General features: G+C 39.9%; 108 protein-coding genes, 3 tRNA genes and 1 rRNA gene (1 of these 112 running past the window's edge). 49 read left to right on the forward strand and 63 right to left on the reverse strand.

Annotated features, from left to right (window positions below):
- Nucleotides 1–69: 69 nt before the first annotated feature.
- The 10 genes from EJ995_RS11040 to EJ995_RS11085 form a co-directional block, all read right to left on the reverse strand.
- A 16S ribosomal RNA gene (locus tag EJ995_RS11040) occupies nucleotides 70–1595 on the reverse strand.
- A 413-nt stretch (nucleotides 1596–2008) separates the two neighbouring features.
- Nucleotides 2009–3346 (reverse strand): MATE family efflux transporter, encoded by a 1338-nt coding sequence (locus tag EJ995_RS11045; protein WP_126448456.1) that lies wholly within the window; start codon nucleotides 3344–3346, stop codon nucleotides 2009–2011.
- 134 nt (nucleotides 3347–3480) lie between these two features.
- A complete protein-coding gene (locus EJ995_RS11050; RefSeq protein ID WP_126448457.1) occupies nucleotides 3481–4356 on the reverse strand; it encodes a PPK2 family polyphosphate kinase in 876 nt (291 codons plus the stop codon).
- Nucleotides 4353–5516 carry a sigma-54-dependent transcriptional regulator gene (locus EJ995_RS11055; protein WP_126448458.1) on the reverse strand — a complete coding sequence of 388 codons (1164 nt, stop codon included), beginning with the start codon at nucleotides 5514–5516 and terminating at the stop codon, nucleotides 4353–4355. The genes EJ995_RS11050 and EJ995_RS11055 overlap by 4 nt, the downstream gene beginning before the upstream one ends.
- On the reverse strand, nucleotides 5516–6409 hold the full coding sequence (locus EJ995_RS11060; RefSeq protein WP_126448459.1) for a DUF6268 family outer membrane beta-barrel protein: 894 nt from the start codon (nucleotides 6407–6409) through the stop codon (nucleotides 5516–5518). The genes EJ995_RS11055 and EJ995_RS11060 overlap by 1 nt, the downstream gene beginning before the upstream one ends.
- Complete coding sequence (locus EJ995_RS11065) at nucleotides 6396–7316, reverse strand: mechanosensitive ion channel family protein (protein ID WP_126448460.1); 921 nt, start codon at nucleotides 7314–7316, stop codon at nucleotides 6396–6398. Before EJ995_RS11065 ends, EJ995_RS11060 begins: the two co-directional genes overlap by 14 nt.
- Nucleotides 7316–8608, reverse strand: coding sequence for an ABC transporter permease (locus EJ995_RS11070; RefSeq protein ID WP_126448461.1), 1293 nt, complete (start codon nucleotides 8606–8608; stop codon nucleotides 7316–7318). The genes EJ995_RS11065 and EJ995_RS11070 overlap by 1 nt, the downstream gene beginning before the upstream one ends.
- A complete protein-coding gene (locus tag EJ995_RS11075; protein WP_126448462.1) occupies nucleotides 8601–9530 on the reverse strand; it encodes an ABC transporter ATP-binding protein in 930 nt (309 codons plus the stop codon). The genes EJ995_RS11070 and EJ995_RS11075 overlap by 8 nt, the downstream gene beginning before the upstream one ends.
- A gap of 222 nt (nucleotides 9531–9752) precedes the next feature.
- Nucleotides 9753–10886, reverse strand: coding sequence for a molecular chaperone DnaJ (gene dnaJ / locus EJ995_RS11080; RefSeq protein ID WP_126448463.1), 1134 nt, complete (start codon nucleotides 10884–10886; stop codon nucleotides 9753–9755).
- Nucleotide 10887: 1 nt separating this feature from the next.
- The gene (locus tag EJ995_RS11085; RefSeq protein ID WP_126448464.1) at nucleotides 10888–11433 is read right to left on the reverse strand and encodes a nucleotide exchange factor GrpE; all 546 of its coding nucleotides are present in this window, start codon (nucleotides 11431–11433) and stop codon (nucleotides 10888–10890) included.
- A gap of 250 nt (nucleotides 11434–11683) precedes the next feature.
- Here EJ995_RS11085 and EJ995_RS11090 point away from each other — a divergent pair, with 250 nt between their 5' ends.
- Nucleotides 11684–12307, forward strand: a complete 624-nt coding sequence (locus EJ995_RS11090; protein ID WP_241234637.1) for a YceI family protein — start codon at nucleotides 11684–11686, stop codon at nucleotides 12305–12307.
- A gap of 445 nt (nucleotides 12308–12752) precedes the next feature.
- Here EJ995_RS11090 and EJ995_RS11095 read toward each other — a convergent pair whose 3' ends face one another.
- Together EJ995_RS11095 and EJ995_RS11100 are read right to left on the reverse strand one after the other, a co-directional pair.
- Nucleotides 12753–13664, reverse strand: coding sequence for a TIGR01777 family oxidoreductase (locus EJ995_RS11095; protein ID WP_126448466.1), 912 nt, complete (start codon nucleotides 13662–13664; stop codon nucleotides 12753–12755).
- Between the two features lie 111 nt (nucleotides 13665–13775).
- Complete coding sequence (locus tag EJ995_RS11100) at nucleotides 13776–14204, reverse strand: DUF2141 domain-containing protein (RefSeq protein WP_126448467.1); 429 nt, start codon at nucleotides 14202–14204, stop codon at nucleotides 13776–13778.
- Nucleotides 14205–14398: 194 nt separating this feature from the next.
- On the opposite strand from EJ995_RS11100, the gene EJ995_RS11105 reads away from it, so the two are divergent.
- Entirely contained in the window at nucleotides 14399–15181 is a 783-nt protein-coding gene (locus EJ995_RS11105; RefSeq protein WP_126448468.1) for a transporter, read from the forward strand.
- A 12-nt stretch (nucleotides 15182–15193) separates the two neighbouring features.
- Here EJ995_RS11105 and EJ995_RS11110 read toward each other — a convergent pair whose 3' ends face one another.
- Both EJ995_RS11110 and EJ995_RS11115 read right to left on the reverse strand, forming a co-directional pair.
- Complete coding sequence (locus EJ995_RS11110) at nucleotides 15194–15520, reverse strand: MerR family transcriptional regulator (RefSeq protein WP_126448469.1); 327 nt, start codon at nucleotides 15518–15520, stop codon at nucleotides 15194–15196.
- A complete protein-coding gene (locus EJ995_RS11115) occupies nucleotides 15520–16500 on the reverse strand; it encodes a M23 family metallopeptidase (protein WP_126448470.1) in 981 nt (326 codons plus the stop codon). The genes EJ995_RS11110 and EJ995_RS11115 overlap by 1 nt, the downstream gene beginning before the upstream one ends.
- A 156-nt stretch (nucleotides 16501–16656) precedes the next feature.
- On the opposite strand from EJ995_RS11115, the gene alaS reads away from it, so the two are divergent.
- The 5 genes from alaS to EJ995_RS11140 are packed head-to-tail and all read left to right on the forward strand — an operon-like array spanning nucleotide 16657 to nucleotide 21786.
- On the forward strand, nucleotides 16657–19281 hold the full coding sequence (gene alaS / locus EJ995_RS11120) for an alanine--tRNA ligase (RefSeq protein WP_126448471.1): 2625 nt from the start codon (nucleotides 16657–16659) through the stop codon (nucleotides 19279–19281).
- On the forward strand, nucleotides 19235–19873 hold the full coding sequence (locus tag EJ995_RS11125) for an RDD family protein (protein ID WP_126448472.1): 639 nt from the start codon (nucleotides 19235–19237) through the stop codon (nucleotides 19871–19873). The genes alaS and EJ995_RS11125 overlap by 47 nt, the downstream gene beginning before the upstream one ends.
- 47 nt (nucleotides 19874–19920) lie before the next feature.
- Nucleotides 19921–20211, forward strand: coding sequence for a hypothetical protein (locus EJ995_RS11130; RefSeq protein WP_126448473.1), 291 nt, complete (start codon nucleotides 19921–19923; stop codon nucleotides 20209–20211).
- A 40-nt stretch (nucleotides 20212–20251) separates the two neighbouring features.
- Complete coding sequence (locus EJ995_RS11135; protein WP_126448474.1) at nucleotides 20252–21163, forward strand: GSCFA domain-containing protein; 912 nt, start codon at nucleotides 20252–20254, stop codon at nucleotides 21161–21163.
- Nucleotides 21160–21786 (forward strand): DUF4230 domain-containing protein, encoded by a 627-nt coding sequence (locus tag EJ995_RS11140; RefSeq protein WP_126448475.1) that lies wholly within the window; start codon nucleotides 21160–21162, stop codon nucleotides 21784–21786. The genes EJ995_RS11135 and EJ995_RS11140 overlap by 4 nt, the downstream gene beginning before the upstream one ends.
- 62 nt (nucleotides 21787–21848) lie before the next feature.
- Here the strand turns inward: EJ995_RS11140 and EJ995_RS11145 are convergent, their stop codons facing one another.
- Genes EJ995_RS11145 through EJ995_RS11155 form a run of 3 tightly spaced genes read right to left on the reverse strand, consistent with a single transcriptional unit; the run spans nucleotide 21849 to nucleotide 23398 of the window.
- Entirely contained in the window at nucleotides 21849–22322 is a 474-nt protein-coding gene (locus tag EJ995_RS11145; RefSeq protein WP_126448476.1) for a hypothetical protein, read from the reverse strand.
- Nucleotides 22319–22819, reverse strand: coding sequence for a hypothetical protein (locus EJ995_RS11150; RefSeq protein ID WP_126448477.1), 501 nt, complete (start codon nucleotides 22817–22819; stop codon nucleotides 22319–22321). The genes EJ995_RS11145 and EJ995_RS11150 overlap by 4 nt, the downstream gene beginning before the upstream one ends.
- 30 nt (nucleotides 22820–22849) lie before the next feature.
- Entirely contained in the window at nucleotides 22850–23398 is a 549-nt protein-coding gene (locus EJ995_RS11155) for an RNA polymerase sigma factor (protein ID WP_126448478.1), read from the reverse strand.
- A 100-nt stretch (nucleotides 23399–23498) separates the two neighbouring features.
- Between EJ995_RS11155 and EJ995_RS11160 the strand changes: the two genes are divergently transcribed.
- Nucleotides 23499–24221 carry a Bax inhibitor-1/YccA family protein gene (locus EJ995_RS11160; protein ID WP_126448479.1) on the forward strand — a complete coding sequence of 241 codons (723 nt, stop codon included), beginning with the start codon at nucleotides 23499–23501 and terminating at the stop codon, nucleotides 24219–24221.
- A gap of 150 nt (nucleotides 24222–24371) precedes the next feature.
- Complete coding sequence (locus tag EJ995_RS11165; RefSeq protein WP_126448480.1) at nucleotides 24372–25511, forward strand: TlpA disulfide reductase family protein; 1140 nt, start codon at nucleotides 24372–24374, stop codon at nucleotides 25509–25511.
- Between the two features lie 36 nt (nucleotides 25512–25547).
- Here EJ995_RS11165 and EJ995_RS11170 read toward each other — a convergent pair whose 3' ends face one another.
- The 5 genes from EJ995_RS11170 to EJ995_RS11190 form a co-directional block, all read right to left on the reverse strand.
- Nucleotides 25548–26234: a hypothetical protein gene (locus EJ995_RS11170; protein ID WP_126448481.1), complete on the reverse strand. Its 687-nt coding sequence runs from the start codon at nucleotides 26232–26234 to the stop codon at nucleotides 25548–25550.
- Nucleotides 26235–26330: 96 nt separating this feature from the next.
- Nucleotides 26331–28022: an energy-dependent translational throttle protein EttA gene (gene ettA / locus EJ995_RS11175; protein ID WP_126448482.1), complete on the reverse strand. Its 1692-nt coding sequence runs from the start codon at nucleotides 28020–28022 to the stop codon at nucleotides 26331–26333.
- The gene (locus EJ995_RS11180) at nucleotides 28015–28404 is read right to left on the reverse strand and encodes a hypothetical protein (protein WP_126448483.1); all 390 of its coding nucleotides are present in this window, start codon (nucleotides 28402–28404) and stop codon (nucleotides 28015–28017) included. Before EJ995_RS11180 ends, ettA begins: the two co-directional genes overlap by 8 nt.
- A gap of 27 nt (nucleotides 28405–28431) precedes the next feature.
- On the reverse strand, nucleotides 28432–28608 hold the full coding sequence (locus EJ995_RS11185; protein WP_206482241.1) for a CAL67264 family membrane protein: 177 nt from the start codon (nucleotides 28606–28608) through the stop codon (nucleotides 28432–28434).
- A 46-nt stretch (nucleotides 28609–28654) separates the two neighbouring features.
- On the reverse strand, nucleotides 28655–29803 hold the full coding sequence (locus tag EJ995_RS11190) for a THUMP domain-containing class I SAM-dependent RNA methyltransferase (protein WP_126448485.1): 1149 nt from the start codon (nucleotides 29801–29803) through the stop codon (nucleotides 28655–28657).
- On the opposite strand from EJ995_RS11190, the gene EJ995_RS11195 reads away from it, so the two are divergent.
- Together EJ995_RS11195 and EJ995_RS11200 are read left to right on the forward strand one after the other, a co-directional pair.
- Complete coding sequence (locus EJ995_RS11195) at nucleotides 29802–30653, forward strand: class I SAM-dependent methyltransferase (RefSeq protein WP_241234638.1); 852 nt, start codon at nucleotides 29802–29804, stop codon at nucleotides 30651–30653. The two genes, EJ995_RS11190 and EJ995_RS11195, sit on opposite strands and share 2 nt — an antisense overlap.
- On the forward strand, nucleotides 30650–31318 hold the full coding sequence (locus EJ995_RS11200) for a ZIP family metal transporter (RefSeq protein ID WP_126448486.1): 669 nt from the start codon (nucleotides 30650–30652) through the stop codon (nucleotides 31316–31318). The genes EJ995_RS11195 and EJ995_RS11200 overlap by 4 nt, the downstream gene beginning before the upstream one ends.
- Here the strand turns inward: EJ995_RS11200 and EJ995_RS11205 are convergent, their stop codons facing one another.
- The 6 genes from EJ995_RS11205 to mnmA form a co-directional block, all read right to left on the reverse strand.
- A complete protein-coding gene (locus EJ995_RS11205) occupies nucleotides 31319–32071 on the reverse strand; it encodes a class I SAM-dependent methyltransferase (protein WP_126448487.1) in 753 nt (250 codons plus the stop codon).
- A gap of 46 nt (nucleotides 32072–32117) precedes the next feature.
- Entirely contained in the window at nucleotides 32118–33119 is a 1002-nt protein-coding gene (locus EJ995_RS11210; RefSeq protein WP_126448488.1) for a glycosyl transferase family 90, read from the reverse strand.
- Between the two features lie 4 nt (nucleotides 33120–33123).
- Nucleotides 33124–33756, reverse strand: a complete 633-nt coding sequence (gene trhA, locus EJ995_RS11215) for a PAQR family membrane homeostasis protein TrhA (protein ID WP_126448489.1) — start codon at nucleotides 33754–33756, stop codon at nucleotides 33124–33126.
- Nucleotides 33749–34702, reverse strand: coding sequence for an NAD(P)H-dependent flavin oxidoreductase (locus tag EJ995_RS11220; RefSeq protein WP_126448490.1), 954 nt, complete (start codon nucleotides 34700–34702; stop codon nucleotides 33749–33751). Before EJ995_RS11220 ends, trhA begins: the two co-directional genes overlap by 8 nt.
- 93 nt (nucleotides 34703–34795) lie before the next feature.
- Nucleotides 34796–36373 carry a S8 family serine peptidase gene (locus EJ995_RS11225; protein WP_126448491.1) on the reverse strand — a complete coding sequence of 526 codons (1578 nt, stop codon included), beginning with the start codon at nucleotides 36371–36373 and terminating at the stop codon, nucleotides 34796–34798.
- Nucleotides 36374–36382: 9 nt separating this feature from the next.
- Nucleotides 36383–37561 (reverse strand): tRNA 2-thiouridine(34) synthase MnmA, encoded by a 1179-nt coding sequence (gene mnmA / locus EJ995_RS11230; protein ID WP_126448492.1) that lies wholly within the window; start codon nucleotides 37559–37561, stop codon nucleotides 36383–36385.
- Nucleotides 37562–37730: 169 nt separating this feature from the next.
- On the opposite strand from mnmA, the gene EJ995_RS11235 reads away from it, so the two are divergent.
- From EJ995_RS11235 to EJ995_RS11245, 3 genes are read left to right on the forward strand one after another with little or no spacing between them, the layout of a single operon-like run.
- Nucleotides 37731–38687, forward strand: a complete 957-nt coding sequence (locus EJ995_RS11235; protein WP_126448493.1) for a fasciclin domain-containing protein — start codon at nucleotides 37731–37733, stop codon at nucleotides 38685–38687.
- Between the two features lies 1 nt (nucleotide 38688).
- Entirely contained in the window at nucleotides 38689–39150 is a 462-nt protein-coding gene (locus EJ995_RS11240; RefSeq protein ID WP_126448494.1) for a hypothetical protein, read from the forward strand.
- Nucleotides 39151–39161: 11 nt separating this feature from the next.
- Nucleotides 39162–39620, forward strand: coding sequence for a hypothetical protein (locus EJ995_RS11245; RefSeq protein ID WP_126448495.1), 459 nt, complete (start codon nucleotides 39162–39164; stop codon nucleotides 39618–39620).
- On the opposite strand, the gene EJ995_RS11250 is transcribed toward EJ995_RS11245, so the two are convergent.
- Nucleotides 39621–40178 (reverse strand): hypothetical protein, encoded by a 558-nt coding sequence (locus EJ995_RS11250; RefSeq protein ID WP_126448496.1) that lies wholly within the window; start codon nucleotides 40176–40178, stop codon nucleotides 39621–39623.
- 69 nt (nucleotides 40179–40247) lie between these two features.
- Between EJ995_RS11250 and trmD the strand changes: the two genes are divergently transcribed.
- The 5 genes from trmD (at nucleotide 40248) to EJ995_RS11275 (ending at nucleotide 44784) form a co-directional block, all read left to right on the forward strand.
- Nucleotides 40248–40928 carry a tRNA (guanosine(37)-N1)-methyltransferase TrmD gene (trmD, locus tag EJ995_RS11255; RefSeq protein ID WP_126448497.1) on the forward strand — a complete coding sequence of 227 codons (681 nt, stop codon included), beginning with the start codon at nucleotides 40248–40250 and terminating at the stop codon, nucleotides 40926–40928.
- A gap of 48 nt (nucleotides 40929–40976) precedes the next feature.
- Entirely contained in the window at nucleotides 40977–41330 is a 354-nt protein-coding gene (locus EJ995_RS11260) for a T9SS type A sorting domain-containing protein (protein ID WP_126448498.1), read from the forward strand.
- 125 nt (nucleotides 41331–41455) lie between these two features.
- Nucleotides 41456–41809 (forward strand): 50S ribosomal protein L19, encoded by a 354-nt coding sequence (gene rplS, locus EJ995_RS11265; protein WP_126448499.1) that lies wholly within the window; start codon nucleotides 41456–41458, stop codon nucleotides 41807–41809.
- A gap of 251 nt (nucleotides 41810–42060) precedes the next feature.
- Complete coding sequence (locus tag EJ995_RS11270) at nucleotides 42061–44280, forward strand: NADP-dependent isocitrate dehydrogenase (protein WP_126448500.1); 2220 nt, start codon at nucleotides 42061–42063, stop codon at nucleotides 44278–44280.
- 90 nt (nucleotides 44281–44370) lie between these two features.
- A complete protein-coding gene (locus EJ995_RS11275; protein WP_206482242.1) occupies nucleotides 44371–44784 on the forward strand; it encodes a DUF2306 domain-containing protein in 414 nt (137 codons plus the stop codon).
- Nucleotides 44785–44846: 62 nt separating this feature from the next.
- On the opposite strand, the gene EJ995_RS11280 is transcribed toward EJ995_RS11275, so the two are convergent.
- The 4 genes from EJ995_RS11280 to EJ995_RS11295 form a co-directional block, all read right to left on the reverse strand.
- Nucleotides 44847–46037, reverse strand: coding sequence for a BamA/TamA family outer membrane protein (locus EJ995_RS11280; protein ID WP_241234639.1), 1191 nt, complete (start codon nucleotides 46035–46037; stop codon nucleotides 44847–44849).
- Between the two features lie 74 nt (nucleotides 46038–46111).
- Nucleotides 46112–46996, reverse strand: a complete 885-nt coding sequence (locus EJ995_RS11285; protein WP_126448502.1) for a hypothetical protein — start codon at nucleotides 46994–46996, stop codon at nucleotides 46112–46114.
- Nucleotides 46997–47020: 24 nt separating this feature from the next.
- Nucleotides 47021–47728, reverse strand: a complete 708-nt coding sequence (locus EJ995_RS11290; protein WP_126448503.1) for a DUF547 domain-containing protein — start codon at nucleotides 47726–47728, stop codon at nucleotides 47021–47023.
- A gap of 192 nt (nucleotides 47729–47920) precedes the next feature.
- On the reverse strand, nucleotides 47921–48727 hold the full coding sequence (locus tag EJ995_RS11295) for an MBL fold metallo-hydrolase (RefSeq protein WP_126448504.1): 807 nt from the start codon (nucleotides 48725–48727) through the stop codon (nucleotides 47921–47923).
- A gap of 175 nt (nucleotides 48728–48902) precedes the next feature.
- Between EJ995_RS11295 and EJ995_RS11300 the strand changes: the two genes are divergently transcribed.
- The 4 genes from EJ995_RS11300 to EJ995_RS11315 all read left to right on the forward strand — a co-directional run bounded on the left by EJ995_RS11300 (nucleotide 48903) and on the right by EJ995_RS11315 (nucleotide 52639).
- Nucleotides 48903–50054 carry a trans-sulfuration enzyme family protein gene (locus tag EJ995_RS11300; protein ID WP_126448505.1) on the forward strand — a complete coding sequence of 384 codons (1152 nt, stop codon included), beginning with the start codon at nucleotides 48903–48905 and terminating at the stop codon, nucleotides 50052–50054.
- A gap of 4 nt (nucleotides 50055–50058) precedes the next feature.
- Nucleotides 50059–50778, forward strand: coding sequence for a bacillithiol biosynthesis deacetylase BshB1 (gene bshB1 / locus EJ995_RS11305; protein ID WP_126448506.1), 720 nt, complete (start codon nucleotides 50059–50061; stop codon nucleotides 50776–50778).
- A gap of 109 nt (nucleotides 50779–50887) precedes the next feature.
- Nucleotides 50888–50963 (forward strand) — tRNA-His (locus EJ995_RS11310).
- 818 nt (nucleotides 50964–51781) lie between these two features.
- Nucleotides 51782–52639, forward strand: coding sequence for a zinc-dependent metalloprotease (locus EJ995_RS11315; protein WP_126448507.1), 858 nt, complete (start codon nucleotides 51782–51784; stop codon nucleotides 52637–52639).
- Between the two features lie 61 nt (nucleotides 52640–52700).
- Here EJ995_RS11315 and EJ995_RS11320 read toward each other — a convergent pair whose 3' ends face one another.
- Entirely contained in the window at nucleotides 52701–53225 is a 525-nt protein-coding gene (locus EJ995_RS11320; protein ID WP_206482295.1) for an adenine phosphoribosyltransferase, read from the reverse strand.
- Nucleotides 53226–53274: 49 nt separating this feature from the next.
- Here EJ995_RS11320 and EJ995_RS11325 point away from each other — a divergent pair, with 49 nt between their 5' ends.
- The 10 genes from EJ995_RS11325 (at nucleotide 53275) to EJ995_RS11370 (ending at nucleotide 63864) form a co-directional block, all read left to right on the forward strand.
- A complete protein-coding gene (locus tag EJ995_RS11325; protein ID WP_126448509.1) occupies nucleotides 53275–55122 on the forward strand; it encodes a DUF4139 domain-containing protein in 1848 nt (615 codons plus the stop codon).
- Nucleotides 55123–55211: 89 nt separating this feature from the next.
- A tRNA-Arg gene (locus EJ995_RS11330) sits at nucleotides 55212–55285 on the forward strand.
- 581 nt (nucleotides 55286–55866) lie between these two features.
- Nucleotides 55867–58089: a T9SS type A sorting domain-containing protein gene (locus EJ995_RS11335; RefSeq protein ID WP_126448510.1), complete on the forward strand. Its 2223-nt coding sequence runs from the start codon at nucleotides 55867–55869 to the stop codon at nucleotides 58087–58089.
- 182 nt (nucleotides 58090–58271) lie between these two features.
- Entirely contained in the window at nucleotides 58272–58898 is a 627-nt protein-coding gene (locus EJ995_RS11340) for a Crp/Fnr family transcriptional regulator (protein ID WP_126448511.1), read from the forward strand.
- Nucleotides 58899–58958: 60 nt separating this feature from the next.
- On the forward strand, nucleotides 58959–59759 hold the full coding sequence (locus EJ995_RS11345) for a sulfite exporter TauE/SafE family protein (protein ID WP_126448512.1): 801 nt from the start codon (nucleotides 58959–58961) through the stop codon (nucleotides 59757–59759).
- 184 nt (nucleotides 59760–59943) lie between these two features.
- Complete coding sequence (locus EJ995_RS11350) at nucleotides 59944–61272, forward strand: MBL fold metallo-hydrolase (RefSeq protein ID WP_126448513.1); 1329 nt, start codon at nucleotides 59944–59946, stop codon at nucleotides 61270–61272.
- 35 nt (nucleotides 61273–61307) lie between these two features.
- Entirely contained in the window at nucleotides 61308–62336 is a 1029-nt protein-coding gene (locus EJ995_RS11355) for a serine hydrolase domain-containing protein (protein ID WP_126448514.1), read from the forward strand.
- 126 nt (nucleotides 62337–62462) lie between these two features.
- Nucleotides 62463–63026, forward strand: a complete 564-nt coding sequence (locus EJ995_RS11360) for a YeeE/YedE family protein (protein WP_126448515.1) — start codon at nucleotides 62463–62465, stop codon at nucleotides 63024–63026.
- A complete protein-coding gene (locus EJ995_RS11365; protein WP_126448516.1) occupies nucleotides 63023–63436 on the forward strand; it encodes a DUF6691 family protein in 414 nt (137 codons plus the stop codon). The genes EJ995_RS11360 and EJ995_RS11365 overlap by 4 nt, the downstream gene beginning before the upstream one ends.
- A gap of 44 nt (nucleotides 63437–63480) precedes the next feature.
- Nucleotides 63481–63864 (forward strand): DUF983 domain-containing protein, encoded by a 384-nt coding sequence (locus EJ995_RS11370; RefSeq protein WP_126448517.1) that lies wholly within the window; start codon nucleotides 63481–63483, stop codon nucleotides 63862–63864.
- 24 nt (nucleotides 63865–63888) lie between these two features.
- Here the strand turns inward: EJ995_RS11370 and EJ995_RS11375 are convergent, their stop codons facing one another.
- Nucleotides 63889–65037, reverse strand: a complete 1149-nt coding sequence (locus EJ995_RS11375; RefSeq protein ID WP_126448518.1) for a PAS domain-containing sensor histidine kinase — start codon at nucleotides 65035–65037, stop codon at nucleotides 63889–63891.
- 291 nt (nucleotides 65038–65328) lie between these two features.
- Here EJ995_RS11375 and EJ995_RS11380 point away from each other — a divergent pair, with 291 nt between their 5' ends.
- From EJ995_RS11380 to EJ995_RS11395, 4 genes are all read left to right on the forward strand, one after another.
- The gene (locus tag EJ995_RS11380; protein ID WP_126448519.1) at nucleotides 65329–66207 is read left to right on the forward strand and encodes an RNA polymerase sigma factor; all 879 of its coding nucleotides are present in this window, start codon (nucleotides 65329–65331) and stop codon (nucleotides 66205–66207) included.
- Between the two features lie 154 nt (nucleotides 66208–66361).
- Nucleotides 66362–66865 (forward strand): SRPBCC family protein, encoded by a 504-nt coding sequence (locus tag EJ995_RS11385; protein WP_126448520.1) that lies wholly within the window; start codon nucleotides 66362–66364, stop codon nucleotides 66863–66865.
- Nucleotides 66866–66908: 43 nt separating this feature from the next.
- Nucleotides 66909–67529, forward strand: a complete 621-nt coding sequence (locus EJ995_RS11390; protein ID WP_164549909.1) for an SRPBCC family protein — start codon at nucleotides 66909–66911, stop codon at nucleotides 67527–67529.
- A 59-nt stretch (nucleotides 67530–67588) separates the two neighbouring features.
- Nucleotides 67589–67942 carry a nuclear transport factor 2 family protein gene (locus EJ995_RS11395; RefSeq protein WP_126448522.1) on the forward strand — a complete coding sequence of 118 codons (354 nt, stop codon included), beginning with the start codon at nucleotides 67589–67591 and terminating at the stop codon, nucleotides 67940–67942.
- A 72-nt stretch (nucleotides 67943–68014) separates the two neighbouring features.
- Here EJ995_RS11395 and EJ995_RS11400 read toward each other — a convergent pair whose 3' ends face one another.
- From EJ995_RS11400 to EJ995_RS11425, 6 genes are all read right to left on the reverse strand, one after another.
- Nucleotides 68015–69187, reverse strand: a complete 1173-nt coding sequence (locus EJ995_RS11400) for a BamA/TamA family outer membrane protein (RefSeq protein WP_164549910.1) — start codon at nucleotides 69185–69187, stop codon at nucleotides 68015–68017.
- A gap of 249 nt (nucleotides 69188–69436) precedes the next feature.
- On the reverse strand, nucleotides 69437–70693 hold the full coding sequence (locus EJ995_RS11405; RefSeq protein WP_126448523.1) for a cation:proton antiporter: 1257 nt from the start codon (nucleotides 70691–70693) through the stop codon (nucleotides 69437–69439).
- Nucleotides 70694–70910: 217 nt separating this feature from the next.
- A complete protein-coding gene (locus EJ995_RS11410) occupies nucleotides 70911–72134 on the reverse strand; it encodes a hypothetical protein (RefSeq protein WP_126448524.1) in 1224 nt (407 codons plus the stop codon).
- Between the two features lie 392 nt (nucleotides 72135–72526).
- Nucleotides 72527–73474, reverse strand: coding sequence for an aldo/keto reductase (locus tag EJ995_RS11415; RefSeq protein ID WP_126448525.1), 948 nt, complete (start codon nucleotides 73472–73474; stop codon nucleotides 72527–72529).
- 224 nt (nucleotides 73475–73698) lie between these two features.
- Nucleotides 73699–74967 carry a M20 metallopeptidase family protein gene (locus tag EJ995_RS11420; protein ID WP_126448526.1) on the reverse strand — a complete coding sequence of 423 codons (1269 nt, stop codon included), beginning with the start codon at nucleotides 74965–74967 and terminating at the stop codon, nucleotides 73699–73701.
- Nucleotides 74968–75135: 168 nt separating this feature from the next.
- Nucleotides 75136–77622: a M14 family metallopeptidase gene (locus EJ995_RS11425; protein ID WP_126448527.1), complete on the reverse strand. Its 2487-nt coding sequence runs from the start codon at nucleotides 77620–77622 to the stop codon at nucleotides 75136–75138.
- Nucleotides 77623–77724: 102 nt separating this feature from the next.
- On the opposite strand from EJ995_RS11425, the gene EJ995_RS11430 reads away from it, so the two are divergent.
- From EJ995_RS11430 to EJ995_RS11450, 5 genes are all read left to right on the forward strand, one after another.
- Complete coding sequence (locus EJ995_RS11430) at nucleotides 77725–78489, forward strand: patatin-like phospholipase family protein (protein WP_126448528.1); 765 nt, start codon at nucleotides 77725–77727, stop codon at nucleotides 78487–78489.
- A gap of 72 nt (nucleotides 78490–78561) precedes the next feature.
- Entirely contained in the window at nucleotides 78562–79401 is an 840-nt protein-coding gene (locus tag EJ995_RS11435) for a phosphatase PAP2 family protein (protein ID WP_206482243.1), read from the forward strand.
- 227 nt (nucleotides 79402–79628) lie between these two features.
- Complete coding sequence (locus EJ995_RS11440) at nucleotides 79629–80738, forward strand: serine hydrolase domain-containing protein (protein ID WP_126448529.1); 1110 nt, start codon at nucleotides 79629–79631, stop codon at nucleotides 80736–80738.
- Nucleotides 80739–80843: 105 nt separating this feature from the next.
- Nucleotides 80844–81101, forward strand: coding sequence for a YgjV family protein (locus tag EJ995_RS11445; RefSeq protein WP_126448530.1), 258 nt, complete (start codon nucleotides 80844–80846; stop codon nucleotides 81099–81101).
- A gap of 162 nt (nucleotides 81102–81263) precedes the next feature.
- Entirely contained in the window at nucleotides 81264–82097 is an 834-nt protein-coding gene (locus tag EJ995_RS11450) for a helix-turn-helix domain-containing protein (protein ID WP_126448531.1), read from the forward strand.
- Between the two features lie 9 nt (nucleotides 82098–82106).
- Here EJ995_RS11450 and EJ995_RS11455 read toward each other — a convergent pair whose 3' ends face one another.
- The gene (locus EJ995_RS11455; protein ID WP_126448532.1) at nucleotides 82107–83075 is read right to left on the reverse strand and encodes an NAD(P)H-dependent flavin oxidoreductase; all 969 of its coding nucleotides are present in this window, start codon (nucleotides 83073–83075) and stop codon (nucleotides 82107–82109) included.
- Between the two features lie 175 nt (nucleotides 83076–83250).
- Here EJ995_RS11455 and EJ995_RS11460 point away from each other — a divergent pair, with 175 nt between their 5' ends.
- Both EJ995_RS11460 and EJ995_RS11465 read left to right on the forward strand, forming a co-directional pair.
- The gene (locus tag EJ995_RS11460; protein WP_241234640.1) at nucleotides 83251–85614 is read left to right on the forward strand and encodes a TonB-dependent receptor; all 2364 of its coding nucleotides are present in this window, start codon (nucleotides 83251–83253) and stop codon (nucleotides 85612–85614) included.
- Between the two features lie 2 nt (nucleotides 85615–85616).
- Nucleotides 85617–86414, forward strand: coding sequence for a DUF4249 domain-containing protein (locus tag EJ995_RS11465; protein WP_126448534.1), 798 nt, complete (start codon nucleotides 85617–85619; stop codon nucleotides 86412–86414).
- Here the strand turns inward: EJ995_RS11465 and EJ995_RS11470 are convergent.
- A complete protein-coding gene (locus EJ995_RS11470) occupies nucleotides 86411–87040 on the reverse strand; it encodes an NAD(P)H-dependent oxidoreductase (RefSeq protein WP_126448535.1) in 630 nt (209 codons plus the stop codon). The two genes, EJ995_RS11465 and EJ995_RS11470, sit on opposite strands and share 4 nt — an antisense overlap.
- Nucleotides 87041–87176: 136 nt before the next feature.
- Between EJ995_RS11470 and EJ995_RS11475 the strand changes: the two genes are divergently transcribed.
- From EJ995_RS11475 to EJ995_RS11490, 5 genes are all read left to right on the forward strand, one after another.
- Nucleotides 87177–87830 carry a SanA/YdcF family protein gene (locus EJ995_RS11475; protein ID WP_126448536.1) on the forward strand — a complete coding sequence of 218 codons (654 nt, stop codon included), beginning with the start codon at nucleotides 87177–87179 and terminating at the stop codon, nucleotides 87828–87830.
- 93 nt (nucleotides 87831–87923) lie between these two features.
- Nucleotides 87924–88073: a hypothetical protein gene (locus tag EJ995_RS13170; protein WP_164549911.1), complete on the forward strand. Its 150-nt coding sequence runs from the start codon at nucleotides 87924–87926 to the stop codon at nucleotides 88071–88073.
- 123 nt (nucleotides 88074–88196) lie between these two features.
- Nucleotides 88197–88281 (forward strand) — tRNA-Ser (locus EJ995_RS11480).
- A 364-nt stretch (nucleotides 88282–88645) separates the two neighbouring features.
- A complete protein-coding gene (locus EJ995_RS11485; protein WP_126448537.1) occupies nucleotides 88646–89635 on the forward strand; it encodes a hypothetical protein in 990 nt (329 codons plus the stop codon).
- A 31-nt stretch (nucleotides 89636–89666) separates the two neighbouring features.
- Nucleotides 89667–89975: a hypothetical protein gene (locus EJ995_RS11490; RefSeq protein ID WP_126448538.1), complete on the forward strand. Its 309-nt coding sequence runs from the start codon at nucleotides 89667–89669 to the stop codon at nucleotides 89973–89975.
- A 445-nt stretch (nucleotides 89976–90420) separates the two neighbouring features.
- On the opposite strand, the gene EJ995_RS11495 is transcribed toward EJ995_RS11490, so the two are convergent.
- The 20 genes from EJ995_RS11495 to EJ995_RS11585 form a co-directional block, all read right to left on the reverse strand.
- Nucleotides 90421–91815 (reverse strand): hypothetical protein, encoded by a 1395-nt coding sequence (locus EJ995_RS11495; protein WP_126448539.1) that lies wholly within the window; start codon nucleotides 91813–91815, stop codon nucleotides 90421–90423.
- Between the two features lie 169 nt (nucleotides 91816–91984).
- Complete coding sequence (locus EJ995_RS11500; protein ID WP_206482244.1) at nucleotides 91985–93949, reverse strand: heavy metal translocating P-type ATPase; 1965 nt, start codon at nucleotides 93947–93949, stop codon at nucleotides 91985–91987.
- Nucleotides 93950–94306 carry a SpoIIAA family protein gene (locus EJ995_RS13215; protein WP_206482245.1) on the reverse strand — a complete coding sequence of 119 codons (357 nt, stop codon included), beginning with the start codon at nucleotides 94304–94306 and terminating at the stop codon, nucleotides 93950–93952.
- Nucleotides 94307–94363: 57 nt separating this feature from the next.
- Nucleotides 94364–94780 carry a Fur family transcriptional regulator gene (locus EJ995_RS11505; RefSeq protein ID WP_126448540.1) on the reverse strand — a complete coding sequence of 139 codons (417 nt, stop codon included), beginning with the start codon at nucleotides 94778–94780 and terminating at the stop codon, nucleotides 94364–94366.
- Between the two features lie 2 nt (nucleotides 94781–94782).
- On the reverse strand, nucleotides 94783–95415 hold the full coding sequence (locus tag EJ995_RS11510) for a cation diffusion facilitator family transporter (RefSeq protein WP_126448541.1): 633 nt from the start codon (nucleotides 95413–95415) through the stop codon (nucleotides 94783–94785).
- Nucleotides 95416–95420: 5 nt separating this feature from the next.
- On the reverse strand, nucleotides 95421–96647 hold the full coding sequence (locus EJ995_RS11515; RefSeq protein ID WP_126448542.1) for an efflux RND transporter periplasmic adaptor subunit: 1227 nt from the start codon (nucleotides 96645–96647) through the stop codon (nucleotides 95421–95423).
- 4 nt (nucleotides 96648–96651) lie between these two features.
- Nucleotides 96652–101097: a CusA/CzcA family heavy metal efflux RND transporter gene (locus EJ995_RS11520; protein WP_126448543.1), complete on the reverse strand. Its 4446-nt coding sequence runs from the start codon at nucleotides 101095–101097 to the stop codon at nucleotides 96652–96654.
- Between the two features lie 118 nt (nucleotides 101098–101215).
- On the reverse strand, nucleotides 101216–101533 hold the full coding sequence (locus tag EJ995_RS11525) for a DUF6660 family protein (RefSeq protein ID WP_126448544.1): 318 nt from the start codon (nucleotides 101531–101533) through the stop codon (nucleotides 101216–101218).
- 54 nt (nucleotides 101534–101587) lie between these two features.
- Nucleotides 101588–103192 carry an OLD family protein gene (locus tag EJ995_RS11530; RefSeq protein ID WP_126448545.1) on the reverse strand — a complete coding sequence of 535 codons (1605 nt, stop codon included), beginning with the start codon at nucleotides 103190–103192 and terminating at the stop codon, nucleotides 101588–101590.
- Nucleotides 103192–104934, reverse strand: a complete 1743-nt coding sequence (locus EJ995_RS11535; protein WP_126448546.1) for an efflux RND transporter periplasmic adaptor subunit — start codon at nucleotides 104932–104934, stop codon at nucleotides 103192–103194. The genes EJ995_RS11530 and EJ995_RS11535 overlap by 1 nt, the downstream gene beginning before the upstream one ends.
- 4 nt (nucleotides 104935–104938) lie before the next feature.
- A complete protein-coding gene (locus tag EJ995_RS11540) occupies nucleotides 104939–105430 on the reverse strand; it encodes a DUF305 domain-containing protein (protein WP_126448547.1) in 492 nt (163 codons plus the stop codon).
- Between the two features lie 20 nt (nucleotides 105431–105450).
- A complete protein-coding gene (locus EJ995_RS11545) occupies nucleotides 105451–107973 on the reverse strand; it encodes a heavy metal translocating P-type ATPase (protein ID WP_126448548.1) in 2523 nt (840 codons plus the stop codon).
- Between the two features lie 2 nt (nucleotides 107974–107975).
- Complete coding sequence (locus EJ995_RS11550) at nucleotides 107976–109211, reverse strand: permease (protein ID WP_126448549.1); 1236 nt, start codon at nucleotides 109209–109211, stop codon at nucleotides 107976–107978.
- Nucleotides 109204–109740 (reverse strand): ion channel, encoded by a 537-nt coding sequence (locus EJ995_RS11555; protein WP_241234641.1) that lies wholly within the window; start codon nucleotides 109738–109740, stop codon nucleotides 109204–109206. Before EJ995_RS11555 ends, EJ995_RS11550 begins: the two co-directional genes overlap by 8 nt.
- 81 nt (nucleotides 109741–109821) lie before the next feature.
- Nucleotides 109822–110274, reverse strand: coding sequence for a heme-binding domain-containing protein (locus EJ995_RS11560; protein WP_126448550.1), 453 nt, complete (start codon nucleotides 110272–110274; stop codon nucleotides 109822–109824).
- Nucleotides 110275–110865, reverse strand: coding sequence for a DUF3347 domain-containing protein (locus tag EJ995_RS11565; protein WP_126448551.1), 591 nt, complete (start codon nucleotides 110863–110865; stop codon nucleotides 110275–110277).
- Between the two features lie 32 nt (nucleotides 110866–110897).
- Nucleotides 110898–113255, reverse strand: a complete 2358-nt coding sequence (locus EJ995_RS11570) for a multicopper oxidase domain-containing protein (protein WP_126448552.1) — start codon at nucleotides 113253–113255, stop codon at nucleotides 110898–110900.
- Between the two features lie 77 nt (nucleotides 113256–113332).
- Nucleotides 113333–113785 (reverse strand): helix-turn-helix domain-containing protein, encoded by a 453-nt coding sequence (locus EJ995_RS11575; protein WP_317126804.1) that lies wholly within the window; start codon nucleotides 113783–113785, stop codon nucleotides 113333–113335.
- Between the two features lie 109 nt (nucleotides 113786–113894).
- Nucleotides 113895–115112, reverse strand: a complete 1218-nt coding sequence (locus tag EJ995_RS11580; protein ID WP_126448553.1) for a TolC family protein — start codon at nucleotides 115110–115112, stop codon at nucleotides 113895–113897.
- Nucleotides 115109–115343 carry the 3' portion of an efflux RND transporter permease subunit gene (locus tag EJ995_RS11585; protein ID WP_126448554.1) on the reverse strand. 3551 nt of this gene lie beyond the right edge of the window, so only the last 235 of its 3786 coding nucleotides appear in the window; the start codon falls outside the window, past its right edge — the gene reads right to left on this strand; its stop codon occupies nucleotides 115109–115111. The genes EJ995_RS11580 and EJ995_RS11585 overlap by 4 nt, the downstream gene beginning before the upstream one ends.

Consider the following 115343-nt stretch of genomic DNA (forward strand, 5'->3'; position numbering starts at 1 on the left):
CCAACTAAATGGATCCCATATCGAACTAAGGTCTCCCTTGCTTTGGTTCCATTATTTCAGGAACTCCAGAAAGGAGGTGTTCCAGCCGCACCTTCCGGTACGGCTACCTTGTTACGACTTAGCCCCAGTTACCGGTTTTACCCTAGGCAGCTCCTTGCGGTCACCGACTTCAGGTACCCCCAGCTTCCATGGCTTGACGGGCGGTGTGTACAAGGCCCGGGAACGTATTCACCGCATCATGGCTGATATGCGATTACTAGCGATTCCAGCTTCACGTAGTCGAGTTGCAGACTACGATCCGAACTGTGATAGGGTTTATAGATTCGCTCCCTCTCACGAGGTGGCTGCTCTCTGTCCCTACCATTGTAGCACGTGTGTGGCCCAGGACGTAAGGGCCGTGATGATTTGACGTCATCCCCACCTTCCTCACGGTTTGCACCGGCAGTCTCACTAGAGTCCCCGGCATTATCCGCTGGCAACTAGCAATAGGGGTTGCGCTCGTTATAGGACTTAACCTGACACCTCACGGCACGAGCTGACGACAACCATGCAGCACCTTGCAAACTGTCCGAAGAAAAGCCTGTTTCCAAGCCTGTCAGTCTGCATTTAAGCCCTGGTAAGGTTCCTCGCGTATCATCGAATTAAACCACATGCTCCACCGCTTGTGCGGGCCCCCGTCAATTCCTTTGAGTTTCATTCTTGCGAACGTACTCCCCAGGTGGGTTACTTATCACTTTCGCTTGGCCACCCAGTACTCAATCGTACCGGACAGCTAGTAACCATCGTTTACGGCGTGGACTACCAGGGTATCTAATCCTGTTCGCTACCCACGCTTTCGTCCCTCAGCGTCAATATATTGTTAGTGACCTGCCTTCGCAATCGGTATTCTATGTAATATCTAAGCATTTCACCGCTACACTACATATTCTAGCCACTTCACAATAATTCAAGACATCCAGTATCAATGGCAGTGCCGGAGTTGAGCCCCTGCATTTCACCACTGACTTAGATGCCCGCCTACGGACCCTTTAAACCCAATGATTCCGGATAACGCTTGCACCCTCCGTATTACCGCGGCTGCTGGCACGGAGTTAGCCGGTGCTTATTCTTACGGTACCGTCAACTATCCACACGTGGATAGATTTCTTCCCGTACAAAAGCAGTTTACAACCCATAGGGCCGTCTTCCTGCACGCGGCATGGCTGGATCAGGCTCCCGCCCATTGTCCAATATTCCTCACTGCTGCCTCCCGTAGGAGTCTGGTCCGTGTCTCAGTACCAGTGTGGGGGATCTCCCTCTCAGGACCCCTACCTATCGTAGCCATGGTGAGCCGTTACCTCGCCATCTAGCTAATAGGACGCATACTCATCCATTACCGTAACCTTTAACCATTATGCCATGCGACATTATGGTACCATGAGGTCTTAATCCAAATTTCTTCGGGCTATCCCTCAGTAATGGGCAGATTGTATACGCGTTACGCACCCGTGCGCCGGTCGTCAGCAAGTAGCAAGCTACCCCTGTTACCCCTCGACTTGCATGTGTTAGGCCTGCCGCTAGCGTTCATCCTGAGCCAGGATCAAACTCTTCATCGTAGAATCTCTTAAAAAAGATCTCTTGTTGGGAGACCTCGTCCAAAACGAGAACCACTCAATTGGCGTACATGTTTATTTACATCTTAATTATAATCTTACCAGAAAAACAATAAAATTGCTTTCCTAAATCTTTGTGCTGTCAATCAATATCTCAATGAACTACTCCAAAATTAATGACCGGAATCAAACCATATACCCTCAAGGCTATTCGTATGATATTCCAACCCTTTTGAAGAACTTTCGCCCTACTTCAGAACCAACGTCCCTTGCAAAGCGGGTGCAAATATACACAGCCTTTTTCTTTCCAACCAAACTTTTTTACAAATAAAATTGAAAAAACTAAAATAAATTCACAAACAACCTAAGACACAATAGATTACAAACGAAAATAATTTAGGGAGAATATCAAAATATCAACATGACAGCAATCGGCTAGATAATATTCTGAAACGAACATACATCAAAATAGCTGATATAGTCAATCCTGATAAGAGTCCAATCCAAATACCTACTCCACCTAGAAGGTCTGCGCTACCAAAGTAGTATGCTATAGGAAAACCGATGCAGGCGTAAGCCACAAAGCAGATCAAACTAGGAACCCATACATCTTGCAGACCTCGCAAGGCTCCAAGAACCACTACTTGTATCCCATCACTGACCTGGAAAATGGCTGCAACAATCAACATTGACGATGCAATGACAATCACATCTGGATCGTCAATATAAACTTGAGGTAGCAAATCTCTTCCAAAATAAAATGCCATGGCAAAAGCAACGTCTAATATCAATGCCATTAAAAATATAGATCGTGCGATCCTGATTAACTCAGTATGATCTCGTGAGCCAAGTTGATTCCCAACTCGAATGGTTGCTGTAACACTCAACCCAACACCGACCATGAATGTTATTGCCGAAAGATTAAGAGCAATTTGATTTGCTGCTTGAACATTAGTTCCAAGAACTCCAGATAAAAAAATAGCCGCCGTAAAAAGACTCACTTCAAAAAACATTTGTAGTGCTGTTGGCAATCCAATATTTAATAAAGAAACCATCTTCTTCTTAGAGAGCAATATTGTTCTCGTAAAATAATATCGTGTTTTATTATCCTTAAGTAATAGTAAGAATAGTAGCAGCGCCATGAGCAAACGAGAAATTAACGTACCATAAGCTGCACCAACCACTTCTAATCTAGGAAACCCGTACTCGCCATAAATTAATAAGTAATTGACACCTATGTTAATAACATTAGCAATCAAAGTAGCATACATAGCAAACCTCGTTAATGAAAGCCCGTCAGAGAATTGCTTTAGAGCTTGAAAGAACATCAACGGTATCAATGAGAAAGCAACAACCCTCATATATGGTATGGCTAATTCTACTACCTCTACTGGTTGATCCATTTTGTAGAGAATAGGCTCTGCCAGTAATAGTAGTATGACCAATAATAATCCATTGACGATGCACAATAGCATACCGTTTTGAAGAATGGATTTTACCGCATTGATGTCCCTTTTCCCATCCGCTTCTGCAACTAGCGGTGTGATCGCAAATGAGAAACCTATACCAATAGAAAGTGCAATAAAAATCAATGTGTTTCCCAATGAAACCGATGCAAGAGCAGCTGCACCTAATTTCCCTACCATAATATTGTCAGCAAGAGCTACTAGTAAGTGAGCTACTTGACCAGCGATTATAGGATAGGCTATTGAGAAGTTTTTACCAAATTCTTTGGTGTACTGGGATAATAGCAAGTTGTCGAAAATTATAGGTTTCTAGATGAGGGTAAATGCGCGATATCAAAAACTATAGTCCAGCACAAAATCGTGTCTTGTGCAATAAATCTTAAAATTAGTCAGCTTTCGCGAAAGCTAGACTGGAAACGCACTTAATCCCGTGATAAAACCTCCTTGTATGTTTCAATCTTATCGAGCTCTTCCTTATCCAACGTCGGGAAGTTCACATCTTCATAATCATCTAATTTCTCATTGAGTATTGATGAAACGATCAGTCTTGCTATTGGTTTTTCATCTGCGGGCACGATGTACCATGGACTATGCTCATGGCTCGTGTTTGCAATGGCCGCCTCATAACATCGTTGATAGTCATCCCATAAAGCTCGCTCTTTCAAATCTCCACTTGAAAATTTCCAATTTTTCTCGGGTAGATTAAGACGCCTCAATAATCTGTTTTTCTGCTCCTCTTTACTTAAATGAAGGAAGAACTTAAATACAATGGTTCCATTTTCAACCAACTGTTTCTCAAAATTATTGATTTGCTCAAAGCGCATGTTCCAAAAATCCTGGTTTACATCACTTACCTCATGGATGTCTGGTAGGTTCTCATTTAGCAAATATTCTGGATGAACTCTTGTTACTAGCACATTCTCATAATGAGTACGATTGAAGATGCCAAAATTACCCTTAGCCGGTAAGGTGATATAATGACGCCACAGGTAATTATGTGAAAGCTCTAGATCAGTAGGTGTCTTAAAGCTATGCTGCTCGACGCCACGCACATTGAAATCTTTAAAAACTTCTCTAATCAGACTATCCTTTCCTGAGGTATCCATACCCTGAAAACAAACCAAGACGGCTCGCCTGTCGTTGGCGAACAATCGCTCTTGAAATTCCGCTAGTTTCCTGCGTTGTTTCTTAAGCTCTTTTTTAGCTGTCTTTTTATCGAGATCAAATGACGGTTTTGTGCTTCTTTCAGATATTTTGAAGTCTGCGTCTGCGTAGTAGTCGTTGGCGTTTATCTTCATTTGCTGGCAAATAACTTTACATCTTTCTCGCTCACATCTTTACCGCCTAAAATAATTAATCGCTCGACAACATTGCGCAGCTCTCTTATATTTCCCGTCCAATCATATTCTTGCAATAGTTTGATTGCTTTCTTGTCAAAAGTTTTTACCGGCGTACCCTGTTCCTTTGCAATTTTTTCAGCAAAATAATCAACCAGTAATGGTATGTCCTCGCGTCGATCATTTAGCGATGGCACATTAATAAGTATAACGGCTAGTCTGTGATAAAGATCTTCTCTAAATTTCTTATCCTCAATCTCTTGCTTTAGATCCTTGTTTGTAGCTGCGAGGATGCGCACATCTACCTTGATATCTTTGTCGCTGCCTACTCGTTGAATTTTATTTTCTTGTAGGGCGCGTAATACTTTAGCCTGAGCTTTGGCACTCATATCGCCTATCTCATCAAGAAATATAGTACCGCCGTTAGCTGCCTCAAATTTACCGGCGCGATCCTTATTGGCTCCAGTAAAGCTACCTTTGACATGACCAAATAGTTCACTCTCTATCAATTCACTAGGAATAGCGGCACAATTGACTTCTATAAAGGGACCTTTGGAACGCTCACTTTTCTCGTGTAACCAGTGTGCAACAAGCTCTTTACCGGTACCGTTTTGTCCTGTAATAAGAACGCGAGCATCGGTTTGAGCTACCTTGTCTATTATGTTTTTTATGATGACAATGAGCTCGCTCTCGCCTATCATCTCATAATTCTTACTCACTTTTTTCTTGAGCCTTTTATTCTCGACCACTAGCTCTTTTCTATCCAATGCGTTGCGCACGGTGTTGAGCAATCTGTTGAGATCTGGTGGTTTTGAGATATAATCAAAAGCACCCAGTCTCATGGTATTAACAGCGGTATCGAGATCGCCATGTCCAGAGATCATTACAACTGGCACCTCTGGCTTGATCTTTTTTATAGCCGTTAGAACCTCAACACCATCCATTTTTGGCATCTTTATATCACATAGTATCAGGTCATAATCGTTATCCTTGATAAGTTCAATACCAGCTAGACCGTCTTCTGCTTCAATGACATTGTAGCTTTTGCTTTCTTCAGATAATATTTTTGAGAGTACACGTCTTATTGCAGACTCGTCCTCGATAATAAGTATTTGTGCCATTATATTTTAAATTTTAATCCTACTCTAGAGTAGAATGTATTAGAATCATTGATGTTCTTCACATCATCTCCATCCTCATTGCGCAACCTTATATCATTAATAGCCGTGTAGCCTACATAGGCATAGAGTGACAAATGTCTCGTTAGGTTGTACTGGTATCCAGGCCCAACAACTACCGTCGTTAAGCTTGCATTATCGGCAATTTGATCGTCGTCTGTGACAACATTATTCTGAATGTTTGCATAAAACCCGTCAAGCCTTGCATACAACTGTACGCTATTTTTATCATTGAATCTGTATTTCAGATTCATCTTGGGTGCGCCTACGCTATAACTCCAGTCTGGAGCAAATTCCCTGTAGTAGTTTATATAGGGTAAAGGAAACGGTCTACCAACTCGCGTGGAATACTGCACACCTACTACAAGTCTCCACGGTTTGGTCTTGAAATTATCTGTTGCGTCCTTTATAAAATAAACAGAACCCGAAAAGAAAATATCGTCCTTCTCTACACTGCCAGAGTCAAAGTTTGACGCAAATAAAAATCCTGCCCTACTACCAAACCGCCAGTCCTTTTTCATAGGAAATGTATAGCCTATGGCGCCCTCATAACTCTCGTACCTATCTGTGCCAAATTCTCTAAAGCGATCGTCATCTCTAATCAAAAAATGCACGTTGCGATATTCAAAAAACGGGACGATGTACGTGCCTTCCTTAATCTTGAGTGGAATATTGATAAAGGTTCTAAATCTCCTGAAACTGTTGTCTGAGTTTCTTTGTGGGAAGTACGTGTACTCTACTCTAGCGAGGTCGGTTGCTTGGGAGTTAGCTTTCGCGAAAGCTAAAAACACTACAATCATCACCAACATATAACTGGTTGTCTTACTCTTCTTCATGCAGTGCAGCGTTGTTAGGGTTTTTATTAAAATCAATGGGATTACTCTGGTAAAAATGTACGTCTCGTTGTGGAAACGGTATAGTGATACCATTATCTCTGAATGCCTGGTCTATCGCAAATCGCAGATTGCTCTTGATACGAGGATCTGTAAAACTGTCACGCACATAGAAGTATACACCAAAGTCCAGACTGCTATCACCAAAGTTATTGAACATGACAAATGGTTCCGGGCTTTTTAAAATTCCTTTTTGTTCCCGGGCGCACTCTACCAGCAAGCGCTCGACTAGTTTTGTGTCGCTACCATAGGCAACGCCTACAAGCACATGCTCGCGGGTTTTGGCGTGATTTTGAGTGAAGTTATAGATGACCTCTGTAAGAAAGAGATGATTGGGAATCACAAGAATTTTATCATCTCTTGTTATCGCACGGGTACTGCGCAATTTTATCTCAAATACGCGGCCTACCTTGCCATCCATTTCTATCACGTCATTCACCAGAAGCGACTTATCAATCAGGATGGCCACACCTGCGATAATATCTTTGAAAAAGTCCTGCAGTGCAAAACCTATTCCTACAAATACGGCAGCACTGGCCGTCAGTATAGCAGTCAAATCCACACCAGACGTGCTTAACACAATGAGGATTACCGTTAAATAAACCAGATAATTAAAGAACTTGAAGATGCTCTCAAACTTGAGCTTGTCTGCACTATCCATGTTCCTGGTAACAAACTTGCGTATAGCCCTCAATACAAAGGTTGCCGCTATTACTGCGAGAATGGAGACGATAAGCATCCAGGTATCAAAGTGAAAATCACTCTTATCATCCTGAGGAATGATCTGGAATGTGAGAAAATCCTTAACAGATTGCCAGGTCTCTTTTATGGATTGCCAAGTTGTATCCATTAATATTTAAGCCATTTATACAAATCCTTCCAATTGGTTTTCTTGCCGTACATGAGTATACCTATGCGATAGATTTTGGCAGCGATGTAAGCTACTAAAAATATAGATGCATAAAGTATAGTCACGCTTAGTGCTATGTGCCACCACTCTACTTCACCAAATGGTATGCGCATTAACATCACAATAGGCGACGTTAGTGGTATGTACGAGAATACAACGGCTACAGTACCGTTGGGATTATCCATTACGCTGAAAAACCCAACATAAACTGCTAGCATTAGAGGCAAAATAACAGGCAACATGAATTGCTGTGTGTCTGTTTCATTATCCACTGCTGCTCCTATGGCCGTATAGATAGCAGCATACAAGAAGTAACCGCCGATAAAGTAAATGAGAAAACAACTAATCATCGTTCCTAGTGGCAATTGCATAATGTCATTGATGATAGCTTGCATTTGATCCACATTTTGTGTCTGGGCTACCACTTGTGCATTTGCTGGTGTTTGAAATGCCTCAACGCCTAAAATTGCAGAACCAACGGTCACCAGAGCAATTCCCAAAACAATCCATATCGCAAATTGAGTTATTCCAGCTAGTGAAGTACCCATAATCTTACCCAGCATCAAATAGATAGGTTTTACAGAACTTACAATGATCTCAATAATACGATTGGTTTTTTCCTCAATTACTGATCGCATCACCATATTACCATAAATAATAATAAACATCATGAGTAAATAACCAGCGGCGCCACCCATGGCTATTTTAATCCAGCTAGATGCCTTGCTATTAGTCACTCCTGAATAGGTCTGTAATTCCACCTGAGCTTGCACTCGATTCTCTTCTAAAGTCTGCGGTTGTATACCAACGTTGATGAGATTGCGTTGCGTCGCTTGTTGCGAGACTTTTTCTTCAATAGCATTTATAAAACCTACTGATGGTGAGTCATCACTATATATTTCTACTTTGACTTCTTGATCAGTATTCTGAGAGATGTTTATCAAGGCATAGTATTCCTTGCTCCTACTTATTTCAATCGCGTTCTCAAGATCTGCATTTGCGATCGACAGATAATTGTATTCATCATTAGATTCAAATTGCTGACTATAATTTCCAGTAGTGTCGCGCAGCGCTACTTGTCGTACCTCATCGCTGTTAATACTAGTCAACCATCCTATCAATAAAATCACCCCAATAAATATGAGCGGACTTAAAAAAGTCATGACAATAAAAGTGCGATTGCGCACACGATTGATGTACTCACGTTTAATAATCAACCAAAGTTTATCCATTATCACTCACTTTACGTATGAAAATTTCATTGACACTAGGAATCACCTCGCTGAAGTGTGTCAATTCTCCCAAACTCGTCAATTGCTGTAAAACGTTGGAAACGTTTAAATTTTCAGGTATTTGCAATTCTAAGTCAATGGTGTTATCCAGTCCTTTTATTTCAATAGGTCTCACGCTCATGGATGTTTGTAAAGTAGCGATGACAGCAGCTTGATTAGGAGCGATTAATGAAGTTGTATAAGTTCTATTACGGTAAGAATCCCTGACGGAATTGAGCGGTCCTTCTAGAACGACTCTAGACTTATTGATTAATGATATGTGATCACACATTTCTTCTACACTTTCCATGCGGTGTGTTGAGAAAATAATAGTCGATCCTTGATCACGCAGGTTTAGTATCTCATCCTTGATCAAATTTGCATTGACTGGATCAAAACCTGAAAACGGCTCATCAAAAATGAGCAAATCTGGTTCATGGAGTACCGTGACAATAAACTGCACTTTTTGAGCCATTCCTTTTGACAGCTCTTGTAGTTTCTTGTTCCACCAGCCTTGCATTCCTAAACGATCAAACCAATATTCTAATTTTTCCTTTGCCTCAGACTTGCTCAATCCTTTAAGACGCGCCAGATAGATACACTGCTCGCCTACCTTCATTGACTTGTATAGTCCACGCTCTTCTGGCATGTATCCTATATTGGCTATATGTTTAGGTTCCAGTGCCTCATCATTGAGCAACACTTGACCTTGATCTGGAACGGTAATTTGATTAATGATTCTTATAAGCGATGTCTTTCCAGCACCATTAGGACCTAACAAGCCATAAATACTGCCTTTTGGGACTTTAATCGTCACATCATCCAGCGCTGTAAAGTCACCGTATGACTTTGAGATATTTATCGCTTGTAATGCGTATTTCATAAAAGAATTAAAACAGGCTAAAATACTAAGACCACGGCCATCTACTAGTTTATTTTCATATAATTTAATAATTATCACGCCTTTACAAAAGGTCATAAAAAAACCCACCTCTCAATTACTTGAGAGGTGGGAAAAATTGCTATGAAAAAGAAAAATAACAATTGGTTGGTTAACCAATGTTGATCAAAGGTAATACATCTTTTTCATTTAATTAGTATTTATTTAAGAAAACATGTCTTTTACCTTTTCAAAGAAAGATTTATCTCCTTTCTCTGGTGCAGGTTCAAAAGAGCTATCTGTTTTCATACTTTCAAAAAACTCCTTTTGCTCCTTAGTTAAGGTACGTGGTGTCCATACGTTGACATGAACTAGTAGGTCACCGTTTCCATAGCCATTGAGACTAGGCATTCCTTTACCTCGCAATCTCAAGATTTTGCCAGATTGAATTCCTGCTTCGATAGGAATACGCACCTTACCTGTCACGGTCTTAATCTCTTTAGTAGTTCCCAATACGGCGTCTGGTACGCTCACATAAAGATCATAGTGTAGATTGTTTCCTTCACGTTGCAACTCGTCGTGTGGCTTTACCTCTATATCGACTAGTAAATCACCGCTTATACCATTGCCAGGTGCCTCATTACCTTTGCCACCTACTTTAAGACGCATATCACTTTCTACACCAGCAGGTATCTTGATCGATACTGTTTCCTCATCAACAATAAGTCCTTGAGCATCTGCACCAGCAGGTTTTGAATCAATCATTTGTCCAGCGCCACCACAAACATTACAAGGTGCACTAGTTTGCATGCGACCCAAAATGGTATTTTGAATCTTGGTCACTTGACCAGATCCATTACATGTGGTACAAGTTTTATAGGTAACACCAGGCGCTTGTTTCTTGCGCTTGACCTTTACTTTTTTCTCAACACCATTGGCTGCTTCTTCAAGCGTCAAGGAGACTCTAATTCTCAGATCTTTTCCTTTAACTCTGCGCTGGCCACCACGACCACCAAATCCTCCAAAACCAGAGAATCCGCCGCCACCACCGCCGAAAATATCACCAAACTGGCTGAATATGTCGTCCATATCCATACCGCCAAAACCGCCGCCACCGCCAAAACCTTGACCGCCGCCACTCGTATAGGCCTGGTGACCCAACTGGTCGTACCTAGCTTTCTTCTGTGGATCGCTTAGGGTTTCATAGGCTTCGGCTGCTTTTTTGAAATTAGCCTCGGCAGTCTCGTCGCCCGGATTTTTATCTGGGTGAAACTCGATAGCCTTCTTGCGATAGGCCTTTTTAATCTCTGCTGTGCTGGCACCTTTTGAAATACCTAAAATGTCATAAAAATCTGCCATATTATTTGCCTATCACTACTTTAGGGTAACGCACTGTCTTGTCGCCCAATTTATATCCTTTCTCGATCACATCAATGATCTTTCCCTTCATCTCATCATTAGGTGCTGGTATGTGGGTCACTGCCTCATGATCCTCTGCATCAAAGGTATCGCCAGGATTTACTTCAATGACCTCAAGTCCTTTAGAGTTGAGCGTATTCTTCAACTTGTTATGAATCAGGGTAACGCCTGTTGTCAATTGCTCATCGTCAGATTTGGCGATCTCGATCATCGCACGATCAAAATCGTCCATTACAGGTATCATGTCCTTCAATACGCCTTCGCCCGCGGTTTTAAAAAGCTCGATGCGCTCCTTGGCAGTACGCCTCTTGAAGTTTTCAAACTCTGCAAACAGCCTCAAGAATTTGTCCTTTTCCATTTTGACGGCTTCCTCAAGCACCTCAACCTCACTGCGTTCCTCTTCTTGCTGCTCTTGCTCGCTTTCCTCTTGTTGCAATTGCTCTTCTTGCAATACTTCTTTTTCCTCTTTTTTATTCTTCTTTCCCATATCTAGGATATTTCTATAGTTATTAACTTGATTAAGAGTGGTTTTGGGATTACGCTTTCGCGAAAGCTAACTCTACCAAAATCTTACCTGCACGCAAAGGGCAAAAGTACTGCCATTAAACTAGTGGTGTCAAAATGTCACAAGATTAATTTAATAAACTTTTAACCAAGATCATTGTAGGTACATCTATTTTTGTTAGTTATTAATCAATCATAATATAATGACACGTAATTTTTTAAAAATCACAAGTATGGCTGCTGTAGTTGCATTTACAGTTGCTTGTAAAGACGCTAAAAATGAGGTGGATGCAACCGCTGCAGAAGACGAGGCAACAGCTACTGAGGCTGCTGTGACTTATACCGTTGATGCAGATGCATCGACCATAAGCTGGGTAGGTTCAAAACCAACTGAGGATCACACTGGAACCATCGACCTACAAGGTGGTCTTGTAAAAGTAAATGGTGAGACTATCGAGAGTGGTGAGTTTACTATTGACATGGGATCTATCGAGGTGACTGACCTTGAAGGTGAAGCTGCACAAAACTTGAAGGCGCACCTAGAAGGTACCGTTGATGGTAAGCAGACTGACTTCTTTAATGTACCAAAATATCCAACTGCAAAGTTTGTAGTTACAGGGTTAAACGACAACATGCTAGAAGGTAACTTGACGCTTAAGGATGTAACTAAGAATGTTTCATTCCCAGTTATGGTTTCTTATGACGGTGACAAGATGATGCTTAAATCAGAAGAATTCACCATCGATCGTACAGATTGGGGTATCCAGTATGGTAGCGCTAACTTTACTGACATCGTTGCTGATAAGGCAATATCTGACAACATCAAGTTGACGCTAGATGTAGTGGCTACTAAGTAGTAGTAAAGTAAATATCAAATTAAAGCCTCCTATTGGAGGCTTTTTTTATGGAATAATAAACCGTTATGCTTTTTAAAATAATGAGTGAAACCAGTAAAAAACAAAATGATATATAAAACGTACCCCATAAAAAAATGCACACTAAGGTCATAAATAGCTGTGAGGATAATCCATGGTAAAAGGACTGCGGCCAAAGTGATTAATTGAAAATGCCTAAGCAACTTGTGTATTTTCAACTCATAGGTAGCGTCAGGATTTACCACATCATATGTCGTTTTATAAAGAAGACCTATTTGAAATTGCAATTTATCACCATGATTGACTATCACCTCTGTTGAGCTTCCAGGCGATATCTTAGTGCGTGATCTATTATTACGCTTTATCACAATTTGCGGAGCAAAATGATATATCCGCTCATCTTGTGGGTAAGAAAAAGTCATTTTATTTAATCGAGGTATTCTTCTAGTGCCGCCTCTAATTTAGTAAAGTCAAATGAATATCCAGCTTCTTGGATCTTATTGCTGCTTACATGCTGACTGGCCAGAATGATTGTAGACATCTCACCCATGATGAGTTTCATCATGAATTTAGGCACGTTGGGTAGAAAAACTGGCTTGTTTACCACATTGCCAATTTTTTCCATCATCGCGCGATTACGCACAGGATTAGGCGCTACACCATTATAAACACCTGTCAACTTGTGACTAGCAATATGAACGAATATCTGTGCAAGATCATCTACCGCTATCCAGCTCTGCCACATTCTACCATCTCCAAAACCTGCACCGGCATACATTTTTACAGGTTTAGCCATTTGCTCCAGTGCACCACCTTTGGAAGCAAGTACAATACCTATACGTACGATAGAGTGTTTGACACCTAAGCCTTGAAACTGCATCCCTATGCTTTCCCAGGCTACACAAACATCTGCCAGGAAGTTATCTGCCATAGGTGGCACTTCATTTTCCTGCATGGCGGGACCTTCTTTCTGGTCAGGATAGATACCTATGGCGCTTGCGGTAATCGCGTGCTTTACCTGATGTTCATTATCCTCTAATAAATTGAGCAATAATTGTGTACTATCAATACGGCTGGACATAATGCGCTCTTTGGCCTCATCAGTCCATCGCTGGAAAACTGATTCTCCAGCAAGATGTATAATGGTATCCACACCATCTATACACTTGCTGTCAATTGTCATAGCCTTGACATCCCATAAGAAACCCTTGTAGTTAGCTTTATTTTCAATCGCCTCTTTTCTGGTCGTGAGATAATGCACCTCATGCCCATCGGCATGTAAAACCTCTGTGATTTTACCGCCTACTAGTCCTGTCGCTCCTGTGATAAGTACTTTCATATTACTAAGTTACTAGAGTATCAACCTCGCAACCTTGTTGTTATAGATAAGTTTAACTAGAAAAGCTCACAGCCATCTGGCTGTGAGCTTTTTACTTGATGAAATCATAATTCAAATCACGATCTTGATGGTTGCATCATCCGTAACGTCAAATTTAGCGTCTGCCCATGATGGTGGTCCCATGCTCATTGGGTTGTTACTCATTCCATAATCTTCCTTAGGCATGCCATTGTTCTCAAAGTCCATTTGCATGTTCTCATTTTTATCATGCAATACCATGACCGCATATTCACCAGCTGGTACATTTTTAAATGTTACCGTTGCAACACCATCTACTATGGCAACAGAATCTGATTTGAAAGGTGCGGCACGCATGAAGTCGTTTTTGGTATTAAGCGAGAACATCATCTTGCCATCATTACTGCGAGCGTTAGGAACGGTAACAGTGAGTGTATAACCATCGTTGACGGTTTCTTCTTGGCCTTGAGCAGTAAAAACGGTTGTAGCTAGAAATAAAATACTAAGGATAAAAGTTTTCATAATAAGTGTGTTTAATTTGTTAGACGAGCCAAATATGCGACCACATATCACCTGTAAAAATTATAGATCACCCAACTGTAGAATTATGAATCCCAGTTGTAAAATTTTCTAGTAAGCATCCAACTATAATCAATCTGTCTCGTATATAATCTAAATCAACTACCATCAAACGATATCTTCATATTTCATTTCTATTGTTGCTGGGTTGCAGCTGGACGGCAAGCGCTCAAGGCCTCGTCGATGGTTTCTATCAAGGAAAAGGAAATTTTACGGCAATACTGGGATCTGGCTATGAAGACAATCCTACTTATCTCGCTGGTAAGACTGAATTAGATCTCGAGAAGTCCTTCTTTAATATCAATACCTTCATAGCATTAGGCGTTCTTAATAATCTAGATTTAAATATTGCAGCGGCTTACGTTCAAAGCGATGAGGAAAAAGCATTACAAGATGCGGCGATCGCTTTGAAGTACAAATTCTACACGATAAAGGGAGAAAAGACTAACATCTCATTTCAATTAGCAAGCGGTTTCAGGTTTCCGCTTTCAGACTATGAGACTGAAGGTCTCAATGCTCAAGGTCAACAGGCTACCAACTTTTCAAATCGACTGATTATTCACGCTCAACGAGATGATGGTTTATTTGTAACTGCTCAAGCTGGATATGATTACCGATTTGATCCAGTGCCGTCGTCCGTCAATACCGCGATCAAAATAGGATTTGCCAAAAGCACCTATTACCTAGACGCTTTTATTGACATTCAAAATAGTCAAGACGGCAAGGATTACCGTGGCTTTCCTGCACCTAATAACTTTCGTGAGCTCGAGGTTGATTTTGTGAGGATAGGCACCACCTTTTACAAACCTATATATGAAGATTTAGGTGGATTTATCAACCTGGCCTACACTGTTGATGGTCGCAATGTAGGATTGGGACCAGCGATTAATATTGGATTGGTACTTAGATCAAGGCTGTAAAGACATTAAACCTTAAAGATTCTTCTTGATCTTGAGCAGCTCTGCTTTTACAAATTCCAGCTTGGCAATGATCTCAAAATTGCTGATCTCTGTTTTATGAGATTTCATGTAATCACGAGCGCCTTCTAACGTGTAGCCACATTCCTGTACTAAATGGAATATGGTTTGTAGATTTTTAATATCCTGCGGTGTAAACTTACGGTTACCGCGAGCATTTTTTTTAGGCTGGATGATGTCAAATTCCTTTTCATAGAATCTGATTTTTGAAGCTGCCACGCCGAAGGCCTTGGTCACTTCACCCATGGAATAATACAGCTTTTCTGGTAGGTCAACGTGCATTAGTCCAGTGATATATTTTCCTGCTGTGATTTCTTGAGCAGCTCGTTAAACTCCTCTGGAGTCAAGTTACCGTAATAGAAATTGATAGGATTGATACGCTCGCCATCCAGGAATACTTCATAGTGCAAGTGTGGTGCCTGTGATCTTCCTGTAGACCCTACATAACCTATGATATCGCCGCGTTTTACACGCTGGCCGCGTCTCACATTATATGGCTTGTTAGATCTCAAATGTGCGTATAAAGTAGTGTAGCCAAAACCGTGATCGATACGTATATGATTCCCATAACCAGAGCTATTAGCATCTGCTCGATCTACAACGCCATCGCCAGTAGCAAAAACAGGTGTACCGCGCGGCGCGGTAAAATCCATACCATAATGAAACTTTCTGGTCTTGTTAAAGGGATCTGTACGATAACCATAGCCACTTGCCATGCGCGTCAAATCCTGGTTGCGCACTGGTTGAATGGCTGGAATACTGGCTAGTAAATTTTCTTTATCCTTGGCAAGTACCGCAATCTCGTCTAGCGATTTACTCTGTATAGCGACACGCTTCTTGAGCTTATCGATAGACTCTTTTACAGCTATAATTCGCTCACTGGCGTCATATCCTTCATAATCCTCATAGCGATTCACACCACCAAAACCTGCCTGTCGCTGCTCATCTGGAATAGGCGTCGCGTCAAAATAAATACGGTAGATACTGTTATCGCGATCCTCAATATCCTCAATTACAGTCGCTAGCTGCTCTACTTCCATCTGCATGGACTTGAGCTGCTGCTCCACAAATTGTTTCTCACGCTTTGCACGTCTCAATTCTGGCGAGTCATATACCTGACCTGCATATAGATAGAGTAAAAAACCTGTGAGACAAGAGAAGAAAATAAAAAGCGTCACTCCACCAAAAATCTTACGCTTCTTGCGCTCTACCTTCTGGTAGGACAAGGTTTCTGGATCGTAGTAATACTTAATCTTTGACATATGTTTTAATATGCTATTTTTGCCGTGAATAGCACGCTGCTTGTGGTTTGCAGTGTGTTTGATGAGTGTTAGCTTTCGCGAAAGCGTAACAATCATCACAGCAATAAACGCAAACAAAAGTAATAAATTACCTCAAACTGCATCTACAGCAAGCCGATGAACTCCCAGAAAATAAGACAAACATTCCTCGAATATTTTAAAGAACGCCAGCATGAAGTGGTAAAAAGTGCACCCATGGTTATCAAGGATGACCCAACGCTCATGTTTACCAATGCTGGGATGAACCAGTTTAAGGAGTATTTTCTAGGCATTAATGATCCTAACAACAAGCGAGCAACTGATACTCAAAAATGCCTGCGAGTAAGCGGTAAACACAATGATCTTGAGGAAGTTGGTGTAGATACCTATCACCATACGATGTTTGAAATGTTGGGCAACTGGTCCTTTGGCGATTATTTTAAGAAAGAAGCAATTGCTTGGGCTTGGGAACTGCTCACTGAGGTTTACGGCATTGATAAAAACAGCCTGTACGTCACCATCTTTGAAGGCGACGCTAGCGAGAATCTAGATTGTGATACAGAGGCTTATAATTACTGGAAAGAATTAATTGCAGAGGATCGCATTCTTAATGGTAATAAAAAAGATAACTTCTGGGAAATGGGCGATCAAGGTCCTTGTGGTCCTTGTAGTGAGATTCATGTGGATATACGCAGCGATGCAGAAAAGGCCAAAATTGATGGTGCAAGTCTGGTAAATGCAGATCATCCTCAAGTGGTGGAAATATGGAACCTTGTTTTCATGCAATACAACCGCATGGCAGATGGTTCCTTGAAAAACCTACCGGCACAACACGTGGATACAGGTATGGGCTTTGAAAGATTGGCGATGGTGCTGCAAGGCAAGCAATCCAACTATGATACTGATGTTTTCCAGCCACTAATAAGAGAAATTGAGACCATCACAGGTCGATCTTATAATAAGACAGTAGAGATTGACATCGCAATACGCGTCATTGCAGACCATGTACGTGCTGTATCTTTTAGTATTGCAGATGGACAATTGCCATCTAACACTGGTGCTGGTTACGTGATTCGCCGTATTCTACGTCGCGCCATACGTTATGCGTTCACCTATCTAGACCGCAAGGAGCCTTTTATCTACATGCTTGTCAATACATTGTCTCGACAAATGGGTGAAGCGTTCCCGGAACTTAAATCGCAAAAGAATCTTATCACAAACGTGATCAAGGAAGAAGAACAATCATTCCTGCGCACGCTGGATCAAGGACTACTGCTACTTGATAATGTTATTAATGAGACGACAGCTTTAGGAAATAAAACGGTCGATGGTAAGAAGGCCTTTGAACTTTATGACACGTATGGTTTCCCAATTGACTTAACAGCTCTCATTCTCAGAGAAAAAGGACTGGAATTAGATGAGAAAGGTTTTGAAGAAGCTATGCAGGTTCAAAAAACACGTTCTCGATCTGCAAGTGAAACAGTGACTAGTGATTGGACTGAATTAAGACAGGACGACCAGCAGGAATTTATAGGATATGATAAGCTAGATGCTCAAGTATTTATCACACGCTATCGTAAGGTAACGACCAAAAAAGATGGCGATTTATATCAGCTGGTTTTTAATTTGACGCCGTTTTATGGCGAGAGCGGCGGCCAGACTGGTGATAAAGGATACCTAGAATCCAGCGCTGGCGATACCATATATATTATAGACACTAAAAAGGAGAACGGTCAAACCATACATTTGACCAAGACCTTGCCTAAAGAATTACAATCATCCTTTAAAGCGACCGTAGATCAAAAACAACGTAAAAGAACGGCAGCAAATCATACAGCCACGCACCTACTACATCAAGCGTTACGCAAGATCTTAGGAACACATGTGGAGCAAAAAGGTAGTATGGTGCGCAGCGCGTCCTTAAGATTTGATTTCTCGCATTTTTCCAAGCTTTCTCAAGATGAGCTGGATCAGGTAGAGCATTTTGTCAATGATCGTATCAACGAGCAGTTGGAACTACAGGAAAATAGAGCCAACACTTATGAGAACGCCATGGCCAATGGTGCGATAGGATTGTTTGGTGAGAAATATGGTGATGTAGTGCGCACGATCAAATTTGGCGATAGTCATGAATTGTGCGGTGGTACTCACGTTAAAAATACGGCAGATATTTGGCACTTTAAAATAGTTTCAGAAGGTGCTGTTGCAGCAGGAATACGCCGTATTGAGGCAATCACTGGTGATGCGGTCAAAGATTATTTTACAGAGCAGTCACAGCATTTTGAGGACATCAAGGCATTGCTCAACAATCCAGGCAAGCAACCTATTGAAAGCATTGAGTCTCTTCAAACTGAAAACAGCCAGCTTAAAAAAGAGATTGAAGAGCTTAAAAAAGCCAAAGCTGGAAACCTAAAACAAGAACTTATACAAAGCGCTGAAAATCATGACGGCATCAATTTTATTGGCACCAAAACAGATCTAGATACTAAGAGCATCAAGGATCTTGCTTTTGAGATCGAACGCGAAATGGATAATCTATTTATGATCATAGGTAGTGATGCCAATGATAAAGCAACACTCACGGTAATTATCAGTAAAAATCTGGTGGAAGAAAAAGACCTCAACGCTGGTACCATCGTTCGCGAGTTAGGCAAACATATTCAAGGCGGTGGCGGCGGCCAGCCGCACTTTGCCACTGCTGGTGGCAAAGATCCAGATGGATTGCAAGCAGCCATTGACGCCGCTAGAAAAATGGTCTCGTAGTATGATGAATGATCCTTTCTTACAAGAACAAGAGCCGTTCAAAAGTGCAGATGAGAAAGAGCTGACCTTTGCCACCTTTGGCAATCGTCTCGCCGCGACCTTACTGGATACCTTGTTCATTGTAATGCCGTTGGGACTGCTCAATGTACTCAATACGCTTTACTGGCGTGACTTTTATATCTATCTCGCTATCACGATTTGTATTCTAAGTTACAAACCCGTGTTAGAAACAATTTATGGCGCAACTTGGGGCAAGATGCTGATTGAAATCAAGGTGGTAGATTATGCTGGCGAACGCATTAATGCATTGCAAGCATGGCTGCGCAGCATTTTCACAGTATGCTTGACCTTAATCACCATACCATTTCAATATGCTATTTTCAATAATGAATACTTGAATAGCATTGATGGATTTATCAGCTATTCCACAGAAATGTCCATTGAGTATCCTGCACTAAGCACCATCTCAACCATCAATTTTTTCATCTTGACCATTGAAATCATCTTCTTAGTTACAGATGTGCCTAGAAGACGTGCTGCCCATGACCGTATAGCTAAAACGTATGTCATCAAAGATCCTGAGACTCTCTAATATTTGATTGTTATGAGAATTGCCGTTTATCCAGTAACTCAACAATTATGAGCACCGCTGGTCACATACGAGCCATGATCACTGTCATGAAGAACAACGCTAGACGTAGAAAGACTAGTGATAAATCTATGGCTGGTGCAGAAGCTGGATCCCTTTACAAATCTGGATCAAAAGCACCAACTTTTACCAAAAAACAAATTGCTGATACCAAAAAGGCTATCAGAGAAAAGGCTCAAAAGGAACAGCGCAGGAGACTGCAACTATTGACCGTTGTGATCATTGCAACGCCTATTTTATGTTATGCGATTTACAAGTTGCTGGAATATTTGATCTTCTAGCGATCCCGTATCCTTAGTAAATGCTGCGTACATTTAGCTTATGAAATTCACCACCAGCTTTGAGATTGAAAAGCATCCACTTCCTATTGATCATGACAGTCATGTGGTTTTGCTAGGCAGTTGCTTCACTGATCATATGTATCGCAAATTGCGCTACTATGGCTTTGATGCTGTTTCAAACCCTTTTGGGATATTGTTCAATCCTTTCAGTATATCTCACCTGGTAAGCAAATCAATTCAGGATGATTTCAAGCTAGATGATGTAGAATCCACTTTTTCATATCTCGCACATTCTGATATTGCCGGTGATGATCCTGATGCTGTTTTAACTGAATTGCAAACGGCTGGAAAAAAGCTGAAAGAAAGTCTTAATAAGGCAACTCATGTGATTATTACCTTGGGCACTTCTTGGATTTATGAGCTCAAAGAAAGCAGCCAAATCGTTGCTTCCTGCCATCAACAGCCACAAAAACTGTTTGATAAACGATTGCTCAAGATAGATGAGATCAACCAAAGTTTGAATAAACTAATAGATCTAATCCAGGGCTTGACACAGGCTTCCATCCTATTTACCGTATCGCCAGTACGTCACACTCGAGATGGCATGGTTGAGAATCAACGCAGCAAGGCGCGTCTTCATGAGGCAATACAGCAACAAGTAGATGCAAAAAGAGCATATTATTTTCCTAGTTATGAGCTTTTTATGGATGACCTACGCGACTATCGTTTTTATGATCGTGATATGATCCATCCCAATGAAATAGGTGTAGATTATGTGTGGTTACGCTTTCGCGAAAGCGTAATCAACCAAAACACCGCAACAGCAATTAAAGCACTTGAGAAACTACGCAAATTAGAACAACACAGACCGAAAGACGCCGCAACTCACGCTAGACAGGTTGATGAATTTAAAGTTAAAGTGCTGAATGAATTCCCTAACTTGACGCTATGATAAGAGGAATTAAAAACCTATTCATAGGTGCCGTCATTATGCTAATTGTGGTCTTAATTTATAATTGGATAAGTGACAGCAATAATGAACAAGAGCAGCTAGACGCGCAAACAGCCTTAATCTTAAAACAGGTAAATAACGTGAGTAAACTGGTCGTGACCGAGGCGCAGTTTGCCAAGGTGTACACCTATGAAAATACCAGAAGCTATGGTTGGGACTTTTATAGCAGCCGTAAGACTGCGCTGATAATTTCCAACGCCAGCGTACAAATTGCCTATGATTTAAGAAAACTAGAAGTCGAGGTTGATGAAGATTCAAAAACCATTGAAATTAAAAGCATTCCTGAGCCAGAAATCAAGGTCGATCCAGATCTTACCTTCTACAATTTAGAGAATGGCCTGACCAATAAATTTGAAGCTAAAGACCTAAACACCATCAAGAAACGCATCAAAAAAGATATTATTGAGAAAGTAAGAAAGGATCAAATCCTTGCCAACGCAGAAAACAGATTGCTAAGTGAGTTAAGTCAAATCTATCTATTAAGTAGCGTCTATGGCTGGAAATTGGAATACGATGGCACCGAAGTCAATAGTGAAAAGGAACTCAAATATCTGTTGGATTAAAGCCATCAAAAAATCCTTGCAGTTTGCACCACAAGGATTCTCATCATCAAAACTAAAACAAATTATGGGGTGTTGGATCGCTTCCTGCCGCGCAACTCTCTTAAGAGCTTACGCTTGAATTCAACCTCAGTTTTCTTGAGCTGCAGGAAACGTGTTGCTCCTATAACTTTAATCATCTTACGATAGCGTGATTCAAAATTACTCTCATTGAGCTCTGATTCTATCTCAAACATGCGGTCAACATAATCTGCGGCTTGCTCGTCTGACATGGTGTTGTAGTTAGAACCCAGCTCACGCATCAATCTTTTCTTTTGACGATATAGCTTCTCGCGATCTTCCTTTACTTCATTGAACAGCGGCCAGAATTTTTGTGCCTCATCAGATGTAAGATTGAGCGCGTTTGTAATGTAAGCTACCTCTAAAGCTTCAATTTTTTCTTGCGCTTGTTCAGTTTTTTGAATATTACTGACATTGCGCACTTGTGAAAATGCTGTGGTGCTTAGGGCAAGCACAATTATTAGGATGCTATTTTTCATTCTTCCATCATTTGGTTAAGGTCTACCTCATCTGCTAGGTAGTCGACGAGAACATCTTGATTAATGTCATTGTAGCTTTCATCTTCCAGAAAATCATCAGCGCCCAGATATAAAATCTCAAGGGCTTCCTCGTCTTGTGTTATGTCGGTTTCTGCGAGATACAGAATCAAATCTTCATTATCTAGGTCGTCCATGGTAAAGGAATTGCTGTTCCAGAAACCATTCACAGCAATAGCAAACACGATAATTGCAGCAATGGCTAATAGCGGAGTGATCCACGCTGGTTTATCAGAATCCATTTGAACGACCGGCTTATCAATCGTTTGATCCAGTAGGCGTTGCTCAAGATTTTCAAAGTATCCATCTGGAACTGTAAAAGGATTATCTCGAGAAGTATTTGAATCGTTAGTTATAGATGACAAACGAGCCAGATTTGATTCAAAGTAGCCGTCTGGCACCTTGAAACCTAGATCTTCATGTTTGTTATTCTTTTTCATAATTCTATGACTGCTTTGAGCAGTGTTAGTTTAATCTCGTTTAAGGTACGCTTCAATTTTTTTTGCCGCAATATGATAGCTAGCTTTTACAGCACCTTCAGTAAGTTCAAGAATGCTGGCAATATCCTTGAATTTGATCTCATCATAATATCGCATATTAAAGATCTCTTTTTGTCTATCAGGTAATCTTGCAAGTGCTCGCTGGAGTTCGAGTTGAATTTCATCACCAGAAAAATAAACATCTGCTTCCAGTTGATCCACTAGATATTCTTGTAGCTCGGCACTTTCAATTTTTACGGTGCGTGACTTTTTCTTGAGAAAGGTCATGCTCTCGTTGTAGGCAATGCGGTACATCCAGGTGCTCAATTTACTATCACCTTTAAAATTGCCTATACCTCTATGAATCTTTATAAACACATTCTGGACCACGTCATCTGTGTCCTCGTGATTCAATAAAATCTTACGGATTTGCCAATAGATATTCTGCTGATATTGTGCTACCAGTAAACGAAAGCCCTTATCCAGAGATTTGGGATCCTTGATAAGAGCGATGATTTCGTTTTCTGTTACTTGGCTCATTCAGGCTTTAAGACTAGCGTGTTTTGCAATAGTTTAATCACAATCAAAAAATTATGATTGGATCGATTTTTGCTTAGTTTTATCTTCAAATTTAATAAGAATGCAACCTACTGAATTTAAACAAACACCATCAAAGTATCAGCCACTTATTGAGGTTGATGATACTACAAGAGCAACGTTTTACCGCAAGACGTACACTCATGTCGCACTAGCAGTTTTACTTTTTATTGTTCTTGAAACCATGTTACTGCGCATCGATCCTTTGGTTGAGTTGATGCTAAGTCTAGCACAAGGCTGGACGTGGCTTCTAGTTTTAGGTGGTTTCATGTTTGCCACCAGCTATGCTGAGAAGTTAGCGCACACAACCCATGATAAGACCACACAATACGGAGCACTATTCCTTTTTGTACTGGCAGAAGCGATCATTTTTGTACCGCTTGTCTACATCGCTTTATTTTATGGCGAGATGGAATATTTCTCTACCATCAATCAAGCAGCAATTATGACGTTGGCGTTGTTTACAGGCTTGAGTGCAGTCGTATTGCTAACCAAAAAAGACTTTTCATTCCTACGTAGTTTTCTAGCAATAGGCTTTGTAATTGCCATCGGCGCCATCATCGCTGGGATGATCTTTGGCTTTAATCTAGGTCTGGTCTTCAGCGCTGGAATGGTGGTACTTGCCGCAGGAACCATTCTATATCAAACCTCACAACTCGTCCACAAATACGACACCGATCAATATGTAGGCGCTTCCCTAGGCCTATTTGCATCCTTGATGCTGCTGTTCTGGTATGTGTTGAGCATCTTTATGGGACGTGATTAAATCTTGGTACTTACTTAAAACAAAAACAGCGCCCATTGGGCGCTGTTTTTGTTTCTAGCAATAACTCTGAAAAGTCATATAAAATAAGGTGTTCTTGATTTTTGTTATATTAAGAGCAATAACAGTAAACAATCTAATTAACTCTTTTATATGCCTATCAAACAGAAACTTTATATTCTTTCCATAGTTTTACTTGTATTGTCTTGTAAGACGGAAAATCAATCAGCCATTGAGCCAGAGCCTGAAAATATGAGTCTATTGGTAGGTGAGGTGAAAGATTTTCCAGATAGTACCTGGATTTATCTAAGCTATGAAGGAAATGATGCAGACTCAACAATGGTCACAAAAGGTAAATTCCAATTCGAGCAAACAGTCGAATACCCAAAAAGTTACACGATTTACACAAAAAACCCGCCTAATTGGAGTAGTATTTGGTTAGAAGAAGGCACTACGACATTTAGCGCCAGGAATGGAGACTTCAGAAATGCAATAGCATCAGGAACTGCCACTCAAGAAGAAGACAATTCATTTGTTGAGTCGTTAGGAGGCTATTGGAATAAACAAGATAGTCTGAGATTGATTTATATAGATACGTTGCAACCAGCTATAGAACAAGAAAAAGCGTCAGACTACGCAGCAAAATTAAGAGCCGATAAATTCAAAAAAGAGCAAGCCTACATTGCCGAAAATCCTAATTCTTATTTAAGTGCTCACCTATTGGATTTTTATACAACTACTTATGGTTACGATACCGTAAACCTTCTTTTCTCAAAATTTCCGGACAGTTTAAAATCTTCTGCCTACGGTATGAGAATTAATAAGTTTCTTGATACAAATGAAAGTCCCGACATAGGTGATGACTACATAGATTTTACCCTAAAAAATGACACTGGCGAGATGGTAAAATTTTCCGAAGCTAGAGGTAAACTAACGCTTATTGATTTTTGGGCCTCGTGGTGTGGCCCATGTATTGAAGAATATCCAACATTAAAAAAAGTATATGAACAAAATAAAGCTAACGGCTTTGAAATAGTAGGTGTTTCACAAGACTTAAATGAAGAGCCATGGCTGGAAAGCATTAAAAAAAATAGACTCAATTGGACAAACCTTATTAATGATAAAAATAGCCCAAGTGACCCATACCTGATTTATGGAATCAATGGTATTCCAGACAATTTTCTTGTTGATGAAAATGGTAAAATCATCGCACGCAACCTACGTGGTGAAGATCTTGAAAAGGCTGTAAAAGATTACTTCAAATATCGCCGACCTGATAACGATGTCTTCTAATAATAAAAACAGCGCCCCATGAGCGCTGTTTTTGTTTTAATTAGTAATCGCTTTCCACTTTAAACCTTCTAGAATCGTTGTCAGTCCGGTAATCTTCTCTTTCTTACCTGCTTTCATATCGCTGTATATGGCATAGGGTGTTGCGCCAATTAACGTCGCTACTCCAGTAGCGCTTTCAACAAAGTTTTTATCTTTTGCATCGGGCAAATCTGTTTGAAAAGAACCAAATGATATTGCTTCTAACTCGTTAACCAACGACACATATTTTAGTACATTGGATCCAGTGATTGCATCATCATCAGTAAAATACCTATTGATTTTACGGTAAAATCTTAAGGCATTTTTGTTGATCATATCCGCATTTAATTGATTGATGAAAATATCAACCACTCTTTTCTCATTGATGTACTCTTTGATATAATCTGACCTAAAAATTCTCAACATAGAAATTCTTGCTTCAGATAGTGCTAAATCTGTCTCGATCTTCTTTTTCTCCTCATCACTCGCGGATTTGAGCGACTCCCGATAGGATTTGATCTTTTGATTCTCTTCATTTATAAAATTTTTGAACTGACCTTCATAAGAGTCCAGTTGCAACTCAGCATCAGATTTTATAAATGTTAAATAACTAACTAATCCTAAAGGTTTCACATCGTCTTTGGAAAGCTGGGAATAGCCAGATACATATATTAGAAGTAAGCAAATGGTATAGAGTGTTTTCATGATAAACAATTTGATTCTAAACTAGAAACATTGTAAAGCAAAAAAAATACCCTTTAAAGGGTATTTTCTGGTACTAATGGAATGGGATCGAATATTCTAATCCCTAATCAACTTCTTGTAACGTATTCTTTTAGGCGTTACATCACCCAAGCGTTTCTTCTTGTTCTCTTCATACTCGGTAAAGCTACCTTGGAACGAATAGACTTGTGAATCACCTTCAAAGGCAATGATATGTGTACAAACTCTATCAAGGAACCATCTATCGTGCGAGATAATCACGGCACAACCTGCAAAGTTTTCCAGACCTTCTTCTAGCGCTCTCAAGGTATTCACGTCAAGATCATTGGTAGGCTCATCCAGAAGCAACACGTTTCCTTCCTCTTTCAACGTCATCGCTAGGTGCAAACGGTTGCGCTCACCACCAGATAGCGTGGCTACCTTTTTATTCTGCTCTGATCCCGAAAAGTTGAATCGGCTCAAATAAGCTCGCGAATTCACCATCTTGCCGCCCATCATGACCGTGTCCTGACCATCGGCAAAGTTCTCCCAGATAGATTTTTCTGGATCGATGTTACTGTGCGTTTGATCTACATAAGCCAACTTTACCGTATCACCTACTGTAAAACTTCCCTTATCAGGTTCCACCTCATCCATTATCATCTTGAAAATGGTGGTCTTACCAGCACCGTTGGGTCCTATAATTCCCACGATTCCATTTTGTGGTAGTGTAAAATTCAAGTCTTCATACAGCAGCTTATCGCCAAAGGCTTTACTCACTCCTGTCGCCTCGATCACGTTAGTTCCTAGTCGTGGACCATTAGGAATGTAGATCTCTAGCTTTTCTTCCTTGGCTTTTTGATCTTCATTCAACAACTTGTCATAGTTATTTAAACGCGCTTTTTGCTTGGTCTGGCGACCTTTGGCACCTTGACGTACCCAATCCAACTCTCGCTGTAACGTTTTGCGACGTTTAGATTCTGATTTCTCTTCCTTGGCAAGACGGTCGCTTTTCTGTTCCAACCAGCTAGAATAATTCCCTTTCCATGGGATTCCTTCACCACGATCCAATTCTAGGATCCAGCCAGCAACATTATCTAGGAAATAACGGTCGTGCGTTACCGCGATTACCGTTCCTTTATATTGCGCTAGATGTTGTTCCAGCCATAAAACCGATTCGGCATCAAGGTGGTTGGTAGGCTCATCCAGCAGTAAAATCTCTGGTTGTTGTAGCAATAATCTACACAATGCTACACGACGCTTCTCACCACCAGAAAGGTTTTCAATACTTGCATCGCCTGGTGGCGTGCGCAAGGCGTCCATTGCGATTTCTAGTTTAGTATCCAGTTCCCAGGCGTTGAGTGCATCGATCTTGTCCTGCAATTCTGCCTGACGGTTCATGAGCTTCTCCATCTTGTCGGCATCGCTGTAAACCTCTTCTTTACCAAAATCGTCATTGATCTGATTGTATTCATCTAGAATTGCAACGGTTTCTGCCACGCCTTCACGCACGATTTCCATCACGGTTTTACTCGCATCCAGTTCTGGTTCTTGTTCCAGATAACCTACTTTGTAACCAGGCAGGAAATGAATATCACCCTGGTAATTTTTCTCCTTGCCAGCAATAATCTTGAGCAAGGTCGACTTACCCGAGCCATTGAGACCCAGAATACCAATCTTGGCGCCATAGAAGAAACTCAAATGTATGTTCTTCAATACCTGTTTTCCCGTGCTTTGGTAGGTCTTTGACAGACCAGACATGGAAAAAATTACTTGTTTATCGTCACTCATGTTTAGATGTTTTGTCTTGTAATAATGTATTCAATTGTTTGAGAGATTGATCTGTGTAACGCTTTCGCGAAAGCTTCATCACATCAAGCCCTTGTACTTTTAATAAAAGTCCTTGTTCTTTCAATTCAAATTCCTGCACGTCGCTGAAGGTGAAACCTACGGACTTTTGCCCAAGTAATTTAAATGTTGCACTCTTGTCGCTGTACGAAATGGCGTTGGCACTGGTAAAGCTGTCCAAACTCAAACTGGTAAAGGCTGCAACGGCAAGACCAGCGGCAATGTAAGCCCATTGTTCCGGTGCGTCCAGTATCCAGCAAGCAACCGCAATCACGATCAAAACAACGCCAGTCAAGGCAAAACCACGATACCTAGCAGATGTCAAATCAATAAATTTGATACTGCGCTGCACCTACACTCTACCTTTAAGGGCGTTGAAAACCCATGCAATGGCAAAAAATCCGATGCCCACCGCGGCAAAACCATAACCCGCTACGTCTCTATATCTAAAGGCGCCTAGTGCGATCAAGCCTAGTCCTATAATAATCATGATGAGCACTGCCCATCCTAACACTCCGTTTTTATTCATCGCCATAATCTATCCATTTAATCTATCAAATATAAGGTGGTCAGGTCTAGTCTGTTTTGACTTTTTTTGACCCGCGATATAGTTCATACTTCACTAGTCGAGCCTCAAGTTTACCGTTGTACAATTTAATACGTTTGCTGGTTTTTAGGCCTACATGTTTCAAGGCTTCTAGATTACCTGTAATGAGCCATGCGGTACTACCGGCATATCTGCTCTTGAGCGTGTCGCCTATTTCTTTATAAAAAGCCTCCATATCGATCTCCAGTCGCTCATCATACGGTGGATTAAACATGAGAAATGCCTGTGCACTTTGTGAATCTCTAAAGAAATCACCTTTCTCTAGACTAATAAAATCAGTAAGATTGGCATTCTTTACATTTTCCCTTGCTTTTTCAATAGTGTAACCATCGGCATCACGTGCGATGATCTTGCCATCAAACTCACGCATCTTCTTCAAGCAACTTTCCTGGATATTCTCAAAGAGCTGGTTGTCATAGTCTGGCCATTTTTCAAAGCCAAATTCTGGCCTATTGATATTGGGTGCGATGTTCGCGCCTATCATGGCTGCCTCAATCGCTATGGTACCACTACCGCACATAGGATCAATAAAAGTCGATCGCTGATCCCAATCACTCAGCAAAATAATTCCAGCCGCTAGCACCTCGTTGATTGGCGCGACGTTGGTTTTTTCACGGTAGCCACGTTTATATAATGGCTCACCGCTGGTGTCCAGCGATACATCGACTGTCTGATCATTGATGTGAACAGATATGCGCAAATCTGGATGCTTGGTATCCACATCTGGTCGCCTACCCGATTGATTGCGTATCTGATCCACAATCGCATCCTTGGTTTTCAAGGCAACATACTGACTGTGATTGAAATATTGAGAAGAAACCGTGGCGTTGACAGCCAGCGTATCGTGCGGCGTCAAGTACTCGCTCCAGTCCATCTGGTAAATGCCGTCGTACAAATCCACCTCATTGCGAGCGCGGAAACTGTGTATGGGTTTCAAAATCCTGATCGCCGTGCGCAGCATCATGTTTGCCTTGTACATAAAGCCTTGATCACCAGAAAAGCTTACCATGCGCACGCCAGGTTTGATGTCCATCGCGCCCAGGTTTCTTAGCTCTTTTTCCAGTACTTCTTCAAGGCCAAAAAGCGTTTTGGCAATCATCTTAAAATTTTGCGACATGCAGGCAGATTTGAGCGGCAAAATTAAGGTATTTTTGTGGCCTATGGATGATGCGCAGCACTCTAAAACTTGGTATGCCAGCTGGTTTAACACGCCGTACTATCACATGCTGTACAAGGATCGTGATTATCAAGAAGCCGCTGATTTCATGCAGCAACTCACTGATAAATTAGAGTTGACTCAAGGTGCCAAAATCCTGGATCTTGCCTGCGGTCGTGGTCGCCACAGCATGTATTTGAACAAGCTGGGTTATGATGTGACTGGTGTAGATTTGAGTGAGAGTAGTATAGCTTTCGCGAAAGCGAGATTAAAAAACATCAAAGAAGGACACTTAGAACTGGACGAGCCTGATCAATCCTCGCTGCAATTGGATCGCATCAAGTTTGCCGTACACAATATGACGGTGCCTTATACTGATACCTTTAATGCGGTGTTCAATCTCTTTACCAGTTTTGGATATTTTGACGATCCACAGGATAATCAAAGAACTGTAAGCAGCATCAAGAAGATGTTGAAGCTTGATGGATATGGAGTGATTGATTTTTTCAATTCGCATCACGTGATAGAGCATCTTGTGCCTTATAATGAGAAAGAAGTGCGCGGCATCATGTTCAAGCAATCACGTAGGTTTGAGGATGGTTTTATCTTCAAGGACATAGAGTTTGAAGACGACGGCGAGCGCTATAAGTTTACCGAGCGCGTGAGTGCATTGACTCAGGAGGATTTCTTGAATTACCTCGACACTGCTAGTCTCGAATTGGTACACACTTTTGGCGATTATCAATTAGCTGACTTTGATCAAGAAACATCACCACGATTGATACTGGTTTTTAAAATCGCTGTGTCATGAATTACCTGTTCACATTTCTAGCAGTTGTTGCTGGCGCCTTGCTTGCCTGGCAAGTGCGTGAGATCTCTAGAAAGCGCTTGAAATTGCTACTGGCATTCTCTGGTGCGTTATTGCTAAGTGCGGTCGCTACAGAATTCCTACCTGAAATCTACACAGAAGGCTCGGTTGATTACGGCATCTACCTTATCGCTGGTGTTTTTATCCAGATCATTCTTGAATTCTTCTCAAAAGGCGCGGAACATGGACACTTGCACATCGATAAAAATGTAAGTGCTTTTCCTTATGCCCTATTTTTAAGTTTGTGTTTGCATGCTTTTCTTGAAGGAATGCCATTGCAATCCAACGATAGCATGGTTTATGCGATTGCCGTTCACAAACTGCCCATCGCCTTTATTTTTACGGCATTCTTGATAGCAAATAAGGCCAGTTTTGTACGCATATTCATTGTAATGAGCATCTTTGCGGCTATGTCGCCACTAGGAACACTGCTAGCTGCAGAAATAGGCTGGGTGCAAGAAGTCATGTTGCCTATAAAGGCAATAGTTGCAGGTATCGTCTTGCACGTATCTACCACGCTCATTCTTGAGTCGAGCGATGGTCACAAGTTCAACCTTGCCAAATTGCTTGCGATGATTCTAGGTGCTGCACTGGCTTTTTTGATTTAATCATTTCTTGACAAACACCATGCAATGCTGCCATGGTAGGTGATCAATATTTTCTTTGAGCTTGAATCCGTTGGCGTTGAACTCTTTCACGGCTTGAGCCTCGCTCATTTTATGAATTGTCTTTATAGGAATTTGAGGATCCTCGCCGCGATATTCAATGAGATAGATCTCGCCATCTTTCTTTAAGGCCTTGCGCATAGACGCAATCATCGCTACCGGAAAGCTGAATTCATGATACACATCTACCATCAAAATTTTATCGACAGAGTTGGATGGCAAATTCACGCTTTTCTCTGACCCTAAGATTAGCTCTACATTTTCAATGTTACTTTCTTCTTTTTTGTAATTCATCGCCGCCAGCATCTCTGGCTGTATATCGACAGCATAGATCTTACCTTCAGGTACCTGTGGTGCCATTTTAAACACATGATAACCAGATCCAGCGCCTATATCTGCAATGTTATCATCTGGCTGAATGTTCATGTTTTCAAGCAGGATGGATGTGTTTTCTTCTTGTTCTCTTTCTGGACGCTCCAGCCATTCCATGCCTTGAAATCCCATGACATGCGCAATCTCACGACCCATGTACCACTTGCCTATACCATTGATGCTGCCTGATTTATAGACGTAGTCTTGAGAGCTTTCGGTTTGTTCGTCTGACCGAGTAGAGTCAGTAGTTTGGGTTTGTCCTTTGCAGCTTGTGAGCGAGAAGCTTAAAAATATTAATGAAAAGATGTATTTGAAGTATTTCATACTCTGTTGGTCGTGAGAACGATGAATCAGTTACTTCAAATTTATATTAGGATTGTGATTGACCTGTTTTTTCAAAATACTTATTTACCACACCCAGCTGAATGAGTTGCTCCAATTTTCTATCTTGAAACTGCCTCACATGCTCATGAGCGTTTTTGATAAGTTGAGCAGCTTTATCGGCATGATCGATAAAGGATTGTAAGCGTTCATTGAGGTTGGAATAATCGTCATTTATCAGAATATAATGATGATCAGGAATCAAGGTGCCTTCCATAAACCAGCTTTCATACTTAGGTTTTGGCATGACGGCAATGGAATTTGAGGACATCACCCATTTGAGATTAGTGGCCACATCATTACCTTCAATACATAGGATAAACTTGTAATCCAACTGTTGTTCAATAGTCATTCTAGGTTTTAGAAACTCCTCAAAGTCGGCGGTTTTATTTACCTTGCCTATATCACACAACGGACTATCAAAATACTGCTGGACAAACTGCACTCGATGTGGTTGTGCCGCTCTCATCTTGCCACGCCATACCAGCCGGTCCTGTTTCTGTGTAAATGATTTCCTATCGCTGTCGACAAAATTAAAATGCCTAACCGCGTTAAGTTTCATCAAAACGGAGTTCTCGTGAGGTACTTGAATAGGTCTGGTTTTTACAAAACTAGCTTGATCGGGCACAGTGGTTACATCGCCAGGTTCTACGAGAAACTCGAGATTAGGATCAAAAGTTTTTAAATGCTTTTTGAGATCAAAATAATAGACCTTCTGCTTTTTGGGTCGTGAGTAATCTGCAATCGATATCGGATTGATAAGTTCCCGCGGTTGATCAAGTTTATTATAATAATTGATACGAGCTAGAACTTGTTGTTGCGTGGTTTGATCTAAAGAATCAAAAATAACTTGAAAGGATTTTCTTCTAGAAAAATCGGGTAGCCATTCCTGAGCGTAAGCACTAATATAATATCGCAACTTACTCTGTTTGTACTTACCTGATAGCCTGTCTAAATCACCCAACATGATTTTTAAACTTACAATATTCATAAAATTACTTGAGCACCAGCCATACCATCACTGCGTGACTAAAACTACCGCCCAAAACAAATAGGTGCCAAATCACGTGGTTGAAATACAGTTTACTCCAGGCATAAAAAACGATGCCGACTGTGAAGAACAGGCCACCTGCAATCAACGCGTACATTTGAGCATCAGTAAATACGTCCCGCAAGGCAGGTAAATCAATAACGATAAGCCAACCCATGACCAGATACAGCAAACTGCTGAAAACATCATATTTACCAGTCAAAAACAACTTCCAAATAGTACCAAAAGCCATGATACCCCAACTTATCATCAAAATTAAATGACCATTGGATCCATTGAGTGACAACAAACATATGGGCGTATAGGTTCCTGCAATACTTATATAGATCGAGATATGATCCATCTTTCGCAGTCGCCTCTTCAATCTACCCATGGGAACATGATGATACCAGGTAGATGCGGTGTATAGAAAAACCTGAGAAAAGCAATAAACTCCTATTGCGATTAGCGAATTAGGACGACCATCTGCGATAGCCTTAGGAATCATAAAAAAAGACAGAATTATAAATACAGCAAGCCCAAAGCCATGCGTGTAAACATTCCAGCGTTCTTCTTTAAGCGTTTGAGGTCTAGACATCTATTGCCATTGTGATCATTTTCTTTCTGGCCTGCTCATATTCTGCTACTACATTCTCTATGACCTGAGCGGCAGGTAGAATATCATTGATCATTCCAGAGACCTGACCTATTTCAAGTTCGCCTTCATCCATATCGCCTTCAAACATGCCTTTTTTGGCACGAGCGCGCCCTAGTAATTTTTGTAAATCTTCCTTTGACGGACTTGACTTATATAATTCTTGAACATCATTCCAAAACTTATTGCGCATCAACCGCACGGGTGCTAATTCCTTAAGTGTGAGATGTGTGTCGCCCTCGCCGGCATCAACGATAGCTTTTTTAAAGTTTATATGACTACTCGCCTCTTCAGTACAAACGAAACGACTGCCCATTTGAACACCATGGGCACCCAGTGTCATGGCTGCCAGCATACCTCTACCCGTGGCGATACCACCAGCAGCAATGAGCGGTATATCAATAGCTTCAGAAACCTGTGGAATAAGAGTTAGCGTTGTCGATTCCTCACGGCCGTTGTGGCCGCCAGCCTCAAAACCTTCCGCAACGACGGCATCGACTCCAGCTTCTTGAGATTTTAAAGCAAATTTGACTGAACTCACCACGTGAACCACAGTAATGCCAGCTTCCTTGAGTTGTGGTGTGTAGCTTTTAGGATTTCCTGCGCTCGTAAAAACGATTGGTACTTTCTCCTCTATGATAATGTCCAGTATCTCATCAAGATCTGAATAAAGTAATGGAACGTTGACACCGTAAGGCTTGTCCGTTGCTTTTTTGGTTTTTTGGATATGCTCACGTAAAACATCTGGGTACATCGATCCAGCACCAATTAGTCCCAAGCCGCCAGCATTACTGACTGAACTAACTAGTTTCCAGCCGCTTGCCCATACCATACCTCCTTGAATGATTGGGTATTTTATATTGAACAGTCGGGTGATTGGATTTTTCATGGCTGCAAAGATAATGGCTAATTATTGCTAGCAGTGATATTCACTTATTAGGGAACTTTGTCAACGGAACAACTAACTATTTACCTGAAAGCTTTAGTCGATAACGATCTTGAAGGAATTCAATCCATCGTTCAGTGCAACGATATAAATACCACTAGACAAAGTATTGAGATCAAAAGAGGATTTCCCTGTTGCATTGTTTAGTAATAGTTGTCCTTGCAAATTAAAGATAGAAACCTTACTCACACTAATATCGCCAGCGACTATTGTCAAAATATTACTTCTCACGTAGTATTTAAAATCTTTGGGCTGCTGGACAAAATCATTTGAAAGTGTATTGAAAACCGCACCAAAATCTGGAATGCCATAACCCAACTGATTATCAGGATTATCTGCTTGAGTGGCACTTTGTCGCACGGCTTCCATCAATTCTTGGGGTGTTCTATCTGGAAAAGCGCCAACCAGCGATGCCATAGCACCAGCAATAACTGGTGAACTATAACTTGTACCGTTGCCACTTCGCAAATCATCACTCTCATTAATCAAAATCGTGCTGCTACCTTGCGCCACCACATCTGGTTTTATGCGACCATCAAATGTTGGCCCGATGCTAGAGAAATCGGACTTACTTTCATTTGCGGTGACAGACCCTATGGTAAACACACCATCTGCATCTGCTGGTGCGGCGATGTATGGATAGCTATTTACTCTACCAAAGTTTCCTGCGCTAGTAACTACCAACAATCCCTTTGCCGCGGCAATTTCTGCACCTCTTGATATGAATGAACTTCCGTTCATGTCTTCATAAGTAAGACTCTCGTTATCATTGGCAAACTGTAAATATCCCAACGAGACATTTACTACATCAACACCTAACGAGTCTGCACGCTCTGCAGCCGCAACCCAATAACTCATTTCCACAGGAGTTTCAGATGTCTCATCTTCTGTACGATATAGATAATAAGACGCATCTGGAGCACTACCTTCAAATTGTGTGTCGCGACTTGCTCCCATGATGCTCAAGACTCTAGCGCCATGAAAGTTATTACCATAAATACTCTCATCACCATCCACAAAATCATAACCTCCTAAAAGATTGCGATTGGATCGCATTTGCTCAAAAGCTGTGTTAGTATCCACGCCAGGAAACCCACTATCAGTCACGGCAATAATTACATCAGTACCTATGTGACCAGCATCATGCAATTCATCCAGTGCAATCATCTCAATCTGGTTTGTAGCACTACCATAGTCCAGCGGTGGATCAAGATCTTCCTTGAACTGATTTAGCTCTATTTGACTAGCACTTTTGCTTTGGTCTGCATAATCTACTCGTTCTACAAAATCTAGGTTGTTGAGCGCCTCGATATCCTCAAACTGACCTACCACGTGCACGCAATTATTCCACTTGGACTGGGTACGGTAATCAATTCCCGTTTGTTGTTTGATCGTGGCTACATAAGTCTGATTCATAGGCACATCGCGCTCGTCTAGAGTGATACCGTGGCGCTGTTTGCGATCTAGCGCACGCTGCGTCAACATGGTGGTTGGGTTGTCTAGGAATGCCTGCTCTTGCGGCTTATCAGTAAAATAAACCCAAGCATGTAGTTGTTGAGCAGATAGTTCTCCTACCAGCAACAAAGTAGTGACTATAAATATGATCTTTTTCATAACGGTAATTTAAGCAATAACACCCGAACCTAGGCATTCACCATCTTGATACCATGCGGCAAATTGACCAGAGCTTATCGCGCTTTGCGCATTATCAAAGATCACATAGAGACCTTCTTCTCGCTGGTGTAAGGTAGCCGGCTCTAATGTTTGTCGATAACGTATGCGCGCCATAACATCCATGGTCTCACCTACCATAATCGATAAATCTGGTCGTATCCAGTGTACCTCATCTTGTGCAATAAACAGTCCACGACGGTACAACCCTGCATGATCTTTACCTTGACCTACGTATATAGTATTGGTTTCCACATCAGTCTCTATGACAAATAAAGGCTCAACCGTACCACCTACGGCAAGACCACGACGCTGCCCACGTGTAAAATAGTGCGCACCTTGATGTTGTCCTTTTACTTGTCCATCTGTTTTTTCATAAGTACGCTTTCGCGAAAGCGTAACAACCTCATCATCACTACTACCAGTCATACTCTTGTGCATGCTAACGGATACGGGAACCTCAACGATATCACCAGTTTTAGGTTTCAATTGTTGTTGTAGAAAGTCTGGCAAGCGCACCTTGCCAATAAAACAAAGGCCTTGACTATCTTTTTTACCAGCGGTAATCAAATCTTGGGAAGCTGCAATCTCACGAACTTCAGATTTTTGAAGATGACCTATAGGGAAAAGTGTTTTGGCAAGTTGGTCCTGTGATACCTGACATAAAAAATAGCTTTGATCCTTGTTAGAATCGGCGCCACTGATCAATCGGTGAACTTGTTGATCGTCAATGGTGATGGTATCTTTTTGACAGTAATGTCCAGTTGCAACAAAGTCTGCACCTAGATTCATGGCTATATCCATAAACACGTCAAACTTGATCTCACGATTGCAAAGTACATCAGGGTTGGGCGTACGACCGCGTGCATACTCATCAAACATGTAATTGACTATTCGATCCTTGTACTGCTCGCTTAAATCGACTGTCTGGAATGGTATGCCCAACTTGTCTGCGACGAGCATGGCATCATTAGAATCTTCTAGCCATGGACACTCGTCACTTATGGTCACGCTGTCATCGTGCCAATTCTTCATAAACAGACCTATCACTTCATGACCTTGCTCGATAAGCAAATGTGCGGCTACACTGCTGTCAACACCACCTGAAAGTCCTACTACTACCTTTGCCATGCTGCAAAAATAGCGCAACTATAAATCTTTGTGCTGACGAGTATATTTTATTTAACTATGAGAAGTTTCTTGGTTTCTATGACCAGTACAACTTCGTCACAAAATCGCCTAGTTACGGCAATAGATGCGCCATAGATTCGTTATTTTGCCAGTCCTAAATACCTGTTGAATGAAGATGCGTTTTTTATACCTATTGTTTGCTTTCTCCCTGATTATAAGTTGTACCGATGAGGACGATAATAACAATGTTATCAATGGACCCAGCGCACTTGATTTTGTCAGCGAGAGTCCAGATCACACAATACTGTTGCAAGCGCTGGAACGTACTCGTCTTGACGAGTCACTTGAGACCAGTAATAACTTAACGATTTTTGCGCCCAATGATAATGCTTTCCGCCAATTTCTTGCGGCCAATAATTTTGGTAGTGTCAACTCTATACCAGAGGATCTCCTGACGCTCGTTCTTCAATATCATATACAGAATGAGGTTAAAACAACCGATCAATTAGGATCTCAGTATTTTAAAACGCTAGCTACTGTTGATAATGACCAACTAGACGTGTTTGTGTCAAAGGATGAAGAAGACAACTTGCGACTCAACAACGAGGCAGATGTGATTCTTGCAGATGAAATAGTAAGTAACGGTGTGATACATGTAATCGACGATGTACTTGATATACCTAGTGTGGTCACTTTGATCGCGGCAAATCCCGATTTTGACTTGCTAGAAGAAAGCTTGAGACAAGAAGGTCTTGCCGTAACCCTAGATGATCTAGAAGATGCTAGTGCTCCATTCACCGTTTTTGCTCCTAGCGACGCAGGTTTTCAAGCATTTATTGACGAGGATGAAGAAGATGGATTTGAAGACAGTGATGATGTACTAGAGCTGGATAATCTTGATGATATCTTGTTATATCATGTTCTAGGAGATAACGCTTTAAGGCTTGAAGACTTTGAGGATGGATCGACCATTGGTCCATTAGGCGATGGTACTTTTCTCCTGGCGACGTCCAGCGGTTTTACCATTGCTGATGAGAATGATCGCATCACAACGATTGTGACTACAAACATTACTGCCTTTAATGGCGTGATCCATTCGCTAGACAACATATTGCTACCAGAGTAACATGAAATTTACTCTAGCAATCAAGCACAAAGTCCATCAAGCATGCATAAAAGTTGTTGCAGATAAGATCAAGCTGATCAATCAAAATCTTGCAGAATTGATGCATGCAAAAACCAGCGAAACCAAAAGTAGTGCTGGTGACAAGTATGAGACTGGTATGGCGATGATTCAAAATCAAGAAGAGCTTTTTAAAACACAGCGAGCACAGTATTACTCACAGCAAGCTGCCTTGAACAAATTGGATCCTGGCACTGCTCATGAGATAGCGCAGCGTGGGTCGCTTGTGCAAACCACTGCAGGAATCTTTTACTTATCGGCGGCGCTGGGAAAACTTGAGCTAGATGGCATGGAAGTTTTTGCCGTTAGCATGGAATCACCTATTGCGCAAGCATTGGAAAATGGTAAAGTGCAAGACGAATACGTCGTCAACGGTTTGAAAAACCGTATTTTGCTGCTGATCTGACTCATTTTACTATGAAAAAACTAGAAGCACAAATTGACGAATTGCAAGAATTCTATCAAATGGGTGATTTGTCAAAGGCACAAGTTTCCAAAAGTGGCATTTATTGGCATGTGGATCACTGCTTGCGTATTCTTGAGGCTGTGCCACAGGCCTTGGCTTCTTCTACCGCGGTAGATTATAAACCTAAAAATAGTTTTACCAAATTTCTGATTATGACCACCGGTTGGATTCCTAGAGGAAAAGGTCGCGCTCCCAAGTATGTTACTCCAAAAAAAGGCAACATTCCCGAAACGGTGATCGAGCAGCGTTTTGAAAATGCACGACAGCAAGTTAATACATTGAAAGATCTGGAAGCCGATAAGCATTTTTACCATCCGCTATTTGGGTCATTGACTAAGAAAAAGGCGATTAAGTTTTTGGGCATTCACACACATCATCATCTCAAGATATTGAGAGATATGGTCGCCTGATTAGAGCTTTTCAAGTTTAGCGCCATCCCATGAATAGGTCATTACAGGCTCTCTAACAGCTGGCTGTCCAAATTGACGAGACTTCACAATAATGTCTATGAGGCTTTTGCCGTTTTTGCTTTCGCGAAAGCGTAACTCATGCACATAATTAATCCCATCATAATATTCATTTCTCAATAATGGCAACTCTACAATACTGTCTTGAGTCATAAATAAATATCGATCAATTTCAAAACGATCGTTAGCCATAAATTCCGAACGCAATAGCACGATTTCTTTGACATTAGGTAGAGTTTCATCCAGCTTATAAACATTGGCAGCCTGCATGCCAGCCACTTCATCTTTTTCAAGAATTATTGCCTTAACCGGAGTTCCTGTTGAGTCAGATAGAACGGATCTTATCACAGCATGATGCTGCAAGGACTTTCTAGCCCTTTCCATGTCCTCCTTACTAGATATGGATAGTGTGTAATAATCAATAGGAATTAATCCAGCGGCTGTTTGAGCCATTGCATGAACACCTAGTAACATTGTGGATAAGAAAAATAGCTTTTTCATAAGTAATAATAACGATGACAAAGTACAGCATATTTTGATAAACCATATTTTTACATCAAAATATTGAATGTGCGTATAGATATCATCACCGTATTACCAGAATTGATTGAAAGCCCGTTTGAGGCCTCTATACTAAAGCGTGCTGTTGATAAAGGCCTGGTAGAAGTTCATATGCACAACTTGAGAAAATATGGTCTTAATAAGTACAACCAGGTAGATGATTACCAGTATGGTGGTGGCGCTGGCATGGTAATGATGATCGAGCCTATCGATAATATGATCTCACAGCTCAAAAGCGAGCGTGAATATGATGAAGTGATCTATATGACACCCGATGGTGAGACGCTCAATCAAGGAATTGCCAACCATTTATCGACTAAAGGGAACTTAATTATCCTATGCGGTCATTATAAAGGGGTTGATCAACGAGTACGTGATCTATTCATCACTCGTGAAATTTCTATAGGTGATTATGTATTGAGTGGCGGCGAGCTGGGAGCTGCGGTATTATGTGATGCGGTGATACGATTAATTCCTGGCGTGATTAGTGATGAGACTAGTGCGTTGACTGATAGTTTTCAAGATGATTTGCTGGCGCCACCAGTTTACACGCGACCAGCAAATTATAAAGGACACGAGGTTCCTGAAATCTTGACCAGCGGTAATACACCTGCTATCGATCAATGGCGTGAGGATCAAGCCTACGAACGCACAAAAAAGCGCAGACCTGATCTTTTAACTGACAATTAATATCGATTAATAGTCAATATTGTTTAATTTTGTTTTAATCAGGTAATTATGAAAATACTTTTACTCTCTTTTCTTCTTAGCTTTTACAGCGTGGCAAGTTATGCAGCGACTGTAGAACCTGTTGTGATTACTACCAGCGTTGATACACAAAAGCCTGAAAGCATGCGCCTAATCAATAATCCTGTCAAGGATGGCACGCTTAAAATCCAGATACTTAACGCGCAAAGCCTGACTATGAATGTTGTGATCATCAACAGTTTAGGCAAGGAAGTATATCGAGCGCAGCGCAGCCTCAATAAACAGGCTCAATTGTTTGATGTTTCTACGCTAGCATCAGGCATTTATTTCTTGAGAGTGAACACAGAGTCTTCAAACTTTGTGAAGAAACTCATTGTACAGTAAGTCATTTATTATTTATTAAAATTTGGTTGCTTAAATAATCTTCTTATTTTTGCACCTCGTAAAAAATAACCTCTGACGATAATCGTGAATGTTGTTTTATTACCTAACAGATTAAATCTATTAAGATGTCAGATTTAGTAAAATTCGTTCAAGACGAGTTTATTGAGAAAAAAGAGTTTCCTAAGTTCAGCGCTGGTGATACGATCACGGTGTATTATGAGATCAAGGAAGGTGAAAAGAGTCGTACGCAGTTCTTCCGCGGTGTGGTTCTACAATTGAGAGGTTCTGGTAAAACTAAAACCTTTACTATTAGAAAAATGAGTGGTAACATAGGTGTAGAGCGTATCTTCCCTGTGAACTTGCCAGCTATTCAAAAAATTGAAGTCAATAAAGCAGGTAGCGTACGTCGCAAGCGTATCTTCTACTTTAGAGAACTTACAGGTAAAAAAGCCCGTATCAAAGAGGCTCGTAGAAAGTAATCTGTCATTACCGTTTATATTTAAAACCGCTCTATCGAGCGGTTTTTTTTGTTGGGTAGATGGTGATAATTATGCTTTCGCGAAAGCTAACATCACAAAATTCCAACTAACAATCAAAATGAGCAGTACAAAGCGCTACCAAAGTGCTAAGGCTACCTAAAAATGGCTGCTAAAACCTCGTTCAAGCATTATATTTGTTACCCGCGTGAAACCACGTGTTTGAATTAAATTAAAATTAAATATCCCAACATATGTCAGACCAGCAACCAAAAATCATTTATACCAAAACCGATGAAGCACCAGCACTAGCTACTGCATCGTTTCTACCAATTGTAGAAAAATTCATCAAGCCTGCTGGCATCGCCATTGAGACCAAAGACATTTCGCTTGCTGCTAGAATTCTAGCGGTATTTCCAGATAGATTAGGAGATAAAAAAGTTGATGATGCCCTATCACAACTTGGTGAACTGGTAAAAAAAGAAGAAGCTAACGTTATCAAACTACCTAACATTAGCGCATCAGTACCACAACTTACTGCTGCAATCAAAGAGTTACAAGAAAAAGGATACGACTTACCAGATTACCCTGAAGATCCATCCAACGATGAAGAGAAGGAAATCAAGAAACGCTATGACAGCGTAAAGGGTAGTGCAGTAAATCCAGTATTAAGAGAAGGAAACAGTGATCGTCGTGCGCCTAAACCAGTAAAGCAATACGCTAGAAATAATCCGCACAGCATGGGTGCCTGGAGCAAAGACTCAAAGTCTCACGTGTCTACTATGGATTCAGGTGATTTTGCACATAATGAGAAAAGCGTGACAGTCGACAAAGCGACGACTGTTGATATACAATTAGTAGATGCTAAAGGTGCAGTACATAAACTCAAGGAAAACCTCTCTTTAAAGGCTGGTGAAATCCTTGACGCCACCTATATGAGTAAAGAGCAGTTGCTGGACTTTCTAGAAGAGCAGATTGTCGACGCACGCGAGCAAGATGTACTGTTCTCACTACACATGAAAGCAACGATGATGAAGGTGAGCGACCCGATTATCTTTGGCCATGCGGTGCGCACGTTCTTCAAATCTGTATTTGATGAATACCAGGCAGAATTTAATAAAATAGGCGTTGATGTCAATAATGGATTTGGCGATTTGCTGTCAAAACTGGATGAACTGCCAGAAGATAAAAGAAGTGAGATTAAAGATGCTTTGCGTCGCGTGATGGACTATCGTCCAGATCTTGCCATGGTAAATAGTGATAAAGGTATTACCAATCTACACGTACCTAGTGACGTGATCATTGATGCATCCATGCCTGCCATGATCAGGAATTCGGGTCAGATGTGGAATAAGGATGGTAAATCTCAAGATACTAAGGCAGTAATTCCAGATAGTTCCTATGCTGGAATCTATGCAGCGACCATCGACTTTTGTAAAGAGCATGGAGCCTTTGATCCTACCACAATGGGAACCGTTCCCAACGTTGGACTTATGGCTCAAAAGGCTGAAGAATATGGTTCACACGATAAAACATTTGAAATACCGACTGCAGGAAAAGTACAGGTAGTTGATCAAGATGGTACTGTACTTCTAGAACATACAGTTAAAGAAGGTGATATCTGGAGAGCTTGTCAAACCAAGGACGCACCTATCCAGGATTGGGTAAAACTTGCTGTTTCAAGAGCTAGAGCGACTGGTGATCCAGCCATTTTCTGGTTAGATGAAAATCGCGCACACGATGCTGAGTTGATCAAGAAAGTAAATAAATACCTGAAAGATCACGATACCAAAGGGCTTGACATTAGCATTGCTTCTCCAATTGAAGCTACTGAACGCACGTTGAAACGTATGAAAGACGGCAAGGACACGATATCAGTAACTGGTAACGTATTGCGTGATTATAATACAGACCTCTTCCCTATTCTAGAAGTGGGAACTAGTGCGAAAATGCTTTCTATCGTTCCATTAATGAACGGTGGTGGATTATTTGAAACAGGTGCTGGTGGTAGTGCGCCTAAGCATGTACAGCAGTTCCAAGAAGAAAATCACTTGAGATGGGATTCTCTAGGTGAATTCCTAGCATTGGCAGTTTCACTAGAACATCTGGCTGAAAAGTATGACAATGATAAAGCACAAATTATAGCGGACGCACTTGATAAGGCGACTGAAAAATTCTTGTCTGAAGGAAAGTCACCATCACGTAAGGTAAATGAATTAGATAATCGTGGATCGCACTATTTCCTAGCGTTGTATTGGGCTCAGGAATTAGCTAATCAAAACAAGGATACAGATCTTGCTAGCTACTTCAAGTCGATAGCAGATGATCTTGAGAAAAATCAAGCTCAGATTCTTGAAGAATTGATTGACGTGCAAGGCAGGCCTATGGATATAGGTGGTTACTACATGCCAGATGCTGACAAAGAAGAAAAAGCTATGAGACCTAGTGAAACGCTTAATGCGATTATAGGGTAAACACTATTTATAGAGTCATAGAATACCGATCTTCAAAAAAGGTCGGTATTTTTTTGTGCTATATTTCAAGTACCAACCAACCTCAATATCATGCACTTACTTACAATCGAGTATCCAGTCTGGTATCAGTTTTTGATGTATTCTCATTTAGCCACGGTGATTCCCTGTGTGTTTCTGGGTGCTTATCTCCTAGCCTTTTCAAAAGGAACTACTACGCACAGGATGCTGGGTAAAATCTATATGAGTCTCATGTTCATCACAGCGCTCATCACCATCTTTATGCCAGCTATGGTAGGCCCAACGCTGTTTAACCATTTTGGATGGATCCATTTGTTCACGCTGCTTACACTATGGACAGTGCCTACCGCTTTGATTGCTGTGCGCAAGGGTAACATCAAAGCTCACAAACGCAAGATGGTTTTGCTCTACATTGGCGCTTTGCTCATTGCAGGTGGATTCACTTTTGTTCCTGGCAGGTACATGCATGAACTAGTGTTTGGGTAATATTGTGAGGATTGTATGTATTACGCTTTCGCGAAAGCATAATAATCACAAACTGTTTGACTTTAAAAATACTGACCTATACCAAAGACGAATCCTTGAGTAGAATCCTGCGTCACGCCAACACCGTAATCAATGCGAAATACCGTATTGAATATCTGCTTGTGAATAAATCGTAATCCCAAACCAGGATAAACCCTGATGTTTTGCCTACTGCCAAAATCTGAAAAACGACCACCTGGATTGCGCCAGCTACCTGCATCTACAAATACATTAGTCTGTAGGACAAACCAGTCGCGTTCCCATGCGGTGTGTCGGTATTCTGTATTGAGGACGATGGCACCAGTGCCACGATCTATTGTGTTTCCCACGCCACGTATATTCAAATTATTATCTACTGCAAATGGAGCAAATGGCGAGTCGTCATTTGAAGCCAGTCCTAGTCTGAGCCTGTTTGCCCAATTGCCTTTCTCGCCTACTCTAGTAAAATAAAGAAAGTCATTGCGAGCAATAATAAAATCTGGTAAAGCACTATCGGTACTTATCACATATTGCGCATTAAAAATACTGCGGAAACCACTGATGTACTGGTAATAATTATCCAGTCCATTATACTCGTAAATTCCTTTTACCAGTGATTTATCGACGTCAAGATCTTGCGGAATTCCATTCTGGGTAGCGCCACGCAAATACTCATAATCTTCATTGAAAAAACTATAACCTACAGCGACACGATGTCTAAGGTTTATCTGATACAGCAATGATAATTCATAGCTAGTGTTGTTGTATTTATAGTCTGCAACACCATTAGATAAAAAAACAGGTTCCCGTGTGGTAAAATCTTGATAGCCTATGGCAAGTCCTAGATGCTTACTGAATAAAATTGGCGCGCGGATGTTGATACCATAGGAATCAAAAATATCCTTTTGGTAAAATACGCCTGCTGCGATGCCACGACCTAGCAGGTTGAATTCTGTGACGCCTAGTCTGTAGGCAAACTCGTCATCGTTTGTCGTATAAAAGTTGACATAAGGAATGATGGTCCAATTCTCTTGCAGACCATAAACCACTCGCACACCATTATCCTGTTCGTATACCTGGTAATATGCATGTGCGATACCAGGCTCACGACGCAGTCTGATCATATCTCGCTCGAGCAAGGTGCTGTCCAATTGTTGACCTACTTCTAATTCAATAAGCGTATTGAGATAAGACAGCTTATTCTTTTTATGGTCTTGCCATTGCAATTTTACCACAGTCTGACTGTAAACAGATGAGGATAAAAGGAGAAAGACAAGGAGCCTTAAATCAAGCTTCAAAAAGAAAATGCTTAAAATACCAATCGCAAACCTATATTAAAGGTCTCGCCTAGACCGGTATTGTTTCCGCGTATGAAGTTAGTGTATAATGCCTCAATATTGAGCTCATCGGTAAGTTGGTATTTTGCGCCACCACCCAATGCTGTGAAATCCTGTTCAAAATCATTCCCCAAATCAATGCGCTGCGAGTGTTGTGCTAGCGCAAGAACAGTAAATTTTGACCATGGAAAGTAACTCACAAAAACACCTGGCGTCAAATTCAAACTATCGTTTGCAAAGCTGTCTTCATCTTCTCCAAAGCTAAGTTCTGTATTAAGCTCAGTAAAGATTTGCCATTTGTTGCCTGGAAAATTGTAGTCGTAGAAAAACCTATTCTGGAAAATATATCCGTCTTGATCTAGGAAAACGCCATCTTCTGTTTCATTATCCACTAGCGGAATGAAAAAGGAACTCTGAATGGAAAAATTATTCACGCTTGCAAATGGGACAAACTTGACAGATGGTGCGATGGACGTTAGCCCAGATCTAGCAGTACCACGCTCTCCATCAAATTGAAAGACTTCTAGCGGACCTCTATCATTCACCACATTACTGCGCGCTTCTAGAATCAGACCTACATTCCAACGGCGGTTACTGCCAACGCCAGTGTAGGCCTCGATGGTAGATGTAAAAAAGGTCTGGCGTGGCTCACGACCATCTGTAAAGGTGCTTTCTGTTTGCGTGTACAGGTTGTTGAACCATTTGATGTCATATTGACCTTGACCTATCAACTTTGATGGAGTTAGCGTTTGTATGACAGAACCTTGAATTTCCTGATCTGCATCATCCTCTTGTGCGGTGACATGTAACGGAATAACTGATAGTAGTAAAAGACTTAATAGAATGAAATTTTTCATGATATAAGGGGTTGGTGGATTAGTTTATAGCTTGTTGATTTTCCAATTATAGGTGTAGAAAGAGACCTTAGTGTTTTCATCAACTGGATTTGTGAGATAAGCATTGATAAAAGTCAATGTCGTGTTTTCACCTTGATTAAAATCTTGGGCATACCACTCAAAAATTTGTGAGACCTGCAGCTTTTTCCCTTTGGTTTTGATAAATGATGGATTGTTGATCGCCTTACTCGTTTGAGCGGTCAATTGCCTATCTAACGTATCTGGCTTATAAGTATTAGGAATGATAGGTGGACAACCCAATGCACCGCAAACTAGCACAAAATGTACTCGAGCATCATTGAATTGTTCTCTTAGTTTTTTGTTCTCAATGTCATTCAAGGTTAAAGTCTCGCCGCCAACCTCTCGTTTGGTATTGTCAAAGAATCCTTTCACATCTAGTGGTGAGTTGACAGGATAAGCTTCTACCAATCCATTTATTACGTGCAAATTATAAGCATTGATCCAGAAGGCTTGATAATCTGCTGGGCTGCTTTTTGAAACGTTGATTGCTTCAGCTTGGGTAATGAGTTTGTTCAATGAACTAGGGTCCTTTTTAATTGCTGCATAATCAACCTTGCCATTAGAAACATAAGTCTTAAGGAAAGCATCGGTATCTTCATAAAAGGATGCTGTTTGAGCTTGACCATAGTTGGAGACGATAATGAGAAATAATAATGCAAATAGATTTTTCATCGTAATAAGTTTAATAGCGTTGAATGCTGATGACAAATCTAGAGCGACATAGAAGTTTCTTATTAAACCATAAATCCCAAATAGTTATAGATTATTCCCTTACTCAATTCTATCCACCCATTAATTAGTCTTAAGACACAAAAAAACCGACGCTATAAAAGCATCGGTTTAGTTTTTAATTTTAATATTTCACTAGCCGCGCTGCGGATACCAATCCATAAGTGTCACTTCAATTGCATCACTACCTTGATTGACAAGAGACTTGAATTTCTCAACATCGCTCAAACCGTCCGTTCCTCGGTAGTGAAAAGGAATAACTTCCTTAGGAGCAAAATCTAATACCGCATCGGCTGCCTGTTCTACATCCATGGTGTACGGTAGGTTCATACATACAAATGCCTTATCGATATTTTCAAGATTACGCATTTCAGGAATACCTTCTGTATCTCCAGAAATATATACTCTGTACCCATTCTTTTCCAGCACATAGCCATTACCGCGTCCTTTCACATGTTTGTCCAATCGACCTTCGGTAATATTGTACATAGGTATGGCCTTAATAGTCAATCCGTTTCGGGTAGCGACGTCACCGTTGTTTAGGACAACCGTTGGCTTTAAATCATCACCCAGTTGGTCAGCTACCGCTTGAGGTGCAAATAAGAAATTGGACTTATTGGCTACTGCCATAAGAGTTTCTTTATTAAGGTGATCGCCATGAATATCAGTTACTAGAATGATATTTGCTTCTGGCTTACCTTCAAATGCTGTGGCTCCACCAACAGGATCATTGTAGATAATCTGGTCATCCCATTTCATCACAAAAGTTGCATGGGATATAGGCATAATCTCAATAGACGGTATGTATTCCTCATCATTGGATGCAGCACTTTGCTGTTCTTCTGTTTGGTTATTTGCAGTAGTATCTTCCGTAGTACTTGCGTTGTCTTTGCAAGCCATTAATGACAGACTCAAGAAGGAAAGTAGGAGTAATTTTTTCATGATCATTTTTATTGGTCAAAGATAAAATCATGGAACAGGCTCGATGTTAAGCTTTTGAGAAATGTCAAGCGTCATTTTATGATCTAGATTTAGGATACAGGTATGCACATGTCTTAACTATTCTCTAGCGATCACTTATTTTAAATGCAATAGATTTGCCAGTAAATACGACAAGATGAGCAAGCTTACTAGCCCTAATTATGTGTGCGTTCATGCCGGTGATCTCAAGGACACTACATTTGGCGGCGCCACTGCTCCTATTTATACATCGACTACATATGACTATCGCGGTGAGGGCACAAATTTATATCCGCGCTATTTTAACACGCCTAATCAAGTAGCGCTGGCTCAAAAAATGGCAGCACTGGAACAGACCGAGGCTGCTCTAATCTTTGGTAGCGGTATGGCGGCGATAAGCGCCGTTTTTATGGCGTTTCTCAAACAAGGAGATCACATCATCCTACAACGCGCAATCTATGGTGGCACGGCACATTTTGCAGCAGCAGAATTTGATCGCACGGGTATAAGCTACACCATGATTGAGCATGTCGATGAAGAAAGTTTACAGACCGCACTCAAAGAAAACACTAGGATGATCTACATCGAGACACCTAGCAATCCCTTGTTAGAAGTTGTGGATATTGAGGTTGTTTCAGCTTTCGCGAAAGCTAACTCCCTAAAAACTGCCATCGACAACACATTTGCCTCACCTATCAACCAGAATCCTGCAAACTATGGTATTGATATCATTATACATAGTGCGACTAAATACCTAGGCGGTCACAGCGATATTTGTGCTGGTACGGTTTCTGCCTCACAGGTGGACATTGACAGATTGTGGAAAACTGCCAAGAATTATGGCGGTAGCCTGAGCGATGTTACCGTTCACTTATTAGAACGTAGCATAAAAACACTAGGATTAAGAGTCAAGCAGCAGTCTGAAACCGCTCACAAACTAGCCGTTGCACTAGAGCTCAATCAAGATGTTGAATCTGTAAATTACCCAGGTCTTGAATCTCACGCACAGCATGAGATTGCCAAAAAGCAAATGCGTTATTACGGCGGTATGATGTCGTTTGTACTAAGCTCAAAAATCGACGACGACCAGTTTTTGAATCACTTGAAGGTCATAAAACCAGCGCTAAGTCTTGCTGGTGTAGAGTCTACAATCTTATCACCACGTTTGACCTCTCATAGCTTATTGCCAGCAAAAGAAAGAAGAGAACAAGGTATCGATGATCGTTTGCTACGATTTTCAACTGGAATAGAAGAACTTGAAGTACTTCTAGAAGACATCATGCAAGCTCTTGAAAACAGCAGAAAATAATCTTATGAAATTAGACATTCTCGCCATAGGCGCACATCCAGACGATATTGAATTAAGTTGTGCAGGTGTTCTTGCTAAGGAAGCTGCAGCAGGAAAGAAAATAGGTATTGTAGATCTTACCAGAGGTGAGCTAGGAACAAGAGGAACACCAGAGATACGAGATCAAGAAGCCACTAAAGCGGCAAAAATTTTAGGTGTTGCAGTAAGGGAAAACCTAGGTTTTGCAGACGGCTTTTTTGTAAACGACAAGCAACACCAACTCGAGATCGTCAAAATGATACGCAAGTATCAACCAGAAATCGTCATTTGCAATGCGGTAGAAGATCGGCATCCAGATCATGCCAAAGGATCAGACCTTACAAGCGTGAGCTGTTTTCTATCTGGCTTGAGAAAAATTGAAACCCTTGACGATCAAGGCGTGAACCAAGAACAGTGGAGACCTAAAAATGTGTATCACTACATACAATGGAAAGACCTCGTTCCCGATATAGTTGTTGATATAACGGGTCATCTAGAAACTAAAATGGATGCCGTGAAAGCTTATAAGTCGCAATTCTTTGATCCTGACAATAACGAGCCTGCAACACCTATAAGTAGTAATAACTTCTTTGAATCTATAAGGTATAGAGCCGCCAATCTAGGCAGATTGATAGGCACTGATCATGCAGAAGGTTTTACTACTGAGAGGTATCCAGCGGTAGACAGTCTATTTGACCTCAAATAAATAATGGTAAAAGTATTTGTGATTTTGAGAAATGCTGTAAATTTGCATCCGCTTAACAGCTAGTGGTTGATGATCTTGAGATCCACTTTAATAAAACTCACATTGATATGGTGGTTGTAGCTCAGCTGGTTAGAGCGCTGGTTTGTGGTGCCGGAAGTCGCGGGTTCGAATCCCGTCTTCCACCCTAAAAAGGTCTTAGAGAAATCTAGGGCCTTTTTTAATTTTTGGCCTCTTATATATCGATACATTAAGGGATGAGAAGTTTATGCTGAGCGCAGTCGAAGTAAATCCCGTCTTCCACCCTAAAAAGGTCTTAGAGAAATCTAGGGCCTTTTTTAATTTTTGGCCTCTTATATATCGATACATTAAGGGATGAGAAGTTTATGCTGAGCGCAGTCGAAGTAAATCCCGTCTTCCACCCTAAAAAGGTCTTAGAGAAATCTAGGGCCTTTTTTAATTTGGTGAATTTTTGCTGCATGAAAAAAGGGATGAAAAGTTTATGCTGACCTTACAGAACGACCTTTTTCTTTTTGAATTTGGATCCAACGATTAATGATAATCATATCGCTCGTTTCTTTTCCAACTAAACTTTATGAAGTCAAGTTTAGCCACTTGCATTTCCATCAGATAAAATGTCTTTACCCTACTAAATCACTTCCATTTTTATCAGCCTAAAATTGTAATATGACGTTTTGAGCACGAAAACGTTGTAGTAGCACCGTCAAAAAGTTCATTTTATTGATGGTTTTATGTAGTAATTCTCCTACCAAATGTTAAAATATCACGAATTTCTCTTTTAGTTTTAATAACAAAATTTACTCTTAAATTCTACTGATAGCAGTATATCAAAGCCGTTTGTTAACTTCGATTTTAAACATTTGAACAACTTATTGTTAAATTAATATCAAAAACGGCTTGCATGTCTAGTGAGAAAACCCATACATTTAGACTTCTGCAGAACTAAACCATTTAACTTAATCATTAACCCCTAAACAAACCCAAAATGAAATTCCAATTATTAAAAAAGTCTTTCCTTGGACTCTCAGCATGCGCACTAATTTTTACTGCATGTTCTAAAGATGAAAACGTTGATCAAATCGAGCAAAAATCTGACCTTGAAAGAGCAAAAGAATATGCTGAAGAAATAGGATATCACCCAGATGACATTATGATTGACAACTTCATGTTGCCTGATGGTACAAAAGAAGAGCGCATCTTTATTGAAGATGATATCGCTCTTGCACCAACTGATTTTTATGCACTTGCTCCTATAGATGCTATGCCAGCTGTTGATGATCTTGCTAAGCAATATCGTACCAACAACCTAGTAACTGGTAGCAATCGTACCATTGACATCATTGGTTACACTGGTGGTAGCAATGCACTTACAAGTACACAACGTACTGCGTTGCAATGGGCTGTAAACAATTATAACAGATTGAGCGGTGTTTCTTTGACTTTCCGTTTGACTTTTGGTACTGACTATCAAAGTAAGGACATGGTAATATACCGTAACCCTAACAACGCTGGTGCTGGTGGATCTGCTGGATTCCCATCAAATGGTCGTCCTAACAAATTTGTACAACTTTATAGAGGTATGGATTCTTATGACACTAACACTAACGAGCACGTAATCACTCATGAGATAGGTCACTCAGTTGGTTTCCGTCATACAGATTACTTCTCACGTGCATCTTGTGGACAAAACACTAATGAAGGTAGCGCTGGTGTAGGTGCTATTAGAGTAAGTGGTACTCCTAGCGGTTATGACGCAAATTCTATCATGCTAGCTTGCTTCGGTCAAGGTGAAGATGGAGAATTTGGTGCAAATGACATCACTGCTTTACAAGCGATGTACTAGAATAAAGTAACTTATAGCTTTCATAAGGCCCTGATAGATTTTTCTATCAGGGCTTATTTATTTAGTAATGTATGAGGCTATGGACCGGACTATGTTTCAATCGCTTTCTGCCAGCTAGAAAATCAAGTTCAATTAGGAAACTATAACCTACCACGGTGCCTTTACATTTTTCAATCAGTTGACTAGTAGCTAATGCTGTACCGCCAGTAGCAAGCACGTCATCATGTATGAGGACGCGAGCATCTTTAGGAATCATGTGCTGCTGTATCTCTAGAGTATCCTGACCATATTCTAGATCATACTGTTCCTGCACCACAGCTCCAGGTAATTTACCAGGCTTGCGTACCATGACAAATGAAGCATCAAGCGCATCAGCCACCAGCGTACCAAAAAGGAAACCTCGCGATTCCATACCCACGACTACATCTATTTCCTTGTCCTTATATTTTGTTGCTAGCAGTGAGGTTATTGTCTTTCTCGCTTTCGCGGAAGCTAACAAAGGGGAAATATCCTTAAACACGATTCCCACTTGAGGAAAATCAGGTACATCCTGCACTAATCCTTTTAAATCTTCTATTTTCATGATCTAAATATACTGCGACATTCAAGACCAGCAATTTTCTAACAATTTCCTTATGAGATTCTTACCCTTATTACTTTTAGCCTTCTCTCTATGCAGCAATGCACAAGAAAGTGCCAATTCCAGAATCAAAGACATTACCATTTATTTACAGGGAGCTCGCGTTACCAGAGACGTTGAATTAACTGTAATAAGCGGTAGCAACGAGATCGTCATTAGTGACCTGTCGCCTGAAATCACATCAGAGAGCATTATGGTATCACAACTTAATGGTATGAGTTTGTCAAGCGTAAATTACAGTACCACATCGTTGAGTAAAAAAACTTCAAGTGAAAACCTTAAATTAATAACTAGAAGCCTAGACAGCGTGCAACAAGCGCTTTATCAATTTAATTCTAGATTAAAAGGGAACCGTGAAGAAGTTGCGATACTACAAACCAATCGTCAACTTAATAGTAAGGATACTGGGATGAGCCTTGCCCAAGTAAAGGCTTTTGCCAGCTATTACAACGACCGTCTAGAAGCGTTGAGCCTTAAGGAATATGAATATAATGACACTATTGAGGAATTACTAGAGCGACAAACGGAGCTTGAAAACGAAAAGTCAAAAATCAATCCTGCAGCAAATGAAATGCGTGGAGAAATTAGGCTTTCCATTAACAGTACCAAAGCGATGAAATCAACGATAAAGATTACTTACAACTTGAGTAATGCCGGCTGGGTGCCCTATTATGACATTTATGCCGCTGGTGGCAGCAATAATGTTGACCTCAAATTTAAAGGACAAGTATACCAAACAACAGGAACTGATTGGGATAACGCGATGATCACTTTATCCACTAGTGATCCCTATCAAGACAATACAAAGCCAGATTTAAAAGAGAAGCGTCTAAATTTTGTGAGATACAATCGAAGGAGTATGTCTGTAAGTCGTGGCAACCGTAGATACAATCCTACAGTCAAAACAGTGAGCGGTAAAGTTACTGACGTAACAGGAGAACCACTCTTAGGTGCAACTGTAATTGTTAGAGGTACAAATAATGCAACTACAACAGACTTTGACGGTAATTATAGACTAGAGATAACGGACGGAACTTCAATAACTACAAGTTTTTCTGGCTATGAGAGTGTAACAAGTCCTATCTATGCAAGCACAATGAACTTTGAATTATCTGTAAGCTTAGATGCGGTTGTGGTTACGGGTTATAGAACTTCAACTAGAAAAAAATCAAATGTTACAGCATCAGTAGAAGATAAAGAGGAATTATCTACCGTAAGTGCCGTGGAAGAAAATTTAGCTTCACGTAGTTATAAATTGCGACTACCCTATTCAATACCATCGACTGGCGAGACCATCGATATTCCTATTTCACAAGATAAGCTGGATGCCACCTATGGATACTATAGCGCTCCAGTCATCAATCAAAATGTATTCCTCACCGCTCAAATGAAGAACTGGGAAAGCCTCAATTTAATACCTGCTGAGGCAAGTGTGTATTTTGACGACAGTTTTACTGGTAGCATATACTTTGATACTGATACTACCGATGAATCGTTGACTGTAAGCCTAGGCGTCGATCCACAAATAAGCGTCGAACGCAAAGAAGTAACTGATTTTAAGTCACAATCAATTTTTGGCACCAAAAAACGAGTTGACAAGGTTTATGAAATTATTGTCAAGAATAACCGCAGTAAATCTATCGACTTAAAATTACAGGATCGCATTCCAATTAGCAGCAATAAAGAAATAGAAGTCGATGATATTGAAACAGGCGATGCTACCATGGATCAGGAAACGCGGCTGCTTACATGGGACATTAATTTGAATACTGGATCCCAAGTAAAAAAGCGATTTAGCTATCAGCTTGAATATCCTAAGAACAAGCGTATCAATCTAGATTGATAAAACTTACAAAGAGTTCTTTATTTCCTTCTATGGTTATAAAAAAGTTTTATATTTGCACCCGCTAAAGAACGATTTTAGCACTATTAGGCCTCGTGGCGCAACTGAATAGCGCACTTGATTACGGCTCAAGAGGTTACAGGTTTGAATCCTGTCGAGGTCACGACACTTAAGAAACCACGCTCATAAAAATGAGCGTGGTTTTGTGTTTCTTGAAGTGTTGAAAGCCTTAGGGCTTTCATAAATGAAAAGAGATACAAAATCAGCCACGAGCTAAGGAGTGGCGTAGTTTCTTATTTGCAACTTTGAGCTCATTCAGGATCATGTGAATAATCCTGTCGAGGTCACGAATGAATAGCTTGATAAGAAAAAACGCCAAGTTTCCTTGAGCTTTTTTTGTTTGTGGAATTCTCAAAGCGGAGTTTTGCCAGGTTATTTTATCCCGTCGAGGTCACTACACTCAGGAAAGGATGCTCAAATAAACGTTAATTGTAAACTCAAGAGAGTATTCAGTTTTGGCTTGAATTATGACCGTGAGGGCCATAATAATCAATGTACTGATACCAAGCGTTGGCTGATATATATTTGATGCTTAATTACATAAGCTATTCAAGAAATCAAATTATAAATCTGAAATACGCTTTTGCTAATTGATTTCTTCAAGCCTACAATTATAATCCAGCAATTCATTTCAAACCTTTTTGATTAATTCACGTCTTATAGGAAATTCTAAATGTTGGCCTCATGAGAATCCTATACTTTATCATCATTCTTACTACTACTGGTGCCTTAGGACAGACAAGGCAAGAACTTTTGGATGCTGCAGCAGCATTTCCACCTATGCCACGTGAAACGATAGACATGATACCTTTTGCTGGAAGATCACTTTCCTTCGGATCAGGAACTCCGTTTAATGATTTGGAATATACTATCATGAACTTTGATTACATCGATGGGGAAAATGGTGGTAGCGACACTTTCATGCCAGTGCGCCCGTCAGAAAAATTTCCTGGATCAAATTCAGTCAAGTATGCCCGTAGTGTTTTAAACACAGACCTAAATGAGGCCTATGACACGGGAAACAGAGATCGCTTTATTCTTGGAACCTCAGCATACGACTTACCATTTTTTTCTAGTGGCTCGGATAATATTGATAATGATTATATGGTAATTCAGCATTTTGATTACGAGTTTGGTGCAATAGAGCTTAATGGTAAACCATTAGATTATAAATTACTCAAGGCAACTGAATCTGAAGGAGTAAATACATCTGGTAATTATCTATTTCACACTGCAAATTTCAATGCTACTGGTGAAGTGGACTTGATTGCTTTCATCTTTCCATGTGACGATCTGCAAGACAACGTTAGCGGTTCATCACCGCAGGATTATTCTACCCTTTGTAATCAATCACAAACCTTAGACCTTGACAATAGAAATCAGTTTGTTTTCTCTACTCCAATTGAAACAACTCCTAGTATTCCGCAAGCCATAGCTCAATATGGTGGCCCTGGTAAAGAAGTTATAGGAGGCATGACCGCTGATAGCGATGGAAATGTTTATCTCATGGGAGCTACTGATAGTGACCTAACGGGTGATGGAAATATCGATAATGAAATATTTATTTCTAAAATCGATCCGTCTGGAGAGTCCATTTGGGTATACTCTCTACCACAAAAAAATGGTGCGCTTTTATTTGATGCAGTCACAGACGAAGAATATATTTATGTATGCGGCCGTACATTAGACGCTATTCCAGGATATTCTAATGCTGGACGATGGGATGGAGTTCTATTGAAAATAGATATAAACACGGGTATTCTTGTGGCATCAAATCAATGGGGAAATAGTGGTATTGATGGATATGGTAATATAGTGCTGGATGAAAATGGTGGACTTTATGTATCTGGACAAGGATCACCAAATAATGGAGATGGTGGTACCGATAATGCTTATCTAGTCGCACGGCATAAAACCTCTGATTTGAGTAATGACTGGCGTGTTATTGAACCAACTACCGCAACAGGATTTTCAGCAAGTGCAGAAGCTTGGGGTGGATTATATTTCAAGAAAGGTGCTACACAATCAGAAGACAGAATTGTAGTTGCTGGCTGGTATATCGCTGCTGGAGGTGCAAATAACTTTGTATCTGTTTACGATAATCTTTATGCCGAAACTCCTACTAGACCGCATTCCATCGTGTTTTCTTCTCCTGGTTCACAAGCGGATTGGGTAATGGACAACGTTATTGATAGTGAAGGTAATATTTACATAGCTGGATACACATCTGGTAATTTACAGGGTGGTCATCAAGGTCAAGGAGATGCCTATGTGAGAAAGTATAGCCCTAGTTTAACTAATCCTCAGACACTTCAATTCGGAACTCCTCAATCTGACATGGTTAGAAAAATGGAAATTGATGGCGAGGACAATATTTATCTGGTTGGACATACTTACGGTAATTTATTCGCTTCAAATGCAGATATCTCTTTAAACACAGGTGATGTGTATGCTTATAAATTAGATTCAGATTTGAACGTGTTGGCAAGCGTGCAGCTAGGAACGCCTCACGAGGATCGGGCTTTTTCAGCATTCAAAAATAATCTATTATTCATGGGCGGAATGACCGAAGGAGTTATCAAGGACAGCTCAAAAGGCAGTTTTGATGGTTATGTATTAGCATTAGATCCAACGAATTTAGAATTGTCGGGAACCACCTTATCTACCAATGAAGAAACGTTAAACTCTGGTTTACGACTTTATCCTAATCCAGTAATACAACAACTGCGCATTCAGGGTAACATTAGAAATGCTAGCCTTAAAATTTATGATTTGACGGGTCGCTTAATGATGAGTCAAGATAATTTCAATGGAAGTTTAGATGTTTCCAACATTAAGACTGGAAATTATATAATCGCTCTAAAGAATGACAACCAGTCAAAAACCTTTAAAGTAATAAAGTTGTAATGTTTGTCATAGACCTTCATTTTAAAGCAAGAATTTCGCAATCCTTCAAGATAGAATAGTATTTCTGGTAGATCCTAAACTAAAACTTTCTATGCTCAACTAATCTTCTCTTTATCTAGGTCAGTATCTTTGATTATTATGAGCTCATTAAATAACTAATGCAGTTCAGAAGCGGCATTTACATGATCCAAGAACTAAAACGACACTTTGCAAATCAGTTTGAGCCAGCTCTTCTGGAAGAAATTGAGCAAACAGCAACCGTTCTTGAGGTTGCAGAAGGCACAGATTTGATAACGCCTGGTCAGTTTGTAAAATCCATGCCGCTGCTCATTTCTGGAAGTATCAAAATCTTGCGACCCGATAGCAATGGCGACGAGCTTCTACTCTACCATCTTGAAAAAGGTGATACGTGTGCGATGTCGCTTACCTGTTGCATGGGACACACGCAAAGTGAAATCCACGCGGTGACCGAAACGCCAGCCCAAGTTCTCATGATACCCATTGCCAAAATGGAAGAATGGTCCAGCAAATACAAGTCCTGGCGCAATTTTGTATTCTCCAGCTACCACTCACGCATGATGGAAATGCTGGAAAGCATAGACAACATTGCTTTCAATAACATGGACGAGCGTTTGCAGAATTACATAGACGACAAAATAAAAATCCTGAACAGCAAACACATCTATACTACTCATAAAGAAATAGCTCAGGACCTGCATACAAGCCGTGTAGTCATATCAAGACTGCTCAAAAAGATGGAAATCAACGGCAAGATCAAATTACACCGCAGCTTTATCGAGGTCCTGTAACAAGGGTTACATACATTCCGATGATTGGCATCTAATTTTGATGCCAATTCAAACAGGAATATGGAAATCATAGAAATTCTAGGCTACTCAGGTGCGCTGCTCATAGGTCTCGTTCTCGGATTAATAGGTGGTGGTGGTTCTATCTTAACCGTTCCCATTCTGGTCTATGCACTAGCCATCAATCCCGTTACGGCAACCGCCTATTCCCTATTTGTCGTGGGTTCTACATCTCTTGTAGGTGCAGTTAAGAACATGATTAAAGGCATGGTAGATTTCAAAACCGCCATCATTTTTGCCATTCCAGCCTTTATCGCTGTCTATTTAACCAGGGCATTCTTGATCCCAATTATTCCAGAAATTCTTTTCTCGATCGACGGATTTGAAGTCACAAAGAACCTAGCGATCATGCTATTCTTTGCCGTTATTATGCTGCTGGCATCCATCTCTATGGTTAGGAATAACAGAAAGGAAAATGAGGAAGAAACCGAAATCAAATACAACTATCCGCTAATCATTATTGAAGGTCTGGTCGTGGGAACCATCACAGGAATTGTAGGTGCAGGCGGCGGTTTTCTCATTATTCCCGCATTGGTTTTGCTGGCAAATCTACCTATGAAAAAAGCGGTTGCCACCTCACTTTTTATTATAGCGATCAAGTCACTTATTGGATTTGTGGGCGACGTTCAAAATCTAGCAATAGACTGGAATTTCCTTTTGGTTTTTACGGGACTATCTGTAATCGGGATTTTTATCGGCGTCTGGCTCAACAAATTTATAGACGGTAAGAAACTCAAGAAAGCGTTTGGTTGGTTTGTACTCGTGATGGGTATTTACATCATCTATAAGGAACTAGCAGGATGATTTGAATGTTACACAGTTTGTTATAAGTACGCTTTCGCGAAAGCGTAACAATCATCATAAATCTAAACAAGAAAACATATCGTAAACATGAAAAAAGATGCAAAAAAGCCCTAAAAAGTGGTAAAATGTATCAAAAGTTACCGAATGCTATACAATGCGTGACTAATTTTAAACAAAAAGAAAGATGAATATCAAGCAATTTGAATACAAGCCGCTGGCACATTATAGCTATGCCATTGAGAGTAATGGAAAGGTTGCTGTAATCGATCCTGAACGTGATCCTGCGCAATATCTAGCATTTGCAGAAGCGCACAATGCGAAAATTGTTGCTGTTATAGAAACACATCCCCATGCAGATTTTGTGAGCTCGCATCTTGAACTGCACAAAACGACTGGCGCTACCATTTATAATTCTGAAAAATTAGGAGCTGACTATCCGCATCAGGCTTTTGACAACGGTGATCATATCGATCTAGGAGACGTGAAGATCAACGCTATTAACACGCCAGGTCACTCGCCAGACAGCATCACCATCGTTGCTACAAATGGAGAAGAAACTGCTCTATTTACAGGCGACACCTTATTTATAGGCGATGTAGGAAGACCAGATTTGAGAGAGAAAGCAGGCAACATGCAAGCCAAAAGAGAAGAGCTGGGCGAGATGATGTATGAAACGATTACTACTAAATTTAATGATCTACCAGATAATGCCTTGGTATATCCTGCGCATGGTGCAGGATCTTTATGCGGTAAAAATATGAGTGATGCCGCGAGCAGCACCCTAGGTGATGAAAGAGCCAGCAATTGGGCTTTCCAGTCGCAGAGCAAAGAAGAGTTTATGAATACCATTCTCGATGGACAACCATTTATCCCATCTTATTTTGGGTACGACGTGGATCTCAACAAAAAAGGCGCAGCTGATTTACAACCTAGTGTTGATGCAATACCTTTAGAAGAAAGTGCTCAGGCGAGCGGTTTGATCGTGGATATGCGCGATGAGGCTGATTTCAAGAGAGGTCATTTGCCTGGCAGCATCAACATCATGGCTGTATCGGACAATTCTAAATTTGAGACCTGGTTAGGCTCTATCGTTGAACCAAAAGAAGCATTCACACTGGTCATTGACAAAAAAGAAAACAAAGACAAATTGCTGCATCGCATTGCCAAAATAGGTTATGAAAAGCAACTTAACAAAGTGATCACGTTAGCAAATAACGGCTTGAATACAACAGAGAGACTTGACCTATCAGATTTTAAACAGCATCCTGAGAACTACACTATCGTTGACATACGCAATAATAGCGAGATTGATGAAGGTAAAATATTTGATGGTGCCCTAGCGCACCAATTGAACGAGTTGCGTGACACCGCAGATCAAATACCAACTGACAAACCTATTGTGGTGCATTGTGCTGGCGGTTACCGCAGCGCTGCAGGTAGTAGTATTTTGAGCAAAGCGCTTGATGATGTAAAGGTTTATGACTTGAGCGATGATGTAAAGCAGTTTCAATAAGTATTTTTGCACCCTGAAAACATAACCGGATTGTAATGTCAAAAAAACGATCATTATTGGTTTTTAGGGTGCTTCTATTAATAGGTACGGCGGTCTCCTTATATTTTGTGCCTTGGCCTATTGTCATGGCGTGGATACAGCCCTTACCAGATACGGTGCAGGAACAGATAGATCAAGTTCATGAATACGGATTTGATGGCATCATCGTGTATGTGGATCAAAAAGGCAAACCACCTGAATTCTATACAGCAGGTTACAAAAACACTGAGAGCAAAACACCAGCAGACGCGCAGTCATTGTTCAAGATTGCTAGTGTAGAAAAATTATTCAAAGCTCTAACGGTTGCAAAACTGAGTTACAGAAATCATTTATCGCTGGATAGAAGTCTTGCAGCATATTTACCAGACCTGAGTAAAAACGTCAAAAATGCTGATGAGATTACTTTGAGAATGCTAGTGCAGCACCGCAGCGGTATTCCTGATTATACGTACACTAAAGACTACTGGGCAAATCCCAAAAACACAGTCGAAGAAAACCTAAATCTTATTACAGACCAACCAGCAGAATTTGCGCCTGACACTGATTATGGTTATTCAAACACAAATTATTTGCTATTGGGCAGAATCCTAGATCAAACTCTAGGCTACAATCATTTTCAATATATTGAAAATGAAATCCTCAAACCCTTACAATTAAATAATATTCACACATCCATAAATGAAGTAAACATTGAAAATGTCATGAGTGGCTACTATGTGGGTTATCCTCACGATCTCAAAACTGAAGATGTAGGAATGCTTGCCACGGCACAGGACTTAGGCAGATTTATCAGGGCACTCAATGAAGGCACCGTATTTACAGACTCGACTGAACAACAAATCTATTCCTCGATATATGTCTATGAGCATACGGGCCTTATTCCTGGCTATCAGACCATAGCAAAATACCATGCTGACATGGATACCGTGGTTATCCAGTTCACAAATACTGTAGATTTTGAAGGCTACAACTGGAACATGTCAGAAATAATGTATAGTCGTATCCTGAAAATATTAAGACAATAGCTTTTTGGTGTTACGCTTTCGCGAAAGCGTAATCTTGAAAAATCTATGTTCTATTTGCAGCCAGCGTAACTCATGTTACACATACTGCAATTCTTGTCAATTACATTTGCTCTAAAATTAAACCTTATGAACAGGATCTATGAACCATGGCCATGGTATGTGGCAGGACCTATGATAGCATTAACAATGTTCTTGCTGCTGCTAGTTGGCAAGAAATTTGGAATGTCATCGCCTTTACGCACTACATGTTCCGCATTGGGTGCTGGAAAAGCAGCATCCTTTTTTAGATTTGACTGGAAAGCAGAGCGTTGGAATTTGATGGTAGTACTAGGCGCAGTCATTGGTGGTTTTATCGCCTCAAATTTTTTGAGTGACAACACGGTGGAAATCAATCCAGAGATCGCACAACAACTATCTACCGACTACAACATAGATAGCGCTGGCGATGCTTACTTACCACCAGAAATATTTGGATTTGAAGCCTTGTCAGATCCATTGATTATAGCTGTACTGTTAATAGGTGGCTTGCTAGTTGGTTTTGGTGCACGTTATGCTGGTGGTTGTACTTCAGGTCATGCTATTTCTGGATTGAGTAATCTACAGTTACCATCGTTGATCGCAGTGATAGGCTTCTTTATAGGTGGCCTAGTGATGATCAACTTTATTTACCCTTTAATTTTTACAGCATGAGGTACATCAGTTATTTAGCTATAGGTATATTTTTTGGCATCGTCATGTTCAAATCAGAGGCTGCATCTTGGTTCAGGATTTATGAGATGTTCAAATTTGGCAGCTTTCATATGTATGGTATCATTGGATCTGCTTTGGCACTTGGTGTTGTCGGTATTCAAATTATAAAGCGCAAGAATATTAAAACGGTGGACGGTAATGAGATGAGTTTACAGCCTAAAGACAGAAGCATCGCTCGTTATCTTTTTGGTGGAATTATTTTCGGCTTGGGATGGGCGTTATCAGGAGCCTGTCCTGGACCCATGTACGTACTTGCAGGTGCTGGTTTTGGCTCTGTATTGATTGTTATATTGGGAGCCATATTTGGAACGTTTCTCTATGGACTGCTTAGAAATAGATTGCCGCACTAATCGTTAAATAAAAGCGTAACTTCAATTATTCTCAAAGAAAAATCATGGCCACGAGCAAAATAGTAAGCTTACTTTTTTTAAAATGCCCACATTGCCGAAAGGGAAATTTGTTAGAGTCACATCCGTACAAAATATCTAAGTTCAACAAGGTCAATCAGCATTGCCCTAATTGTGATTTCAAGCTCGTGATTGAACCTAGTTTCTACTATGGTAGTATGTATGTTTCCTACGGATTAGGTGTCGCGTTTGCAGTAGCCACATATGTCATCATGCTACTGCTGGATATTGCATCAAATCCTTTATATATTTTTTTAGCAATTCTGGTAGTTCTTGTAGTAATATGGCCTTATACCGGTGCGCTTGCAAAATCTATCTGGGCGCATCTCTTTATCTCCTATGATAAGGATGCTGGTTTGAAAAGTAAGTAATTTGCGAAATGAGGCAATCAGTCTCTAGTTCATTTCTGCGACTGTGAATGGCAAGGTAACGGTAAGCTCGGTGCCTTGTTCTTGATCGGTTTCAAAGGTAATGTCACCTTTGTGAGATTGTGCTATAAGGCGTGCAATGTACGTTCCTAGACCAGTTCCTTTTTCTTTTCCTGAAGAAACGTACTTATCAAAGAATCGCTTTTGAACATGCTCCGGCACCATGCCCTCATTCTTGATACGTATTTCCAATAGATCAGCTGAAGAGACATCTATACCAACAGTAGAACCATCTGGTGCGGCTTCTACTGCATTTGTAATCAAATTATTAAGCAGGTGATTGACATAGGTCTCGTCTGCTTTGACATTTACCACCGTAGGTTTTTGAGCTTCTTTACCTTCGACAGTTAGTCTTATTCTATTTTGCTTGGCAGCAGTCAAATCTTTGAGCTGTTCTTTCAATTTACTTACTGTAGAAACTATGTCGAGATCCTCATATTTAGGCTTAAACTCACCCATTTCCATCTGGACGAAATCTTTAGTAGTTTCCAGTATGCCTAACGTTCTATGACCAGCACGTTCAATAAATTCTACCCATTTAGTCTGCATCTCATCAAGAGATGACTTTTTCAACATGGTAGCAACGGTAATTATAGAGCCTATGCTGTTGCGCATTTGATGGTCAGATAGATCTGCTGCATTATTTTGCGCGGTGATCTTCTTCTCCATCAAGACTAATGAGCTAGTCATACGCTCTACCGTTTCAGGAAGCTCGTCTATAGGTGCTATGAACGACATCAATCGCCACTTCTCATCGTCAATATCGATGCGCGTTGAATGTGCAAAAATTTCAAATTCCTCACCGTGTTTGTTGCGCACGGTAAAGATTTCGGCGCGTTTTTGATCTTTATTGAAGAATTTTTTATGTGTCTTCTTTAGATCTTTTTGATCAAGAACAGGTACTACCTTAGTGAATGACTCACCTATAAGCTCATCTCTAGTATAACCATAAGTATCTAGGTAAGCAGAGTTTACATCAGTAAAAATACCATTTTCATCTGTGAGACAAATACCTATAGGCATATGCTCAAAAATCCTGAAGTCAAGATTTTTGAAATCCTCAAATGCTGTTTTCAAGCTATCGAGTTGTTTTTTTACCTGTGTACTAGGTCTCATAATACTTAATTGCCTAGCAAGATAGTCTTTTAATTAAATTTTGTAAGAAATCAAGAAATCGTTATGATTTAATTGGGAAAAAAGATATGATTAAATAAAATCGTCAAGGAATTTTAAATAGCTGAAAATTAAACAGATGGAAAATAGCACCAGCAAAATAGTTTAACGGTGTCGCGCAAAACGCACTGTAATACTCAACAAGCGATATTTCCTATGTTTTATTTATTCTCAGTATAATTAGGTAAGTTGTCACACATCTCATGATACTGCATCTAATTAATAAAACGATCCATGCACAATCCATTTCTAAAAGAATACAGTAGTGACAAAACAGATGAACAACTAGTGCGTGAGGCACAAGATGGTGATAAAAAATCGCTCGAAGAGCTTATCCTAAAACACCAACCATTTATTTATAACATCGCCTGGAAAATGGTGCGCCATCCCAAAGATGCTGAAGATCTAACCCAAGAAGCAACGATAAAAATCATTACTAATCTATCCAAGTTTGAGAACCGCAGCGCTTTTAGAACCTGGGCATACCGCATTGTGGCAAATCATTTCTTGATGTCAAAGCGACGACCCAACGAGTCGGTCTTTGAAAGTTTTGATAAAATGGCGCAAGGTCTGGAAATGACCCCAGATACTCCACTCACACCATTGGAACAACAGGAGAAGAAGGAATTTATACGCGAGATGAATTACAGCTGCATGAGCGGCATGCTGTTGTGCCTTACTCGCGAGCAGCGACTCGTCTACATTCTAGGCGAGATGTTCAATGCAGACCATTCCATAGGTTCACAGATTTTGGAAATTTCGAAGGACAACTTCCGTCAGCGCTTGTCTAGAGCACGCAAGGATATTTACAACTTCATGAATGAGAAATGCGGCCTGGTCAACAAGTCAAATCCTTGTCGCTGTCATAAGAAGGTGACATTTGCTATGGACAACAAGGTCATAGACAGCAAAAATCTATTATTTAATCGATCTGAATATTCAAAGTTCAAGAACGAGATCAAACAAGATGCAGATGAAATGTTGGATATCATTGATGAGAAATATGCGCAACTCTACGGCAACCTACCCTTCAAGAAGGACTTTGACAAGCAGACCTTTCTTAAGGATATCGTCAATGATCAACACATCAAAAATCTGATGAATTTGAATTAATTATCACTTCTCACACCTCATTAAACCTCAAAACCTGGACTTATGTTCGGGTTTTTTCTTGCAATGTTGTCACAGGTATACACTATATGAATCTAAGATGTAAATAGCTTTTTGAGAGTTACGCTTTCGCGAAAGCATAAAAACAACAAACATCATGGAAATAAAGAAAACCGTACACATCAATGCCACCGCTGCAGCTGTCTGGAAAACGCTGTATGAGAATTATGGTCAGGCCTGCGATTGGGCGAGCACAGTCAATGAATCACAATTGAGAAAAGTTTCAGGCTCACAGCATGGCGGTCGTACCTGCTCTACCTCACTAGGTCAGGTAAGCGAGATTCTAGATCATGTCAATGAAGAAAAAATGGAACTGAGTTACCACGTAGATGACACACCATTTATCATGAAATCTGCACAGGCAGATTGGAAAGTAACGCCTACTGCGGTTAATACATCCAGCGTGAGCATGCACATGAATATGGAACTCGCTACCCTACCAAAAATTCTCATGGGCTGGATGATCAAGCCCAAAGTGAGAAAGGATATTGATCAGACACTAGAGGATCTAAAATTCTATGTGGAGAATGGCAAACAGTCAGAAGCCAAGAAAAAATCTGACGCTAAATATTTTAAGAAAAAAGGTAGAAAGGCTGCCTAATCACGATCGATACGATCAATCATTAATTTTTAAAAATAACAAAATGAAATTCACAACAAAATCAATTATCCCAACGCTATTATTTTCAATGATAGCTGTAGTAAGCATGGGTCAGTCCATGGACAAAAAATACAGAACGGTCAAGGTAGAGCTTGACATCGACGCGCCAGCCGCAAGAGTCTGGGAAGCCATGGTTACAGATTATGGAGAAATATCCAACTTTTCACCATACATCTACACATCTGACTACATCAACGGGAGCCTGGAAGGTAAAGTAGGCGCGCAGCGCAAATGCGACTTCAATGCTAAAGGTACACAATGGGCAAAGGAAGAAATCGTCGCCATTGACAAGGAGAACATGATCATGACCAATCGTGTGATCGACGGTAAGAAACTGCCTCTCAATTTTGATAATTCAAGAGCATTTTACACGGTCAAGGATAACGGTGATGGCACCTCAACGGCTGGTTATGAATTCCAGTTTAGAACAAAGCCTGCCTTTATGGGCGTTATGGCTCAAGGTCAATTCAAAAAACAATTGAAAGGCACGCTTGTAGGTTTAAAACACTATGTAGAGACAGGCGAGATCGTACGTGGCGGTAATGGTGTTTATAAAGAGATCAAGGATAACTATCCAGAACCAACGGTAATCAAAACCAAGTAATGCCCAGCTGCAACAACTTGAGATTAGTACCGATACATAAAATCATTAAAAACAGAAATATGAATAATAAAGAGCTAGCAAACAGATTAGTAGAACTATTGAGAAAAGGAGAATTCAACACAGTCTATGATGAACTATTCCATCCACAAGCCGTGCATATCGAGCCACAGTCAGAGCACTTTGCTCGAGTAGAAGGCGTACCAGCGATCAAAGCAAAGGATGCTGCCATGCAGGAAAACATCGCTGCGGTAGATGGTCTTGAAGTAGGCGATGCAATCGTTGCAAGAGATTACATAGCCTTACCGTATAAAATGACGGTCACTTTAAAAGACGGCAACCAGTGGCCACTTGATGAGATCATCGTTTATAAGGTTGAGGATGGCAAAATAGTTTCGGAACAATTTTTCTATTAACCTCAACATTTACACAAAAAGTAAAGCCCTTGAAAACTTCAAGGGCTTTTTAATTTATAATAGAGTTGCTGATTAGAATGCCTCAGCAATTCCCAGGTATATCTCGTTGGTACCACGGCCAAAGCCCCAATCCAATCTCAAGTTCAAGTTCTCTGTCTTGTCAATCTTATAACGCACTCCAAAACCATAATTAGGTTTCAAGGCACCAAATTGGAAATCGGCAATGTTATTGAACACACTACCCGTACCAACAAAAGCTACAGCACCTAGCCTGGTGTTCTTAAAGTTTTTACGGAACTCCATTTGAGCAGCTACTAGATCCCTATCGACAAATCGTCCTTCTCGATAGCCTCGCATAATCTCACTACTACCAAAGAATGAATACTCAGAGAATGGTAAATCGTCACGAACCGTACGACCCAGAAACTGGAAGGCAAGAACATCATCATTCTTCTCAGAAACTTTAAAAAAGTGTCTCACATCGAGTCTCGTCAAATGAAACTTATTGGTACCGCCTAGAAATTCACCATACTCTCCATGGGTAAACTCTACATACCAGCCTTCGCTCGCGTTAAGTATGACATCACGATCATCATAAAGCGCTGCAACTTCTAGACCTACAGATGTTGACCCATCAAATCCATCGCGCATATTTTGTGCTATCAGGCCATCTTCTTCCACCTTTGTCTCATAAATATGGTTGTAACGCAAACCACCGCCTAAGAACAAATACCTATGAAACATCTGCTTGAGAAAAATAGGCTCTACCAATAGTTGATTGTATTCATAAACCTCTTCAGCACTTTCTTCTGTATTACGGCCTATACCGTAATATAAACGTGGATAATTCTGAAAAAGGATGTTACCTGTTATAACGAACTTCTCTTGATTGGTAAATATTTCAAAACCAGAATATAAAAAGTATTGATTATTGAGCGTGTATTGAAACGTGATAGGCATATTAGAGACTCTCGTTTCCTCACCACTACCAGCAAATTTGAATAGGTATTTTGCCCCTATTCCAAAGGCGAAATCAGTCTCAGGCGAGAAACTGATTACGGGTGCTGCAATAAATTTTGATGGATAAAGTGTGCTATCTTTTTCTACCGCCTTGGCATTGGGGTAAAAAGTAAAGAACTCTTTGGCGTCTTCAAAGATTTGTGCGTCACTAGTAGTAGGCAATACAAATCCGATCAAAAGTAAAACGAGAAGTATGCGCTTAAGTGCTAGGTATTTCTTTTTCAAAGGGTAGTGTTTTTCTTAATTGGCAAATTAGATTACTTATCTATAACATGTCCTGTTTCGCATTTTATTTAAGATAAAATTAGTGTGAAAAAGCGTATTCGCTCACGCTCCTAAAGTTTACATAGTCAATATTATTAAAAGATCGCGTGATTGGGACTTTCCTGATATGACAGATTTTACAGATGATCACGCTTTCGCGAAAGCGTAACTTGGAAAAAACAAATTGCTATAAACGATCACAGAATAATCTCAAGGCATCGTGTCATTCTTAAACAACGATCGATAAACCTTGCCTATGGTCAAACCCTGTACTACAATACCAAATATCACTACAAAGAAGGTGAGTACCAGTAATGTATTTGAGTAATCCATATCTGTCGTTCCCAATACTAAAGCAATAGAAACCGCTCCTCGCAAGCCACCCCACGTAAGAATGGTAGCTATGGATAATCGGTGTTGACTATCGTGTTTAAGCAAACTATAAGGGGTATAAATACTTACAAATCTAGCTGCTAGAACTAAAATAATAACCAACACTCCCAATATGGACGTATTCCAAGAAAACTGTACACTTGTAATAGATAGTCCTATCATAAAAAAAACAATAGCATCCAGTGTCTCGCTGATCATCTCCCAAAAGCTGGTCAACACCTCATGGGACTCATTTATTTCATCTTCTAGATGCAATTGGTTACCTATTATCAAGCCTGCCACAACCATCGCTAGCGGTCCTGAAACATGTAAAAATTGAGCTACAGAATAACCGCCAACAACCGCAGCCAGACTTATCATAGTTACTAATTGATGCGCACCACTAGCATACTTTATGGCTTGAAAGGCAATAAAACCAATCAAAGCGCCTAACATCAAACCACCACCTATTTCTTTCAATAACAACCAGCCTACCTCACTGTATATACCATCAAAACTTCCGTCGTTTGTCATCTTGATAACGAGCAAAACTCCGGCAAACAGCACTACTCCTATTCCATCATTAAATAGTGACTCGCCTTTAAACTTTACCAGCAGTGAATCAGAGATTTTAGAATCTCCCAGAATAGCCAGCACGGCTACAGGATCTGTAGGTGAAATCAAGGCTCCAAAAAGTAAACAATACACAAACGGAATCTCAACACCTACTAATGGCGCTAGGTAAAAAGTAACTGCACCTACCAGCGTCGCGGTGATCAGGACACTAACAGTAGAGAAAGCGAGAATAGACCACTTAGAAACATCCAATTGCCGTAGATCTATATGAATAGCGCCCGCAAAAAGCAAAAACCCCAGAAAACCATCTAGCAAAATACTACCAAAATCCACAGTATCTAGCGTTCCAACCGCAAACTCTCTCAAAGACGGAAAAAAGTTCTGCAATAATAAAATACTGATAGCAACCGCAGCACCACTAATCACTAGAGCGATACTTGAAGGCAATTTAAAAAGCCTGTGATTGATTAGACAAAAAATCACGGCAATAGGAAAAATAAGACTAAGAGATTGTATCATTCCCCTAACGAGCTAAAGAACTAGAAATATAAATAATGCCTATCACGATAATCTAAAAATCATGAGAAATAAGGCTGAATTCAATAACTAAGCTTTCACTATCAATATGATAAATCTTCTTTAAAGTTTTATATCAAGAACAAATACGTCAATCAATGAAAATCAAGTGCTGTTCAATTAAAAAGAGGGTTAATTAAATTCCCAGAGAAAAAATGAATTAAAATATCCTATACCCGACTTTTAAATTTAAACCGCTTTTTAAGACTTCTGCATTAACAGTGCTTTCTTTAGTGGTAGAGGATCCAAAATATTCTATCTTAAAACTGATTTTATTTTTGAATTCTGCAGCAATACCGGCCTTATAAATAATTAAATCACTTAATGGAAAAGCACCAAACTCTCCATTATCGCCAAATTCTATAAAACTATCTGATGATACGTTAGAAATTCCTCCTTGCGCCGATAGTAATAAAGACATTTTCTCATTTAAGTAAAGATATTTTAAGGCTCCTATAGTAATATCGATGCTTTGACTTTCTATATAGACTTCTTCGTCCCTAAATTCGAGCCCATTACCTGTGAATTGTTGTTGGTATGTACTAGAACCTTCAACCTGAGAATTATATGCTATTTCAGAAATTATAGACCAATTATCGCGTTTTCTATCAAAACGTACTTCAAGAATTCCGCTCACATGGATGCTGGTTTCATTGACACCATCAAATTGCCTAAAATAATCTTTGGATGGAGATAGAGTTTGAGAGCTTACTCCAGCATTGATTCTTCCTGAAAGTAATGATAGGTTATTTTTTCTGCTAATTATTGAATATGATTTATTCGTGCATTCATTATAATCGATTACATATTCCAAGAGATCTTTGCGGTTATAGCCTAAACCACCCAATTTTTGGTAGTCGGTAGAATTACAGTCTAATAATTCTGCTATCTGTCGCTGGTAATCACGTGATTTACCTATTTGAGAACCATCAGCGGTGAGATATTCCTGATAATTAAGTAATTTAAAATCGCTTGTTCCAGTTTTCACATAATATCTAGTATTGTTATCACTAGAATATTCGGCTAGTGTTCCTTCGCCCTTTATGAGTATTTTTAAAAACACTTGTTTTTCGATTGTAGTGGGTGACACTTTGTTTATCGGTTCAACATCGCTGGTCAAATCAACATCAATCTTTGAACTTTGATATAATAATCCATCTTCTAACGTTCCAAAAGATCTTGTATTGAATGGAGTCATAACCACTTGCTGACCATTTTCTGGATAAAATTCAACCCTGTCAGGGTTTTTAAGAAATTCTGATATTTTAATTTTTCCTATGGTACGTGATCCTGATTCATCAACTCGATAGGCATCTTCTTTATTAGTTTGTGCCTGAACAGCAACTAGGAAGAAAAAAAATAAAAGTGTAAAAAAATGTTTCATAGTAGAATTTACGATTTTCAAAACTGGCCGCTAAAATAGGTTTATTAAATTTTATTAGAAATCAAATTGTTCCCTATAGGGATATATGACCTATTAATTCCTACTCATCTATGTCTATTTTAGAAAATGGATAATAAAAAACTAGCACCACTAAGAAAGTAAATGCATCTTAAAATTTATCAGATGGTCTATTTCCATTGAATTTCTTTTCTCCCTATAACTTTTGGCAGAATGACAACGCCTGCGATCCTAAACGAATTTTTATCTAGATTTTTTACAGGGCACAAGAATTAAAAAGACGAGAATGATTGTACCTATGTAAATCTAAATCTGGTTACTCTGCGAACCAGAAATCTAAAATTTGAGTGTACATAAAATGTCTAAGTACAAATTTAAGCACTTACCTCATTCAATAGCTTGATATGCTCACCGGTAAGATTTGAGCTTATCGCTTCTTTGAAAGCTTTGAGCTGTGAGGATTTTGTTGCACTCACAATAGGCGCGGTAATTCCAGGCTGCACCATGGTCCAGGCGATGGTTACACCTGCTTGTGAGATGGCTAGATCCTGAGATACTGTCTTTAGCGCTTTTAAAATGGCACGCCCGCGATCATTCCAATATTTTTTCAAATTACCAGAACGCTCACTTTTTTCTATTTGCTCAATAGAATCATACTTACCGGTTAAAAAGCCATTTGCTAGCGCCCAATAGTTAGTCACCGCGATCTGTTCTTGTTGCACATATTCTTGATAACCATTCTCAAAGTCATTGCGATTTATCAAACTATATTCTGGTTGATAGATCTCATAGCGTGGCTGGTCATGTTTTGCGGCATAGTCTTGTGATTCCTTGAATCGGTCTAGCGGGAAACTACTCGCTCCTAGATGCCTAACCTTTCCTTGACTTATAAGATCTGCATGTGTGTCCATGATCGTTGCAACCGTTAGATCTGGATCATCCCGATGGCTATAGTAAAAATCGACATAGTCTGTTTGTAGGTTTTTAAGGCTTTGATCAATCTGTTTATGCACGTGATCTGACGCTAGGCTTATTCCACCTTGACCTACATCCATACCTACTTTGGTAGCAATGATCATTCGGTCACGCAGGCCTCTATCTTTCATCCACGCACCTATGATGCGCTCGCTCTCGCCACCGCTATTCCCATCAACCCATCGAGAATAAACATCTGCCGTGTCGATGTAATTAAAGCCTAGCTCGTACAATTCATCCAGCATTTTGAACGATTGTTTCTTGTCGATTGTCCAACCAAATACATTACCTCCAAAAGCGATAGGTGGTATTCTTAAATCAGTTTTTCCTATTGGTTTCGTTGTCATATTCATAATATCAAATTCTAAACTTTAGCTTGAGAAGATATGAATCCTCTGAATTTGATGCTAAAATCCTTTCAGCAAAGCTATATTTAAGCTGCGAGGACAAAACTAAATACATGATGAACTTTGCTTCTGAGAGCTGCTTGTAAAATGGACATTGGTGATTACGCTTTCGCGAAAGCGTAACATAAATAAGGTTTCTTATTATAAAATACTTATCTGATAACTTATTCAGTTTGTGCTCTAGCCGTCATTAAGACACTAAAACGCTCCACAGCTTTTTGAATGACACTCTCGTCTACCTCAAAAATAGGCGCGTGCGGCATGCTGATTTTATTCTGCTCAAAATTAGAACCGCCCAGAAAGAAATAGGTACCTGGCACTTTTTCTAAGAATAGCGCAAAGTCATCGCTGCGTCCACCTGGGAAAACACCACTAAGCTCTACAACCGATTCTGGGTAATAATTCATTAGGATTTTGACCGATTGAGCAGTAACATCAGGATCATTTTGAAGTACATAAGAAACGGGCTTGATGTTATGATCAATGACTACCTGATCTAGCGGACTCTCATCTATCATATTTTGAAGATTCTTCTTGAAAGTATCCAACTGATTTTGATCGCTGAAACTATAATAACCTCTTAGAACGGTCTGATCATTTTCTGAATTTGGATAGATACTTGTTTCTAATAAGGTATAATCTTGATACATCGTATTGCTACCCGCGATACCCGTGACTGGATCTTCAAAAGATGCGTCTGTTCCAAATTCAGGATTGCTTACATTAGAAAGATCATTCATTTTGGACGATACAAATCTGATGTCTTCTGAGTCGGTTGTGTTCAAAGTAAGCGATACTTCTTTATAATGCGCATACAGCTCTTTGGGCTTTGTGGCGATCACACCAGCTGGGAACGGCGTTATATGTGCTGCATAGAATTCGTCTGGATTGATCAGTTCCATCAGGTCTTCGTCTAGCATCGCTTTGGCTCCTGTAATGTTTTCTTCAGCTGGTTGAAAGACGAAATAATATGTTCCTGCCAATTGCTCTTTAAGTTGACTCAAATTGCGCGCAATTCCCAAGCCGATCGTGGTATGCACATCGTGCCCACAGATGTGTCGCACACCATCATGGACCGATTTGAATGCCACAGGATCCTCAAAATCGGTTGCCAGCGCGTCGATGTCTGCTCGCCATGCGATGTGCTTGCCAGGTTTATCCGTCTTGAGAATACCGACAACGCCATAACCACCTATGTTTTCGTGAACTTCTAGTCCAGATTCTTTGAGATGTTCTGCAATAGTTTTCGCCGTACGTGTTTCTTCTCCTGCAAGTTCTGGATATTGATGTAAATCTCGTCTCAAGGCGATCAAATCTTCTTCCATCGCTAGACTTTGAGAAGCTAGTTCCTTATTCAGTTGCTCTTGAGTTAATGGTTTTTGTTGGCATGATATCAGTAGAACAAAAGCGGTGAGAAAGAGAATATATTTCATGGCGGGTTTGATTTATTGAGCTTAAAAATAGAATTATATCTTGAGATGGGATTATCTAACAAACCATATCTCGACTATCGCTCGATATTGGTTCAAGCACTTTGTGGTCAAAGAAAAGCAACCACTTCGAGCGATAGTCGAGAGCTACGTCTCATGAACTAAACCTGACTACAAAGTAGGCTTATTGTTATTCACCAAGAACACTGAATTCACAAAAAACAATTTTCCATTTTCCCAAAAAGCACGGAATAATGGATCATCCACTAGATAAATAAAACTACCAGAACCCATGCGCTCCTCACCAAAAACGAGCGTGTTTTCTAATTCGCGATTAGCTTCTGTGCCAACAAAGCCTGAAACTGCGTTTACCTGATCGATCCAACCTACATTGTAACCATTGCTCAAGTAATCCATGGATTGTGTTCCTAGTTTGAGCGTATAATATTCATCGCCATACCCAAAAGCTAACGGATGCGTTTTATCCAAATTCACTTTAAAAATACTACCTGAATTAAAATACTTGGTGCTCTCAACTTCACGATCTGCATAAGGTGTGAAGTCGGCTTCAGTATCTTTAGATTCATCTTCTGATTCTTCTTCTTTATTTTTTAAAGCAAAACCTTCTTTACCAGCAAAAGAATTCATCGCACTACCTATCGCAACTACCTTACCGCCGTTACGTACGAATGTTTTGATTTTATCCAAACCTGCATCGTTGAGTACGCTGCCGTAATAGCCGTTAGGCATCACGATCACATCAAAATTGGATAGCTCTACTCTGCCCAAATCCTCTAAATCTAGATTAGTCGCTGGATACTCCAATTGCTGCTCAAAGAAATGCCATGCAGCTCCATAACTCAAGGAAGAAATATTGTCGCCTTTGAGTAAGGCGATGCGCGGTGCGTTGATCAACTTGACGTCAGGTGATCCAAAGTCTGGACCTGCGCTTGCAAAGGAACTATTCACAGCAACCACTTTACGGTCATATTCACGAGCATACTGATTTAGTTTTGCTAGTAAATCTGCGTTTCTCACATTGTCGCTTTTGGCAATAATCAGGCTACCGCGGTCGTACTCAACACCATTATTGGTAAATGGTTTTTCTGAAAAGCGCACCTTGATACCATCCTTGAGTAAGGCAGCCAGAAATCTAGCATCATCCATACCGTTCCATGAGATGATATAACCTGCATTGGCGTTGGGTATGGTTTGATAATTAGATTTGAGTGTGGTAGCAGTTCCAACGCTGACCTTTTTACTGCTCGCGACTGCATCAAAACCATAAGCATGCACGAGATTCCAGGCTGTGATATCATAAGTAACCGGCGTACTCAAGCTGGTTTGTGGTTCAAAAAGCACTTGTACCATCTTGCCTCTGGGTTGGTCTGTATGAATAACCATGGCAAGATCTGCCTTGAGTGTTCCAGAGCTTTTACCATTGTATGGTTTGCCCGTAACGTTTACGCTTTCGCGAAAGCTGTATGCTATCTCATGTTGATCCAGCAAAGAGGCTAGTGATTTATATTGATCGCTGGTACCTGAAAGCACAAAACTCTTAAACTTGAGATCGTCGTTGTTGAAATACTTTTTGAACTCACTATTGATTCGCTGGGCATTTTTTGAAGCCACCTCAATTGTGGACAATCCAGTAGTAGTGTGATGTGCAACGCGATCGACTAGTGTCAATTCATAGCCTTCATCGGTATTGATGCCTAGTCCAGCGCGGCCGTGGCCAGCCTGCTCATAAGTCATTCCTATCGCGCCCATGTAAGTCGGGTATGTGTCGCCATAGCTGGGATACAGAAGGTCAAAGCGCTCGCGTGTGAAGTATAGCCAGCCTTCCTTGTCAAAATAGCTGGCGTGGTTTTGCCCAATCTCTGTCTGGAATTGTCGCTGAAAATCTGTGATAACCTCATGAAATGGCTCTGCAGCTGGTGCGAAATAGTACGGATTGTTGATGCCTTGCTCGTGAAAATCCACATGCACGTGTGGCATCCATTGGTTATAAACCTTGAGGCGCTCCTGCGTCTCGATTTGCGAGGCCCATGCCCAGTCGCGGTTCAGGTCAAATAAATAATGATTAGGTCTACCACCTGGCCATGGCTCGCTATGCTCGGCTGCGGCTTGTGATGGATCATAAGGCTGGCTCGCCACTTGATTGAACCAATTTACATAGCGATCGCGCCCGTCAGGATTCACGCATGGATCCATAATCACTACGGTGTTTTGCAACCAGTCTTTCTTTTCGGTAATCAATTTATAAATGGTATTCATCGCCGCCTCAGTCGATGAAGCCTCGTTACCGTGTACATTATAGGATAACCAGACGATGGATTTATCGGCGACTGCACTTCCATCGTTTATCAAGCCTGTTTGCTGCAAATTGGCTTTACGTATGCTCTCTAAATTTTGATGATTTTCAGAACTCGTGATCACTACATAAGTAAGCGGTCTGCGCTCATAGGTCTCACCATATTTTTCATAAGTAACAAGTGGTGAGTTATTTGCCACATGCTCCAGATAATCCACAACCTGTGCATGGCGTGTGAACGCAGTACCTAATTCATAACCAAGAAAATCTGCTGGCGATTGTAATTGCGCTTGTGAAATGGTGCTGATCAAAAAAAATAAAACGAGCGTAAAGCGATGAATCATAGTTGCTATTTGAGTTTACTAAACTAATCCAAATCAAGCATATCTCGCATGAGTTTGCAGTTGGCCAAAAATCTAGGTTACTTTGAGGCATAATTGAGAACTATGAAAGATCTAGGCCTGTGTTTATCTGGTGGCGGCGCGAGAGCTAGCGCTCACATAGGTGTTCTGGAAGCCTTGAACGAGAACGGCATTTACCCTAAACAACTTTCTGGCACTAGCGCTGGTGCGCTGATAGCATCCTTATATTGTTATGGCTACAAGCCCCTGGAAATTCTAGAAATGTCCTTGCAGGATGAATTTGTAAATATCTTCAAGTTCCAGATCATCACTCGCAACTGGAACCGACTGGCAGCACTCAAGAAACTATTGATGAAACACATGCCCGAAAATAGTTTTGACGCCATGAAAATTCCCGTTCATGTATGTGCAACCAACCTCAATAAAGGCTGTGCAGAATTTCTCAATTCGGGCGATCTAGCTACTGCCATTACCGCTTCTTGCGCCATACCAGTTATATTCAAGGCTGTCCAGATTGATGGCATGACCTATGTTGACGGCGGCGTGCTCAACAATCTGCCTGTAGAAACGCTGCTTGACAAGGACTTGACCATCATGGGCGTGAGCATTTGCCCGCATGACGAGATGGCAAAAGTGACGAGCATACGCGAGATCAGTGAGCGTATCTTTCAGCTTAATGTCTGGTCAAATGTAGAATTGCGTCTCAAGCAATGCGACATCGTTTTGGATCTGGAAGATTCCTTCAACTACGGCATGTTTGACGTCAAAAAATCCGAAGAGCTTTTCCGCATAGGTTATGATCGTACCTTGCAGCAAATGCCTAGCATCCTAGCGCAGTTAGCCGATTAAGTACATTCTTACTGTCTGTTTTCGGGCAGTTCCCTAATGCAGGACTATCTTTGCATGTACCAACAAGTATCTATGAAACAAGTACTGGCGCTGATCGCCTTACTATCAGCTCTCAATCTACAAGCACAAGATTCATTTGTAATAGACCGTGGCGAGACCAACCTGTGGCAGGACTTCACCTATGATATGGGTAATGTTTTTCAGGGCGTTGGTTTTGCATATTCACGGCCGCTGTATTGGCAAGGTGATGATTTTATCAAATTAGGTGGCGTTGCTGCCGTTACTGGTGGTTTGTTATTTGTCGATGGCGACATCCGCGATATTGCGCGCGATACAAAAGATGATGTGCCCGAGATTTTACTCGATTACGGCTATTATGCTGGTGCCCCACAAAATAATTACGGTGCCATGGGTGCTGTTTACCTAACGGGACTGTTTACTAAAAATGAAAAACTGCGTCGCACTGGTGTGCTGCTTATAAGCTCCGCAACAGCGACTGGGTTTCTACAACAGTTGACGAAAAGTCTTGCAGGTCGTGCGCGACCTGGCAAGGAATTGGGTCGCAATCATTTCAAGCCTTTTGGCGGCAGCGCTGGTTACAGGTCTTTCCCGTCGGGTCATGCCGTTTTGACTTTTACCAACGCCCATGTGATTGCCAAACAGTTTAAAAATCCATGGGTAAAAGCTGGTATTTATACCGTAGGCGTTATTCCAGGCTTGTCGCGCATCTATGACGACCAGCATTGGGCCAGCGACGTGTTCTTGAGTTGGGCGATGAGTTATTTTATGGTAGAGGCGATCGATTTGTACCTGGATAGAAAATATGCTGAAAAGTATAACCAGACTCCTAAAAAGACCTCATTGGACTTCTCATTCAGTATGCAGCATATAGGCGTTTCCTATACTTTTTAGATCTTCAAGCACGTTCATTAGGGCGTTCCCACCCAAAATTTGGGTGGTCAGGCTCTACGCTATATTCTCGCTAGAAAAAAGCGAGAGATGCCGCTGCGATCCTTAACGCATAGAAGTTCATACATTTTAACTGGCCACCTGGATTCATTTGTCGTCACTGACACTAGCCTTATTAAGCGGTTAATAATCATATTTTGCTTTTATCTTTACTAGATAGAAACGTTATTATGAGATTCTTCATTACCCTAATCCTTTCTTTCACCCTATTCAATGCAGGCGCTCAAGAAGCTGTAGCATCCGATATGATGAAAGAAGATGCCACAACTCTTAATCAGCAACAATTAGATATACTGCATAGAGGAACTAAATCATTCCCGGAAAAAACACAACTCGCTATCGCCGTCGTCAATAATGGTAAGGTTTCATTTGCAGGAATAGAAAGAGTTGGTGATACCATTAAAATGATTGATAATCACGATCACACTTTTGAAATAGGCTCATTGACCAAGGTTTTTACTTCAACACTTCTAGCCGATCTTGTCCTCAATGACAAAATTAAATTAGATGATCCTTTAGAAAAACACATGGATTATGACCTGAGCATCAACCCAAAAACGACTTTGAAGCAACTGGCCAATCATACTTCAGGTTTGCCGCGTTTGCCTACTAATTTGAATCTGTTCCTGGTGGATCAAAGCAATCCTTATAAAGAATACGACAGCTCTATGCTCAAGCAATATTTGACATCTGGAAATACCCAGCAAAAGCAAATAGGCACTTCTTATGAATATTCAAATCTAGGTGCAGGAACATTAGGATTTGTTCTCGCTAGTATGGAGCAAATGACCTATGAAGAATTGCTACAAGAGTGTATTTTCAACAAATACAACATGTCTAACTCAACAACTTTAAAAGAAAAAATAAAGACAGAGTTGATTGAAGGTCGCGATGATAATGGCAATATCACCTCAAACTGGGATTTTGATGCGCTAGCCGGCGCAGGCGCGATCCTTTCAACAGTAGAAGATTTATCAAAGTTTGCCTTAGCTCAATTTGATAAAACCAATGAGTCTCTAGCTCTGACTCAAGAATCCACCTATAATGTCAATTCAAATATGGATATAGGACTAGGCTGGCACATCATCAAAAGGATTGATCAAAATGATAAATTATGGCACAACGGCGGCACTGGTGGTTACTCGTCAAGTATGGTTCTAGACGTTACTGATAAAAGCGGTGTAATCATCTTATCAAACTTATCTGCCTTTCATCCTAAGATGGGAAATATTGACGGATTGAGTTTTGGGTTGTTGAAAACATTGGCTGACCCCAAATAGATCTTCGGCCAAAGATTTATGATGAAAAATAAACTTTGAAGAAGTTTAGCAGGAATACCTATATTAAAACATCACTTATAGCCACCATCATATTATCTTGCCGGCATGGAATTTACACTTACTGAAATCATTGGCTATCTAGCTAGCCTTTTTGTCTTATTGTCGTTTTTTAATAAAGACCTGCGCAAGCTGCGTATCGTCAACTCGGTAGGTTGCGCGCTTTTTGTGGCTTACGGGATTATGCTTCCTAGCATACCAGTTATCATTACCAACGTGGCTATCCTGATGGTTAATGGGTATTATCTGTTTATTAAGAAAGAGGTTCCAATGGTTTCAAATACAACAACTGAAACTCAAGAATAGTAGTTATACCAATTAAGAATTCTAAAAACTCAATAACTTAGATTCAATCAATAGATTCAACATTTGCAGCACCTACAAGGCTTTGCCGTGTAAATGTCGGGTTTAAATCCTGCGATAAATTTTATAAATAGTGACCATGCTACTTAAAATTGCTTCAACCAAATGAAAGAAATTATGAAGCAACCACAACTAGGCGACTACATTGCTAGATTAAGAAAAGAGCAAGGTCTTACCCAAGAAGAACTGGTAGAACGATGTAACATCAATGTGCGCACAATCCAGCGCATTGAAGCTGGAGACGTAACTCCTAGAAGCTATACAATCAAGAATATTCTTGAGGCATTAGGAAGTTCATTTGAAGATATCTCTAAAAAGATAAAACGTGAAGTTCAACCTATTGTCACGGATAACATTCAGTTCAAGAGGGCTAGCAACGGCTTATTAATAGGGATTTTGGGAATTCTGTACATCCTTATTTCAATTCCTATTGCATATTATGAAATATCCGCTTCGCTACTTAATATGAAACTATTAACAACGGGTGAGTACATGATCGGGCTTATCATGTATTTAGGGCTTATTACTTCATTTTATTTGACCTTTCTATTATCAATAAAAGAAAGATCACCTGTAATGATCGCATGTGTTATAATCTTTCTTTTCCTGGAAATATTAGGATTAATAGCGAGGTTTTCATGGTATAAGGACACATTGTATTCCTTCTCAAAGATGCAAACAGGTCTCGCTTTTATGTTTCAGATAATTTATGGATTATCACTAGTGATTCTTGCCATACCATTTTTGATAAAAAGGAAACAGTTTCATGGCGTTTTCAAAAACCTAGGCATCATATTGATTGTCGGTGGAATCTCTCACGCAACATTTTTATTATTCCCAATAGGAATTATAGCTACACTATTATTCGAGATACTTTTAATCGTTATGTCATTTCAACTGTACCAAAGTGGTAAAACAGATACTAACGACTTTAATTGATTTAAATATTTAAACGAACCTCTTCAAATTCTCAACTTGCTTTTCAATAGCTTCCTTAAATTCGGTTTTTAGGCGGTCGATGAGTTGACCTGTTGGGATCGTATCTTTAATGGTGGCCACGCCTTGGCCAGCACTCCAGATGGTTTTCCAGGCTTTGGCCTCGGTATCCATTTCTTTGCCAAAATCGATTTTTCCAGTCGCCTTCAATTGTTCTTCAGTCAATCCAGCAGCATTGAGACTCGCCGCTAGAAAATTTGCAGATACTCCTGATATCGCAGCGGTGTAAACCACATCAGATGATCCAGCCTCAATGATCATGTCGCGGTATTCATCAGTAGCTTTTGACTCATCAGTATTGATAAAACGTGTGCCCATGTAGGCTAGATCTGCGCCCATTTGCAGTGCGCTGGCAACGTCTTGACCAGAGCTCATCGCACCTGACAGCATAATGACACCATCATAGAATGATCTCACCTCACGTATAAATGGCATAGGGTTCAAGGTTCCAGCATGACCACCAGCACCAGCGGCTACTAGAATCAACCCGTCAACACCAGCTTCTTGAGCCTTTTCTGCATGGCGTTTTTTGATCACATCATGAAATACAAGCCCTCCATAACTATGCACGGCATTGACCACATCTTTTACCGCACCTAGTGAGGTAATAATAAGTGGCACTTTGTGTTTCATACAAACTTTAAGATCTGCCTCTAGTCGTGGGTTGGACCCATGAACAATCAAGTTGACACCATACGGCGCAGCTTTTTTACCAGTTTCCTGTTCCCAGGCAGCAAGCTCTTTTTCTATTTGAATAAGCCATTGTTCAAAACCTTCGGTTGATCGTTGATTAAGCGCGGGAAAAGTTCCTACTATTCCGTTCTTACAGCACTCGATGACCAACTCTGGGCCAGAGATTAAAAACATGGGTGCCGCCACAACGGGCAATGATAGTCTATCGATCAGCTCTTTGGATGTCATAGGTAAGTCTTTACCCAAATTTACAAAAGCAGGACCTTATGCAAGCATAGTAAATTATAATTTGCCAAAATCTCGTTATATAATTTTGCCCTCGACCGCGATAATCGCTCACAGCCGTACCTTTACAACATTCCTGCGTCGTTTGAGTTATTGCAGGAACGATAATCAACGCGAATTGAAGCATTTTATAATTACAGCGGTGTTTTGTGTTCTCGCTTTCGCGAAAGCTGATTCCCAAAAATTCACGCTATCAGGCACAGTCACTGAAAAAGGCACCGGTGAGACGCTACTCAACGTAAATGTCCTGATACCAGCAGAAAGTACAGGAACCATAACCAATGAATACGGTTTTTACAGCATCACGCTGCCCGCAGGAACTTATGAAGTGCAATACAGCAGTTTAGGATTCAAGACTATAATGCGTACGGTGACGCTGGATGCCAACAAAAAATTATCGCTGGAACTAGAAGAGCAAGGTGAGGCGCTTGATGCCGTTATCCTGAAGGCAGATGTGGAGAAACTAAGCATCAGATCGCCACAAATGAGCGTGAATGCACTGTCGATTGAAACGATTAAAAAAACTCCTGTAGTTCTAGGTGAGGTTGACCTAATAAAAGCCTTGACGCTGCTGCCTGGTGTCACCAATGCCGGTGAAGGCGCCAGTGGTTTTAATGTGCGTGGTGGCGCGGCAGATCAAAATCTAGTGTTGCTAGACGAGGCTACTTTATACGGTAGCGATCACCTGTTCGGCTTCTTTTCAGTCTTTAATCCTGATGCGATTAAGGATTTGAAATTATATAAAGGTGGTATTCCCGCTAGATATGGTGGTCGTGTTTCCAGTGTGTTGGACATTTACCAGCGTGATGGTAATAAATCACGATTGAGCGGCACTGGTGGTATAGGAATCGTCTCCAGCAGACTGCTGCTAGAAGGCCCGATTCAAAAAGACAAATCCTCTTTTCTAATAGGTGGTCGTAGTAGTTATGCTCATTTATTTTTCCCTCTTTTTGATCTGGATAACCAAGCCTATTTCTATGATTTGAATGCCAAGGTTTCTTTTAATATCAACGACCGCAATCGTTTGTATGCCTCGGCATATTTTGGTCGTGATGTATTTGAGGTAAACAACTTGTTCGGCAATACTTTTGGAAATTCATTTGTGAACCTGCGCTGGAATCATACGTATAATGACAAATGGTTTGGTAATGCATCCTTGATCTATAGTGATTATAATTATGGGCTTGAACTAGAATTTGTAGAGTTTGTTTTTGACAGCGGCATCAGTAATCTGAATGCGAAATATGACTTGACGCATTACCTCAACGATAAAACCAAATTGCGCTTTGGTCTCAACTCCATCTATTATGAGTTTGATCCTGGTAAAATCACGCCAACTACCGACGATAGTTCCATCAATGAACGTCAACTAGCATTAAAGTATGCCATGGAAAATGCTGTTTATATCGATGGTGAATTCACCCTAACTGATAATATCAATGTGAATGCAGGGTTGCGATTCACCAATTTCCTGCGATTGGGTCAGGATAATTTATTCCGCTATGAGGATAATCAGCCACTTTTATACAATGAAGAGCAAGGTATTTATACCAGTGCAGAACCTCTAGAAACTTTTAATGAGAGCCGCAGCAACGTGCTGGAAAGTTTTTACAATATTGAACCGCGTCTAGGTATTTCTTATAGTCTGGACGACGATACCAGTATTAAGGCAAGCTACCAGCGCATCAACCAATACATCCATTTGATAAGTAATACCACTGCGCCTACACCGTTTGATCTGTATGCGCCTAGCGGTGAATTTATAAAACCACAAGTAGGTGATCAAGTCGCGATTGGTTTTTTCAAGAATGTTGGTGATTACAGCATTGAGGTAGAATCATTTTATAAAGAAGTAGATAATCGTCTGGACTATATTGATGGTGCAGACCTCATCGCACAGGATGCGGTGGAAACGATCTTACTTAATGGTGAGGCGAGAGCTTACGGTCTAGAATTATTATTGCGTAAAAACTATGGCAAGTTGCAAGGCTGGGTTGCCTATACCCTATCACGCAGTGAGCAGCGCACGCCAGGTCGTACGGCAGACGAGCCAGGTATCAATAATGGTGAATGGTACAACGCCGCATGGGATAAAACCCATGATTTGACTATTACCGCTAATTATGAACTGAACAAGAAGTGGAACTTTGGCACAAACTTCACGCTGCAAACGGGTCAACCGGTAACCTATCCAGTAGCTCAATATGAGTTTGACGGTAATTTTATTCCTGTTTATGAATCGCGCAACGCTAGTAGACTACCTGTTATCCATAGATTGGATTTGAGTGCTACCTATATTCCGAAACCTGAAAAGACCAAAGGTTGGCAAGGAAGTTGGGTTTTTAGTTTATACAATGCCTACAATAGAAAAAATGCAGCGAGTGTCAGCTTTGGTGAGAATGAGGATACTGGCCGCAATGAAGCTACACGACTGGCGATTTTTGGAATTGTACCAGCGGTCACTTATAATTTTAAATTTTGATCATGAGACATTTACTAATTATTATGCTAGTGGTGGTTTGCTTTTCATGTGAGGATGTGATAGATGTTGATCTCAATACTGCTGAGCCTAGACTTGTAATAGAAGCGACCATCAATCGCGAGGCAGATGGCGAGACGGCAGGCAGCATACGGTTGACTAGAACGGCAGACTTTTTTGAAGAAATCAACGAGCCAGTGACTGACGCACAGGTACGTATCATTGATGAGAATGGTAATACGTTCGAATATGAGCACAATGATCTAGGTTACTATTTCAATGATGAACTGGATATAGAGGATGACGTGGATTACACACTAGAAATCATAGATCAAGGACAAACGTATCGCTCTACAGAGCAACTCATTAAAACAGTACCGCTGTTCAATCCTGAACAAGAGGAAATAGATGGCTTTGGCGAATTCACACAGATTACTGCTTTTTATGACGATCCAGAAGGTTTTGGAGATTTCTACTTGTTTCGATATCTAGATGAGTTTAATCGCGAGATCGACATACGCGATGATGAATTTAGCGACGGTAATGTGACGCCTACCAGTTTCTTTATCGAGGATTTGAATCCGCAGATGGAGATCTTATTGACCATTGAAGGTATTGATCAGCGTGCATTCACCTTCTATGAGACGCTACTGCAACAAGGTGCAGATGCTGGTGGCGGCCCGTTTGACACACAGCCTGCAACTGTGCGAGGTAATGTGATCAACGAGACTGATTCCTCTAGATTCCCGCTGGGATACTTTAGAATTTCTGAAATATATCGATTGAACTATATAGCAGACTAAATGATGTAACTGACGGCATCGTCCAGGTTCAATCGCACTTTCGCCATATCAGCAAACATATCATCTGACGCACGGTGGCCTATAGGCAAAAGCAATACAGATTTTAATCCTTGATCGTTAAGTTCTAACAACTCGTCAACTTTTTGAGGTATAAAACCTTCCATAGGACAGCTATCGATGCGCATATCTGCCAGTACAGTCATGAGATTACCTAGCGCGATATAAGCTTGATTGCGCGCCCATGCGAGATTTTCATCCTCGCTCATGGCTTCAAACTTATCTTCTAACTGCTTGCGGAATGGCGCGAGAATCTCACTAGGTGTTTGACGCGCAGCCACTACTCTATCAAAATAATTATTGATATAGGCGAGATCTACCTTAATGGTGCTTATCACAAGGACTGCCGGTGCATCTAATACTTGACGCTGACCATAGGAAATAGGCACTAATTTTTCCTGCAATATTTTATTCTGCACTATAGTTAATCTACTAGGCTGCAGCCCATATGAGGTAGCGGTGAGATTAAAGACACTGGCTATATCCTGGAGTTGCTCTTGAGTAATATTTTTGCTGGGATCAAACTTTTTAGTCGCATAGCGCCACTCTAGGTTTTCAATACTTTTCATGCAGGTAGTTCGTTATATTTGCGCGAGGTTTTATAGAAGTTAGCTTTCGCGAAAGCGTAATAACCACAAGCCTCAACACAATTTACAAAGGTAAACTACAGGATTAAGATCGCGCCAGGAATGCTAGGCAATTCTTATGAAGAAACTTCTCAATATTGTCGTCTTTTTATTGATTGCTGGTGTCATTGCTGTGATATTTTTACAACAATACATACAACAAACTTCTAAAGATAGTATCGCGACCAACATAGAAATGCTGGAACCTGCTTATACGGGAATTGTGTTAGGTGCAAGCGTGTTGCCCGATCAGTCACTCTCACCAGTTCTCAAGGCTCGTGTAGATGCTGCTTTACTAGCCTATGAACAAGGGAAGATTGAGCGCTTTTTGTTGAGCGGTGATCATGGTGATCGCGACTATGATGAGGTAAATCCGATGAAAAACTATCTAGTTAAAAAAGGGGTTCCTACCGCAGATATTTTTCTAGATCATGCTGGTTTTGACACTTATGATAGCATGATACGAGCACGTGAGATTTTTGAAGTTGATCACGCCATTGTCTTTACTCAAGAGTTTCATTTACCACGAGCCATTTATCTAGGCAATCGATTAGGGCTTAACATACAAGGCTACATAGCAGATCCAGAAGGCTATGAACCATCATCCAGCCTCAAACGTAGAGAGTGGCTGGCCAATATCAAAGCATGGGCAGAAATCAACATCAATCAACGACCTACTCATGATGGAAAAGCTATTCCTATCACTGGCGATAGCAGCCAGAGTTATGACTAACTGTTATTCAATTTTTAACAGGATAGGTTAAGGTGTGTTAAGTAAGCCACTTCTATTACCGTAATCTCTTATCTTGAAAAGAAAATAAGAATTATGAGTGATAAGACACCAAACCCAGAAAAGACTAGTAAAAAAGAACAAGCTATCAATCTTGAAGCAACGCATGGTAAGGATATCAACCATCAGGTAAAAGATAAAAAAGAGCATCACCAGCCACGAGATACTATTGCTAGACAGGATTAATTCCTCAATACTGTATTGAAAAACTGCCCTAGAGGCAGTTTTTTTTTATGCCTGGTCACAAACAATTTAAATAAATACATTTATATTTGCACCCGCAAAAAGCTCAATGCTTTTTACGATCCAGGAGAAGTGGCAGAGTGGTCGAATGCACTGGTCTTGAAAACCAGCGAGGGTCACACCTCCAGGGGTTCGAATCCCTTCTTCTCCGCATAAAAGCCTGGTATCTCAATGATACTGGGCTTTCTTTTTTTCGGTTGACAAATTAGTTGACCTATTTCTTCAAATCAGACTCCCTTTCTCGTATTTAATTCATAGCTCATAATCAGAAACTACCCTTGTCTAAGAATAAATTAGGTAGCTTTGTATTGAACTTAAAATTTAATATGTGAAGTAAAACTTCTCAAAACTTATTATAGCGTTTAGCTCTAGATCCAATCGAAATCGCCAATTTTTTGATCTGACAAGCTGTTTTAAACGCGGTGCCCATGGGCGCTGCTGTTTACTCTTGTCATGGTGTTTGGCGATACCCGATTGGATAGTAATTCAGTTAGCGCCTTCTTTAATTGGACATTATGATCGAGAATACTTTTAAGCTAGAATTTGACAAAGAGACAGCTACCGAAACTCAAAAAAAACTAATTAAGCGTTACTGGGATTACGACGCAGAGAATAAAGGCTTTAAAGAAAAGGTAAACTATATTTTTTCAGAAAATAACATGTCAGTACAGTCTAATCTGAAAGTAATTAATAGACACTCGACCATGAGAATTCAACATATTTGTCAGGTCTGTCTAGATGAATATTGGTTACCGGTATCCTCACGAGCTAGATTTTTGTCTGGCATCACTGCTCATCATGATATACCTAATTATTTCACCTGTCAGTCCTGTGCTGCTTTACAAAGACTAGAACAACAGCAAAGGGGAATAGATAAGAAGATAAAGATTATTAAAACAATCCAGGAAGCTTATGATTCACAACTATACAATTATTTAACAAGCTTTGAATTTGAGGTACTGGTAAAAACATTAGAAGATGATTACTTTAATATTACTTTAAAATATTATGCTAACGAAGGTGTGCATGAGACATTTATTGATGCCATTGATAAGTTAAATGATTTACAGCTATTATACATCAATCCAAAATCAAAGCATAAATATTATCGAGAGATCCTATACGCAGAAGAAACAAAACAAATACTTTCAGCTATTCCAGGCGGTCATCGAGATTCCACGTTTAGAATAATAACCGAAGCTGATACACCGTCCATTCATAGTTCTGAGTTTTCAAGTGAACTTAAATTTTTTCTTCATCCAAATAAAAATAAATCGGGATTGAGTCCTGATTTTACTACCTTGATAGAAATTAAAGAAGATATTATTTTACGTAAGGGAACAACCTTTACAGCGGGAGGCTGGATAAAGAACAACGAAGGCATTAATGTTACCATCGTACCTACAGAAAAAATCGTTAATAGGACTCGTAGCATACCATTGAGTAAAGTACCTGAATCGTTGGGAACGCTGATTAATAATTATTTGAACAACTTAAATGAATAATCAATATAATTTTTGACTAAATCATTTCTTTATGCTGAAATCTAGTAATGTCCTCGATGAGTTGGAAAGTTTGTACTGCACCTCAATAGATATTGAATTATTTGGAGTCACCTCTTTTACAGATCTTGATGAAGTGATAGATATGGAGATCGAGACCTGGGCTGATCTTGACAAACCAATTTCTGAAATAGAGCGTCTAGCTCAAAAAGCAATAGGCACATACATCTTGACTATGGATGATCCAGATCGCTTACAAGAGTATATCTGTCGAAAGAAAACTATAGACTTCTTGACAGAAATGAATTCAATCCTGGAAAAACTAAAAATTAGAATAAATTAAAAATTGTGCTGAAGTGATCAAAGCGTTCTTAAGATCTTGCACGAAAGTGATGAACACACATTATAATATTTCTTAGCTTACAAGGTCATAATCATACTTCTCAAATTTTGCTCTGTCCTAGTTTCGACTAGTTCAAAAACATTTTGAATACGAAAGTTAAATGAAACAGTCGTCGAACTTCAGTAATTTTACAACTCGTTTTAGATAATATTGGTTCTTGAAACGATTAAGAGAAAATGGAATTTAAAGCGACCTCGATAAATATCGCTTTTTTACTTTCTGAAATTATCCGCATATAGCATAACGTTTGGAATTGAATCATGTAAATTATCTGTTTGATTTGACTTTCGTATTCAAAGTATTGGGTTATTTCCGAGCATTTCTTAGCTACTTCCGATTAAATTAAAATTTGACAGTACTATTGTTAAGCTAGAGATTCAGATATTTAATAAGAAACTTTACTAGGTTTTACACCCCACGGAACAGGTTGTAGTCCATGTTTCAATGTTGCGCCTTTTGTAGTGCGATTATAGTATTCGCCATGGTATTCTAGGATATTAAGTAAGGCCAATTCTATGTACCATATGCACAGTTCTAATATCTCATATTTTGTACTCATGTCAATTTTATTCAACTTCATTCTTTTTTCGATTTGAGAATGAACTATCATATTACGAACTTCGGTTATCACATCCGGACCGTCTAATGCGCGTTTTTGTTCTGAGACATAAGAATTCAAACATTTTAATCCAAGAGGTACCTCTGTTTCAATACCTAGGTTTTTGACGATAAGTCTAATTTTGTTTGATGCTGAAATGGAGGATGCATCTCTTCCTGATAGTAATCCTTTTTTCTCTACTATCCACCAATTATAAATTAGTTCTAAAGCAGTTTGAGCCATAATGATAGAACTTTCAGTAAAGCCAACATTGTTATTAGCATTCAAGTACCAATGTATTGCCGTGAAAAGAAAATCTTCGTCATGTGGGTCGGACGCGACTTTCTTATAGTTTTTCCACAATTGATCTATTGAAAGGTAAATTCTACTAGGACACCAGGTTTGCGGTAAACTAAACGGTTCTATGAGATAGCTTGTGTAATCCGTCCATAAAGGCTCGTCTTTGTTCAGACCTTGCGCCATGAATCCAGAAATACGTCTACCATTTATAAAAGAAAGGAAATTGTTTACCAGCCTGAAAATGCTTTGAGATTCACTTAAATTTAGTGGCTCCTTATGGCAGGTCAATTTACCTGATGCCAATATATCAAAACCTCCCAGATTTTCTAATCCTTTTAGTTTTTTATCGTAATCATATACAGAATCGATAATGAACTTGTAATTCTCATCCCCAAATGTTAATCTTGATTTTGATGTTCTATTCTCAATAACTCCTATTTTTTTTTGGACTGGATAACCATACAGCCGCCGTAAGTTAGGTATCGAAAAAACTATCTCATTTACTTTTACCGATGGGTCGCCAGTATATGTCTCGAAGGCAAAAACACCCTCAAATGTTATACTACCAAAATTGTCAAAATTGACTAGAGTGAGAAATGCCTTGCCTGCAAGATTATCATTAATGACCACCTCAAAGTATTCAAGTTTCCTGAAAATCTCAAAACTGAATTTATTCAGAAGCTCCGGTTTACCCAAAAATCTTACACCAACCAATGGTAGCCAGTGAAATGAAAATTTACCAAGGCAGGAAATTGAAACATTGTCTGAAACTATTTCAAATCTTCCATCATGAATAATAATACTAGCATTAGTCGTGGGAAGGGTAATGTGTTCTATAATTGTTGGGTATCTGCTATCCGGATCCGTAATATCTGAGGTCAAAATATTATTATATCTGTTTATTGAAAAATTGCATCATTTAAAAGTATCGATCTACAACTGCATACTTGTTGGGACAATGCTTTATTTGTAATACTTTTTTATAGCAATTCTCCATCCATTCGTTTAATGCATCCTTTGCAGACAAATAAATCATCTCAGTAAATTTCTATTACCACTTCATTTTCTGCAACCTAACTGCATTTAAAATAGCAAGCAAGGCAACACCTACGTCTGCAAAAACGGCTTCCCACATTGTAGCAAGTCCACCGGCTCCTAAAATGAGAACTATAATTTTTACGCCAAAGGCTAGAACAATATTTTGCCAAACAATACTTCTGGTAGAACGTCCTATTTTTATGGAGCGCGCAATTTTTGATGGTTGGTCATTTTGAATGATAACATCTGCGGTCTCAATAGCGACGTCACTTCCTAAACCACCCATTGCCATTCCTACATCACTTGTTGCCAAAACTGGTGCATCGTTGATACCATCGCCTATAAAAGCGACTGTTGTATCTGGTTGTGCTTTGAGTTTTTCTACTTCGTTAAGTTTATCTTCTGGCAACAAACCACCTTTTGCCCAATCAATACCTAATTCTTTGGCTACTTGTTGGGTAATGGAATCTTTATCGCCCGACAACATTATGATTTTAGAAATACCAGCCTCGCGAATTTGCTTAATCGCCTGATGGGCATCTTCCTTGAGCTCATCTGCAATGGTTACGTAACCTGCAAATTTGCCGTCTATTCCTACCATCACTATGGATTCAACAATAGTATCAGTTTCGGAAGGGACATCAATGCTGTTTGAAGTCATTAATGCTTTGTTTCCTACCAGCACGGTTTTTCCGTTTACGGTTCCTTTCAGTCCTTTTCCTGCGATTTCAGTCACGTCGGTTGCATCATAGTCGGCACCTTCGGCTTTGTATTCCATTATGGCTTTGGCGATGGGATGTGTAGATTGCTCTTCCATTGCCATTAGGTATTTCATAAAGTCCGCTTTCGCGAAAGCGGAATCATTTACAACTTCCTTAATTTTAAATACTCCTTTAGTAACCGTACCAGTTTTATCCATTACCACGGTATTTACTTTAGTCATTGCATCCAAAAATGATGCGCCTTTAAACAGGATTCCGTTGCGAGATGCAGCACCCAATCCACCAAAATATCCTAGCGGAATGGATATTACCAAAGCACAAGGACAAGAGATAACTAGAAAGATTAAAGCTCGATATAGCCAGTCTCTGAACACATAATCATCTACAACGAAATACGGTAAAAAGGTCAGACCTATGGCTAAGAAAACTACAATAGGCGTGTAAACACGAGCAAATTTTCTAATAAACAACTCGGTTTTAGATTTACGAGCGGTGGCATTCTGCACCATATCTAGAATACGTGCGATAGAGCTGTCCTTGAACTCCTTAGTAGTTTCTACCTCAATAACTCCATCAAGATTGATACTTCCTGCAAATACAGATGCTCCTTTCTGGACGGTATCCGGTTTACTTTCTCCGGTAAGAGCAGCGGTATTGAAAGAACCTTTATCTGAAAGTAATATTCCATCAAGAGGCACTTTTTCTCCTACGCGTACTTGAATTTTTTCGCCTATCTCAACCGTCTCAGGATTAACCGAAATGAAGTCGCCATTTCGATATACTAACGCCTCATTAGGTCGCACATCTAATAAAGCCTTGATATTTCCTTTTGCTCGGTTAACCGCTGCTTGTTGAAATAATTCGCCCACGGCATAAAACAACATTACAGCTACACCTTCTGGGTATTCTCCTATGGCAAATGCGCCCAAAGTTGCAATGGACATTAAAAAGAACTCCGTAAAGAAATCTCCATTCTTAATACTGTTCCAACCTTCTTTTATTACAGGGAAGCCAACAGGGATATAAGCTACGGTGTACCATACGATTCTTACCCATCCTTTAAAGAAGGGAAAAGTGTCAAAATAATCAACTGCAATACCTATTATAAGCATAACAAAACTGAAAATTGCAGGTAAATATGTTTTCAAATTAGACACTTCGTCTGGACTGCTGTGATTGTGACCGTCATCGTGACTGTGCGCGCCTTTATGTTCTTTTGGGTCTATGTCGCGTAAATTTATTTTTTTCTTTTTCATCTATTTTGATATCCAAATTTTTGCTTGTTCTTTATCTTTTAAATCGAAGTATTTTACTTCCGAGCTTGTGAAGAAATCGGTTGCTTTTGCTGCCCATTCTTGCCATTTTTTATTTCCAACGAATGCTAATTTGCCGTAATCCTTGATATGGGCTACATCAGTCTTGATGTCTTCCCAAAATCCTTTAATAGTATAACCTTCAAAATCTTCCATTTCAAAATAAAAGTCCACTTTGCGACCTTTGTCGATGATTCGATGTATTTGTTTGTGAATGGTCTTTAAATTTTCTTCGTTCAATTTGCCTGAGAGCCTTGCTGCAATCAAGTTCTCTTTATTCGTATCTATAGACTGTATCATAACTTCTTATTTTTAAGTGTTCAAAGTACAAGTTTAAACCGTGCAACGGAAGTGCAATTATCGTCCACTACATTTTTCGCATATTCCTTTAAGTACCAAGTTGGCATCTTCGGCCACGTACCCATCAGGCAAATTGATATGTGGTATTTTATGCTCTGTCAGACATACGGTCTCATCGCAATTATGGCAATGAAAATGCAAGTGTAAATCTTGTTCTAATTCGCAATTACATCCAGGTTCACATAAAGCATACTTGGTAATGCCTGTGCCGTCTTCTATGTAATGTACGATTCCTTTTTCTTCAAAAGTTTTTATGGTTCTGTAAAGCGTTGTGCGTTCCGCTTTCGCGAAAGCGGACTCAATATCCGTTAGTGCTACCGCAACTTCCTTTTCAGCCAAATATTTATAAATCAAAATGCGCATCGCTGTAGGACGCACTTGATGATTCTCTAATGTTTTTTCTATTTCGGTCATTGTTATTTCAGATTGCTTTTGATTTTTTTTGCCTTCGATAAAGCTTCCCATCCTTCTTTTGCTGCGTATGGAACAATCAGCAGCGCAGCAATTGGGTCTGCCCACCACCAGCCTAACCAATTCACAAGTAGTAATCCTAATAAAACTACTACCGTTTGATAAAGGCAAATAAATGTATCCTTTGCATCAGCTTTTAGAGCTGGACTGTCCAATCTGTTACCATATTTCCTTTTGTAATAAATCAAAATGGGATTTACGATTAAGGATATTACTAATATCACAACCCCAATAGTTGACCAAGATGCGGTTTCTTGACTTATTAATTTAGATATGGAATCATAGGATATAAAGGCACAGATGAGCGCAAAAGAGATTGCAATGACATAAAGCGTTATCATTTTTCGCGTTTCTACACGTTTCTCATCTATTCCTTTGATTTCGCCGTGCAACCGCCAGCCCAATGTTCCAGCACTTATTACCTCGATGGTGCTGTCAAGTCCCCAGCCAATTAAGGCAGAGCTGTTTGATGTAAATCCTGCGATAAGCGATACGACCACTTCAATGATGTCATAGATGACGTTCCATATCTGTAGGGTTCTGGCTTCTTTTAAATTTCTCTTCCTCGTTTTTTTCATATCTCCTAATGTGAGTGTTCTGTATCGCCTTTGTTCATTTCTGCCATAAGGTAATAGGAATTATTAAATGCAAAACGTGTTTTTGGACTTGGGGTTTCAAAAAAACGTATCGCTATCCAGTCACCATCTTTTTCGCCAGTCATAACTTCTATGGGTGTAAAACTCCACGCATCGCCTTCCCTTTGCGCTGTAAATACATACGTCTTTCCAGCTTCTGTAACTACGGCACTTTCTGGTAGTGCTATAGTCTGCTGGTTGTCAACTTCAATTTTACCTTTTATATACATTCCAGGTATAAGACCGCCTTCTTTGTTCTCAATTTCAGCGTGAACGTGCACTGCTTTGGGATCTTGTTCGAAGGTCTGGCTGACTGAATAAATTTCGGCTTCCAGTTCTTTTCCTGGACGCGATTGAATACTAAAGCGCACTTTTTGTCCTTTCTTTACTTTATCTACATCTTTTTCAAAAACCATTAAATCTGCGTGTACGTGGTCTGTGTCTACTATTTCCATCAGATTGGTCTGTGGCTCTACATACTGCCCAGTTTTTATAAATACCTTTTCTACAACACCTGCAATGGGACTGCGTAATGCCACACGCTGGTAAATCGTACCATTGCGCACGCCACTTGCATTGATGTTGTACTGTCGCAATTGCGCTTCAAGGCCTTTTACCATTGCCGTAGATGCCTGATAGTCTGCGGTGGCCTTTTGATAATTCATACCAGATGCCACGCCAGCTTCATAAAGTCTTTTTTGACGTTCGTATTCTTGTTTTAAAAAAAGACTGTTGCTGTATGCATTTAGGTAATCACTCTGTATCTGTATAATACTGGGATGTGAGAGGTATGCTACCGCTTGATTTTTTTTAACCTCGTCGCCTTCAATTACTTCTATGGAAGCCACATTTGCTCCCGCAAGCGTGGTAATATTAGCTTCGTTTTGTGGTGGCACTTCAAGCGTTCCGTTTGCTTCTACGTAACCGCTCATATTGCGCTGCGCAAGAGTGTCAATTTCCATTTGTAAGGCTACAAACTGTTCTTGCGTAAGCATTACTTCTTTAGCCTCGCCTTCGGTATGGTTTTCTTCATCAGTTTCACCTTCAGAATGGTTTTTTTCTGTTTCAGAATGGGTGGCTTCATCGTGGCCATCTTCAGTTTTTGAGTCGCCACAACTGGTCAATAATAATGCTAGTAGCATCGTTTTAACAGGTATATATTTTATCGTTTTCATCTTTTTAGTTTTGGAAATATTGTAGTTCAAACAAGGCTTTTAAATAATTATCGAGTGCATCTAGCGCATCCATTTCAGTCTGGATGGCATCCCTGATGATTTGTGTGAATGCCGCATAGTCCAGCGCTCCTTCTTTATATGCCAGCAACGCACCCTTTCGCTGGTCTATGGCAAGCGGCAGCGCTTCGGTTTTATAGAAAAACCAAGTGTCCCGCCATCGCACATAATTTTGCATCGCTTGTGTATATTGAGATTGTAACTCACGCTGTTTATAGGCTGCATCGGTTTCTGCAATCTGTGTATCCAGTTTTGCAGCTTTTGCGCGGCTGCGGTCTGGGCCAGAAAACAGCGGAACGGTAATACCCACTTGATAGGTGTAGAAACCGCTATCGCCATTTACTCGTTGCAGACCACCTTGCAGATTGAACTTGGGCAATAGATTTACCCTTGCTGCATCATAGCTTGCCTGTGCTTCGTCTATACGCTTTCGCGAAAGCGATAATTCGGGATGATCATTCAATATTTCAACTGTCTCTGAAATCGAAATTTCATCAGCTTCCAATTCATCAGTAACGGTGTACATCGTATCTGGTGTCAACCATAGGTTGAGTTTTTGAAGAGCGATCAAATAGTCTGTTTCTGCCTGTTGAAATTTATTATTGACCCGCAAAGCTTGATTGCGCGCAGCATCATATTCCAGCCTTGAAATGGCTTCCACTTCATAATTGAGTTCTACAGATTGTGCAAACTGATTGTAAATACTGTCCAATTCTCGGTACAAGAGGAACTTCTTTTTTGCCTGAAAACCTTCTGACCAGGCTTTTTTAACTTCCCGTTCTACCAGGATTTTAGAAAGGTCAAATGCCGTTTGTGCCAACTCGATCCGTTGTTGTTGTAAACGTTCCTTGGCACCTATTCCCAGTAGATCAATATTCTGCTGTCCGATGCCTATCAAGGTATAAATGCCCTGACCATTGGCTACTTCCTCACCACCAGTAAATACCTGTGTATTTCCGAAATCATAAGCATTGCCTGTGAGTGCATTCTGTCTTTCAATTTCGAGTTGGCTCGTTTTAAGTACAGGGTAATTCTCTTTGGCAATTTCAACCGCTCGTGATAGTGTGATGGGTATGATACTGTCCTGAACAATACTATCCTGCAAAGGTGCTTGTGATTGTTTCGCTTTTTCTTCGACTGCTCTCTGGGCAGATGCCCAAGAGGTACCACCTAACATAAAACCAAGTATCAAAATTGTAGTCAACGCTTGCGTATTAAACGAACCAATCTTTTTCTGGTCTTTGCGCTCGCGTCTCTTTTCTATAAACGTATAGAGCACGGGAAGAACGACCAACGTGAGTAGCGTCGCTGTAAGCATACCACCGATAACCACTGTAGCTAGTGGTTGCTGCACCTCTGCACCAGCAGATGTGGAAAACGCCATAGGTAAAAAGCCAAAGATATCTGTAGTAGCCGTGAGCATAATGGGACGAATACGTTCTTTAGTCCCTTTAAATATTCTATCCTTTATACTTACGACACCTTCTTCTTTTAAAGAATTGAATCGGTTAATAAGTACCAGCCCGTTGAGAACTGCGACACCGAATAGCACAATAAATCCTACACCCGCCGAAATACTAAAAGGCATATCTCTCAACCATAAGGCAAACACACCACCGATGGCCGCCAAGGGTATCGCGATGTAAATCATTAAAGATTGTGAAAAGGATTTTAGAGCAAAGTACAGCAGTATGAATATTAAAAACAGAGCGATAGGCACAACGATTATCAAACGATCCTTTGCACTTTGCAGATTCTCAAATTCGCCACCATAGGTAATATAATAGCCCGATGGCAGATCCAGTTCTTCATCTAATCTTTTCTGAATGTCTTTTACTACAGATTCCACATCCCTTCCTCGAGCATTTACACCTACATAGGTTCTTCTATACGTATTATCACGTGAGATTTGCATAGGTCCAGGCACGTATTCAATCTCGGCTATTTCGATAATGGGCACCTGATTTCCATCCTTAAGATCGATATACATATTGCGCAGGTCATCAATACTTTTTCTATGGCTTTCATCAAATCGTACCACGAGGTCAAATCGTTTCTCGCCCTCAAAAATGACACCAGCCGTACCACCTGCAAATGCAGTACTTATGTAATCATTGACTTTTTGAATATCCAGTCCATATTGCGCCATTTTATCTCGCCTAAATTTTACGGTCATCTGTGGTAATCCAGCTGTACGTTCTGCACTCACATCGCCAGCACCAGGAACAGTCTGTATAATAGCTGCCATTTCCTGAACCTTTTTTGACAATACCTCTAAATCTTCGCCATAAAGCTTTACCGCAATGTCTTCTCTCACACCTTCTAAAAGCTCGTTAAACCGCAGCTCTACAGGTTGAGTAAATACTAAATTCACACCCACGAGTTCTTCATTCAATTTATCTCTAATGGCATCTATCAAACCTTCTTTAGTAGAGGCGGTTGTCCAGTCATCCATATCCTTATTAAGGATGATGTACATATCTGCAATGTCCATAGGCATAGGATCTGTAGGAATATCTGCTACACCTATACGCGCTGTGACTGTTTTAATTTCAGGGAAATTATCTAATAGAATGTTTTCTATTTTTTTGGAAACTTCAATGGATTCTGACAGCGAACTTCCTGGTCTTATGAGGGCCTGCATTGCTAAATCTCCTTCATCGAGCTGCGGCACAAATTCTCCACCCATATTAGAAAAGATAAAACCTGCGATGACAAGTAAAACTGCCGCGGCTGATAGAACGATTAGTTTTAGCTTTAGTGCTCCCTCTAACAATGGCATATATGCACTATGAACAGCACCTATTATTTTATCACTTAATTTTTCGAGCCAGCACTCAAACCTACTGAACCAGTTTTTGGTGTTTTGTACTGGTTTCATAAAAAGCGCAGACATCATAGGCACATAAGTAAGACAAAGAATAATGGCACCTATCATTGCAAACCCAAAAGTGTATGCCATAGGTTTGAACATTTTACCTTCTACACCTGTAAGAAAAAGTATGGGTGTAAAAACGATGAGAATGATGATTTGTCCAAAAAAAGCAGAACCCATCATTGTGCTTCCCGCTTCATAGGCTACTTTATCCATTAGGTCTTGATTGAATTTTAACTTGCCAGACCTAATTCGTTTTTGGATCTCATACACCGTTCCTTCTATAATAATCACTGCACCATCTATGATGATTCCAAAATCAATAGCTCCCAAACTCATTAAGTTTGCCCATACATTAAACTGCTTCATCAGGATAAAGGCAAAAAGTAAAGACAGTGGTATGGTCGTGGCTGTTATGATTCCGCCTCTTAAACTACCCAGCAATAAAACAAGGGCAAAAATCACAATCAAGGCACCTTCTAGTAAATTGGTTTTAACCGTATCTGTAGTTCGCGCAATTAGCTCGCTACGATCAATTATTGGGACAATGCTAAGTCCTTCTGGCAGGGATTTTTCAATTTCTGCCATACGATTCTTCACATTTTGAATGACTGCATTAGGATTAGAACCCTTGAGCATCATTATAATACCACCAACAGCTTCCTTACCGTCCTGTGTAAATGCGCCATAACGCACTTGATTCCCAAAATGGACACGCGTTGCCACATCTCCAATAGTTATAGGAATATTACCTTCATTAGTAATCGAGATATTCTTAATGTCCTCCAAAGAGCGAATTAGACCTTCGCCTCTTATGAAATTTGACATTTTATTTTTTTCTATATAGGCGCCACCAGTATTGACATTGTTCATAGCAAGAGACTCATAAACTTGTGAAATGCTGATGCCCATACTGTTTAACTTTTCTGGATCTAGAGCAACCTCGTATTGTTTAATACTACCGCCATAAGAGTTAACTTCTACCACACCTTCCAGCAAAGTAAGTTGTCTTTTGATAACCCAATCCTGCACGGTGCGCAGTTCCATAGGCGAATACTTGGTTTCAAAACCTTCTTCTGGTTTTATGGTGTATTCATAAATTTGACCTAAACCTGTGGAAATAGGACCCATAGACGGACTCCCAAATTTTTCAGGAATGGATTCGCCCAATTCATTAAGTTTTTCCCCTACCAGCTGTCGAGGAAGATAAGTCTCCATATCGTCTTCAAAAACGATGGTTACTACAGAGAGTCCAAAACGTGAGATAGATCGTATTTCGGTAACGCCTGGCAAATTACCCATAGATAATTCTACTGGATAGGTTACAAACTGCTCGATATCTTCCGTTCCCAGATTCGGCGATTGTGTGAGGACCTGTACCTGGTTATTGGTAATATCTGGCACGGATCCAAGATTTACTGTTGCCATCGACCAGATACCGACTCCTATAAGAGTTAAGGTAAAAAAGCCAATAATAAATTTATTATTGATTGAAAAATCAATGATTTTATTAATCATTTAATTGTGTTATTAATTCAGTTAATATATGGGTGTACGCTTTCGCAAAAGCGAAAACAAATAATATCTCCCGAAGGGAAACATCACGACAGGATATAGCTATCCTGTAAAAACTGAGTTATGCCCGTGGTGGTTGTAATAGGGAAAGGGAAATATCCTTGCCTATACTGTCAAAATAAACCGTAGAAAGTTTATAGTCTGCTGGATGGTAAAGGTCTAATACATTTAATCCAAAATCTAACGTGTGAACGTGACAGCAATGACAATGACAAAAAGGAGAACACATATCAAGTAGATTGTGGTAGTAATCACCAGTGTCGCTTTGTGAAAATTCTATTTGCGTGCTATCCTCAAAAGAGTCAACATTTGCATCACTGCAAGGCGCAAAATTAAGCGCGAGCAGATAGAATGAGAATATGACCGTAATAATTTTCACAAAACAAAGATACCCTAATTCTAGTGCAACTGGTGTGCAAAGGTTTTATTCAAATTATTTACGAATAAATTTAGATGGCTCTGAAAAATCTTTTACTATATCTAGAATCTGATTTATAGGTTCTGGGACACTATCGATATTTATACGTTGGGCAATGGTTCGTGCAAAGAGTACTTTATTATAAGTCGCTTTTTTCTTTTGATATAAAATTCTACTGATATTTGACAGGAAGTCGTTATTACGGTCAAAATCTGTAATCAAAATCTTAGGTTCCTCTGGATATAAATAGTTTAAAATTTCCACAGAATACTTAATATCAAATAAGTCTTCAAATGTTCCATTTTCTATAAAGATCATTCTATATTTATTCTGTTCATTCTGTATGACGCGATTAATATCATCTCTTTCTTTAGTTGCATCGGAATCTAAAAAGCACACCATTTTTCGTTTAGGGTATTTGCTTCGGAAATTAAAAAAGTCTTCTTTCAATTTTTGCTTTGACTTTGAATTATAGACTTGTATCTCATTATGTGATAATACGAACCGTTTTCTGAAAGCTAATATTGGAATAGCAACCTCTTCGCTTTCCCCTTCAACTAAAATGATAACTTTTGGATTATTAACAATATTGAGGTTTGGTAAAAAGTTTCCAAATCTATCTGCCATTGATTTTTTAAAATCTTCAAAAAACTCTTTAAAGTAAACTAAACCTATTTTTTCAGCTATGGCTGTATTTTCTAGTAACAGCTTATATTGAAGTAATTCTTCTGGCAAAATAATAGTTTGTTTTTCACCACAACAAGGACAAATCATATCATCTTCAAGCTCATCTTTTCTGGAATGCGCTTTTACTCTGATATTTTTAAACTCTTCTGCAAATTGTTTAAGTTCAGGATTCGCAGAAAACCCTTTCAAACCGTATTTTTTAAATACTTCGTGATCTATTTGGAAATACGAGTAGTGAAGAGCTTCACTCATACCTATTTTGGGCATTTCCACTTCTGCAATGGTTGTGAACCCTACACCTAATTCTTTATGCTCTTTATTTATTTTTTCAACATAACGTCTATAAAAAAGAGTTAATTCCTGTAATGGTGGAAAATTCATTAATCTAAAAAGTAGCTCTAATTTTTCTTTGTTAGTTGACGGTAGCGTAGATTGACTCAATCTTTTTTCTAAGTGGCCATCGAGATTCATATTTTTTAAGCCTAAATCTTCAACAACCTTAGAAAAATTATGTTCTATGTCATTATCATCAAGTTTAGCAAGATCCATATGGTACTTTAATTCAACGTCCTCAAAATGCTCTTTTGTAAGTTTACAGATTGTTAGAGTATATGGTGTTGCTTCTATAATCCAATTGAATTCATAATCAATTCCTGGCAAGTACTTTTCATAAAGAATCTCAAGAGTTGGTTTCCAAATATTCTTAAATATGAAAAACTTGTCTAAAGCCACTAAAACTTCATCTGCATTTTGATTTTCCTCTTCACCACCTTTATTAACATTAACGAGTAATCTAATGACATTGTTTAAAATTGTATCGTGTCCAAAGACAGCAATTCTATTTAAAGAACCTTTGATGATTCCCATATAACCACCTTCTACGATTTTTCTCCAATCGTTATCTCTATTCTCAGTTTCAACTTCTTTACCCATCACTTTATCTCATCTATTGTGCTCCCGCAAGTTAACATTTGCTCACCATAGTATGGATTTTTGATATCCTTCTCGACACTTAGCCAGACCGCGCCTTTATTATTATTTGCCATCGGGCATTTCTGAACATATAGTATCTCTTCGGTTGCATTTATATTCATCGCGATGGGCACCATATTTTCATTTAATATCACAAAATGGTCACGTTGATTATCCAGATTATCGTTCGCTGCAATGGCATCTAGCATTTCAATACTTTTCTTGATATGTGATTGTTCCATACTACCGAGACTTTTAATATCTGCGGATTTTAAAGATGTTGATGTCGCTTTCGCGAAAGCAGAAACCTGATTTGCATCGCTCGCTACCAAAGCATCTTTCATCTGCAAATAAGGCTTAAGCGCTTTCTTAAATTCACTTTGAAAATTTTCTGTAAATTCCATTTTCATTTGAGACATAGGCATCTCAGATGCCTCTTCCTTTCCCTGATTCATCATAGATTTTTTGCCTTGTAGCTGGGCTGCTGCGTCTACTGTAAAAGTTCCGTTTGTCACAATCTCGTCGCCAGTTTGTAGGCCCTCTGTTACAGCATAATTTTCACCATTACGATTTCCAATGGTTACTTCACGCATTTCAAAAACGGGTTCGTTGGGACTGGTTTTTATATAGACCAATGAGCGTTCGCCAGTCCACATTACGGCACTTGCAGGAACTGTTATCACTTCGTTAGTCATCATCATTTCCCCTTCGAGTTTTCCCGTTACAAACATTCCTGGTTTAAAGAGGTTGTCTGTATTTTTTAGTGTTGCTCTAACGGTAACCGTTCGCGTGGCATTGTTAAGTATGGGGTCAATAAACGAAACCGTAGCACCAAATTCTTTATTGGCATAAGCATTGGTTACTACTTTTATTTTCTGACCTACTTTTAAATCTGAAATTTGATTTTCATAGGCATCAAATTCTGCCCAAACTGAATTTAAATTGCTTACTTTTAAAATGGGCTGACCTTGTTTTACATAGTCGCCTTCACGTGCCATCACTTCTGAAACCGTTCCTGAAACGGTGGCATAAATGGGGAAATTATCTCGCACTTTTCCTGAAGTTTCAATCGCATTAATTTGGCCTTCTGAAAGTTTCCATAATTTCAATTTGTTGCGCACTGCCTTGTATAGTTCAGGCTGCGATTCTTTTAATGAAGCTGTTGTGAGCAATTCTTGCTGTGCAGCGACCAAATTTGGTGCATAAATGGTGGCCAGTAATTGACCACGATTTACTTTTTGGCCTTCATAATTAACATTCAAACGCTCGATACGCCCATCAAAATGGCTTGCTTGTACAGCATTGTTTTCTTCGTTGGTGGCGATTTTGCCAGAAAGCGTAATCATTCCATCATCTTCTGACATACTGCTATTACCTACAATAGTAGTTTGAATGTTTGCCAGTGCCATTGCATTTTCTGTCATTTTAATTTCATTAACTGCAAGACCATCTGCACCAGATTCAGCAGGTATCAAGTCCATTCCACATATAGGGCAGTCGCCTGGTTCGGGCTGCATAATCTGTGGGTGCATTGAGCAGGTCCACATTTGGTTTGGCGACTCGCCAGAATGGTCGTGGGTATCTGACATTTCAGAAACGTCCTTGTTTGCCTTGGCATCACTACCTGAACTACCAAAAATGAGCCATCCACCTAGTAGTCCCACGATTAGTGCAAGTGCTATATATAAAATGTTCTTGTTCATACTATTATTTCTCGTTTTGTAAACGTTCGATCATCGCATTCATTTCTTCAATCTCTTTTCGTTGTGCTTTGATAATTTCCTCTGCAAGTTTTTTTACTTCTGGATCTTTGATGTCTGCACGCTCGCTTGTTAAAATTGCTATGGAATGATGAGGAATCATTGCTTTCATCCAGAGTACATCGCCTACGGTAGATTTTTGGTCACGTACCAGCCCCAAAGCACCTACAAATAGAACGATACTTCCCAGAACAATGGCGATATTCTTCTTTTTATTTTGATACATTCCACGCATTGATGCAAACATTATAATGGCCATTGCCGCAATCCCTAAACAGACCATATAAAAGCGAGTTAGACTGAACCATACGTGGTCCCACTCATAAGTGTTTAGGTACATCGTGATGTACATAGCCACGAAGGACGCTGCGAGCATTCCCACAAATTTTGTGTAATTGCCTTTTTTCATTTCATTGTGATTGTTTTCTTTTGACTTCATCTGTTTTGGTTTTTTAGTTATTAATCAATTGATTTTGTTCTGAGTCTAAGTGCGTTTGCTATTACAGAAACCGAACTAAAACTCATAGCCAGTGCTGCAATCATAGGCGATAATAGAATTCCGAAAAATGGAAATAATACTCCTGCCGCAATCGGTACACCCAGCGTGTTGTATATCATAGCAAAAAATAGATTTTGCTTGATGTTCCGCATTACTTTGTGGCTTAGGTTTCTTGCTTTTACGATACCGTGCAAATCGCCCTTTACCAAGGTTATCATCGCACTTTCAATAGCCACATCTGTTCCTGTACCCATTGCGATACCCACATCACTTTTAGCCAGAGCAGGTGCGTCGTTTATACCATCGCCTGCCATCGCTACTACTTTACCTTGCTCTTGTAGTTTCTTTACCTCGTCCAGTTTGTTTTCAGGTAACATTCCTGCTTTGAAGTCGGCGAGATTGAGTTCGCTCGCCACAGCTTGGGCGGTGTCGTGATTATCTCCTGTGAGCATTATTACTTCAATGCCTTTGTCCTGTAATTCTTTGATTGCCTTAGCACTCGTTTCTTTTATTTTATCGCCTATGACCACGTAGCCTGAAACTTCGCCATCAATGGATAAGTAGGAAACCGTTTTTCCCTGTTTCTGAAAGGATTGTGCTTCGGTTTCCATTTCAGGTGATAGCTTGGCATTTGCATTCTCCATCATTTTGGCATTTCCCAAATCGAGCTTCTTGCCATCAACTGTTCCTTCTACGCCTTTTCCGGTTACTGCGCTAAAGTTTTCGGTTTTTGATATTTCGACCTTCTGCTCCTTTCCATATTTCACGGTGGCTTCGGCAAGTGGATGCTCGCTGGAACTGTTTAGGGATGCGATAAGATGTAGAATTTCGCTTTCGCGAAAGCGAGATTCATCAAACGACCCAATTTTCTCAACCGTTGGTTTCCCTTCCGTAATGGTTCCTGTTTTATCAACGATAAGGGTGTCCACTTTGTCCATTTTCTCTAAGGCTTCGGCATTCTTAATTAGGACACCATTTTGGGCACCTTTACCAACACCTACCATAACGGACATCGGTGTTGCCAATCCCAATGCACAAGGACAGGCTATAATCAATACGGCAATGGCATTTACAAGAGCAAATACATAAGCTGGTTCTGGTCCCCAAATCGCCCAGACAATGAAAGTGATGACCGCAATGATAACCACGACAGGTACGAAATAGCCTGAAACCGTATCTGCCAATTTCTGAATAGGGGCACGACTGCGACTGGCATCGTTTACCATATGTATGATTTGGGAAAGCAAGGTGTCGCTACCTACTTTTTCGGCCTCCATCAAAAAAGATTGATTCCCGTTAATGGTACCGCTACTTACCTTATCATCAACAGATTTGTTAACTGGGATAGGCTCTCCCGAAATCATTGATTCATCCACCGTAGTTTCTCCTTCGGTAATTTTGCCATCCACAGGAATCTTATCTCCTGGCTTTACTCGTAGGATATCTCCTTTTTCAATCTGGTCGATGGAAACTTCTTCTTCGTTTCCATCCACTACGCGTACTGCTTTGTTAGGTGCAAGCTTTAATAATTCTTTCACTGCTGAATTGGTTTTACTATGTGCACGGGCTTCTAAAACTTGACCCATCAATACCAGCGTTAGAATAACAGTAGCGGCTTCAAAATACACGTGAACCGCACCGGATTCTGTTTTAAATTGTTCCGGAAAAAAGTCTGGAAACAACATCCCAAAAACACTAAAGAGCCAAGCCACGCCCGCACCTATACCGATTAGTGTGAACATATTTAGATTCCACGTTTTAATACTTCGATAAGCACGTTCAAAGAACATCCAAGTGGCATAGAACACCACAGGAATCGACAAGCCAAATTGAATCCAGTTCCACCATTTCTGTTCCATTACATCGTATAGCGGATTGTTTGGAATCATCTCACTCATAGCGATTAGGAAAATAGGAAGCGTAAAGGCTACTGCTATCCAGAATTTCTTAATCAGCTTATTATATGTTTTTTCTTCGGCAGATAAATCAGGTTCCATCGGCACTAAATCCATTCCGCAAATAGGACAGCTTCCCGGTTCGTCCTTTACGATTTCAGGATGCATTGGGCAGGTCCACTGTTCAGTAGTAGTTGTAGCTGACAAATTTTGCTCTTCGACCAAATCCATTCCACAAACAGGACAATCGCCTGGTTTGTCATAGGTTTTATCGCCCTCGCAGTGCATTGGGCAATAAAACGTTCCCGTTCCCTTGCCTTCTGGTTTCGCTTTTTTCGGTTTTGCTGAAGCGGAATCATCATCGTGATAATGTTCGCCTGATTTGTGGATGCTATACGAACCACCATCTTGCTTTAGAGCTTTTTGAAATGTTTCGATAGAAATATGAGATTCCATTTCGATGGTCGCCTCTTCTTTCTCTAAATTAACCGAAGCGTTAGTCACACCTTCCACTTTAGAAAGTGTTTGCTCAACGTGATTGCGACAACCGTTGCAGGTCATTCCTTGTATGTGGTATGTGTGTTTCATTTTTATCGAATTATGAATTTTATAATCAAACCTCCTGCAAGCCATACATAACAAATGAATGCTGCATATTTCAAAATCTTTTCAAGCAAGGGGCTTTTGGGCGCCATCTCGCTCATAGAATGCTCAACGTCTTTTCGCTTGAAGAACCCCAGATAGATTAAGTAACCCGATATGGCCAAGAAGGCTATATTCAAAAAGAAAGTGTAGTTTATTTTGAAATGGTCCTTATCTTGAATATTGACTTGCGAAGGGTCTGGCATTAAATCAAGAAAATTAAAACCATAATGAAGTATTAATGATGCCGATATAAGAGCCGTAAAGAGTAAGAACAAAATGAAAAGTGACATTTTCCAGCCATAATATTTGGCATTTATACGTAATACGGGAAACACAACTAAATCACTGAAAATAAATGCCATTACGCCAGCAAAACTTACACCCTTGCCGAAGAGTAAGGCGGCCAGCGGAATATTGCCCATACTTCCTATAAAAGTTAAAAATGCTGCGATAGGCCCCACTATGATATGTTCAAGAATTTCTAAGAAGGTAAATTCATTAGTACCCTTGCCGCTATTGATGAATAAGGTTTCAAAGAATGCATCTGGGACGAATGCCGCCGTAATCCCTGCAATGGTGAATCCAACAGTTACGTCCTTCCAAACCATTGACCATTCCATTTTGTATTTTCTAGCAACTTTAGCCCAGTTTGTTTCTTTTTTTATCTCTGATTTCCAATCGTCATCTTGACCTTTGCTCTCGTCATTTTCGTTGCCATCATCTTTGAGATTCTTGCGTGCCTTTTCTATTAATTTTTTAGGATTTATTATTCGAATCAGTAACCAACTGACCAATATCAACAGAATACCACCTAAGTATTCGCCTACTACAAATTGCCAGCCCAAAAAGATTGAAATAAGAATGCCCAATTCGATAACCAAGTTGGTGGAAGCCAATAGAAATGCAATCGATGAGACGAAACTGGCACCTTTCTTAAAGATTGATTTCGTACCAGCTAGCGCCGAGAAGCTGCAAGAACTACTGATAAAACCAAAGAAGGTACCCAGCAATATGCTCTTGCCTTCATTCTTACCCATTGCTTCTTGCATTTTTTGCCTAGTTACAAAAACTTGAATCATACTGCTGATTATATAACCAACTACAAAAGCCCATAGAGCTGTCCAGAAAAATCCTACTGAGGTAAAGGCTGCTTCTGCCCAGGATTTTAAAAAATCATTCATATTTTTCTATTTTAATATTATTGATGTTAGCGATACCGAAAACCAAGACAAAAAACCGTAAAGCCACTTGCAGCATCACCAAGGTTTTGGCCACCATTGATACCGGAACGATATCCCCATATCCAACCGAGGAAAATGTAATTGTACTCAGGTACAAATACTCAAAGAGTATTTCTGATGTTGAGCTAACGAGACCAGAACTATTCTTGAAATTCGTTTCATCATAAATGTGAAGGGCTGCATAGTCAGTTGCAAAGGACAAGAGTATCAATCCAATCAGTAAAGCAAATAGTACGAGAATATGGCTCATTAAATGACTCTGCGCTATAATCTTCATCAACTGGTTAAACGAAAGCTTTACAATGAAATAGATTTTGACGATTGACAGAGCTAAAATCACATACTCAGACCAGCTATTATCTAACCTAGAAAAGAGCACAATATTTATCAGACCAGCTGCTATTACTACTGAAATAGTAAGCCAAGCTTTTCCGAAAAGTTGTTTGTAAAACGAATCTATCTTTTCCAATTTCTTTAATGCTTTTAATTTGTGCCTGACAAGGGAAGAGTTACTAACCAACCATCATATTTCCCTTCCCATATCAGGACTTTATAAATCATCTTTTAATCGTTGTATATATTTTACCAATTTCGATTTCGCCATCGTGTCTAGTTTAGCATTTTGATGTACTATTATATAGCTATTCATAGGCATTTCTCCACTTTCTACTTGTTTAATAATAGACCGTAACTTACTTCTCTTTCTCCTATCAGAATAATTACTCCACTCATTAAAATTCAGTTCTGCTTTTCCTTTTTTAATATGGTTTTCTAAAAACCAAGCTGCTGGCTGAATTTTACTATACCAAGGATAAGTAGTGTTATTACTGTGACAATCATAGCAGGACACCTTGAGTTGATTCTCAATATCTAACGGTACTTTATTAACCATCATAAAATCAGTTTCAAGTGTCGTATAGCTTTCATTTTCATCCACCGGAAAAAATTGAATAACGATTAACGCAATAAGCGCTACCCAAGCTATGATTTTTAGAAATTTCATTTAGTTTATTTCTCTCTGTACTTTACCACATCTCAACATTGAACTACCGTAATACGGATTTAAAACATTTTCTTCTTTGCTCAACCAAGCTGTACCACCATCATACATAGGGCAATATTGCTCGTACAGTTTTGTTGCTGTTCCTGTTATTGCTACCATATCTGTAATGTCTTTACTTAAAACTTTGAAATGCTCGCGTTGATGTTTGATGTCGCTTTCCGAAATGTGCTCTGCGTGTTCTGTTGCATCTTCGATTATGTCATTTAATTCTGATTTTTCATTGTCCGAATAGTTGGATGCATCAAATGCTTTTAGGGATTGAGCCATTGTATTCCCCAATTCCTTTGCTTTACCATTGTCATCGTTTACAAGCGCATCTTTTAAGTTGAAATAATCATTCAGGATTGCTGCTGCTTTTGCATCCTTATTGTCACTCATTGCCATATCGTCCTTGTCATTGATAGATTCTTGGTGCATCTCATTACTCATCGGCGCAGCAGCCTCTTCTTTGTTTCCGTCTTTACAGGAAACTGTTAAAATCATTGTGGCAGCCAGTGCCATTTTACCTATTGTTCTTTTTACTGTTTTCATTTTGTATTGTATTTAGGTTAATAATTATTTTTTTAAAATCTAAATGATAGTCCACCACCTGCGCCAAAACGATTATCATAGCTTCCCATTATTGAAAAGTCTCGACTTAACACATATTCAAGTCCTACTTGCCAAGTAGTTTCTTCTTCAAAGTTGGTTCCTTCCTCAAAATCCGTAATCCAACCAAAATCCATCTGATATTCATATTCTCCGTAAAGGGCAATATGTCTGGTAATCATAGTTGAAGTTGCAAATGATATCGTAGGTCTTAATTTGTTATCTATTCTTAAATCCGAATCGATAAGCATAGGCAACAAGTACCGTATTCCAACAACACCTGTTGTAGAAATCTCATCTAGACTGTCTTCCATTTCATTTTCTACATTTATTCCACCAAACACTCGGAAATAACTGTTAAGCCAACGCTCATAAGTAAACTCAGCTTCAATATTTTCATTCCATCCATATTCTCCACGTAGAGTAAATTGATTGCGAATGTTCGTAGCGGTATAATATAGTTCGGTAAGATGACTAGCTCCAGTCACCTCTCCCCAGGTCCATAAATGATTTGCTTCAGTAGTAAGGGTGGATAGTGGATGATTTTTTAATCTTTCATCTCGAGGCGTATCATAACTAAATACCCTACCCATACCGCTATTAATGTGATACAGAACGTGACAATGAAAAAACCAATCGCCATACTCGACGGCATCAAACTCTATGACCACTTTTTGCATAGGTGCAACGTTAACAGTATGTTTAAAAGGCGAGTATTCTCCATTTTCATTGAGAACTCTAAAAAAATGACCGTGTAAGTGCATAGGATGGTGCATCATCGTTAGGTTATTGAGCGTTATACGAACTACTTCGCCCTTTTCAATTTTAATCTTGTCAGTTTCAGAAAGTGGTACACCATTAATAGACCATACGTAGCGATTCATATTTCCTGTTAGATTAAATAGCATTTCCTTTACAGGCTTATCACTTTTAAATTGAGTAGGTTGTTTTGCTTTGAGATAGTTATAATTAAACTCTGGATTGCTACCAGTCTTCATATTGCTACCTATTACCTTTTCCTGCGGCACCATGTAGCCCATTTTCATTCCGCCCATTTTGTCGCCACCATCCATCTTCATCTTGTCGTCCATTGCCATACTATCTTTTTTCATATCCATAGCACCGTGATCCATCTTCATTTCATCTTTTTTCATAGACTGCATTCTATCCATCTTCATTGCGTACTTTTTCATAATCGCAATAGAGTCATTACGAGACGGATTAAACTTGGCTGCTGGCGCTCCCATTTTCATATCCATTTCCATCATTTTTTGCATCATTTTAATAAGGCCTGGCTTTGGAACTTCAGGTGCAGCAATAATATTTCCTGTTCCTAACAAAGCAGATGCTTTTCCAGAACCATCTTGTGACGTAGCAAGAATTTCAAGTTTGCCGCTATCTGGAATCGTCACTATAAAATCATAAGTTTCTGCAACACCTAAGAGTGTTTTGTTCATTTTAATTGGAACGACATCTATACCATCTGATGCGACTAGTAATGGGTCTTCTCCTGCAAACGTGAGCCAGAAGTAACTAGCAGCTGCCGCATTTACAAATCGTACTCTAACCTTTTCTCCAGGATTAAATTCAGGATAATCATTTGTAGGTTGACCATTGATTAAAAAATTGTCGTAGTAATTATCTAGAATAGCCATATCTGGCATTCTGTTCCACATCATTTTTAGTTTAGCACCAGTTGCTCCACGAGCAATTACTTTATCCCAACTTTGGATTTGATTTTTTTTGATTAAGTACCATTCATTACCTCTTTTTAGATTACGCAATTGTGTTTTAGGGTTTTCATCCATCCAGTCTGAGAGTACCAGAACAAGATCTTTGTCATATTCTAAATCTGTTTGTTTTGGATTAATTTGAATGCTTCCGTAAACGCCACGTTGTTCTTGTAAACCTGTGTGAGAGTGATACCAGTATGTTCCGGATTGTTTAAGAGCAAACTTATATTGAAAGGTCTCGCCTGGTTGTATAGGTGGCGTAGTAAGGTAAGGCACACCATCATAATAATTAGGCAGAATAAGGCCGTGCCAGTGTACCGATGTTTCAACATCCATTTGATTCGTCACATTAATAATGGCAAATTCACCTTCATTAAATTCTAAATTAGGACCTGGAATACCACCGTTTATTACCATTGCCTTCACGTCTTTACCCGTAATATTTACAGTTTTATAATCTATAGTTAAATTGTAGATACGTTCTGGCCAGTTGTCTATGTTTTCCTCACTATTGTTAGCCACAAAAGAATAATTTGATGTTTGAGCCACTGCCATAATTGACATAAAGAGCGCTGTAATTAATATGATTTTTCCTTTCATAGTTTTCTTAACTTTTTTAATTCGTAAAGTTAGAAATGTTAAAATCGTTTGATTTACGATATTTTGGATGATGTTTATTAAATTTTGTCTAATGATTTCCTAAAATTCTTGTTCATATTTTTATACTCAGTTAAACTTTTTCCAGTATGTTTTTTGAACTGTGCACTCAGATTTCCAACGCTCGAATATCCTATGAGCTGGCTTATCTCTGTAAAATTGTATTGATTGGATTGAATTAGTTCCTTCACTTTTTCAATCTTAAGATTGATGAAATACTGTTCAATGGTTTTTCCAGTGGTATAAGAAAACACTTTTGATATTTTACTGTAATCAGTATTAAGAATATCTGATAGATATTTTGAAAATACCTTGTTATCCTTAATAGGTAAGTCGTTCAATAGTTCTATGAGTTTATGCTTTATGTTTTCAGTTAAAATATCTTCCTGAGAAACTATAATTTCAAAATCATTTTGTTCTAGAACCTCATTTATAATTTTTAAATCCTTATTACCATTCTCTCGATAAGACATTTTACCTAGTTCAACATTTAGTATGTCGATACCATTTTCTTGCAACTCCGTGCGAACAACTTTTACGCAACGGCTACAGACCATATTTTTTATATATAAATTTTTCATTTTAGTTAGTCAAATAATTAATGATGGCTTGTTGAGTTAAATACGTCCGAACCGATTCTATCTGATTCATCTGAAATCTTAATTGCAGTTCCTGTATATCGAGCACATCGTTAAAATCTATCGTTCCCGTTTCATAATTCTTGATTAGAATTTGCTCGGCATCTTTGGCCTGCTTTAAATTCTTACTCTGAGTATTAAATTTAATTCGGGCCTGATTGCGTTGGGATATCGCTTTCGCGAAAGCGGATTCCAAAACATTCAATCGTTGCTCTTTTTGAGTTTCGATTTCCTGTTGGCGTAGCTCATTTTGCCTTGAAATGGACTTGTACCTATTGTTAAAAATGGGAATGGAAACCGAAACCATAGGCATCAATACATCTTTTCCATTGTCTATAGGGTTCATATCGGTACGCTCGCTTACCGGTAGATAATCCACACCAAAGCCAACCATAGGTAGGCTCTCGCGTTGATTGAGCAATTCTGATTGTGCTACGGATTCGTACAATTTATCGTACTTGAGCAGTTCAGGATTGAGCGATAGTGCGTCTGTTCCGTATATGGGGTCATCCTCTGGAATTTCCATTATTGCAACTATTTCAACCGTGCTATTTTCATCCCGATTTAGAAGATTATTGAAGGTTGTTTGTTCTGCGCCAAATTCCTCTTCCAATACCTCTCTTTGCTGCTGTAATTCATTTTGACGAATCTGTAATCGCAATACATCTACGGCAGATGCCTTGCCCACTTCTACCGAAGTCAGTGCAAGACGCTCATAAGTTTTTAATAGTTGGATGTTCTCGTCGAGTACCTTTTGCTTTGCTCTTGTTTCATACAACCTGTAATAGGATTGCGCTACTGATAGCGCCAATTTTCGTTTGGCGATTGTGATTTCCACGTATTCAGCTTCGGCCATTGAAGTCGCATAATTTTCACGTGCGGTAACGGTACCAAACCAGGGCAACATCTGTTTTACGCCTATCCGTGCTCGTTGTGCGCCCACCCTTGTTTCTGGCTCACTTACAAAATAGCCTGCGCTTACTTCAGTATTGGGTAACCAGTTTGCTTCATTGACCTTTTCTTCGGCAATATTGTAGCGCAATTCAAAAGCCTGAATCTCTGGATTATTATTTTCTGCTTCATCAATATAGGATTGTAATTGTTGCGCTTTCGCGAAAGCGGAAATAAACAAAAGACAGATTATGATTTTTATATTTTTCATTTGTTTGCTCTTTTAAGTTGGTATTCTTTTTTCCAGCTATATAGAACTGGTAAAAGGAAATAAGATGTGACGTCGATTATCATTCCGCCAAAAATGGGGATGGCCATCGGTATCATAATGTCGCTTCCTTTTCCTGTAGATGTGAGTACTGGCAACAATGCCAAAACTGTGGTCACGGTGGTCATCAAGCAAGGACGTATTCTTTTTCCTGCGGCTTCTAATGTGGCGAGA

It is taken from the genome of Nonlabens ponticola, assembly GCF_003966335.1.
Classification (GTDB): Bacteria; Bacteroidota; Bacteroidia; order Flavobacteriales; family Flavobacteriaceae; genus Nonlabens; species Nonlabens ponticola.

Bases quoted from the DNA above. Each gene is read 5' to 3' on its own strand.
- EJ995_RS11050 (WP_126448457.1), bottom strand. From the start codon at position 4,356: ATGAAGATAAACGCCAACGACTACTACGCAGACGCAGACTTCAAAATA.
- EJ995_RS11055 (WP_126448458.1), bottom strand. From the start codon at position 5,516: ATGGCACAAATACTTATTATCGAGGACGAGTCTGCAATAAGACGTGTA.
- EJ995_RS11060 (WP_126448459.1), bottom strand. From the start codon at position 6,409: ATGAAGAAGAGTAAGACAACCAGTTATATGTTGGTGATGATTGTAGTG.
- EJ995_RS11065 (WP_126448460.1), bottom strand. From the start codon at position 7,316: ATGGATACAACTTGGCAATCCATAAAAGAGACCTGGCAATCTGTTAAG.
- EJ995_RS11070 (WP_126448461.1), bottom strand. From the start codon at position 8,608: ATGGATAAACTTTGGTTGATTATTAAACGTGAGTACATCAATCGTGTG.
- EJ995_RS11075 (WP_126448462.1), bottom strand. From the start codon at position 9,530: ATGAAATACGCATTACAAGCGATAAATATCTCAAAGTCATACGGTGAC.
- dnaJ (WP_126448463.1), bottom strand. From the start codon at position 10,886: ATGGCAGATTTTTATGACATTTTAGGTATTTCAAAAGGTGCCAGCACA.
- EJ995_RS11085 (WP_126448464.1), bottom strand. From the start codon at position 11,433: ATGGGAAAGAAGAATAAAAAAGAGGAAAAAGAAGTATTGCAAGAAGAG.
- EJ995_RS11090 (WP_241234637.1), top strand. From the start codon at position 11,684: ATGGCTGCTGTAGTTGCATTTACAGTTGCTTGTAAAGACGCTAAAAAT.
- EJ995_RS11095 (WP_126448466.1), bottom strand. From the start codon at position 13,664: ATGAAAGTACTTATCACAGGAGCGACAGGACTAGTAGGCGGTAAAATC.
- EJ995_RS11100 (WP_126448467.1), bottom strand. From the start codon at position 14,204: ATGAAAACTTTTATCCTTAGTATTTTATTTCTAGCTACAACCGTTTTT.
- EJ995_RS11110 (WP_126448469.1), bottom strand. From the start codon at position 15,520: ATGCACGTTGACCTACCAGAAAAGCTGTATTATTCCATGGGTGAAGTG.
- EJ995_RS11115 (WP_126448470.1), bottom strand. From the start codon at position 16,500: ATGTCAAAGATTAAGTATTACTACGATCCAGAAACCTTGTCCTACCAG.
- alaS (WP_126448471.1), top strand. From the start codon at position 16,657: ATGAACTCCCAGAAAATAAGACAAACATTCCTCGAATATTTTAAAGAA.
- EJ995_RS11125 (WP_126448472.1), top strand. From the start codon at position 19,235: ATGGATTGCAAGCAGCCATTGACGCCGCTAGAAAAATGGTCTCGTAGT.
- EJ995_RS11130 (WP_126448473.1), top strand. From the start codon at position 19,921: ATGAGCACCGCTGGTCACATACGAGCCATGATCACTGTCATGAAGAAC.
- EJ995_RS11135 (WP_126448474.1), top strand. From the start codon at position 20,252: ATGAAATTCACCACCAGCTTTGAGATTGAAAAGCATCCACTTCCTATT.
- EJ995_RS11140 (WP_126448475.1), top strand. From the start codon at position 21,160: ATGATAAGAGGAATTAAAAACCTATTCATAGGTGCCGTCATTATGCTA.
- EJ995_RS11145 (WP_126448476.1), bottom strand. From the start codon at position 22,322: ATGAAAAATAGCATCCTAATAATTGTGCTTGCCCTAAGCACCACAGCA.
- EJ995_RS11150 (WP_126448477.1), bottom strand. From the start codon at position 22,819: ATGAAAAAGAATAACAAACATGAAGATCTAGGTTTCAAGGTGCCAGAC.
- EJ995_RS11155 (WP_126448478.1), bottom strand. From the start codon at position 23,398: ATGAGCCAAGTAACAGAAAACGAAATCATCGCTCTTATCAAGGATCCC.
- EJ995_RS11160 (WP_126448479.1), top strand. From the start codon at position 23,499: ATGCAACCTACTGAATTTAAACAAACACCATCAAAGTATCAGCCACTT.
- EJ995_RS11165 (WP_126448480.1), top strand. From the start codon at position 24,372: ATGCCTATCAAACAGAAACTTTATATTCTTTCCATAGTTTTACTTGTA.
- EJ995_RS11170 (WP_126448481.1), bottom strand. From the start codon at position 26,234: ATGAAAACACTCTATACCATTTGCTTACTTCTAATATATGTATCTGGC.
- ettA (WP_126448482.1), bottom strand. From the start codon at position 28,022: ATGAGTGACGATAAACAAGTAATTTTTTCCATGTCTGGTCTGTCAAAG.
- EJ995_RS11185 (WP_206482241.1), bottom strand. From the start codon at position 28,608: ATGAATAAAAACGGAGTGTTAGGATGGGCAGTGCTCATCATGATTATT.
- EJ995_RS11195 (WP_241234638.1), top strand. From the start codon at position 29,802: ATGCAGGCAGATTTGAGCGGCAAAATTAAGGTATTTTTGTGGCCTATG.
- EJ995_RS11190 (WP_126448485.1), bottom strand. From the start codon at position 29,803: ATGTCGCAAAATTTTAAGATGATTGCCAAAACGCTTTTTGGCCTTGAA.
- EJ995_RS11200 (WP_126448486.1), top strand. From the start codon at position 30,650: ATGAATTACCTGTTCACATTTCTAGCAGTTGTTGCTGGCGCCTTGCTT.
- EJ995_RS11205 (WP_126448487.1), bottom strand. From the start codon at position 32,071: ATGAAATACTTCAAATACATCTTTTCATTAATATTTTTAAGCTTCTCG.
- EJ995_RS11210 (WP_126448488.1), bottom strand. From the start codon at position 33,119: ATGAATATTGTAAGTTTAAAAATCATGTTGGGTGATTTAGACAGGCTA.
- trhA (WP_126448489.1), bottom strand. From the start codon at position 33,756: ATGTCTAGACCTCAAACGCTTAAAGAAGAACGCTGGAATGTTTACACG.
- EJ995_RS11220 (WP_126448490.1), bottom strand. From the start codon at position 34,702: ATGAAAAATCCAATCACCCGACTGTTCAATATAAAATACCCAATCATT.
- EJ995_RS11225 (WP_126448491.1), bottom strand. From the start codon at position 36,373: ATGAAAAAGATCATATTTATAGTCACTACTTTGTTGCTGGTAGGAGAA.
- mnmA (WP_126448492.1), bottom strand. From the start codon at position 37,561: ATGGCAAAGGTAGTAGTAGGACTTTCAGGTGGTGTTGACAGCAGTGTA.
- EJ995_RS11235 (WP_126448493.1), top strand. From the start codon at position 37,731: ATGAAGATGCGTTTTTTATACCTATTGTTTGCTTTCTCCCTGATTATA.
- EJ995_RS11240 (WP_126448494.1), top strand. From the start codon at position 38,689: ATGAAATTTACTCTAGCAATCAAGCACAAAGTCCATCAAGCATGCATA.
- EJ995_RS11245 (WP_126448495.1), top strand. From the start codon at position 39,162: ATGAAAAAACTAGAAGCACAAATTGACGAATTGCAAGAATTCTATCAA.
- EJ995_RS11250 (WP_126448496.1), bottom strand. From the start codon at position 40,178: ATGAAAAAGCTATTTTTCTTATCCACAATGTTACTAGGTGTTCATGCA.
- EJ995_RS11260 (WP_126448498.1), top strand. From the start codon at position 40,977: ATGAAAATACTTTTACTCTCTTTTCTTCTTAGCTTTTACAGCGTGGCA.
- rplS (WP_126448499.1), top strand. From the start codon at position 41,456: ATGTCAGATTTAGTAAAATTCGTTCAAGACGAGTTTATTGAGAAAAAA.
- EJ995_RS11270 (WP_126448500.1), top strand. From the start codon at position 42,061: ATGTCAGACCAGCAACCAAAAATCATTTATACCAAAACCGATGAAGCA.
- EJ995_RS11275 (WP_206482242.1), top strand. From the start codon at position 44,371: ATGCACTTACTTACAATCGAGTATCCAGTCTGGTATCAGTTTTTGATG.
- EJ995_RS11285 (WP_126448502.1), bottom strand. From the start codon at position 46,996: ATGAAAAATTTCATTCTATTAAGTCTTTTACTACTATCAGTTATTCCG.
- EJ995_RS11290 (WP_126448503.1), bottom strand. From the start codon at position 47,728: ATGAAAAATCTATTTGCATTATTATTTCTCATTATCGTCTCCAACTAT.
- EJ995_RS11295 (WP_126448504.1), bottom strand. From the start codon at position 48,727: ATGAAAAAATTACTCCTACTTTCCTTCTTGAGTCTGTCATTAATGGCT.
- EJ995_RS11300 (WP_126448505.1), top strand. From the start codon at position 48,903: ATGAGCAAGCTTACTAGCCCTAATTATGTGTGCGTTCATGCCGGTGAT.
- bshB1 (WP_126448506.1), top strand. From the start codon at position 50,059: ATGAAATTAGACATTCTCGCCATAGGCGCACATCCAGACGATATTGAA.
- EJ995_RS11315 (WP_126448507.1), top strand. From the start codon at position 51,782: ATGAAATTCCAATTATTAAAAAAGTCTTTCCTTGGACTCTCAGCATGC.
- EJ995_RS11325 (WP_126448509.1), top strand. From the start codon at position 53,275: ATGAGATTCTTACCCTTATTACTTTTAGCCTTCTCTCTATGCAGCAAT.
- EJ995_RS11335 (WP_126448510.1), top strand. From the start codon at position 55,867: ATGAGAATCCTATACTTTATCATCATTCTTACTACTACTGGTGCCTTA.
- EJ995_RS11340 (WP_126448511.1), top strand. From the start codon at position 58,272: ATGATCCAAGAACTAAAACGACACTTTGCAAATCAGTTTGAGCCAGCT.
- EJ995_RS11345 (WP_126448512.1), top strand. From the start codon at position 58,959: ATGGAAATCATAGAAATTCTAGGCTACTCAGGTGCGCTGCTCATAGGT.
- EJ995_RS11350 (WP_126448513.1), top strand. From the start codon at position 59,944: ATGAATATCAAGCAATTTGAATACAAGCCGCTGGCACATTATAGCTAT.
- EJ995_RS11355 (WP_126448514.1), top strand. From the start codon at position 61,308: ATGTCAAAAAAACGATCATTATTGGTTTTTAGGGTGCTTCTATTAATA.
- EJ995_RS11360 (WP_126448515.1), top strand. From the start codon at position 62,463: ATGAACAGGATCTATGAACCATGGCCATGGTATGTGGCAGGACCTATG.
- EJ995_RS11365 (WP_126448516.1), top strand. From the start codon at position 63,023: ATGAGGTACATCAGTTATTTAGCTATAGGTATATTTTTTGGCATCGTC.
- EJ995_RS11370 (WP_126448517.1), top strand. From the start codon at position 63,481: ATGGCCACGAGCAAAATAGTAAGCTTACTTTTTTTAAAATGCCCACAT.
- EJ995_RS11375 (WP_126448518.1), bottom strand. From the start codon at position 65,037: ATGAGACCTAGTACACAGGTAAAAAAACAACTCGATAGCTTGAAAACA.
- EJ995_RS11380 (WP_126448519.1), top strand. From the start codon at position 65,329: ATGCACAATCCATTTCTAAAAGAATACAGTAGTGACAAAACAGATGAA.
- EJ995_RS11385 (WP_126448520.1), top strand. From the start codon at position 66,362: ATGGAAATAAAGAAAACCGTACACATCAATGCCACCGCTGCAGCTGTC.
- EJ995_RS11390 (WP_164549909.1), top strand. From the start codon at position 66,909: ATGAAATTCACAACAAAATCAATTATCCCAACGCTATTATTTTCAATG.
- EJ995_RS11395 (WP_126448522.1), top strand. From the start codon at position 67,589: ATGAATAATAAAGAGCTAGCAAACAGATTAGTAGAACTATTGAGAAAA.
- EJ995_RS11405 (WP_126448523.1), bottom strand. From the start codon at position 70,693: ATGATACAATCTCTTAGTCTTATTTTTCCTATTGCCGTGATTTTTTGT.
- EJ995_RS11410 (WP_126448524.1), bottom strand. From the start codon at position 72,134: ATGAAACATTTTTTTACACTTTTATTTTTTTTCTTCCTAGTTGCTGTT.
- EJ995_RS11415 (WP_126448525.1), bottom strand. From the start codon at position 73,474: ATGACAACGAAACCAATAGGAAAAACTGATTTAAGAATACCACCTATC.
- EJ995_RS11420 (WP_126448526.1), bottom strand. From the start codon at position 74,967: ATGAAATATATTCTCTTTCTCACCGCTTTTGTTCTACTGATATCATGC.
- EJ995_RS11425 (WP_126448527.1), bottom strand. From the start codon at position 77,622: ATGATTCATCGCTTTACGCTCGTTTTATTTTTTTTGATCAGCACCATT.
- EJ995_RS11430 (WP_126448528.1), top strand. From the start codon at position 77,725: ATGAAAGATCTAGGCCTGTGTTTATCTGGTGGCGGCGCGAGAGCTAGC.
- EJ995_RS11435 (WP_206482243.1), top strand. From the start codon at position 78,562: ATGAAACAAGTACTGGCGCTGATCGCCTTACTATCAGCTCTCAATCTA.
- EJ995_RS11440 (WP_126448529.1), top strand. From the start codon at position 79,629: ATGAGATTCTTCATTACCCTAATCCTTTCTTTCACCCTATTCAATGCA.
- EJ995_RS11445 (WP_126448530.1), top strand. From the start codon at position 80,844: ATGGAATTTACACTTACTGAAATCATTGGCTATCTAGCTAGCCTTTTT.
- EJ995_RS11450 (WP_126448531.1), top strand. From the start codon at position 81,264: ATGAAAGAAATTATGAAGCAACCACAACTAGGCGACTACATTGCTAGA.
- EJ995_RS11455 (WP_126448532.1), bottom strand. From the start codon at position 83,075: ATGACATCCAAAGAGCTGATCGATAGACTATCATTGCCCGTTGTGGCG.
- EJ995_RS11465 (WP_126448534.1), top strand. From the start codon at position 85,617: ATGAGACATTTACTAATTATTATGCTAGTGGTGGTTTGCTTTTCATGT.
- EJ995_RS11470 (WP_126448535.1), bottom strand. From the start codon at position 87,040: ATGAAAAGTATTGAAAACCTAGAGTGGCGCTATGCGACTAAAAAGTTT.
- EJ995_RS11475 (WP_126448536.1), top strand. From the start codon at position 87,177: ATGAAGAAACTTCTCAATATTGTCGTCTTTTTATTGATTGCTGGTGTC.
- EJ995_RS13170 (WP_164549911.1), top strand. From the start codon at position 87,924: ATGAGTGATAAGACACCAAACCCAGAAAAGACTAGTAAAAAAGAACAA.
- EJ995_RS11485 (WP_126448537.1), top strand. From the start codon at position 88,646: ATGATCGAGAATACTTTTAAGCTAGAATTTGACAAAGAGACAGCTACC.
- EJ995_RS11490 (WP_126448538.1), top strand. From the start codon at position 89,667: ATGCTGAAATCTAGTAATGTCCTCGATGAGTTGGAAAGTTTGTACTGC.
- EJ995_RS11500 (WP_206482244.1), bottom strand. From the start codon at position 93,949: ATGAAAAAGAAAAAAATAAATTTACGCGACATAGACCCAAAAGAACAT.
- EJ995_RS13215 (WP_206482245.1), bottom strand. From the start codon at position 94,306: ATGATACAGTCTATAGATACGAATAAAGAGAACTTGATTGCAGCAAGG.
- EJ995_RS11505 (WP_126448540.1), bottom strand. From the start codon at position 94,780: ATGACCGAAATAGAAAAAACATTAGAGAATCATCAAGTGCGTCCTACA.
- EJ995_RS11510 (WP_126448541.1), bottom strand. From the start codon at position 95,415: ATGAAAAAAACGAGGAAGAGAAATTTAAAAGAAGCCAGAACCCTACAG.
- EJ995_RS11515 (WP_126448542.1), bottom strand. From the start codon at position 96,647: ATGAAAACGATAAAATATATACCTGTTAAAACGATGCTACTAGCATTA.
- EJ995_RS11520 (WP_126448543.1), bottom strand. From the start codon at position 101,097: ATGATTAATAAAATCATTGATTTTTCAATCAATAATAAATTTATTATT.
- EJ995_RS11530 (WP_126448545.1), bottom strand. From the start codon at position 103,192: ATGGGTAAAGAAGTTGAAACTGAGAATAGAGATAACGATTGGAGAAAA.
- EJ995_RS11535 (WP_126448546.1), bottom strand. From the start codon at position 104,934: ATGAACAAGAACATTTTATATATAGCACTTGCACTAATCGTGGGACTA.
- EJ995_RS11540 (WP_126448547.1), bottom strand. From the start codon at position 105,430: ATGAAGTCAAAAGAAAACAATCACAATGAAATGAAAAAAGGCAATTAC.
- EJ995_RS11545 (WP_126448548.1), bottom strand. From the start codon at position 107,973: ATGAAACACACATACCACATACAAGGAATGACCTGCAACGGTTGTCGC.
- EJ995_RS11550 (WP_126448549.1), bottom strand. From the start codon at position 109,211: ATGAATGATTTTTTAAAATCCTGGGCAGAAGCAGCCTTTACCTCAGTA.
- EJ995_RS11560 (WP_126448550.1), bottom strand. From the start codon at position 110,274: ATGAAATTTCTAAAAATCATAGCTTGGGTAGCGCTTATTGCGTTAATC.
- EJ995_RS11565 (WP_126448551.1), bottom strand. From the start codon at position 110,865: ATGAAAACAGTAAAAAGAACAATAGGTAAAATGGCACTGGCTGCCACA.
- EJ995_RS11570 (WP_126448552.1), bottom strand. From the start codon at position 113,255: ATGAAAGGAAAAATCATATTAATTACAGCGCTCTTTATGTCAATTATG.
- EJ995_RS11575 (WP_317126804.1), bottom strand. From the start codon at position 113,785: ATGTCTTATCGAGAGAATGGTAATAAGGATTTAAAAATTATAAATGAG.
- EJ995_RS11580 (WP_126448553.1), bottom strand. From the start codon at position 115,112: ATGAAAAATATAAAAATCATAATCTGTCTTTTGTTTATTTCCGCTTTC.